At 71.4% G+C, this 112703-nt stretch carries 98 protein-coding genes and 4 pseudogenes (2 of these 102 cut by a window edge); 43 read left to right on the plus strand and 59 right to left on the minus strand.

The features are described 5' to 3' along the window. Positions 1 to 1470 carry the 3' portion of a putative bifunctional diguanylate cyclase/phosphodiesterase gene (locus QOL88_RS35120; RefSeq protein WP_097222258.1) on the plus strand. Its footprint begins 669 nt before the window's first position, so only the last 1470 of its 2139 coding nucleotides appear in the window; its start codon lies beyond the left edge, outside the window; its stop codon occupies positions 1468 to 1470. Between the two features lie 120 nt (positions 1471 to 1590). On the opposite strand, the gene QOL88_RS35125 is transcribed toward QOL88_RS35120, so the two are convergent. Then, positions 1591 to 2475 carry a LysR family transcriptional regulator gene (locus QOL88_RS35125; RefSeq protein ID WP_097222259.1) on the minus strand — a complete coding sequence of 295 codons (885 nt, stop codon included), beginning with the start codon at positions 2473 to 2475 and terminating at the stop codon, positions 1591 to 1593. A gap of 119 nt (positions 2476 to 2594) precedes the next feature. Here QOL88_RS35125 and QOL88_RS35130 point away from each other — a divergent pair, with 119 nt between their 5' ends. Genes QOL88_RS35130 through QOL88_RS35140 form a run of 3 tightly spaced genes read left to right on the plus strand, consistent with a single transcriptional unit; the run spans position 2595 to position 5970 of the window. Beyond that, positions 2595 to 3266 carry a succinate dehydrogenase gene (locus QOL88_RS35130; protein ID WP_097223323.1) on the plus strand — a complete coding sequence of 224 codons (672 nt, stop codon included), beginning with the start codon at positions 2595 to 2597 and terminating at the stop codon, positions 3264 to 3266. Positions 3267 to 3268: 2 nt separating this feature from the next. After that, positions 3269 to 5227 carry a fumarate reductase/succinate dehydrogenase flavoprotein subunit gene (locus QOL88_RS35135; protein WP_097222260.1) on the plus strand — a complete coding sequence of 653 codons (1959 nt, stop codon included), beginning with the start codon at positions 3269 to 3271 and terminating at the stop codon, positions 5225 to 5227. Continuing rightward, on the plus strand, positions 5224 to 5970 hold the full coding sequence (locus QOL88_RS35140) for a succinate dehydrogenase/fumarate reductase iron-sulfur subunit (RefSeq protein ID WP_097222261.1): 747 nt from the start codon (positions 5224 to 5226) through the stop codon (positions 5968 to 5970). Before QOL88_RS35135 ends, QOL88_RS35140 begins: the two co-directional genes overlap by 4 nt. Before the next feature lie 184 nt (positions 5971 to 6154). Here the strand turns inward: QOL88_RS35140 and QOL88_RS35145 are convergent, their stop codons facing one another. The 8 genes from QOL88_RS35145 to gvpO are packed head-to-tail and all read right to left on the minus strand — an operon-like array spanning position 6155 to position 9739. Further along, entirely contained in the window at positions 6155 to 6448 is a 294-nt protein-coding gene (locus tag QOL88_RS35145; RefSeq protein WP_097222262.1) for a gas vesicle protein K, read from the minus strand. Next, the gene (locus QOL88_RS35150; protein WP_031109229.1) at positions 6445 to 6693 is read right to left on the minus strand and encodes a gas vesicle protein; all 249 of its coding nucleotides are present in this window, start codon (positions 6691 to 6693) and stop codon (positions 6445 to 6447) included. The genes QOL88_RS35145 and QOL88_RS35150 overlap by 4 nt, the downstream gene beginning before the upstream one ends. Then, positions 6690 to 7541 carry a GvpL/GvpF family gas vesicle protein gene (locus QOL88_RS35155; RefSeq protein ID WP_097222263.1) on the minus strand — a complete coding sequence of 284 codons (852 nt, stop codon included), beginning with the start codon at positions 7539 to 7541 and terminating at the stop codon, positions 6690 to 6692. Before QOL88_RS35155 ends, QOL88_RS35150 begins: the two co-directional genes overlap by 4 nt. Beyond that, positions 7538 to 7882: a gas vesicle protein gene (locus tag QOL88_RS35160; RefSeq protein ID WP_097222264.1), complete on the minus strand. Its 345-nt coding sequence runs from the start codon at positions 7880 to 7882 to the stop codon at positions 7538 to 7540. The genes QOL88_RS35155 and QOL88_RS35160 overlap by 4 nt, the downstream gene beginning before the upstream one ends. Further along, entirely contained in the window at positions 7879 to 8136 is a 258-nt protein-coding gene (locus QOL88_RS35165) for a gas vesicle protein GvpG (protein WP_097222265.1), read from the minus strand. Before QOL88_RS35165 ends, QOL88_RS35160 begins: the two co-directional genes overlap by 4 nt. A gap of 4 nt (positions 8137 to 8140) precedes the next feature. After that, positions 8141 to 8908 (minus strand): GvpL/GvpF family gas vesicle protein, encoded by a 768-nt coding sequence (locus tag QOL88_RS35170; RefSeq protein ID WP_097222266.1) that lies wholly within the window; start codon positions 8906 to 8908, stop codon positions 8141 to 8143. Further along, positions 8905 to 9378 carry a gas vesicle structural protein GvpA gene (locus tag QOL88_RS35175; RefSeq protein WP_097222267.1) on the minus strand — a complete coding sequence of 158 codons (474 nt, stop codon included), beginning with the start codon at positions 9376 to 9378 and terminating at the stop codon, positions 8905 to 8907. Before QOL88_RS35175 ends, QOL88_RS35170 begins: the two co-directional genes overlap by 4 nt. 37 nt (positions 9379 to 9415) lie before the next feature. Then, positions 9416 to 9739 (minus strand): gas vesicle protein GvpO, encoded by a 324-nt coding sequence (gvpO, locus tag QOL88_RS35180; protein ID WP_097222268.1) that lies wholly within the window; start codon positions 9737 to 9739, stop codon positions 9416 to 9418. Positions 9740 to 9976: 237 nt separating this feature from the next. Between gvpO and QOL88_RS35185 the strand changes: the two genes are divergently transcribed. Next, positions 9977 to 10744, plus strand: a complete 768-nt coding sequence (locus tag QOL88_RS35185) for a GNAT family N-acetyltransferase (protein WP_097222269.1) — start codon at positions 9977 to 9979, stop codon at positions 10742 to 10744. Continuing rightward, a complete protein-coding gene (locus tag QOL88_RS35190; protein WP_097222270.1) occupies positions 10744 to 11559 on the plus strand; it encodes a lysophospholipid acyltransferase family protein in 816 nt (271 codons plus the stop codon). Before QOL88_RS35185 ends, QOL88_RS35190 begins: the two co-directional genes overlap by 1 nt. Before the next feature lie 4 nt (positions 11560 to 11563). Here QOL88_RS35190 and QOL88_RS35195 read toward each other — a convergent pair whose 3' ends face one another. Next, on the minus strand, positions 11564 to 13909 hold the full coding sequence (locus QOL88_RS35195) for an ATP-binding cassette domain-containing protein (protein WP_097222271.1): 2346 nt from the start codon (positions 13907 to 13909) through the stop codon (positions 11564 to 11566). A gap of 21 nt (positions 13910 to 13930) precedes the next feature. Further along, a complete protein-coding gene (locus tag QOL88_RS35200; RefSeq protein ID WP_097222272.1) occupies positions 13931 to 14917 on the minus strand; it encodes an LLM class flavin-dependent oxidoreductase in 987 nt (328 codons plus the stop codon). 135 nt (positions 14918 to 15052) lie between these two features. On the opposite strand from QOL88_RS35200, the gene QOL88_RS35205 reads away from it, so the two are divergent. Then, on the plus strand, positions 15053 to 15763 hold the full coding sequence (locus QOL88_RS35205; RefSeq protein WP_257027975.1) for a nucleotidyltransferase domain-containing protein: 711 nt from the start codon (positions 15053 to 15055) through the stop codon (positions 15761 to 15763). Here QOL88_RS35205 and rpmF read toward each other — a convergent pair. From rpmF to QOL88_RS35220, 3 genes are all read right to left on the minus strand, one after another. After that, on the minus strand, positions 15746 to 15916 hold the full coding sequence (gene rpmF, locus QOL88_RS35210) for a 50S ribosomal protein L32 (RefSeq protein WP_031108795.1): 171 nt from the start codon (positions 15914 to 15916) through the stop codon (positions 15746 to 15748). The genes QOL88_RS35205 and rpmF overlap by 18 nt on opposite strands. Before the next feature lie 105 nt (positions 15917 to 16021). Beyond that, positions 16022 to 17617 (minus strand): sodium/solute symporter, encoded by a 1596-nt coding sequence (locus QOL88_RS35215; RefSeq protein WP_097222273.1) that lies wholly within the window; start codon positions 17615 to 17617, stop codon positions 16022 to 16024. After that, the gene (locus tag QOL88_RS35220; RefSeq protein WP_097222274.1) at positions 17611 to 18057 is read right to left on the minus strand and encodes a DUF485 domain-containing protein; all 447 of its coding nucleotides are present in this window, start codon (positions 18055 to 18057) and stop codon (positions 17611 to 17613) included. Before QOL88_RS35220 ends, QOL88_RS35215 begins: the two co-directional genes overlap by 7 nt. Before the next feature lie 335 nt (positions 18058 to 18392). On the opposite strand from QOL88_RS35220, the gene QOL88_RS35225 reads away from it, so the two are divergent. Further along, a complete protein-coding gene (locus tag QOL88_RS35225) occupies positions 18393 to 18887 on the plus strand; it encodes a phosphatase domain-containing protein (RefSeq protein ID WP_097222275.1) in 495 nt (164 codons plus the stop codon). 3 nt (positions 18888 to 18890) lie between these two features. Here QOL88_RS35225 and QOL88_RS35230 read toward each other — a convergent pair whose 3' ends face one another. The 5 genes from QOL88_RS35230 to egtA form a co-directional block, all read right to left on the minus strand. Then, positions 18891 to 19106, minus strand: coding sequence for a dodecin (locus QOL88_RS35230; protein ID WP_097222276.1), 216 nt, complete (start codon positions 19104 to 19106; stop codon positions 18891 to 18893). A 128-nt stretch (positions 19107 to 19234) separates the two neighbouring features. Further along, positions 19235 to 20197 carry an L-histidine N(alpha)-methyltransferase gene (egtD, locus tag QOL88_RS35235; protein WP_097222277.1) on the minus strand — a complete coding sequence of 321 codons (963 nt, stop codon included), beginning with the start codon at positions 20195 to 20197 and terminating at the stop codon, positions 19235 to 19237. Further along, positions 20194 to 20985, minus strand: a complete 792-nt coding sequence (gene egtC / locus QOL88_RS35240) for an ergothioneine biosynthesis protein EgtC (RefSeq protein ID WP_097222278.1) — start codon at positions 20983 to 20985, stop codon at positions 20194 to 20196. The genes egtD and egtC overlap by 4 nt, the downstream gene beginning before the upstream one ends. After that, complete coding sequence (gene egtB, locus QOL88_RS35245; RefSeq protein WP_097222279.1) at positions 20985 to 22322, minus strand: ergothioneine biosynthesis protein EgtB; 1338 nt, start codon at positions 22320 to 22322, stop codon at positions 20985 to 20987. Before egtB ends, egtC begins: the two co-directional genes overlap by 1 nt. Continuing rightward, positions 22319 to 23620, minus strand: a complete 1302-nt coding sequence (gene egtA / locus QOL88_RS35250) for an ergothioneine biosynthesis glutamate--cysteine ligase EgtA (protein ID WP_097222280.1) — start codon at positions 23618 to 23620, stop codon at positions 22319 to 22321. Before egtA ends, egtB begins: the two co-directional genes overlap by 4 nt. Before the next feature lie 291 nt (positions 23621 to 23911). Here egtA and QOL88_RS35255 point away from each other — a divergent pair. Further along, positions 23912 to 24891 (plus strand): annotated as a pseudogene (locus tag QOL88_RS35255) (TIGR02452 family protein). Here QOL88_RS35255 and QOL88_RS35260 read toward each other — a convergent pair. The 4 genes from QOL88_RS35260 to QOL88_RS35275 all read right to left on the minus strand — a co-directional run bounded on the left by QOL88_RS35260 (position 24854) and on the right by QOL88_RS35275 (position 28636). Continuing rightward, positions 24854 to 25300, minus strand: a complete 447-nt coding sequence (locus QOL88_RS35260) for a type II toxin-antitoxin system PemK/MazF family toxin (RefSeq protein WP_097222281.1) — start codon at positions 25298 to 25300, stop codon at positions 24854 to 24856. The pseudogene QOL88_RS35255 and the gene QOL88_RS35260 overlap by 38 nt on opposite strands. A 42-nt stretch (positions 25301 to 25342) precedes the next feature. Next, positions 25343 to 26812, minus strand: coding sequence for an SPFH domain-containing protein (locus QOL88_RS35265; protein WP_097222282.1), 1470 nt, complete (start codon positions 26810 to 26812; stop codon positions 25343 to 25345). Between the two features lie 134 nt (positions 26813 to 26946). Continuing rightward, a complete protein-coding gene (locus QOL88_RS35270; protein WP_257027976.1) occupies positions 26947 to 27165 on the minus strand; it encodes an NfeD C-terminal domain-containing protein in 219 nt (72 codons plus the stop codon). Between the two features lie 19 nt (positions 27166 to 27184). Beyond that, positions 27185 to 28636 (minus strand): amidase, encoded by a 1452-nt coding sequence (locus QOL88_RS35275; RefSeq protein ID WP_097222283.1) that lies wholly within the window; start codon positions 28634 to 28636, stop codon positions 27185 to 27187. A gap of 243 nt (positions 28637 to 28879) precedes the next feature. Between QOL88_RS35275 and QOL88_RS35280 the strand changes: the two genes are divergently transcribed. Then, the gene (locus QOL88_RS35280; RefSeq protein ID WP_097222284.1) at positions 28880 to 30268 is read left to right on the plus strand and encodes a glycoside hydrolase family 43 protein; all 1389 of its coding nucleotides are present in this window, start codon (positions 28880 to 28882) and stop codon (positions 30266 to 30268) included. Between the two features lie 58 nt (positions 30269 to 30326). Here QOL88_RS35280 and QOL88_RS35285 read toward each other — a convergent pair whose 3' ends face one another. Then, a complete protein-coding gene (locus QOL88_RS35285; RefSeq protein ID WP_097222285.1) occupies positions 30327 to 30776 on the minus strand; it encodes a spore-associated protein in 450 nt (149 codons plus the stop codon). 345 nt (positions 30777 to 31121) lie between these two features. Here QOL88_RS35285 and QOL88_RS35290 point away from each other — a divergent pair, with 345 nt between their 5' ends. The 4 genes from QOL88_RS35290 to QOL88_RS35305 all read left to right on the plus strand — a co-directional run bounded on the left by QOL88_RS35290 (position 31122) and on the right by QOL88_RS35305 (position 35422). Then, positions 31122 to 32081, plus strand: a complete 960-nt coding sequence (locus tag QOL88_RS35290) for an SCO2400 family protein (protein WP_097222286.1) — start codon at positions 31122 to 31124, stop codon at positions 32079 to 32081. 165 nt (positions 32082 to 32246) lie between these two features. Then, positions 32247 to 32984 carry a class I SAM-dependent methyltransferase gene (locus tag QOL88_RS35295; RefSeq protein ID WP_097222287.1) on the plus strand — a complete coding sequence of 246 codons (738 nt, stop codon included), beginning with the start codon at positions 32247 to 32249 and terminating at the stop codon, positions 32982 to 32984. A gap of 87 nt (positions 32985 to 33071) precedes the next feature. Beyond that, a complete protein-coding gene (locus QOL88_RS35300) occupies positions 33072 to 33869 on the plus strand; it encodes a hypothetical protein (RefSeq protein WP_031110293.1) in 798 nt (265 codons plus the stop codon). Beyond that, positions 33866 to 35422: a serine/threonine-protein kinase gene (locus QOL88_RS35305; protein ID WP_097222288.1), complete on the plus strand. Its 1557-nt coding sequence runs from the start codon at positions 33866 to 33868 to the stop codon at positions 35420 to 35422. The genes QOL88_RS35300 and QOL88_RS35305 overlap by 4 nt, the downstream gene beginning before the upstream one ends. A 72-nt stretch (positions 35423 to 35494) precedes the next feature. Here the strand turns inward: QOL88_RS35305 and QOL88_RS35310 are convergent, their stop codons facing one another. Then, positions 35495 to 36676 (minus strand): SH3 domain-containing protein, encoded by a 1182-nt coding sequence (locus QOL88_RS35310; RefSeq protein WP_097222289.1) that lies wholly within the window; start codon positions 36674 to 36676, stop codon positions 35495 to 35497. A 263-nt stretch (positions 36677 to 36939) separates the two neighbouring features. Between QOL88_RS35310 and QOL88_RS35315 the strand changes: the two genes are divergently transcribed. Beyond that, on the plus strand, positions 36940 to 37389 hold the full coding sequence (locus QOL88_RS35315; protein WP_097222290.1) for a hypothetical protein: 450 nt from the start codon (positions 36940 to 36942) through the stop codon (positions 37387 to 37389). Between the two features lie 121 nt (positions 37390 to 37510). Here the strand turns inward: QOL88_RS35315 and QOL88_RS35320 are convergent, their stop codons facing one another. Next, the gene (locus QOL88_RS35320) at positions 37511 to 37888 is read right to left on the minus strand and encodes a peptidase M23 (RefSeq protein ID WP_097222291.1); all 378 of its coding nucleotides are present in this window, start codon (positions 37886 to 37888) and stop codon (positions 37511 to 37513) included. A gap of 349 nt (positions 37889 to 38237) precedes the next feature. Here QOL88_RS35320 and QOL88_RS35325 point away from each other — a divergent pair, with 349 nt between their 5' ends. After that, complete coding sequence (locus QOL88_RS35325) at positions 38238 to 38666, plus strand: VOC family protein (protein ID WP_097222292.1); 429 nt, start codon at positions 38238 to 38240, stop codon at positions 38664 to 38666. Between the two features lie 15 nt (positions 38667 to 38681). On the opposite strand, the gene QOL88_RS35330 is transcribed toward QOL88_RS35325, so the two are convergent. Together QOL88_RS35330 and QOL88_RS35335 are read right to left on the minus strand one after the other, a co-directional pair. Then, positions 38682 to 39941: an MFS transporter gene (locus tag QOL88_RS35330; RefSeq protein ID WP_097222293.1), complete on the minus strand. Its 1260-nt coding sequence runs from the start codon at positions 39939 to 39941 to the stop codon at positions 38682 to 38684. A gap of 190 nt (positions 39942 to 40131) precedes the next feature. Beyond that, the gene (locus QOL88_RS35335) at positions 40132 to 40584 is read right to left on the minus strand and encodes a YbhB/YbcL family Raf kinase inhibitor-like protein (RefSeq protein WP_097222294.1); all 453 of its coding nucleotides are present in this window, start codon (positions 40582 to 40584) and stop codon (positions 40132 to 40134) included. A 107-nt stretch (positions 40585 to 40691) separates the two neighbouring features. On the opposite strand from QOL88_RS35335, the gene QOL88_RS35340 reads away from it, so the two are divergent. Continuing rightward, on the plus strand, positions 40692 to 41711 hold the full coding sequence (locus QOL88_RS35340; RefSeq protein ID WP_097222295.1) for a sigma-70 family RNA polymerase sigma factor: 1020 nt from the start codon (positions 40692 to 40694) through the stop codon (positions 41709 to 41711). Between the two features lie 49 nt (positions 41712 to 41760). Here the strand turns inward: QOL88_RS35340 and QOL88_RS35345 are convergent, their stop codons facing one another. The 4 genes from QOL88_RS35345 to QOL88_RS35360 form a co-directional block, all read right to left on the minus strand. Continuing rightward, on the minus strand, positions 41761 to 42867 hold the full coding sequence (locus tag QOL88_RS35345) for a CapA family protein (protein ID WP_097222296.1): 1107 nt from the start codon (positions 42865 to 42867) through the stop codon (positions 41761 to 41763). 123 nt (positions 42868 to 42990) lie between these two features. Continuing rightward, the gene (locus tag QOL88_RS35350) at positions 42991 to 43446 is read right to left on the minus strand and encodes an archease (protein WP_097223326.1); all 456 of its coding nucleotides are present in this window, start codon (positions 43444 to 43446) and stop codon (positions 42991 to 42993) included. A gap of 55 nt (positions 43447 to 43501) precedes the next feature. Next, positions 43502 to 44104 (minus strand): DJ-1/PfpI family protein, encoded by a 603-nt coding sequence (locus QOL88_RS35355; RefSeq protein ID WP_097222297.1) that lies wholly within the window; start codon positions 44102 to 44104, stop codon positions 43502 to 43504. Then, positions 44101 to 45126, minus strand: coding sequence for a GlxA family transcriptional regulator (locus QOL88_RS35360; protein ID WP_257027977.1), 1026 nt, complete (start codon positions 45124 to 45126; stop codon positions 44101 to 44103). Before QOL88_RS35360 ends, QOL88_RS35355 begins: the two co-directional genes overlap by 4 nt. Before the next feature lie 118 nt (positions 45127 to 45244). Between QOL88_RS35360 and QOL88_RS35365 the strand changes: the two genes are divergently transcribed. From QOL88_RS35365 to QOL88_RS35375, 3 genes are all read left to right on the plus strand, one after another. Continuing rightward, complete coding sequence (locus QOL88_RS35365; protein ID WP_097222298.1) at positions 45245 to 45904, plus strand: dienelactone hydrolase family protein; 660 nt, start codon at positions 45245 to 45247, stop codon at positions 45902 to 45904. Between the two features lie 157 nt (positions 45905 to 46061). Beyond that, positions 46062 to 46706: a phosphoribosyltransferase gene (locus tag QOL88_RS35370; protein WP_097223327.1), complete on the plus strand. Its 645-nt coding sequence runs from the start codon at positions 46062 to 46064 to the stop codon at positions 46704 to 46706. Positions 46707 to 46791: 85 nt separating this feature from the next. Beyond that, positions 46792 to 47781, plus strand: a complete 990-nt coding sequence (locus QOL88_RS35375; RefSeq protein ID WP_097222299.1) for a TerC family protein — start codon at positions 46792 to 46794, stop codon at positions 47779 to 47781. A gap of 34 nt (positions 47782 to 47815) precedes the next feature. On the opposite strand, the gene QOL88_RS35380 is transcribed toward QOL88_RS35375, so the two are convergent. Next, a complete protein-coding gene (locus tag QOL88_RS35380) occupies positions 47816 to 49006 on the minus strand; it encodes a CaiB/BaiF CoA transferase family protein (RefSeq protein WP_097222300.1) in 1191 nt (396 codons plus the stop codon). Between the two features lie 381 nt (positions 49007 to 49387). On the opposite strand from QOL88_RS35380, the gene QOL88_RS35385 reads away from it, so the two are divergent. Next, a complete protein-coding gene (locus QOL88_RS35385) occupies positions 49388 to 51880 on the plus strand; it encodes a SpoIIE family protein phosphatase (RefSeq protein WP_179879043.1) in 2493 nt (830 codons plus the stop codon). A gap of 217 nt (positions 51881 to 52097) precedes the next feature. Here QOL88_RS35385 and QOL88_RS35390 read toward each other — a convergent pair whose 3' ends face one another. Further along, complete coding sequence (locus tag QOL88_RS35390; RefSeq protein WP_097222303.1) at positions 52098 to 52319, minus strand: hypothetical protein; 222 nt, start codon at positions 52317 to 52319, stop codon at positions 52098 to 52100. A gap of 114 nt (positions 52320 to 52433) precedes the next feature. Here QOL88_RS35390 and QOL88_RS35395 point away from each other — a divergent pair, with 114 nt between their 5' ends. Next, positions 52434 to 53339: a LysR family transcriptional regulator gene (locus tag QOL88_RS35395; RefSeq protein WP_097222304.1), complete on the plus strand. Its 906-nt coding sequence runs from the start codon at positions 52434 to 52436 to the stop codon at positions 53337 to 53339. 30 nt (positions 53340 to 53369) lie between these two features. Here QOL88_RS35395 and QOL88_RS35400 read toward each other — a convergent pair whose 3' ends face one another. Next, on the minus strand, positions 53370 to 53948 hold the full coding sequence (locus QOL88_RS35400; RefSeq protein ID WP_097222305.1) for a TetR/AcrR family transcriptional regulator: 579 nt from the start codon (positions 53946 to 53948) through the stop codon (positions 53370 to 53372). A 245-nt stretch (positions 53949 to 54193) separates the two neighbouring features. Between QOL88_RS35400 and QOL88_RS35405 the strand changes: the two genes are divergently transcribed. From QOL88_RS35405 to QOL88_RS35420, 4 genes are read left to right on the plus strand one after another with little or no spacing between them, the layout of a single operon-like run. Further along, positions 54194 to 54742 (plus strand): (2Fe-2S)-binding protein, encoded by a 549-nt coding sequence (locus QOL88_RS35405; protein WP_097222306.1) that lies wholly within the window; start codon positions 54194 to 54196, stop codon positions 54740 to 54742. Beyond that, complete coding sequence (locus tag QOL88_RS35410; protein WP_097222307.1) at positions 54739 to 55731, plus strand: FAD binding domain-containing protein; 993 nt, start codon at positions 54739 to 54741, stop codon at positions 55729 to 55731. Before QOL88_RS35405 ends, QOL88_RS35410 begins: the two co-directional genes overlap by 4 nt. Beyond that, positions 55728 to 57842, plus strand: coding sequence for a xanthine dehydrogenase family protein molybdopterin-binding subunit (locus tag QOL88_RS35415; RefSeq protein ID WP_097222308.1), 2115 nt, complete (start codon positions 55728 to 55730; stop codon positions 57840 to 57842). Before QOL88_RS35410 ends, QOL88_RS35415 begins: the two co-directional genes overlap by 4 nt. Beyond that, positions 57835 to 58965 (plus strand): XdhC family protein, encoded by a 1131-nt coding sequence (locus tag QOL88_RS35420; RefSeq protein ID WP_097223328.1) that lies wholly within the window; start codon positions 57835 to 57837, stop codon positions 58963 to 58965. Before QOL88_RS35415 ends, QOL88_RS35420 begins: the two co-directional genes overlap by 8 nt. A gap of 327 nt (positions 58966 to 59292) precedes the next feature. Here QOL88_RS35420 and QOL88_RS35425 read toward each other — a convergent pair whose 3' ends face one another. Further along, positions 59293 to 59856 (minus strand): NAD(P)H-dependent oxidoreductase, encoded by a 564-nt coding sequence (locus QOL88_RS35425; protein WP_097222309.1) that lies wholly within the window; start codon positions 59854 to 59856, stop codon positions 59293 to 59295. 124 nt (positions 59857 to 59980) lie between these two features. Here QOL88_RS35425 and QOL88_RS35430 point away from each other — a divergent pair, with 124 nt between their 5' ends. The 3 genes from QOL88_RS35430 to QOL88_RS35440 all read left to right on the plus strand — a co-directional run bounded on the left by QOL88_RS35430 (position 59981) and on the right by QOL88_RS35440 (position 63544). Then, positions 59981 to 60649 carry a TetR/AcrR family transcriptional regulator gene (locus tag QOL88_RS35430; RefSeq protein ID WP_097223329.1) on the plus strand — a complete coding sequence of 223 codons (669 nt, stop codon included), beginning with the start codon at positions 59981 to 59983 and terminating at the stop codon, positions 60647 to 60649. Positions 60650 to 60730: 81 nt separating this feature from the next. Beyond that, the gene (locus QOL88_RS35435) at positions 60731 to 61780 is read left to right on the plus strand and encodes a LacI family DNA-binding transcriptional regulator (protein WP_373559330.1); all 1050 of its coding nucleotides are present in this window, start codon (positions 60731 to 60733) and stop codon (positions 61778 to 61780) included. A gap of 327 nt (positions 61781 to 62107) precedes the next feature. Then, positions 62108 to 63544, plus strand: a complete 1437-nt coding sequence (locus tag QOL88_RS35440; protein WP_097222311.1) for a benzaldehyde dehydrogenase — start codon at positions 62108 to 62110, stop codon at positions 63542 to 63544. Between the two features lie 72 nt (positions 63545 to 63616). On the opposite strand, the gene trxA is transcribed toward QOL88_RS35440, so the two are convergent. Next, positions 63617 to 63997, minus strand: a complete 381-nt coding sequence (trxA, locus tag QOL88_RS35445) for a thioredoxin (protein ID WP_031103862.1) — start codon at positions 63995 to 63997, stop codon at positions 63617 to 63619. 119 nt (positions 63998 to 64116) lie between these two features. Here trxA and QOL88_RS35450 point away from each other — a divergent pair, with 119 nt between their 5' ends. Beyond that, entirely contained in the window at positions 64117 to 65547 is a 1431-nt protein-coding gene (locus tag QOL88_RS35450) for a dihydrolipoyl dehydrogenase family protein (RefSeq protein WP_097222312.1), read from the plus strand. Positions 65548 to 65592: 45 nt separating this feature from the next. On the opposite strand, the gene QOL88_RS35455 is transcribed toward QOL88_RS35450, so the two are convergent. Together QOL88_RS35455 and QOL88_RS35460 are read right to left on the minus strand one after the other, a co-directional pair. Then, positions 65593 to 67185: an ABC-F family ATP-binding cassette domain-containing protein gene (locus QOL88_RS35455; protein ID WP_179879045.1), complete on the minus strand. Its 1593-nt coding sequence runs from the start codon at positions 67183 to 67185 to the stop codon at positions 65593 to 65595. A 146-nt stretch (positions 67186 to 67331) separates the two neighbouring features. Further along, positions 67332 to 67976, minus strand: a complete 645-nt coding sequence (locus tag QOL88_RS35460; RefSeq protein ID WP_097222314.1) for a peptide deformylase — start codon at positions 67974 to 67976, stop codon at positions 67332 to 67334. A 153-nt stretch (positions 67977 to 68129) separates the two neighbouring features. Between QOL88_RS35460 and QOL88_RS35465 the strand changes: the two genes are divergently transcribed. Continuing rightward, positions 68130 to 69533, plus strand: coding sequence for a PepSY-associated TM helix domain-containing protein (locus tag QOL88_RS35465; protein WP_097222315.1), 1404 nt, complete (start codon positions 68130 to 68132; stop codon positions 69531 to 69533). Positions 69534 to 69597: 64 nt separating this feature from the next. On the opposite strand, the gene QOL88_RS35470 is transcribed toward QOL88_RS35465, so the two are convergent. From QOL88_RS35470 to QOL88_RS35480, 3 genes are all read right to left on the minus strand, one after another. Further along, positions 69598 to 69957 (minus strand): tetratricopeptide repeat protein, encoded by a 360-nt coding sequence (locus QOL88_RS35470; RefSeq protein WP_097222316.1) that lies wholly within the window; start codon positions 69955 to 69957, stop codon positions 69598 to 69600. A 64-nt stretch (positions 69958 to 70021) separates the two neighbouring features. Continuing rightward, positions 70022 to 70468, minus strand: a complete 447-nt coding sequence (locus QOL88_RS35475; RefSeq protein WP_097222317.1) for a winged helix DNA-binding protein — start codon at positions 70466 to 70468, stop codon at positions 70022 to 70024. Beyond that, positions 70465 to 70947: a MarR family winged helix-turn-helix transcriptional regulator gene (locus tag QOL88_RS35480; protein ID WP_097222318.1), complete on the minus strand. Its 483-nt coding sequence runs from the start codon at positions 70945 to 70947 to the stop codon at positions 70465 to 70467. The genes QOL88_RS35475 and QOL88_RS35480 overlap by 4 nt, the downstream gene beginning before the upstream one ends. Positions 70948 to 71137: 190 nt before the next feature. Here QOL88_RS35480 and QOL88_RS35485 point away from each other — a divergent pair, with 190 nt between their 5' ends. From QOL88_RS35485 to QOL88_RS39040, 4 genes and pseudogenes are all read left to right on the plus strand, one after another. Then, complete coding sequence (locus tag QOL88_RS35485) at positions 71138 to 72103, plus strand: pirin family protein (RefSeq protein WP_097222319.1); 966 nt, start codon at positions 71138 to 71140, stop codon at positions 72101 to 72103. Between the two features lie 363 nt (positions 72104 to 72466). Further along, a pseudogene (locus tag QOL88_RS35490) lies at positions 72467 to 72604 on the plus strand (IS5/IS1182 family transposase); the annotation flags it as partial. 71 nt (positions 72605 to 72675) lie between these two features. Continuing rightward, positions 72676 to 72912, plus strand: coding sequence for a BON domain-containing protein (locus QOL88_RS35495; RefSeq protein ID WP_218892927.1), 237 nt, complete (start codon positions 72676 to 72678; stop codon positions 72910 to 72912). A 213-nt stretch (positions 72913 to 73125) separates the two neighbouring features. Then, positions 73126 to 73458, plus strand: a complete 333-nt coding sequence (locus QOL88_RS39040) for a transposase (protein WP_097222321.1) — start codon at positions 73126 to 73128, stop codon at positions 73456 to 73458. On the opposite strand, the gene QOL88_RS35500 is transcribed toward QOL88_RS39040, so the two are convergent. After that, positions 73407 to 73730 carry an alpha/beta hydrolase gene (locus QOL88_RS35500; RefSeq protein WP_179879047.1) on the minus strand — a complete coding sequence of 108 codons (324 nt, stop codon included), beginning with the start codon at positions 73728 to 73730 and terminating at the stop codon, positions 73407 to 73409. The genes QOL88_RS39040 and QOL88_RS35500 overlap by 52 nt on opposite strands. Positions 73731 to 73807: 77 nt before the next feature. Between QOL88_RS35500 and QOL88_RS35505 the strand changes: the two are divergent. Then, positions 73808 to 73930 (plus strand): annotated as a pseudogene (locus QOL88_RS35505) (pirin family protein); the annotation flags it as partial. A 71-nt stretch (positions 73931 to 74001) separates the two neighbouring features. Here QOL88_RS35505 and QOL88_RS35510 read toward each other — a convergent pair. The 5 genes from QOL88_RS35510 to QOL88_RS35530 all read right to left on the minus strand — a co-directional run bounded on the left by QOL88_RS35510 (position 74002) and on the right by QOL88_RS35530 (position 81333). Continuing rightward, positions 74002 to 75108 (minus strand): ricin-type beta-trefoil lectin domain protein, encoded by a 1107-nt coding sequence (locus QOL88_RS35510; protein WP_179879048.1) that lies wholly within the window; start codon positions 75106 to 75108, stop codon positions 74002 to 74004. A 263-nt stretch (positions 75109 to 75371) separates the two neighbouring features. Beyond that, positions 75372 to 77576, minus strand: coding sequence for a sialidase family protein (locus QOL88_RS35515; RefSeq protein ID WP_097222324.1), 2205 nt, complete (start codon positions 77574 to 77576; stop codon positions 75372 to 75374). 102 nt (positions 77577 to 77678) lie between these two features. Next, the gene (locus QOL88_RS35520) at positions 77679 to 78605 is read right to left on the minus strand and encodes a carbohydrate ABC transporter permease (RefSeq protein ID WP_097222325.1); all 927 of its coding nucleotides are present in this window, start codon (positions 78603 to 78605) and stop codon (positions 77679 to 77681) included. Beyond that, positions 78602 to 79654, minus strand: a complete 1053-nt coding sequence (locus QOL88_RS35525) for an ABC transporter permease (protein ID WP_097222326.1) — start codon at positions 79652 to 79654, stop codon at positions 78602 to 78604. The genes QOL88_RS35520 and QOL88_RS35525 overlap by 4 nt, the downstream gene beginning before the upstream one ends. Next, entirely contained in the window at positions 79654 to 81333 is a 1680-nt protein-coding gene (locus QOL88_RS35530) for an extracellular solute-binding protein (RefSeq protein WP_097222327.1), read from the minus strand. The genes QOL88_RS35525 and QOL88_RS35530 overlap by 1 nt, the downstream gene beginning before the upstream one ends. 324 nt (positions 81334 to 81657) lie before the next feature. Here QOL88_RS35530 and QOL88_RS35535 point away from each other — a divergent pair. Next, positions 81658 to 82005: pseudogene (locus tag QOL88_RS35535) on the plus strand (sugar hydrolase); the annotation flags it as partial. 684 nt (positions 82006 to 82689) lie between these two features. Here QOL88_RS35535 and QOL88_RS35540 read toward each other — a convergent pair. Then, positions 82690 to 83655 carry a glycoside hydrolase family 6 protein gene (locus QOL88_RS35540; RefSeq protein ID WP_097222328.1) on the minus strand — a complete coding sequence of 322 codons (966 nt, stop codon included), beginning with the start codon at positions 83653 to 83655 and terminating at the stop codon, positions 82690 to 82692. A 366-nt stretch (positions 83656 to 84021) separates the two neighbouring features. On the opposite strand from QOL88_RS35540, the gene QOL88_RS35545 reads away from it, so the two are divergent. Continuing rightward, on the plus strand, positions 84022 to 85035 hold the full coding sequence (locus QOL88_RS35545) for a LacI family DNA-binding transcriptional regulator (protein WP_179879049.1): 1014 nt from the start codon (positions 84022 to 84024) through the stop codon (positions 85033 to 85035). Between the two features lie 180 nt (positions 85036 to 85215). Here the strand turns inward: QOL88_RS35545 and QOL88_RS35550 are convergent, their stop codons facing one another. After that, positions 85216 to 87177 (minus strand): glycoside hydrolase, encoded by a 1962-nt coding sequence (locus QOL88_RS35550; protein WP_257028103.1) that lies wholly within the window; start codon positions 87175 to 87177, stop codon positions 85216 to 85218. A 546-nt stretch (positions 87178 to 87723) separates the two neighbouring features. Between QOL88_RS35550 and QOL88_RS35555 the strand changes: the two genes are divergently transcribed. Beyond that, positions 87724 to 89322 carry a glycoside hydrolase family 27 protein gene (locus QOL88_RS35555; RefSeq protein WP_373559362.1) on the plus strand — a complete coding sequence of 533 codons (1599 nt, stop codon included), beginning with the start codon at positions 87724 to 87726 and terminating at the stop codon, positions 89320 to 89322. Positions 89323 to 89589: 267 nt separating this feature from the next. Here QOL88_RS35555 and QOL88_RS35560 read toward each other — a convergent pair whose 3' ends face one another. The 3 genes from QOL88_RS35560 to QOL88_RS35570 form a co-directional block, all read right to left on the minus strand. Further along, positions 89590 to 91104 (minus strand): glycoside hydrolase family 43 protein, encoded by a 1515-nt coding sequence (locus QOL88_RS35560; protein ID WP_257027978.1) that lies wholly within the window; start codon positions 91102 to 91104, stop codon positions 89590 to 89592. 746 nt (positions 91105 to 91850) lie between these two features. After that, entirely contained in the window at positions 91851 to 94274 is a 2424-nt protein-coding gene (locus tag QOL88_RS35565) for a SpoIIE family protein phosphatase (RefSeq protein ID WP_097223333.1), read from the minus strand. A gap of 255 nt (positions 94275 to 94529) precedes the next feature. Beyond that, positions 94530 to 96761, minus strand: a complete 2232-nt coding sequence (locus QOL88_RS35570) for an alpha-L-fucosidase (protein ID WP_097222330.1) — start codon at positions 96759 to 96761, stop codon at positions 94530 to 94532. Positions 96762 to 97287: 526 nt separating this feature from the next. Here QOL88_RS35570 and QOL88_RS35575 point away from each other — a divergent pair. Further along, entirely contained in the window at positions 97288 to 98010 is a 723-nt protein-coding gene (locus QOL88_RS35575; protein WP_097222331.1) for a FadR/GntR family transcriptional regulator, read from the plus strand. A 392-nt stretch (positions 98011 to 98402) separates the two neighbouring features. Here QOL88_RS35575 and QOL88_RS35580 read toward each other — a convergent pair whose 3' ends face one another. After that, positions 98403 to 99683, minus strand: coding sequence for an extracellular catalytic domain type 1 short-chain-length polyhydroxyalkanoate depolymerase (locus QOL88_RS35580; RefSeq protein WP_257027979.1), 1281 nt, complete (start codon positions 99681 to 99683; stop codon positions 98403 to 98405). A 611-nt stretch (positions 99684 to 100294) separates the two neighbouring features. Then, entirely contained in the window at positions 100295 to 101116 is an 822-nt protein-coding gene (locus QOL88_RS35585) for an AraC family transcriptional regulator (RefSeq protein WP_373559363.1), read from the minus strand. An 82-nt stretch (positions 101117 to 101198) separates the two neighbouring features. On the opposite strand from QOL88_RS35585, the gene QOL88_RS35590 reads away from it, so the two are divergent. Further along, positions 101199 to 102017, plus strand: coding sequence for a phytanoyl-CoA dioxygenase family protein (locus QOL88_RS35590; protein ID WP_179879050.1), 819 nt, complete (start codon positions 101199 to 101201; stop codon positions 102015 to 102017). Beyond that, complete coding sequence (locus QOL88_RS35595; RefSeq protein WP_097222335.1) at positions 102014 to 102289, plus strand: hypothetical protein; 276 nt, start codon at positions 102014 to 102016, stop codon at positions 102287 to 102289. Before QOL88_RS35590 ends, QOL88_RS35595 begins: the two co-directional genes overlap by 4 nt. Positions 102290 to 103156: 867 nt before the next feature. On the opposite strand, the gene QOL88_RS35600 is transcribed toward QOL88_RS35595, so the two are convergent. From QOL88_RS35600 to QOL88_RS35615, 4 genes are all read right to left on the minus strand, one after another. Further along, positions 103157 to 105808 (minus strand): RICIN domain-containing protein, encoded by a 2652-nt coding sequence (locus tag QOL88_RS35600; protein ID WP_097222336.1) that lies wholly within the window; start codon positions 105806 to 105808, stop codon positions 103157 to 103159. Between the two features lie 436 nt (positions 105809 to 106244). Beyond that, positions 106245 to 108380, minus strand: coding sequence for an alpha-galactosidase (locus QOL88_RS35605; protein ID WP_097222337.1), 2136 nt, complete (start codon positions 108378 to 108380; stop codon positions 106245 to 106247). A 165-nt stretch (positions 108381 to 108545) separates the two neighbouring features. Continuing rightward, a complete protein-coding gene (locus QOL88_RS35610) occupies positions 108546 to 109262 on the minus strand; it encodes a GH12 family glycosyl hydrolase domain-containing protein (RefSeq protein WP_097222338.1) in 717 nt (238 codons plus the stop codon). Between the two features lie 136 nt (positions 109263 to 109398). Beyond that, the gene (locus tag QOL88_RS35615; RefSeq protein WP_143668915.1) at positions 109399 to 109641 is read right to left on the minus strand and encodes a hypothetical protein; all 243 of its coding nucleotides are present in this window, start codon (positions 109639 to 109641) and stop codon (positions 109399 to 109401) included. A gap of 458 nt (positions 109642 to 110099) precedes the next feature. On the opposite strand from QOL88_RS35615, the gene QOL88_RS35620 reads away from it, so the two are divergent. Further along, on the plus strand, positions 110100 to 112703 hold the 5' portion of the coding sequence (locus QOL88_RS35620; protein ID WP_097222340.1) for a glycoside hydrolase family 3 protein. Its footprint extends 339 nt past the window's final position; the window shows 2604 of its 2943 coding nt (coding positions 1–2604); it begins with the start codon at positions 110100 to 110102; its stop codon lies beyond the right edge, outside the window.

The following is a 112703-nucleotide window of genomic DNA, read 5'->3' on the forward strand; positions in this document are numbered from 1 at the left end:
CACTACCACCTGGAGAAGGCGTTCTACCGGCCCGACGGAACCGTCCTGTGGACCAATCTGACGGTCTCCCTGCTGCGTGACGCCGACGGCGATCCGCAGTACCAGCTCGCCCTCATGGAGGACACCACCGAGCGGCGGCTGCTCAACCTGCGGCTGCGCTACGAGGCCACGCACGACGCGCTGACCGGGCTGCCCAACCGCACCTTCTTCTTCGAGCGGCTGGAGAAGGCGCTGGGCGCCGGGGAGGGCCAGCGGTTCGGGCTGTGCTACCTGGACCTCGACGGCTTCAAGACCATCAACGACAGCCTCGGCCACGCGGCCGGCGACCGGCTGCTGGTGGAGGTCGCCGACCGGCTGCAGTCCTGCGCCACCGCGCCCGGTGAGATGGTCGCGCGGCTCGGCGGCGACGAGTTCGTGGCGCTGACCACCGGACCCGACACCCAGCACGCGGTCGACGAACTCGCCGGACGCATCATGAACGCGCTGCTCGCGCCGATCAGCGTCGACGGCCGGGAACTGACCGTGCGCGGCAGCATCGGCGTCGTGGAGGGCCCGGCCGGGGAACGCAGCCCGGCGGAGGTGCTGCGCAGCGCGGACATCACCATGTACCGGGCCAAGTCGGCGGGCGGCAACCGCTTCGAACTCGCCGACGCGGAGGCGGACGCCCGGGCCATCACGCGGCACGGCCTGACCACGGCGCTGCCGACGGCGCTGGAGCGGGGCGAGTTCTTCATCGAGTACCAGCCGCTGGTGCATCTCGGTGACGGCAGCGTCCGGGGAGCCGAGGCCCTGGTGCGCTGGCTGCACCCGCAGCACGGCGTGCTCGGGCCGGACCGGTTCATCCCGCTCGCGGAGCACACCGGGCTGATCGTGCCGCTGGGGCGGTGGGTGCTGGAGCAGTCGGTGCGCCAGGCCCGCGAGTGGCGGGAACTGCAGGGCGAGGCGGCCGGGCCGCTGCGCATCAACGTGAACCTGTCGCCGTGCCAGCTGACGCACCCCGGTCTGGTCCAGGACACGGTCGACATCCTGGAGCGCACGGGCGTCGCGCCGGACGCGCTGTGCCTGGAGGTCACGGAGTCGGCGCTGATCGGGGCGGACGACGATCTGCTGAAGCCGCTGCGGCGCCTGGCGGAGATGGGGGTCGACATCGCCCTGGACGACTTCGGCACGGGCTACTCCAACCTCGCCAACCTGCGCCGGCTGCCGGTCAGCATCCTGAAGCTGGACCGCTCCTTCACCCAGAGCATGCAGCAGTTCCCGGCGGACCCCGTCGACCTGAAGATCGTCGAGGGCATCGTCTCCCTGGCCCACAGCCTGGACCTGGCGGTGACGGTGGAGGGCGTGGAGACGGGAGCCCAGGCCGAACAACTGCGCATACTCGGCTGCGACACGGCCCAGGGCTGGTACTACGCGAGGCCGGGCCCACCGGAGCGCCTGCACCAGCTGGCCCTGGTGGACGCGACGGGGTAGGGGTGGCGCCCCGGGGGCGCGGGGCCGTATGCGATATGCGGCTCCGCCGCGTGGTCGCGACCAGCCACGGTCGTCCCGCACCCTCGAACGGCGCTCACACCCGGCGCTTCTGAAGCCGCCTCACCGCTCCAGCAGCATCCGCTGCAACTCCCGAGCGGCCCGAGGCGGCGCCACGTCGCTGCGGTGCGCCAGGGCGATCGTGCGGTACAGGCCGGGTCTGGCCAACGGCGTCACCCGTAGGCCACGACCCGACCTCGCCGCCACCATCCGCGGCACCACGGCGACCCCCAGCCCGGCCCGCACGAACCCCAGCACCGCGTCCATCTCCCCGCCCTCCACCGCGAGGTCCGGCTCGAACCCCTCGGCCCGGCACGCTGCCACCGTCAGCTCCCGCAGGTCGTACCCGTGCCGGAACATCACCATCCGCTCACCCTCCAGGTCGGAGACCCGCACGGTGCGGCGCCCCCGGCCCGGACGCGGGGCGTCCGGCGAGGAGACCACGACGAGATCCTCCCGCAGCAGCTCCACCGTGGTCAGCGCCGGTGACGGCGTGGGCAGCGGCAGCACGACCAGCGCCAGATCCAGCGCCCCGCGGGCCAGCTCCCGCACCAGGTCGTGCGAGCCGCCCTCCTCGATCAGCAGCCGGATCCCGGGGTAGCGGTCGTGGAAGGCCCGCAGCACATCCGGCAGCAGGCCCGTGCACAGACTCGGCGTCGCTCCCAGCCGCACCCGGCCGCTGCGCAGCTGCACCAGTTCCTGCACCTCGTGCCGGGCCGTGTCGGCGTCGGCCAGGATGCGCCGGGCCAGCGGCAGGAGCGCCTCCCCGGCGTCGGTGAGCGTGATGTTGCCCCGGGCGCGCAGGAACAGGTCCGCGCCCAGCTCCCGCTCCAGCGCCTTGATCTGCTGCGAGAGGGACGGCTGGGCGACATGGACCAGATCGGCGGCCCGGGTGAAGTGCCGGGTCTCGGCAACGGCCACGAAGTACTGGAGCTGCTGGAACTGCATGCTCCCACGATAGCTCCAGCCTATGGATTCAAGCCGGACCATGTCTTGGACCGATCGTCCGCCGGTCCGTAGCGTGCTGTTCCATGGCTCTGGCAACGCGGACGGACCGACGGCCGTCCATCGCACGCACCGTGTGGGACTCCACCGTCGGCAAGAAGACCGTGATGGCGGTCAGTGGTCTGATCATGCTGCTGTACCTGGTCGTCCACATGATCGGAAACCTGAAGATCTTCTTCGGGGCGGGAGAGTTCAACCACTACGCGCACTGGCTGCGCGTCGTCGGTGAGCCGTTCATGCACTACGAGTGGACGCTCTGGCTCGTCCGGATCGTGCTGGTCGTCGCCGTCGTCGCCCACGCCACCTCGGCGTACCAGCTCAGCCGCCGCGACATCCGGGCCCGGCCGAGCAAGTACGTGCACAAGAAGGCACGGGCGAGCTACGCGACGCGGACCATGCGCTGGGGCGGCGTCATCCTCGGCCTGTTCATCGTGTGGCACATCCTCGACCTGACGACCGGCACCGTGCACTCCGGCGGCTTCCAGGAGGGCCAGCCGTACCAGAACGTCGTGGACACCTTCTCCACCTGGTACGGCAACGTCGTCTACATCGTCGCGATGCTCGCGCTCGGCCTGCACATCCGGCACGGCTTCTGGAGCGCGGCCCAGACCCTCGGCGTCGGCAGCCGCACCCGCGACCGCGCCCTGAAGACCGTCGCCGACGTCCTCGCGCTGCTGCTCACGGCCGGCTTCATCGCCGTACCCGTGGGCGTCATGACCGGAGTGGTGAGCTGAAGATGACTTCCTACCGCGAGTACACGGCCTACACGACCGGCGAGCCGGTCGTCGACACCAAGGCCCCCACCGGGCCGATCAACGAGCGCTGGGACACGCGGCGCTTCGAGGCCAAGCTGGTCAACCCCGCCAACCGGCGCAAGCACACCGTGATCGTCGTCGGCACCGGCCTCGCCGGCGGCTCCGCCGGCGCCACCCTCGCCGAACAGGGCTACCACGTCGTCCAGTTCTGCTACCAGGACTCGCCCCGCCGCGCCCACTCGATCGCCGCGCAGGGCGGCATCAACGCCGCGAAGAACTACCGCAACGACGGCGACTCCGTCCACCGGCTGTTCTACGACACCGTCAAGGGCGGCGACTTCCGCGCCCGCGAGTCCAACGTCCACCGGCTCGCACAGATCTCCGTCGAGATCATCGACCAGTGCGTGGCCCAGGGCGTGCCCTTCGCCCGGGAGTACGGCGGACTGCTCGACACCCGGTCGTTCGGCGGCGTGCAGGTGTCACGCACGTTCTACGCCCGGGGCCAGACCGGCCAGCAGCTCCTCCTCGGCGCCTACCAGGCCCTCAGCCGGCAGATCGCCGCCGGGAACATCGAGATGCACCCGCGCACCGAGATGCTCGACCTGATCGTCGTCGACGGACGGGCGCGCGGGATCGTCGCCCGGGACCTGGTCACGGGCAAGATCGACACGTACTTCGCGGACGCCGTCGTCCTCGCCTCCGGCGGCTACGGCAACGTCTTCTACCTGTCGACGAACGCCATGAACTCCAACGCCACCGCCATCTGGCGGGCCCACCGGCGTGGCGCCCACTTCGCCAACCCATGCTTCACCCAGATCCACCCCACCTGCATCCCGCGCACCGGCGACCACCAGTCCAAGCTCACGCTGATGAGCGAGTCGCTGCGCAACGACGGGCGCATCTGGGTGCCGAAGGCGAAGGGCGACCAGCGGCCCCCGAACGAGATCCCCGAGGACGAGCGCGACTACTACCTGGAGCGCGTCTACCCGTCGTTCGGCAACCTCGTCCCGCGCGACATCGCCTCCCGCGCCGCGAAGAACGTCTGCGACGAGGGCAGGGGAGTGGGCCCCGGCGGGCAGGGCGTCTACCTGGACTTCGCCGACGCCGTCGCCCGCATGGGACGGGGGGCCGTCGAGGCCAAGTACGGCAACCTCTTCGACATGTACCAGCGGATCACCGACGAGGATCCGTACGAGGTGCCGATGCGGATCTACCCCGCCGTGCACTACACGATGGGCGGCCTGTGGGTCGACTACGACCTCCAGACCACCGTCCCCGGGCTGTTCGCGATCGGCGAGGCCAACTTCTCCGACCACGGCGCCAACCGGCTCGGCGCCTCCGCGCTGATGCAGGGACTCGCGGACGGCTACTTCGTCCTCCCCTCGACCATCAACGACTACCTGGCCCGCAACCCGCACCACGACGCGGTGACCGACGAACACCCCGTCGTGCAGGAGGTGCTGGCCGACACCCAGGACCGGCTCAATCTGCTGCTGTCCGTCGACGGCGATCGCACCCCCGACTCCTTCCACCGCGAGGTCGGCGAACTCATGTGGGAGTTCTGCGGCATGGCCCGCAGCGACTCCGGCCTGCGCAAGGCGCTGGAGCGCATCCCGCAGATCCGCGAGGAGTTCTGGCGGCGCATCAAGGTGCCCGGTTCCGGCGAGGAGTTCAACCAGTCGCTGGAGAAGGCCAACCGGATCGTCGACTACCTGGAGCTCGCCGAGCTGATGTGCCTCGACGCGCTGCACCGCGAGGAGTCCTGCGGCGGTCACTTCCGCGAGGAGTCCCAGACGCCCGACGGCGAGGCCGCCCGCAACGACGAGGAGTTCGGGTACGCGGCCGCCTGGGAGTTCACCGGCACCGGCGAGGCTCCCGCCCTGCACAAGGAAGACCTGGTCTTCGAGTACGTCCACCCCACCCAGCGGAGCTACGCATGAAGCTCACCCTGCGCGTCTGGCGGCAGCGGAACGCCGACGCCGACGGCACGATGTCCACGTACGAGGTGGACGGGATCTCACCCGACATGTCCTTCCTGGAGATGCTCGACACACTCAACGAGGAGCTCATCGTCAAGGGCGAGGATCCCGTCGCCTTCGACCACGACTGCCGTGAGGGCATCTGCGGGGCGTGTTCGCTCGTCATCAACGGCGACGCGCACGGGCCCGAGCGGACCACCACCTGTCAGCTGCACATGCGGTCGTTCGAGGACGGCGACACGATCGACGTCGAGCCGTGGCGGGCGTCCGCGTTCCCGGTGATCAAGGACCTGGTCGTGGACCGGTCGGCGTTCGACCGGATCATCCAGGCCGGCGGGTACATCACCGCGCCGACCGGGGCGGCTCCCGAGGCGCACGCCACGCCGGTGCCGAAGCCGGACGCCGACCTCGCCTTCGAGCACGCCGAGTGCATCGGGTGCGGGGCGTGCGTGGCGGCCTGTCCGAACGGGGCGGCGATGCTGTTCACGTCCGCCAAGATCAACCATCTCAACGTGCTGCCGCAGGGGGCGCCCGAGCGGGAGACGCGGGTGCTGGACATGGTGGAGCAGATGGACGAGGAGGGGTTCGGGGGCTGCACCCTCGCCGGGGAGTGCGCCACCGCCTGCCCCAAGGGGATTCCGCTCATGTCCATCACCGGCATGAACAAGGAGTGGTTGCGGGCGGCGCGGAAGGTGAAGCGGTAGCGCCCTTGCGGGGACGGTTGTTCGGCGGCTGCGGGTGGGTGGTGGCTGGTCGCGCAGTTCCCCGCGCCCCTGGGGGGTCGCAGTTCCGCGCGCTCCCAGGGGCGCAGTGAACGTTCGCCGGTCGGTGCGGACGGGCGGGGCCGGGAGTGGTGCTCATCCCCGGCCCCGTCTCGCGATGCGCGCGTCACGGGCGGGGGTCGGCCAGCAAGGGCCCCAGCGGGCCGAGGTCCAGGTTGAGGTCGCTGCGCCGCAGCCCGTGCTGTGCGCACAGCTCGTCCATGCGCTCGTCCAGCAGCATCAGCGCGGTGCCGAGCCGGTCCTCCTGCTCGGCGCTGAGCGTGCCCTCGTCGAAACGGCGCACCGCCTGGCGTTCCATGAGCTGCCGCAGGAGTTCCACCACGGTCAGCACCAGGGCCGCCAGATCGTTCGTGACGCGCTCGGGATCGAGGTCCAGCGCGTGGGTGCGCGGCGCGGTCACAGCGGCCCGCTGTCCGACCAGGGCGCGGGGACCCGGTCGCTGACCGACGCCAGCAGGGCGTGCAGGGAGATCCGCACCAACGGCACGTCGGCGATGGCCAGCACCAGGTCACCGCTGACCACGACGCCCGTCGCCAGCACCCGGTCGAGCAGGTCGACGAGCGGCACCCCGACGGGCGCGTACGGCTCCGGGCCGTCCCAGGGAACCGCCGTGCGGTCGGCACCGCCGGGGACGGGTACCGTCATGCGCCGACCTCCTCGTGCGCGTCGCGCTCCGCCTCGTCCGAGCGGGCGAAGGAGTACGGGATCCAGGGCCCGGACAGGGTGACCTCCACGGCGAAGCGGTGGGCGTCGCGGGCCAGTTCGCCGACGGCCCGGACGAACTCGGCGCGCCGGCCGTCGTCGACCAGATAGGCCGCGTTGAGCAGTTGCGGGACACTCCGGCCGGTCAGCTGCTCGCTCTGCGGCCGGTGCCGCGTCGCGGCGACGGCGTAGCGCCGCAGCTCCCGGTCGACGGCGTGGGCCTGCGCCAGGGCCCGCTCGCGCTCCTCGCGCTCGGTGCGCCGCCGCTCGCTCACCCGGCGCAGGTAGGACCGCCCGTCGGCGGGGCCGTCCTCGGTGCCGCCGGACGCGCGCGCGATTCCGGGGCCGTGCACCTTCACCGCCCACTCGGTGCGGTGGCGCAGCCGGTCCAGCAGGGTGCGCAGGGACGCGGCCCGGGTGGTGACGGCCCGCACCGCGTTGTGGTCGTCCAGGTACAGCGTCGCCATCGGCAGGGGAACGACGGGACCCGCGCTCGCGGCCGTCTCCACGCCCCGGTGGTGGGCGCGGGCGCAGCGCTCCAGCTCGTCCGGCCGGTTCAGCCGCTCCGCGAGCGCCTCCTCGCCGAAGGCCGCCGCGGGAACGTCCTGCACGATCAGGTGCAGCGGCCCCGCGGCCAGGACCCGCAGCGGACCGCCGCCGTCATGGCCCGGTGTCGCCGACACCGCCTCGTCCGGCACAGGCGTGTCCGTCACGGCGAACACGCAGGTGACGGTGGGGCACGGCACCTGCGGTGCGGTCGCGGACACCCGGTCGGCCGGCAGCGTGCTCATCGGGTCACCTCGGAGGTGTCGGCATCGGCGTCCTCCAGGGCCTCGAGACGCGCACGCAGCCGCGCGTTCTCCTCGGTGAGCGCGTCGCGCGCGGCGCGCGAGGACAGCGCCGGGTCCGTCTCCCACCAGTCGATGCCCGCCTTCTTGGCGGTCTCGACCGAGGCGATGAACAGGCGCAGACGGATGGTGAGCAACTCGATGTCGAGCAGGTCGATCTTGATGTCGCCCGCGATGACGATGCCCTTGTCCAGGACGCGTTCGAGGAGGTCCGCGAGGCTGCCGGAGGGCGGCCCGGCCGGCTGTACTCCGGGGCCCGCGGGCCAGGTGCCGAGGTCGGTCACGAAGCGCCCCCGCGATGTCCTGTGTACCGGACCGGGCTGTCGAGGCGGGCGAGCAACCGCTCCTCCTCTTCCTCGAAGGCCGCCTCGTCGATGGCGCCCTCCTCCAGGGCCCGGTTGAGTGCCGCCAGGCGTGCCTGCACCGCACGCGGATCGCCGGCCTGGCGTTCGGCCTCCTGGAGCAGGTGGTCGGCGACCCAGAGCGTGCCGCGCACCGGGGCGAGCGGCAGCAGCAGGAGCCCGGTCACGAGTCCCACCGGGTCACCGGCCCGCGGTGGCGGACGGCGCGTCGACGAAGCTGTAGCACGGCAGCGGACCGGTCACGCTGAGCGCCAGCCGGTCCCCGACCTCGCGCGCCTGCGCGGCCACGGCCTGCCGGAAGCGCTGTTCGTCGGCGGACCGTACCAGAAACGACGTGCTCAGCACCTGCTCGTCGTCGACCGGACCCGGCGCCGTGCGCACGGCGAGCGGAGCCAGGCGGGCGAGCACCTCCCGAGCCGCGCCCCGGGATTCGCGCGCGACGGCCTTGGCGAGTGCCTCGCCCAGCCGCACGTTCGCCTCGTAGCCGGGGCGGTGCCGGGTCTGGCGGGCGAGCGCGCGCAGGGCGTCGTCCCGGCGCACGAGGTCGGCGAAGTACCCGTGCACGACGGCACCCTTCACGTTCATCTCGACGCAGCCCCGTACCACGTCGAGCTGTGCCGCCAAGTGGGCCCGTTCGGTTCGTAGTTGCCCGCGCAGCGACTCCGCGTCGGGGGTCAGGACGGCGAACCGCATGGGCAGGACGGGGCCCTGCGCGGCGAGTTCGCCGAGCACCGCCTGATGGGCCATCAGGTCTCGTCGTCGCGCCCGGACGGACGCCGGGGCGTCCGAGACGGCCGCGCACAGCCCGTCCTCGGTCAGCAGCCGCACCGCCGCACCGTCCACCCCGGACGCCCGCGGGGTCCGGACGCCCGCGGGGGCGATGCCGTACACGTACAGGGTGCCGAGCGTGCCGGCGGTGGTGAGGGCGGCGGTGGCCGTCACGGTCATTCCTCCTCGGCCTTGCGGCGCCGGGGCCGCGGGCGGTCGTCGTCACTGCGGCGCTTGCGCGCGGGCCGGGCGCGTTCGGTGCGGGCGTCGGCCTCGTCGTCTACCACGTCGTCCTCGGTGTCGTCGTCCGGGGTGAGGGCGTCGCGCACCTTGTCGGTCAGGGAACCGGCGGCGCGCTTGGCGCCCGCCTTGCCGACGGCCTTGGAGACCGGCCCGCCGAACAGCTCGGGCACGGTCTTGGAACGCGTGTCGTTCTCGAGGTCCAGGCGGTTGCACGCCTCCGCGAAGCGCAGGTAGGTGTCGACGCTGGCGACCACGATGCGCGCGTCGACCTTGAGGATCTCGATCCCGACCAGCGAGACGCGCACGAAGACGTCGATCACCATGCCGCGGTCGAGAATCAGCTCCAGCACGTCGTAGAGCGTTCCGGCGCGAGGCGAACAGACGATCTCATCGCTGTAGACGGTCATGCGGCGGTCCTTCCGGTCGGCGGGTGCGGCGGTCCGGTCACTGGTCCTGGGCGCCGCGCCGGAAGCGCGCGATCCGGCGGTACTGCACCAGTTCGCCCGACGAGTCCAGTTCCACCTGATACGTCGCGAGCAGGCTGGTGGTGTCGGGGATGCGGGCCAGTTCGAGCACGTCGACGTCGACGACCCAGCCGTCGTCCTCGCCCGGGCGCACCGCGGACACCCCTTCGAGGCGGTGGCTGATCAGCTCCGTCAGCGCCTCGGCGGCGCGCCGGGCGGCCTCACCGGCACCGCGCACGGTGCGCCTGCGCTTGGTGGGCGGGGCCGAGCCACCGCGTCGCCCGTCGCCTCCGGGTTCTGTCATGCAGCCCACTCTCACCGCAGGAGCCGGTGCACGCGTGCACAGCTAGGCCATCCGGGCCGCGGTCGTGAAACCGGCCGGGGCACGGGGGCGCGAGCCGTTCAACAACCCCACACCCGTTCTCTCTGCACATGACACGCGCAGGTCAGTCGGTATCGGGAGAACAGAGGCGGAGGTTCGCACGCCACCACTCAGCGCCCCGCCCCGCCTCACCGACCGGCCCGTGACCAGGAGAGTGCCATGACCGGCGTACTGACCGTCGACCGCCCCGCGCAGCCCACGGCCCCCACCCGCTACACCGTCACCCTCGCCCGCGACGAGGAGGACGTGCGTGCCGCCCAGCGGCTGCGGCACGACGTCTTCGCCGGGGAGATGGGCGCCCTGCTGGCCGGCCCGCAGCCCGGCCTCGACGTCGACTCCTTCGACGCGTACTGCGACCACCTGCTCGTCCGGGAGGAGACGACCGGCCAGGTCGTCGGCACCTACCGGCTGCTGCCGCCGGAGCGCGCGGCGGTCGCCGGGCGGCTGTACTCCGAGGGCGAGTTCGACCTCACCGCGCTCGACGGGATCCGGCCGCAGCTCGTCGAGGTCGGCCGCTCCTGTGTGCACCCCGACCACCGCGACGGGGCCGTCATCAGCCTCATCTGGGCCGGCATCGCCCGCTACATGGTCGACCGCGGCCACGAGTGGCTCGCCGGCTGCTGCTCCGTCCCGCTCGCCGACGGCGGCACCCTCGCGTCCGCCACCTGGGACCGGGTCAGCGACAAGCACCTCGCGCCGCAGGAGTTCCGGGTGCGGCCGCTGCTGCCGTGGACGCCCGGCCCCGCGCCGGCCGCCCGCGTCGAACTGCCCGCCCTGCTGCGCGGCTACCTGCGCCTCGGTGCCTGGGTGTGCGGCGCGCCGGCCCACGACCCGGACTTCGGCGTCGCCGACCTGTACGTGCTGCTGCCGATGAGCCGCGTCAACGCGCGCTACCTGCGGCACTTCCTCTCCCTCGTCCCGGCCTGATGAGCGCCTGGCTGCCCACCGCGCCCTGCACGCCGCGTGCCTGTGTCGAGGCGTCGGCGGCCGTGCGGGCGCGGGCCGTGCCGCGTGCCGTGCTGCGGCTCGGCGCGGTCCTGCTGCTCCTCCTCGCGGGGATCGCGCTGACGCCCTTCGGCGCCCGGATCCCGCCGTCCCTGGTCCGGCGCTGGTGCCGGTGGATCGTGCGGGCCGCCGGTGTCCGTGTCCGTATCACCGGTGCCGCCGCTCCCACCGGCGGACTGCTGCTGGTCGCCAACCACATCTCCTGGCTGGACGTCCCCCTGCTCGCCGCCGTCCGCCCCGCCCGGATGCTGGCCAAGACGGAGATACGGCACTGGCCGGTCGCCGGCGCGCTGGCCGCGCGCGGCGGCACCCTGTTCATCGACCGGGACCGGCTGCGGGCTCTGCCGGAGACGGTCGCCCGGATCGCCGGTGCGCTGCGCGAGGGCGCCGCGGTCGCGGCCTTCCCCGAGGGCAGCACCTGGTGCGGCCGGGCGCAGGGCACCTTCCGCCGGGCCGTCTTCCAGGCCGCGCTGGACGCGGAGGTGCCGGTCCAGCCGGTGCGCATCGGCTACCGGCTCAGCGGCGGCACGGCCACCACGGCCCCCGCGTACGTCGGCGAGGACACGCTGCTCGCCTCCCTGTGGCGGGTGGCGACGACCCGCGGCCTGATCGCGGAGGTCGAGGTCCGCGACCCCGTCCCCCCGGGCGGCAGCCCCGACCGCCGCGCCCTCGCCCGCGCGGCACAGCAGCCGGAGACGGCCGCGCCGGCCTGGACGCACACGGTGCTCGTCGCGTAGGGGCTCAGCGGGAACCGCTGAGGGTGCGCGCCAGATACGGCGCCGTCCGGCTCTCCACCGAGCGCGCGACATCCGCCGGCGGACCCGCCGCCACGATGCGTCCGCCCGCGTCGCCGCCGCCCGGGCCCAGGTCGATCACCCAGTCCGCGCGGGCGACGACGGACATGTCGTGCTCGACGACGATCACGGTGTGCCCGGCGTCGACGAGGCCGTGCAACTGGCGCAACAGGACGTCCACGTCGGCCGGGTGGAGACCGGTCGTGGGCTCGTCGAGGAGGTACAGCGTGTGGCCGCGCCGGCCGCGCTGCAGTTCGCTCGCCAGCTTGATGCGCTGGGCCTCGCCGCCGGAGAGCTCCGTCGCGGGCTGGCCGAGGCGGAGATAGCCCAGACCGACGTCGAGCAGCGTGGAGAGGCTGCGGGCCACGGCCGGGGTGTCCGCGAAGAACTCCGCCGCGCTCTGAACCGTCAGATCCAGCACCTGCGCGATGTTCCGCCCCCGGTACGTCACCTCCAGCGTCTCCGGGTTGTAGCGCGCTCCGCCGCAGTCCGGGCAGGGCGCGTACGTGCTGGGCAGGAACAGCAGCTCCACGCTGACGAATCCCTCGCCCTGGCAGGTCTCGCAGCGCCCGCCCGCCACGTTGAAGGAGAACCGCCCGACGCCGAAACCGCGTTCACGCGCTCCCTCGGTGGCCGCGAACACCTTGCGCACGACGTCGAAGAGGCCCGTGTAGGTGGCGAGGTTGGAGCGCGGTGTGCGGCCGATCGGCCTCTGGTCGACCGAGACCAGCCGGCCCACCCCCGCCGAGTCCTCCGTGATCTCGCCGATGAGCGTGGACTTGCCCGAGCCCGACACGCCGGTCACCGCGGTGAACACGCCGAGCGGGAACTCAGCCGTCACCCCACGCAGGTTGTGCCGCGAGATCGGGCCGGTCTTGAGCCACCCGGTCGCCTCGCGCACGTCCCGGGCCGGGGCGGGGGAGCGGTCGAACAGATAGCGGGCCGTCGCCGACTCCTCGACACCGGCCAGCTCGGCCACCGGGCCGCTGTGCAGCACCCGCCCGCCGTGCTCGCCGGCGTCCGGACCCACGTCGACCAGCCAGTCGGCACCGCGCATGACGTCGAGGTGGTGCTCCACCACGAACACCGAGTTCCCGGACGTCTTCAGCCGCTCCAGCACCGTGAGCAGCGCCTCGGTGTCCGCCGGGTGCAGTCCGGCCGACGGCTCGTCGAGGACGTAGACGACGCCGAAGAGGCCGGAGCGCAGCTGGGTGGCGAGGCGCAGGCGCTGCAGTTCGCCGGCGGAGAGGGTGGGGGTGGGCCGGTTGAGACTGAGGTAGCCGAGCCCCAGCTCCAGGACCGGCGCGATGCGGGACCGCAGGTCGTCGGTGAGGACCCGGGCGGCCTCCGAGGTCCCGTCGAGACCGTCGGCCAGTTCCACCAGCGGCAGTGCCGCCAGCTCGGCGATGGTCCGGCCGCCGAACGTCACGGCCAGGGCCTCGGGGCGCAGCCGGCTGCCGCCGCACGCCGGGCAGGGCGCACTGGTGAGGAACCGCTCGGCCTTGGCCCGCAGGGTCGGGCTCTTGGAGTCCGAGAACGTCTTCATCACGTACCGGTGGGCGCTCATGTACGTGCCCTGGTAGGGCCGTTGGATGCGGTCGGCGTCCCGCACCGGGTGCACCGTCACCACCGGCTGCTCGTCCGTGAACAGGATCCACTCCCGCTCGCCGGCGGGCAGGTCCCGCCAGGGCCGGTCCACGTCGTGGCCGAGCGCGTCGAGGATGTCCCGCAGGTTCTTGCCCTGCCAGGCTCCCGGCCACGCGGCGATCGCCCCGTCGCGGATCGACAGCGACGGGTCGGGGACCATGAGCTCCTCACTCGTACGGTGCACCTGCCCCAGACCGTGGCACTCCGGGCACGCCCCCACCGCCGTGTTCGGCGAGAAGGCGTCGGAGTCGAGCCGCTCGGCGCCGGGCGGGTAGGTGCCGGCCCGGGAGAACAGCATCCGCAGGGAGTTCGAGAGGTTGGTGACGGTGCCGACGGAGGAGCGGGAGGTGGGCGCCGCGCGGCGCTGCTGGAGCGAGACGGCCGGGGGCAGGCCGGTGATCTCCCCGACCTTCGGCGCGCCGACCTGGTGGATCAGCCGGCGCGCGTACGGCGCGACCGACTCGAAGTAGCGCCGCTGCGCCTCCGCGTAGATCGTGCCGAACGCCAGCGAAGACTTCCCCGAGCCGGACACGCCGGTGAAAACGGCCAGCACGTCCCGGGGGATGTCGACGTCGACGCCCCGGAGGTTGTGCTCACGGGCTCCGCGGACACGGACGTACGGGTCATGGGGGTCGCGGTCGCGCATGGAAGACGACTCTAACCGGATCTATCCGGAGGTGATCGCGGCCAGCCGCCGGTGGGAGTCCAGCAGGGCTTCGCGGTCGTACGTGCTGGTCGTTACGAGGACCTCCTGGGCGCCGGTCTCCTTCAGCAGCGTCTCCAGCTCGTGCGCGACCTGCTCCTCGGTGCCGGCGATGTGGCCGGTCAGGCCGGACTCGTAGAAGTCGCGCTCCTTGCCGGTCATGGTGAGTGCCTCCACGCGCTCGGCGGGCGGCAGCGGCGGGAAGGTGCCGCGGGTGCGGGAGTGCGCCATGGACCAGGCCTCGGGGATCAGCAGCCGCCGGGCCTCCTCGGGGGTGCCGGCCACGGCGATGGTGCCCGAGACGACGACGTAGGGCTCGGGGGTCCAGACGGAGGGGCGGAACCGCTCGCGGTAGTGGTCGATGCCGTGCCGCATCTTGTCCCGGTTCCTGAGGTCGCCGATCACCATGGGCAGGCCCGCGCGGGCGGCGATGCCGGCGCCCTCGCCCATGGCCAGGACGAACGGCGGCACGGTCAGGCCCTCGGCGGGGCGGGCGTGCACGCCGGTGGGGGAGGTGCCCCGGAACCAGCCGAGCAGCTCCGCGAGCTGGCCTTCGAAGTCCTCGGCGTCGCCCTTGTCGCGGCCGAGAGCGCGGCGCACTCCGTCCGTGAAGCCGACGGACCGGCCCAGACCCATGTCGATCCGCCCGGGGAACAGCGACTCCAGGACGCCGAACTGCTCGGCCACGACCAGTGGCCGGTGGTTGGGCAGCATCACCCCGCCGGTCCCGACCCGGATCGTCCTGGTCGCGCCCGCGACGGCGGCGGCCAGCACGGTCGGCGCGGAACCGGCGACCCCGGGCACGCCGTGGTGCTCGGAGACCCAGACGCGGTGGTAGCCGAGCCGCTCCAGCTCCCGCGCCAGCCGCACGGTGTCGCGCAGCGCCTCGGGGTGGGTGTGCCCCTCGCGGGTGCGGGAGCGGTCGAGGACGGACAGGCGCACGGGATCCATACCTGGTTCTACGCCGGACGGGGCCGCAGGTATTCCGCCGCGGCGGCAGCGGGACCACGCGCGGGAAAACCGGGTGACCGCGTCCTGGCACGTCAGGACAATGGGCCGGTCTCCAGAAGCGAAAGGCGGCCGACCGTGACCGTCCCCAATGTCCTGCTCTCCGGCATCGTCGGATCGACCGCCTACGGTCTCGCCCGCCCGGGCTCGGACATCGACCGCCTCGGTCTGTTCGCCGTGCCCACCGAGGAACTGCACGGTCTGCGCCGCCCGAAGGAGTCCCACGTCAGCACGGCACCGGACCGCACCCTGCACGAGGCGGCCAAGTGGTGCCGGCTGGCCCTGGGCGGCAATCCGACCGCGATGGAGCTGGTGTGGCTCCCGGACGACCTGTACGAGGTGCGCACCCCGCTCGGCGACGAGCTCATCGGCATCCGTACGGCGTTCCTGTGCGCCGAGCGGGTCAGGGACGCCTACCTCGGGTACGCCACGCAGCAGTTCCGGCGACTGGAGGCACGCGGCGACGGTTCGTTCTCCGCCGACACCCGCAAGCGGACCGCGAAGCACGCCCGGCATCTCAAACGGCTGTGCGGGCAGGGCCTGGAGCTGTACGCCACCGGGCGGTTGACGATCCGTGTCGAGGACCCGGACGAGTACCACGCCTTCGGCGAGCGCGTCGCCGCCGATCCGTCGGTCGCCCTGCCCCTGCTCCGGCACTACGAGGCGGCCTTCGACGAAGGTCCCACGGTGCTGCCGGACGAACCCGACGAGGCGCCGGTCGAGGACTGGTTGCGCCGGGTCCGGGCGCACTTCCTCGCCGGGGCGGCGCACTCAGCCGTCGGGGCGTAGCAGACCGCGCTCGTAGGCCCTGACCAGGTTCTGCGGGACGAGGTGACGGACGCCGTCGACGGTGACGGGGACCAGCGTCGGGGTGGCCGCCTTCCACTGGGCGCGGCGGTGGCGGGTGTTGCTGCGGGACATCTTCCGCTTCGGGACAGCCATGGGACTCCTCCTCGGGGGGTCGGGCACCGAGGACGCTACATGAAAATGGATCCCATTAACAATGAGCGTCCCGGTGCCCGGCCGCCGCGGTCCCTCGAAGGTGTCTCAGTCGTCGGCGCCCACCAGCATCCGCACCTCGAACTCCTCGTGGGCGGCAGGCTCTTCGGCCGGGCCCTTGTCCAGCACCGTGCCGAGCCAGCCCAGCAGGAAGCCCGCGGGGATCGAGACGATGCCGGGGTTCTGGAGCGGGAACCAGGCGAAGTCGACCTCGGGGTAGAACGAGCCCGGGGCGGAGGAGACGACGGGGGAGAAGGCCGCCAGTAGGACGGAGCAGAGCAGCCCGCCGTAGAGGCTGAGCAGGGCGCCCTTCGCGCTGAATCGCCGCCAGAACAGGGTGTAGATGATCGTCGGCAGGATCGCGGACGCCGCGATGGCGAAGGCCAGGAACGCGAGCGTCGCGGTGTTCGCGCCCCAGGCGATCAGGGCCAGCAGGATGCCGAGGACGCCGATGACGGCCCCGGACAGCCGGGCGACGGTCAGCTCCTCCGTCTCGCTCGCCCGGCCCTTGCGGATCACCTCGCTGTACAGGTCGTGCGCGAGGGAGGAGGCCGCGGCCAGGGTGAGACCGACCGCCACGGCGAGCAGCGTCAGATACGCCAGACAGGTCAGCAGCGCGGTGAGGACGCTGCCGCCCAGCTCGTGGGCGAGCAGCAGCACGGAGGCGTTGCCGGTGCGGTCGGTGCTCTCGATGGTGTCCCGGCCGAGCAGCGCGGTGGCGCCGAGCCCCATGATGCCGGCCCCGAAACAGACCGCGCCGACCAGGCCGACGGCCCACAGCACCGAAGAACGCAGGACGCCGCTGTTGCGCGGGGTGAGCAGCCGCATCAACACGTGCGGGAGGGCGGCGAGGCCGAGGACGATGGCCAGTTCGAGGCTGAGGAAGTCCAGCTTGTTGCTGACGGTGCCGCCGTAGCGCAGCCCGGGCTGGAGGAAGCTCAGGCCCGACCCGCTGCGTTCGGACGCCCTCTCCAGCAGCAAGTGGGGGTTCCAGTCGAAGTGGTGCAGCACCCAGCCCGCGGTGAACAGCACGCCCACCACCAGCATCACGGCCTTGATGATCTGGATGACCGTCGCGCCGGGCATGCCGCCGAGGGAGGCGTAAAGGATCACGAAGGCGCCGATCACGACGACACACAGGGTGCGGGTGGTGCCGCTCGGCACACCGGTGAACTGGGTCAGCAGGGCCACGCTGCCCACGAGTTGGGCCACCAGGTACAGCGTGGCGATGGCCAGGATGCAGACTGCCAGCGCGACCCGCACCGGCCGCTGCTGCCGGGGCAGCCGCAGCGCCACGGTGTCGCCCACCGTGAACGTGCCCGTGCGGTGCAGGGGTTCGGCGATCAGCAGCAGCACCATCATCCAGGCGACGGTGGTGCCGCCGAGGTACATCAGCCCGTCGTAGCCGGTCAGCGCGACCAGCCCGGTGCTGCCCAGCAGGGTGGCGGCGGACAGGTAGTCGCCGCACATGGCCAGACCGTTGCGCAGCGGGGACATGGCGCGGTCGCCGAGGTAGAACTCGCTGATCTCGTCGCGCTGAGGAGCCGTCAGCAGTGCCGTGAACAGGGTGATCACGACCACGGTCAGGAACAGGACGAACGTCAGCTGCAGGCTGCTGTCGTCGATGGCGGCGGCGCTCACCACGTGCGGAACCCCCTCGTCCCGTGCTGGAGCGGCTGCTGGGCTCCCTGTGCGGGAGCCGCCGCACGGGCACGGCGGCTCTCGGTCTCGTACAGCCGGGACCTCAGGCCGCGGGCGAGCGGATCGACCCGGGTGCGCATGTGCCGGACGTAGCACCACGCGGTCACGCCCATGACGACGAACTGCCCGAGACCGAGGGTCAGTCCGAGCGTGAGACGGCCGAAAAGCGGCTGGTTCATCACCGCGGGCACAAAACTCGACAGCAGCACATACAGCAGGAATCCACCGACGGACAGGATTGTCGCCCGGATGCCGAACCGGCGCTGCGCGCGACGCAGAGAGTGAAATTCGGGATGGTCAGATATGCGAGACGGCGGAGTTTGTTCGATGTGCGGCAGCGGGAATGTGGGAGTGTCTTCCCGCCGCGGTGAATATTCGGGCACAGGCGCACCTTCTTCGCTGCATCGTGCCCCGCACTCGACCCCGTCGGGTCAGTGGACGCGTCCGGTTTTCGGGCAGGGTGAAGGGGTGCCGGACGCGCGGTGGGGGTGCGGGCTCTGTGGGGGCTCGTGAATCCGGATAACCAGCTGTCCGGATTCACGCGGACGGCCTCGGGGTTCTTTGTGGGGACCCCCGACGAGCCCCGGCCACGGGTGGTGGCGAGGCTGAGAGCGGAGTATGTCAGTGCTGTGCTTGAGCCATCAACTGTGACGGTGAATTGACCCGCTTACCTGGCTTGTTCACGCGCGCTGTCTCACATGCGCTTAGGCTGAGCGGCGTGAGTGACGACCGCAGCAAGGCCCCGCTGGCCGTGTTCGACCTGGACAACACCCTCGCCGACACCACGCACCGGCAGGAGTTCCTCCAGCGCACCCCGAAGGACTGGGACGGATTCTTCTCGGCGGCGCCGCAGGACCCGCCCGTCCCGGAGGGCATCGCGCTGGTCCGGGAGCGCGCAGGGGAGTGCGAGATCGTCTACCTCACCGGGCGGCCCGAGCGCTGCCGGCGCGACACGCTGGAGTGGCTCGCCGCCCAAGGGCTGCCCGAGGGGCGCGTGTACATGCGGCGGGACGCCGACCGGCGGCCCGCCCGGTTCACCAAGCTGGAGATCCTGCGGCGGCTCGCCCGCACCCGCGAGGTCCGCGTCCTCGTGGACGACGACGAACTGGTCTGCGCGGACGCCCGTCGTGCGGGCTTCACCGTCGTACGGGCCGACTGGGTGACCCGGTCCGCCGAGATGAAGGCCGCGCAGGAGCGCGAAGGGCGGACCTGAGGACTACTCCGACTCGTCGAGACGGAAGCCCACCTTGAGCCCCACCTGCCAATGGGCGATCTGACCGTCCTCGAGCTGGCCGCGCACCTGCGTCACCTCGAACCAGTCCAGGTTGTGCAGCGTCTGCGAGGCCCGGTCGATGCCGTTGCGGATGGCCTGGTCGACGCCGTCCGGTGAGGTGCCGACGATCTCCGTGACCCGGTAGGTGTGGTTCGACATGCCGCTGCTCCTCTTCCCCTGACGTTCCTGTGACGGGAGTGTCACGCGTCATTCCACGGTGCCCCAAGCGGCGGCGAAGCGCGAGACGTCGTCTCCCGCCGTCGCCGCCGCCCCCGGGTTCCCCGATGTCAGCGCGCCACGCTCAGCGACAGCGCGAACCGGCCGGGGTCGTCCGTCCACCAGTGGGCCAGCTCCAGCCCCGCCGCGGACAGTTCGGCGCGCACGCCCTCCTGCCGGAACTTCGCCGACACCTCGGTCCGCATCTCCTCACCCGCGGTGAAGTCGACGACGAGATCGAGCGCCGGCACCTTCACCGTCTGCGCCGTACGGGAGCGCAGCCGCATCTCGATCCATTCGCGCTCCGCGTTCCACAGCGCCACATGGTCGAACGCGTCAGGCTCGAAGTCGGCGCGCAGCTCGCGGTTGATCACGGTCAGGACGTTCTTGTTGAACGCGGCCGTCACCCCGGCCGCGTCGTCGTACGCCCGGACCAGCACGTCCTCGTCCTTGACCAGGTCCGTGCCCAGCAGCAGGGCGTCGCCCGGGGTGAGCAGGGCACGTACCGACGTGAGGAACGCGGCGCGTTCGGCGGGCAGCAGATTGCCGATCGTGCCGCCCAGGAACGCCACCAGCCGTGGCCCCGGCGTGTCCGGCAGGGTCAGTTCCGCCGTGAAGTCGGCGATCAGCGCGTGCACGTCCAGCCCGGGCCGTTCGGCGGCGAGCGCCTGCCCGGCCTGGGTGAGGGCGCTCCCGCTGACGTCGACCGGGACGTAGGTGTGCAGGTCGGCGAGGGCGTCGAGCAGATGCCGTGTCTTCTCCGAGGATCCGGAGCCGAGCTCGACCAGGGTGCGCGCCCCGGTCGCCGCGGCGATCTCGCCGGAACGCGCCAGGAGGATCTCCCGCTCCGCGCGCGTGGGGTAGTACTCGGGGAGTTCCGTGATCTTCTCGAACAGGTCGCTGCCGTGCGCGTCGTAGAACCACTTCGGCGGCAGGGTCTTGGGGCGGCCGGTCAGACCCCGGTGGACGTCGGCGCGCAGCGCGGCGCCCGTGGTGTCCTCGGGCAGGGTGCGGGTGACGTGGAACGGGCTCACGTACGGGGCTCCTTGAAGGGTGCGGGCTCGGTGGCGTCGGTCGGCTCCTTCAGCGGCGTCAGCAGCACGTCGGTGCGGCTCGCCGCGAGCAGGGTCCGGTCGGGGACCTCCTGCCAGTGCGGATCGTCGTCGTAGGGCTCGGAGGCCACGACGGTGCCGCCGCCGGGCCGGGTGAGGTACCACAGGGCGTCGCCCCAGGCGGTCGCGGTGATGGTGTCGCCGTTGGTGAGCAGCAGGTTGAGCCGCGAACCGGGGGCCGCCGCGGCGACCTCCAGGACGGTGTCGGCCATCGCCCGGCCCTCCTCGTCGCCGCCCCGCAGCCGCGCCAGCACCAGCGCCCACACGAGCGCGGAGTCGTTGCGGGCCTCCAGCGACAGCAGGTCCTCGTGCGGCAGCGTCCGGGACAGCGAGGCCAGCGAGCCGGGCCAGCCCTTCACCGCCCCGTTGTGGCTGAACAGCCAGGTTCCCGCGGCGAACGGGGCCGCCGCGGCCTCCGCGTCCGCGCCCGACAGAGTCGCGTCCCGCACCGCCGCGAGCAGCGCGGGGGAGCTGACGACCCGGGCCAGATCGGCGAACGACAGGTCCGCCCAGATCGGCCCGGCCCGGCGGTAGCGGGCCGGCACCGGGTCGCCCTCTGCGTACCAGCCCACGCCGAACCCGTCGGCGTTGACCGTCCCGTACCGCTGGTGCCGGGGCGCCCACGACTGCCGGTACAACCCGTGCGGGGGGTCCACGAGGATCCGGCCCAGCGGCTCCTTGGGCCCCACGTACGCCACATGCCGGCACATCAGACGTCCTCCGACCGGGCCGTGCGGAACCCGGAGAAGATCTGTCGCCGGATCGGGTAGTCCCAGTTGCGGAAGGTGCCCCGGCAGGCCACCGCGTCCACGGCGAACGAACCGCCGCGCAGTACCTTGCACTCGGGCCCGAAGAAGACCTCCGAGTACTCCTTGTACGGGAACGCCTTGAACCCCGGGTACGGCAGGAAGTCGCTCGCCGTCCACTCCCACACGTCGCCGATCAACTGCCGTACGCCGAGCGGCGACTCGCCGGCCGGGTAGCTCCCGGCGGGTGCCGGGCGCAGGTGCCGCTGGCCGAGGTTGGCGTGCTCGGGCCCCGGGTCGGCGTCGCCCCACGGGTAGCGCATCGAGCGGTCGCCGGCCGGGTCGTGCCGGGCGGCCTTCTCCCACTCGGCCTCCGTGGGCAGCCGGCGACCCGCCCAGCGGGCGTAGGCGTCCGCCTCGTACCAGCTCACGTGCAGCACGGGCTCGTCCGGCGGGACGACCTCGGTGACGCCGAACCGCCGCCTGAGGAACTGCTGTCCGTCGCGCCGCCAGAACAGCGGGGCGTCGATGCCGTGCTTCCGGATGTGTGCCCAGCCGTCGGCCGTCCACCACCGCGGGTTGTCGTAGCCGCCGTCCTCGATGAACGCCCGGTAGGCGCCGTTGGTCACCGGGGTGGTGTCGATGTGGAAGGCCGCGACTTCGCGCCGGTGCGCGGGGCGTTCGTTGTCCAGGGCCCAGGGCTCGCCGGAGGTGCCCATCGTGAACGGGCCGCCCGGGACGAGGACTTCGGACGGGCCCGTGGACAGCGGCGCCGGCTCCGGGTCGGGTGCCGTCAGGGCCGGTGGGCCCGTACGCAGCTGATGGGTGATCAGCATCGTCTCGTCGTGCTGCTGTTCGTGCTGCGCGATCATCCCGAAGGCGAAGCCGGCCTCCGTCAGCCGCGTCCCGTGGAACGCGTGCCGCTCCAGCACGTCCAGTGCCCTTCCGCGGACGTCGGCCGCGTAGGTGCGGGCCTCGGCGGGCGACAGCAGCGGCAGCTTCGGCCGCTCGGCGCGGGGGTGCTCGAAGGCGTCGTAGAGGCCGTCTATCTCGGGCCGTATCGCCTCGTGCCCGGCTACGGCCCGCAGCAGCCACTGCTCCTCCTGGTTGCCGATGTGCGCGAGGTCCCACACCAGCGGCGACATCAGCGGCGAGTGCTGCGCGGTCAGGTCGGGCTCCTCCACGCAACTCGTCAGCAGGGTGGTGCGGTCGCGGGCCACGACGAGTGAGGCGACCGCCCGCTCACGGAGGACCTCGGGGTCGACGGCCTGGGCGTCGACGGCGGGATCGGTGTCGGTCATGGGCGGAAGTCCTTCCCGTGGGCGCGGCCGTCCGTGCCGCGCTGTCGGTCGAGCAGGTCGTCGGCGGGGCAGCGGCCCAGGACGACGTAGCGGTCCAGATAGGCCGTGACGGCCTCGATGACCTCGGGGGCGGCGCCGAGCCGGGGCAGGGCGTCCAGCGCGGTCGTGAAGCACGTGATGGCCGCCTCGCGCAGTTCCGCGTCGGCCAGGCCACCGCGGGCCGCGTCGAGCCACAGCGGGTTGTGCGGCGCGGGCAGTCCCAGCGTCCGCTCGGCCAGTGGCTTCACGGCCCGGTAGGCGGTTTCGGCGGCCTCCGGGTCGTCGAACAGCGCCGCCGTCACGGCGAGCGGCACGATCCAGCCGTCGTCGCCGGGCTGCGCGTCGATCATGCGCAGTTCGAGATGGCCGCGCGGCCTGACCGGCGGGAACAGCGTCGTGACGTGGTAGTCGAGATCCTCCTGGGTGGGCGGCCGGGGCGTGCCCGTGCGGATCCAGTCCCGGAAGGTGAGGCCTTCGGGGATGTCCCAGGGCCCACCGTCCCGCCGTACGCACATCACGGGGGAGTCCAGCACGTGCCGGGCCCAGGCGCCGCGCGGGTCGGCGTCCAGCCGCGGTCCGCCCGCCCGGCCCGCGCCGATCCGGGTCCACGTCAGCTGCCGGGTGGACAGCCAGCCGGTCGGCTGGTGCGCGGCGAGCGGGGAGTTGGCGAACGCGGCCACCAGGACCGCGCCCATGTGGTGGGCCAGCCACCAGCGCCGCACCAGGCCGAGCGGCCCGGGCTCCTCGTGGCCGGCGTCCAGGCACACCTGCACGGAGGCGGAGGTGCACATCATGGCGCGGCCGGCGGGGCCCGTGCGGTCCAGGCACGCCTCCATGGCGTCGTAGCGCGGTTGACGCAGGAACCGGCGGGGTTCGTGCCAGGGGTCCTGGCCGAGGCCGACGAGGGCGAGGCCGCCTTCGCGCAGAACCGCGCGGACGGCGTCGAGGTCGGCGGAGACGGTGGTGATGACTTCCGTCAGGGAGGCGGCGGGGGGTGAGCTCAGCTCCAGCTGGCCGCCGGGTTCCACGGTGAGCGCCGACCGCAGAGGCACGGTCCGCAGCGCGGCGTAGGCCGCTTCGAGTCGTTCAGGTGTGACGGGGAGCTGCGGTGCGCGCATCTCGTGGACGAGCCATTCCACCTCGACACCGAGGCGTCGTGGCGGGCCGGTCTTGAAGCAGATGCCGCGGACGAGAGCCTCGACCTCGGCTTCGGACAGTGAGGTGCGTGGCCGGGTACAGCCACTTACCGAATCGGACATGTCGGGATCCTCCTGAGATTCCACCATGCCACCGGTCCGGGCTCTTCGGCGGCCCGGGCCGGGATCATCTGTCCCACCCAAGACGCTCACGCCGCTCGGCACAAGGGGGCGAAGCGGGGCGTTCCCGGGTGGTCATCCGGCCCGCCCTGGTGTTTCCAGGCACTTTCCCGGGCGTTCTCCCACGGCGAAAACTCTGTTGCGCCGGAGATCCGGCATCACTCACGATGCCTGCGTGAGCACGACAAGAACGGCCGCGCGGCGCGCGGTCACGGCGCGCACGGGGGTCGCGCCGTGACCGCGCGCCTGCGCGGCGTCGCGCAGCAGACCGAACAGATCGTCGCGGCGGGCGCCTACCGCGCCCCGGACGGGCGCGAGGTCTCGATCGCGGCGGAAGTGCGGGCGGCGCGCGAGGGCACGCGCCTGCACGGGCCGGAACCGGTGCCGGTACCCGCCGATCGGGTGACGGGGGCACGGGCGACGCTGATCGAGGTCACGGGCGAGAGCAGCCTGGAAGCCGCCCGCCGGCTGCACGGCCATGGAGTGCTTCGCCGCCCAGCGGCACCTGTGGGACTCGGCGGGCACGTGGCCGTGCTGAACTTCGCCTCGGTCGGCGGCCGGCGCCCGCGCGGCCCGTTCGCGGCGTGCCTTGCGCTCGGCGCGCCGGGCCACGCCCCAGTCGGGGGTGACGGGCACCCGGTCGCAATCCCGGCAGCGGTCATCTCAACGGCGCCCGGGCCCAGGAGGAGGCCATGTGCCGGGCCTGCGCGCTGTACACCTGCCTCCTCGAGGCCCGCGCCTTCTACGACCACCACCGGGCCCACCGCGACCCGTTCTGCACGGACCGTGTCATCCGCTCACCGGCCGTGCCCGTCTTCCGCGACGACCGGGGCGGCCTGCTGGCCGAGCCGTACGCCGCCGGCTTCCTGACCTCTCCCGCGCCCAACGCGGGCGTGGTGCACCGCACGGCGCCCGAACGGGCCCCCGAACTGCCGCGGGCCCTCGCGGCTCGGGCCGAACGCGTGCTGGAGACCGCCGCGGGCCCACGGCACCGCCGGCTCGTCCTGGGGGCCTGGGGCTGCGGGGTGTTCCGCAACGACCCCGCGCAGGTGGCGGAGGCGTTCCGGGCGCTGCCGGAGCCCGGCGGCCGGTTCGCGCGGGCCTTCGAGCACGTGGTGTTCGGGGTCCTGGACCGGACGCTTGACCGTCCGGTGCCGGGCGCCTTCGAGGAGGCGTTCAGCTCCAGCCGTAGCGTTCCTGCAGGCGGCGCCTGACCAGGTTGAACCGCATGCGGTCCAGGGCGCAGGCCTCCCGGCGCATGCCGTCCTCGTGCAGCCGCAGCACCCGGTCCACGTCGACCCACGAGTCCCGGCCCGTCCGGTCCCACGGCCCGCTGCCGATCGGCACCCACTCCAGGTCGCCGTCGTGCCGCTTGCTGGACAACTGCACGGCCAGGAACGTCCCGCCCGGCTCGCGGGCGACGACCAACACCGGGCGGTCCTTGCCCCGCCCGTCGTTCTCCTCGAAGGGCACCCACGTCCAGACGATCTCCCCGGGATCCGGGTCGCCGTCGTGCGCGGGCGAGTACTCCGTCCGCACCCGGCCCACCCCGCGCGGGTCGGCCTGGACGGTGGCGGAGGGGCCGTGACGGCCGGGGACGTTCTCGTCGGCAAACGTGCTCACGGGGGCACCTTAGAGGCTGCCTCCGCGAGCACGCCGCCCGGGTCACTTGTCGTCCACCGGCACCTTCTGGGCCTGCCCGTTCAGGGACGAGGCGCCCTGCGGTGCCGGCCCGCCGCGGTCCATCGACGCGAGCAACTGGCGGGCGAGGCCCAGCCCCGTGCCGCCCATGGTCAGCGCCTTGGCGAACATGTCTGCCATACCGTCGGCGCCGTTGAGCAGCACCATGTTGTCCACGTTGCCGAAGGCGGACGCGCCGGCCTTCACGATCTCCGGCCAGTTCTCGGCGAGTTGCTGGGCGACGACGGCCTCCTGGTTCTCCGCCAGGGCGGCGGCACGGGCCTTGATGGCCTCCGCCTCCGCGAGGCCCTTCGCCTTGGCCGCCTCGGCCTCCGCCAGGCCCCTGGCCTGCGCCGCTGCCGCCTCGGCCGCACCGGTGGCCCGGGTCGCCTGCGCGGCCGCCTCGCCCCGCGCCTTGGTCGCCTCGGCCTCGGCACCCGCGGCCGTCTTGACCCGGGTCGCCTCGGCGGCGGCCGCCAGCTCCGTCTCCTTGGCCTGTGCCTGCGCCGAGGAGATCCGCGCGTCACGGTCGGCCTCGGCCAGGGTGCGCGTCTCGTAGGCCGCCGCGTCGGCGGGCTTGCGGACGTCCGCCTGGAGTTGCTGCTCGCGCCGGTGCGCCTCCAGCTCCGCGACCCGCGTCTCCTGGACGACGACCTCCTGCCGGGCACCGGCCTCGGCGAGCGGCCCGGCCTGCCGGGCCTTCGCGGCCGCCTTGTCGCGCTCGGCCTGGTAGCCGGCCTGGAGGATCTCGCTGTCCCGGGTCGCCTCCGCCATCCGGGCGAACGACTGCTGCTCGGCCTCGGTGGCCAGCCGGTTCGCCTCCGCCTGCGCGATGCGCGCGTCGCGCTGCACGGCCGCCGCGTGCGGCATGGCGAGGTTCTGGATGTACCCCGTCGGGTCCTCGATCTCGTGGATCTGCAGCGAGTCCACGATCAGGCCCAGCTTCTCCATCTCGGTGCCGCAGGCGGCACGCGTCTGCCCGGTGAGCTTCTCCCGGTCCCGGATCATGTCCTCGACCGTCAACCCGCCCACGATCGACCGCAGATGACCGGCGAAGACGTTGTGCACCCGCTCCGACATCAGCTTCTGCTGGTCGAGGAAGCGGCGGGCCGCGTTCGCGATCGACACGAAGTCGTCGCCCACCTTGAAGATGACCACGCCCCGCACCTTCAGCGGGATGCCCTGGTGGGTCACGCAGTCCACCTGGAGTTCCGTCTCGTTCAGGTCGAGCGAGAGCTTGCGCACCGCCTGCACCCCGGGCATCACGAGCGTGCCGCGCCCGGTGACGATGCGGAACCCCAGGCCCTCCTCGATGCCCTCCGTGCGGTGCTTGGAGCCCGAGATGATCAGTGCCTCGTTGGGTTCGGCGACCCGCCACATGAGCTTGAACAGACCGATCAGCACGAGGACGGCGGCAACCGCCACCCCCGCTACGACGCCGACGACCATCGGCATTCGCCCCCTTTGCATGGTGCCCTCTCGGCACCGAACGAAGGGGAGTGTGCTCCTCGGCGAAGCCCGGGTACAGCCACCGGCGCATCCTTGGCAGAAGCTTGACGCGTACGGCTCTCACCTGCGTCGCAGCGGGCTCAACTGTCGTACGCCGCCGTGACGTAGACGGTCCTCGGGGGGAGGTACTCCACCACCATCACGACCGTGCCCGTCTCCAAGCGGTCCGTCGCGGAAGCCGGGTGGGCGAGGAAGTGCTCGGCGCCGCCCCGTACTCGGACGATCACCTCGCCGACCAGCCCGGGCCCGATCGTCCCGGTGACCCGTCCCATGAGCCCGACCATCGACGCGTCCGCCATGAGGACAGCCTACGGTCGCTCAGGCGGCGGCGAAACGTTCCGTGACCGGCGGCGAGGGCCACTTCTCGGCCCAGCGCAGCTCCGCCTCCAACTGCGCGGCCACCTGCACGAGAAGCGGCTCGCTGTTCGCCGGGCCCAGCAACTGCGCGCCGACCGGCAGTCCGTCCGGCGTGAACCCGGCGGGCACGTTGACGCCGGGCCAGCCCAGCACGTTCCACGGCCAGGCGTACGGGCAGGCCGCGATCATCGCCCGGTCGGTGGCGAACCCGCTGAGTTCGAGCAGGGCGCCGATGCGCGGCGGGGGAGCGGCGGTCGTCGGCGCGAGGACGATGTCGTAGGAGGTGAAGAACCCGCCGATACGCTGGTGCAGCACCGCTTCCGCGCGCCGGGCCGCCCGCAGCGGGGCACCGCCGAGAAGCCGGCCCAGCCGGGCCGCGTCCCGGGTGCGCCGGTCGAGCAGCGCCGGGAAGGGCGCCTCGCCCACGCGCTCGGCGATCCCGGCCGTGGCGCGCGGCACGAAGGTCAGTCCGATCTGCCCGTACGGCGGGTCCGCCTCCTCGACGAAGTGCCCCGCCTCGGCGAGCCGCTCGGCCAGTTCGACGACCCGGGTCCGCACCTCGGGCAGGAGCCGGGCGGGCACCGCCGTGAACGGCGGCTTGAGGGAGAGCGCGATGCGCAGCCGGCCCGGATCGCGGCCGACGGCCCCGGACACGTCGAGGTGCGGGGGCTGGTGCGGGTCCTGGGCGTGGTTGCCGCTCGCCGCGTCCAGCAGCAGGGCCGCGTCGGCGACCGTGCGGGCCAGGGTGCCGTTGACGGTGATGCCCTGGAAGGACTCGCCGCGCGGCCAGGTCGAGACACGGCCGCGCTGCGGCTTGATGCCGACCAGATGCGTCCACGCGGCCGGGATCCGCACCGAACCCGCGCCGTCCGAGCCGAGGGCGGCGGGCACCAGACCGGCGGCGACCGCGGCGGCCGACCCGCCCGAGGAACCGCCGGGCGTGTGCTCCGTGCTCCACGGGTTGCGAGTGGCGCCGAAGGCGGGCCCCTCGGTGAAGGGCCACTGCCCGAACTCGCAGGTGTTGGTCTTGCCGATGATCACGGCCCCGGCCGCGCGCAGCCGCCGCACCGCCTCGCCGTCCTCCGCGACCGGCGGGAACTCCCCGCAGCAGCCGAACGCGGTCGGCTCACCGGCGACGTCCATGTCGTCCTTTACCGCGACGGGGACGCCGAGCAGCGGCCGGTGCGCGCGCTCGGCGGGCAGGTCCCGGCCGGAGGCCGCTGCCAGCTCCCGGTCCGCGGCGTCGGCCTCGGCGAGCGCGGCTTCGGCCCGGACGATCCGGAAGGCGTTGAGGCTGCCCTGCGTCGCCTCGATCCGTGCCAGTGTCCGCTCGACCAGCGCCCGTGACGTCGCCTCCCCCGCGGCCAGCGCACGGGCGGTCTCCGCCAGGCCTTCGCAGCGGTCGAGCGTCATACGGACACACCTCCGGAAGCGGTTTCTCTACCGAACGGTAACGTCCGGTGGCCGGTGGCGGAACGGCGACGACAGAAGTGGAAGTTCACCATCGGCCGCATCCTCCTCACTGGGCACATCGGCACCTGCTCAAACCATTGACGCACCTCTGCCTCGCCCTTACCTTTCGAGCCCCACCCTCCTGAGCGAGTCGCCGAACCCTGTTCGATATATCGAATTTCTGGTCTCCCAGGGAGAGCCGCCGTGACCCCACACCCCGCCGCCCCGTCCCGCCGCACCCTGCTGCGCGCCCTGGCCGCCGTGCCCGCCTCGGCGGCCCTGCTCGGCGAAGCCCCCGGGCTGCTCGGCAGCGCCCTGGCCGCCGCACCCCCGAACGGCTCGGCCACCCGCTACACCATCGTGCCCTTCCTCAACAGCAACGACGGCACGGTCAACGTCTACCAGTCGGACGACGCCACCGACTTCAGACTGCTGCGCTCCTCCGCGTACACACCGCCCGCGAACCGGATCCGCGACGCCAGCGTCATCAGACACACCGACGGCTACTACTACGTCACCTACACCACGCACACCTGGCAGGACCCCAGCACGACCATCGGCTTCGCCCGCAGCTCCGACCGCGTCAACTGGACGTTCCTGTACGACTACACCGTCCCGATCACAGGCCTCTCCCGCGCCTGGGCCCCGGAGTGGTTCGTCGACAGCGACGGCAGCGTGAACATCATCGTGTCCTGCTCCACCACGAACGACGAGTGGATCTTCACGCCTTACCTGCTGAGGGCCACGAACTCGGCCCTGACGGCGTGGAGGTCACCGGTCGCCCTCTCGGGCATCGGCGCCAACCACATCGACACGTTCATCGTGAAGATCGGCTCGACGTACCACGCCTTCCCTAAGAACGAGACGACGAAGTACATCGAGTACGCCACCGCCTCCAACCTCGCGGGCCCCTACACGATCCGCCGGACGGGCAACTGGGCCGGCTGGGGCAGCTATCGCGAGGGTCCGGCACTCGTGCAGCTCGACAACGGCGGCTGGCGGATGTTCTTCGACGGCTACGGTGACGGCACCTACTACTACAGCGACAGCCACGACACCTTCGCGACCTGGACCGCACCGGCCGCGCTGCCCGCGATCTCCGGCACGGCCCGGCACTTCACGGTGGTCAAGGAGACGGTCACGGGCGGCCCCAGCCTGGCCCGGAACATCACGCGCTCCTTCCGCTCCGCCAACTACACCACCCGCTACTGGCAGCAGCAGTCCTCGCTGCTCAACCTGCCCGTGGTCGGCACCGCCGGCACCACCGCCGAGAAGCAGGCCGCCACTTTCACGGTCGTCGCCGGCCTCGCCGACGGCAGCGGCTACTCCTTCCGGGACGCGGCCGGCAACTACCTGCGCCACTGGGACTTCCGCGCCCGCTTCGACGCCGACAACGGCACGAGGACCTTCGCCAAGGACGCCACGTTCTTCCTCCGTGCCGGCGCGTCCTCGGGCTCCGTCCGCTTCGAGTCGTACAACTACCCGGGGCACTACCTGCGCCACTACGCCTACCAGCTCCGCGTGGAGCGCTCCGACGGGACGGACCTGTTCCGGCAGGACAGCTCGTTCGTGCCGGTGACGGCCTGGGCGTAGGGCCGGCACGGAGAAGCCGGGCCACCACGGTCGCCCGTGGGGCCCGGCCGGAGGGGGGTCAGCGGGTGAAGGTGACCCGGTGCTCCTTCAGGGAACCGCAGTTGGAGCCGTACACCTGCACGTACGTGTTGGCGATGCTGCCGCCCCAGTCCACGCAGTGGCCCTTGCCGTAGGCGTACGTCGGACCGGCGTACGACGTGAACACGCCCTCGTCGTAGTCGCTCTGCTCGGTGTCCGGGACGGAGACCCAGGCGGACATGTCGACGGCCTTGCCCGGGTTGTTGCGGATGGTCGTGACGCAGTTCTGGCCGTTGGAGGCGTTGTAGGTCAGGTAGACGGTCCCCAGCGAGCCGACGGTCGCCGAGTTGACCGTCTTGTAGCCACTGCCGCAGACCTTCTGCGGAGTGGTGTTGGGCGCGGCCGACGCCGGCGACGCCAGGGCGGTCATGGTCCCCACGGACAGTGCCGCCACAGCGGACGCGGCCAGGACAGAACGCGTGAATCGCATATTTCCCCCTTGCAACTCTTCGAGGTGGTTGCTCCTGCATGGTGTGACCCGCGGGCCGCCCAAAGGGTTGTGCGTCAGTTCGCAGGAAAATTGGGAGAGTTGAGGGAGTGCGTGCCCGGGCCCAGGTGTGGTGGCCGCGGGGGCCCGATCGTTCCCAGTCTCCGGTTCCTCTACTCATGGGCCACTCATGGCACACGCGAGATCCAGAGGATCTGTGCAGGGGTGTCACACAGGCTGCACACCGTCCTTTCAAAGTCTCGTTAGCGTTGCGGCTCGATCCCACGTGCGAACGTGACCAGGCGCGGCCGGCGAGCCGCCGGAACAGCCAGATCGGGAAAACCACACATGGACTACTGCTCCTCGTGCCGTCGGCACCTCAACGGCGCCTTGGTCTGCCCGGGGTGCGGCGCCTACGCCCCGGACATCGACCCCTCCACCATCGGCGGCCGCAGCGGCACAGCCCGCGTGCCCGCCGTGGCCCCCGTGCCCGCCATGGCACCCGCGCCCATCGCGGCCCCCGGTGGACCGGCCACCTGGGAGTACCCGGCCGCCACCGGCACCTGGCACGACGGGACCGTGTGGGACGAGACCCCCGCGCGCACGCCGGAGGGCCCCGGCTCCGGCTCGTCCGACGCGTACGACGCCCCGGACACCGACACGGCCGAGGGCTACGAAGCCCGGCCGCAGGGCCGGGCGGCCCGGCGCCGCCAGATGGCGCGCTGGAAGAAGAACCAGCGCCGGGCCGTGGTGGCGACGGCGGTCGCGCTCGTGGGAGGCGGTCTGACCGTCGCCGCGATGAACGGCAACGCGAAGCCCGGCGTGCAGGCGGCCGCGACGCCGGAGGACACGACCATGGGCGGCGCCGCGGGAGAGGCACCGACGTACGCCGAACCGACGTCGAGCCAGTACGGCCTGGACAAGGACACCCCGCGCTCGGCGGCCACCCCCACGACTCCGTCACACGCCGACCGCGCCTCGCGCCACGAGCGGTCCCGGGCCGCCGACCCCCGCACCACGCCGGCGGACACCCACACGGACGCGGCCGCCGCGCCGCGCGAACTGCCGCTGACGACCGCGCCCCGCAAGACCGTCACCGACACCGTCGACACGGCCACCCGCACCGCCGGTTCGGCCGCGTCGAAGGTCACCGAGTCGACGACACCGCCGGCCGCCGGGTCCGGCTCCGAGGCCCAGCAGCCGACGTCCCCCTCGACACCCCCGCCCGCGGCGACCACCCCGCCCGACACGTCTCCCGCCGACTCGAAGCCGAAGGAACTCTGCCTGCTCGTCATCTGCCTCGGCTGACGGGCATCTCCCACGGCTGAGCGAACACGGCCGAGCGAACACGGCGACGCGAGGCGCCCACGCGGCCACCGAGGCGAGGCACCCACGCGGCCGCCGACGCGAGACGCCACGCGGGCCGCCGTAAACCGGTGGCCGCGCGCGGCCGCCCTTCGTACCGTCGGGCCCATGGCTGACGAGTGCTTCCGGCATCCGCGCCTCGCCGCGGTGTACGACCAACTCGACCCCGACCGACGCGACCTCGCCCCCTACCTGCGCACGGCGGAGGAGACCGGGGCGCGGCACGTCCTCGACATCGGCTGCGGGGCAGGGGTGTTCGCGCTGCTGCTGGCCGCACGCGGCATCGAAGTCACCGGCGTCGATCCCGCCCGGGCCTCCCTGGACGTGGCGCGCGGCAAGCCGGGTGGTGAGCGGGTGCGGTGGCTCCACGGTGACGCGACGACCCTGCCGCCCCTCTGCGCCGACCTCGCGACGATGACGGGCAACGCCGCCCAGGAGATCACCGGCCCGGAGGACTGGCAACGGACCCTGCAAGGAATGTGGGCGGCACTGCGGCCCGGCGGGCGGCTGGTGTTCGAGACGCGGATACCGGCCCGTCGCGCCTGGCAGGAGTGGAACCGCGAGGCCACGTACGGCGTGACAGAGATTGCCGGTGTCGGCGCCGTCGAGTCCTGGGTCGACCTGCTCGACGTGAGCGGACCGCTGGTGACGTTCCGGTGGACCTATGTGTTCGCCGCGGACGGGCAGACGCTGACGTCGGACTCGACGCTGCGCTTTCGTGAGCGCCAGGAGGTCGAGGCGGCACTCGCGGCGCAGGGCTATGTCGTGGAGGACGTACGTGACGCACCGGACCGGCCGGGCCGGGAGTTCGTGTTCGTCGCGCGGCGCCCGGAAACCGCCCGCTGAGACGGCCCCGCCGGCTCCGCGGCACCTGGACGCCGACCGTACAATCCTCGCGACCAAATCGGGGGCGACATCAGCGGGGGAGTCCGCGTGGAAACGATCATCGTGCAGTTGCCCGGTACCGCCCAGTGGGGCGTGGACGAGACGGGCAGTCCCGAACTGATCCATCTGGGGCCGGGGGACATCGCGGACTTCGGACGTGGCGGGGCGGGGGTCCGCATCGTCCTGACCGACCCGGGGATCTCCCGCCGTGCCGGGCAGCTGGAAGCCGCGGGGGACTACTGGCGCCTGTCCAACTTCAGCCGCAGCGTGTCGTACGTGGTGGAGAACCTGGAGGGGGCCGGCGAGTACCTCACCGTCGCGCCCGGGCGGCTCGGGGCGCCCGTGCCCTTCGAGTTCTCCCGCGTGGTGCTGCCCGCCCTGTCCGGCACCGCCACGTTCAAGGTGTTCGCACCCCAGCACGCCTATCTCGGCGAGCAGTCCGTGCCGGGCGGCGGCGAACAGACCGTCCACCCCTTCGCCCTGGACCCGACGTCGAAGTACTTCCTCGTCCTGGTGGCCCTGTGCGAACCGCGGTTGCGCGACCCCTCCGACTCGGCACTGCCCGGTGTCGGGCAGATCGTGGAGCGGCTGCGGCCTCTGGAGTCCTGCCGGGACCTGACGCGCTCCGCGGTCAACTACCACATCGACTACCTCGCCTTCGCCAAGTTGCGCCTGGACCTCGGTGAGGAGGCCACGACCGCGACCGACGGCGGCCGCACCGGCGCCAAGCGCACCCGGCTCGCCTCCGTCGCCCTGCGCTTCGGCCTGGTCCGCGAGGAACACCTCGGCCTGCTGCCGCCCCGCGGCGCCGCACGCCTCACCGATCCGCAGGAGGCCGGCGCATGACGTCCGAGGAGCGGGACGACGAGCTGGAGGCGCCCCGCCCGCCCGGCCTCCCGGAGGGCTTCCGCGTCGAGGGCTGGGAGGTCGGCACGGTCATCGGCTCCGGCGGCTGGGGAACCGTGTACGAAGCCCGTGCGGTCGCCGACGGCACACCCGCCGCGGTGAAGGTGCTCCCGACCGGTTCCCTCGGGCCCGGGCAGCGCGCCGCGCTCGATGAACTCGTGGCGCGTGAAGTCCGGTTCAGCGCCGAGGCCGACCACCCCCACCTCGTCCGCACCCTGGCCGTGTGCACCGTCGAGGCACCGGAACTGCCCGCCCTGGACGGCGCGATCGCGCTGGTCATGGACCGGGCCGAGGCCAGTCTGAGGGACGTACTGGACGCCGCCGAGGCGGGCGGCCCGATCGCCGACGCCGGCCCGGTCCTGCGCGGGGTCGCCGCCGGACTCGCCCACATGCACGACGCCGGGTGGGTGCACGGCGACCTCAAACCCGCCAACGTCCTGCTGGGTCCGGGCGGTGAGGTATGGCTGGCGGACTTCGGCCTGGCCACGGAACTCGACGGCACCCACGCCCACTTGCCGCCGCTCGGCACCCTCGACCATCTGCCGCCCGAGTGGTGGTCCCAGCGCACCGGCACCCAGGGCGCCGTCGTCCGGCCCACCGCCGACATCTGGGCCTTCGGCGTCCTCGCCCACCAGGTCCTCACGGGCGGGCTCCACCCCTTTCCGGGCGCGACGGCCCGGGCCCGCTCGCTGGCCGCCCAGACCTACGCCCGCGGTACCGCGCCCCTGCGGCTCGACGCCGGCCTCGACGAGGACATGCGCCGGCTGATCGCCGACTGCCTGGCCCCGGACCACGCCGCCCGGCTCCCGCACACGGCCGACGGCGTCGCCGCCCGGGTCGACGCCGCCACCGCCGGCCCGCACCGCCGCCGAAGACGTGTGGTGCCCGCCCTCGCGGCCGGGATCGTCGTCCTGACCGCAGGCGCGGTCGCCGGGGCGGCCCTCCTCGGGGGAAGCGGCGGCACCCAGGACGACGAACGCGACCGAGCCACCCCCACCTCCGCCGTCACCGGCACGTCCACCCCGCCGGCCGGTGAGATCCCCGAGGACTCCGACGTACCCGAGGCGCTGCGCCCCGTCATCGCCCGCGCGGCCCACCGCTGCTCCGACGAGGAGATCACGCCCGCCCTGCTCGCCGCGCTCATCAAGGCGGAGAGCGACTTCGACCCGAAGGCCTCCCGTCCGCAGAGCGAGGAGTACGGCATCGCCATGTGGACGCCGTCGGTGTTCCGGGCCTGGGCGGTCGACGGGGACGGTGACGGCGACAAGGACCACATGTCGCCGCCGGACGCGATCTCCACCATGAGCCTGTACGTGTGCTGGCTCGACCAGCGCTTCAAACAGGCCGGGCTGCCGAAGAAGGACCTGCCCGCGCTCGTGGCGGCCGGCTACCGCACCAGCGACCGTACGGTCATCGAGGAACGCGGCGTTCCGGAGCGGGTGAAACCGCACGTGGACCAGGTGATGCGCTACCTCGCCGAGTACGAGCGCTGACCCGTACGACCGCGAGCGGTGGGCGGGGCCGCAGCCCTGCCCACCGCTCGTCCCCCGTTCCCGGCGCGGCCGCTACGCGGCGCACTCCGGGACGTTCGGCAGCCGGTTGTCCGGCGAGCTGATGTAGATGTTGGAGATGTAGCCGCCGTACTGGGGCAGATAGGCCCACCACTCGTTGGTGTAGGGCGGCACGGTGACCACCTCGCCCCGGACCTGGCAGCCCACCAGCACCTCGACCCCGGCGGGCAGCTGCGTCATCCGGTCACCGCCCGTGGCGGGCCCCCTGCGGACGTTCACGAACTCGCCCCAGGTGCCGAACCAGGTCCCGGCGGGCCGCTTCGCCCCCGGCACGTTCAGCGAGCGGGTCAGCCGGCCGATGTCGGTGTACGCCTTGCCGTACGAGGTGCCGACCGGGTGCAGCGTCAGCACGGCCACGATCGAGCGGTCGTTCGCGCCCACCGTGCCGGTGGAGTGCAGCGCGGGACGGGAGAGGTCCACGGCCGCGGCGGCCCGGGGAGCCGGGGCGGCCGACTCCGCCTGAGCTCCCGAGGACGCGGCCTGAGAGCCGCAGGTGCCCTTCGCGTACTTCCCGGACCAGCCCTGTTTCACCGCCCAGGGCTTGTCGAACGCCCCGGCGATGCCGAAGTGCTGGTCGAAGTGGTCAGTGGCCGAGCAGCGGGTGGAGCGGCGCAGGTTGTCCATGATGAAGTCACGCACGGGGGCGGGCGCCTTCTCCAGGATGTACCGGTAGATCGCCACGGTGTCCCGAGCGGAGAGGGCGGTGTAGCCCCAGAAGCCCGGGTAGTCGGCGGGCGGTGGCGCCGTGTCGCGCAGACCGAGCTCGGTCCGGTCGGTCATCCGCTTGATGATCGCCGAGCCGCCGTACGTCGACCAGTAGTGGTCGGCGGCGTCGTCGTCGCTGCCGCGCAGCATCGGCTCCAGCCGGGCGCGGTCGGCCGGGGGGATGGTGTAGTCGGGCCCGCGGTCCCACAGGAAGTCCAGGGTCAGCAGGAGCTTGACGACCGACGCGGACCGGAACTGCGCGCTGTCGTTGACCTGTTCGGTGAACCTGCCTGCTTCACGGTCGTAGACGGCCACGCCGGCGGTGACACCGGGCGGGATCTGGGCGGCCGCGCCGGCCCGGACGGCCTCGGCGGCCCTGCCCGTCCGGGGGTGTGCCGCCGCACCGCTCGTGAGTGACGCGACCGTGACGACGGCCGCGAGCGCCGCCGCGCCGCGCAGGAGCATGCGCATGGTTGCCCTTCCTGGATCGCCCGGGTGGTCCTACGGGGCCTTGGCCCGCGGCGCCACGATAGGAGCCCGAGCGCGACGGGCGGTCCTGACGTATGTCAGGGCCCCGCCCGGCGGGGGCGACCTGCGGCTTCGACCCTGATAAGTGTCAGGTGTCGGCGGTGCCGTGACGCCCCGTACGGTCACGACCAGCGAGCGGCGGCCGGCCCGGGGGCCGGCCGCCGCGCACACGACCGCATCACCCGCCGACATACGAAAGAGGGCTCATGAGTCGCCGATCACTCACGACACTGCTGGCCGCGGGGGGCGCCGCCGCGGTGATGGCGCTCCTCCCGACCACCGCCCAGGCCCAGCCGTTCTCGGGCGGCAACTACGGAATCTACGGGCAGGAGGGGCAGTACCCCACCACCACGTTCTGCTCGGGTACCTTCCGGCAGATCGGAGCCACCAAGTACTTCGAGGGCATGGCCCTGAAGTACTTCTACTCCGACAAGTGCGGCTCGTTCGCCCGGATCGAGAACTCCCGGCCCGGCTGCGCGGCCGTCCTGCAGCGCTCCGACAACGGCGCGGGCCGCAACGACGGCTGGGTCTCCGAGACCGTCGACTCCGGCATCACCTACGCCTACACGAAGATGGGCAGCAACCTCAACGGCCGCGTCTCGCGCGCCCTGCTCGCGTGCGACGGCCACGACCTGGTGAACACCGGCTGGTACTGAACCGCCCAACTCGCCCTACGGGGGCGGCCGGTGTTCCGGCCGCCCCTTCGGTGCGCACACGTCTGTGGCGGGCCACCGGTTTCCCGGTGACCCGCCACAGACGTGTGGAGGGTGCTGCGCGTCAGCAGTCCGGGACGCCGGCGATCTTCTCGCCGCCCCGGATGTACAGGTTGTTCACCCAGGCGATGTCGCTGCCCGAGAACTCCATGACGGCGGTCCACCAGTTGTTGGTGCCGACGGCCGGGTCGTGCACGGTCTGGCCCTGCTTCTGGCACAGGGCGTCGCCCCACCACTGCGAACGGACCGCGAGCCGTGGGGAGTCGGTGGTCGGCTGCTGGCGCAGATTGACGTCGGTGGCCCAGATGTAGACGTCGGTGAGGGTCGGGTCGCCGTTGTTGGCCACGGCGGCCGGGGCCGCGTGGGCCGTGGTGGCGAGGCCGCCGACGGCGAGAGCGGTCACCGCGAGGCCCATGGCGGTACGGCTGATCAGTCGCTTCATGTGTGTCCCCCGAAGGACGAAGATGAGGATGGTGTGGCCGGAAGCGGTCCTGTTCCGGGTCCGCAGCGCCCCGGTACGGGCTGCTTGCCGACGTTCAGAACTGTAGGGAGCCCAGGAACCACACGGTCCTGACAATTGTCAGGATCAGGTCGGGACAGCCGGGACGGGCGGCCCCGGCCTGCGGTCTCCAACACGGCCCGCGGTCCCGGCAGCGGTCCCGAACACGGCCGAAAACCGCTCGACGATCTCCATGGCCGCTGTCTACGATCCACCGCGCGGCATCGCGTGCCGGTCACCGGCCGGGTGAGGCATGGAGGCGCCGCCGAGATGCCCGTGGAGGCATTCAACCGTGTCAGTCGAGTTCAACCACACCATCGTCCTGTCCAAGGACCGGCAGAAGTCCGCACATTTCCTCGCAGAGATCCTGGGACTCGAGGTCGGGGCACCGACCGGGGTGTTCCTGCCCGTGACGACCGCCAACGGGGTCACGCTGGACTTCGTCACCATCGACGCCGACATCCCCATGCAGCACTACGCGTTCCTGGTCTCCGAGGAGGAGTTCGACGAGGCCCTGGCCCGTCTCGTCGAGGCCCGGATCCCCATCCAGGCCGACCCGCACGGCAACCACCCCCGCCGCATCAACCGCAACGACGGCGGCCGGGGCGTCTACTTCCCCGACCCGGCCGGCCACGGCCTGGAGATCCTCACCCGCCCGTACGGAACGGACCCGGCCTCCGAGTTGAACGGCGTCACGGAGGACGTGCCCGGGGCGGTCTGAGTCGACCCGGTCGGGTCAGCCGCCGTCCGACTCGACCGCCACGGGGGCCGGTTCATGACCGGCCCCCGTGGCGTGGTCCCGGCGGGGCAGCAGCAACGGCGTGACCAGGAGCAGGGCGCCGGCCACCGCGATGGCCGTGCGGGGAGTCGTCCAGGCGGCCAGTACGCCCCACAGGGCCGTGACCGCCGCGGTGGTTGCCTTGCCGCTGGCCGACCAGGCGGACAGGGTGCGGGTGACCCGGCCCGTGGGGGTGCGGTCGAGACGGTGTGTGGCGAGGACCGGGTTGAACACGCCGCAGCAGGTGATCAGGCCGAACTCGACCACCATGACCCAGGCCAGGCCGGGCGCCCCGGGGCCGGTGAAGGCCAGGCCGACCGGCCAGCAGGCCCGCAGCGCCCCCGTCGCGAGCAGGACCCGGTGCCGGCCGTGGCGCGCGACGAGGCGTGGGGCGAGCCGGGAGCCGAGCAGGCCGCCGGTGCAGGGCACCGCGAACGCGAGGGCGTACTGCCAGGGCGCGAAGTGCAGGTCGTCCACCATCAGGATCAGCAGCGGGGGAGAGGCCGCCATGATCAGGGAGTTCACCAGGAGCGAGTTGAAGAAGAGCGGGCGCAGGACCGGGTCGGCCAGGATGTGGCGCCAGCCTTCCAGCAGGTCGCCGGCCCGGGTCACCGCGGGGCCCGGTCGTGGAGCGTGCTTCTCGGCGTCCCCGATCGCCCGGATGCCGAACGCCGAGACCAGGTAGCTCACCGCGTCGGCCACGACCGTCGTCACCGGCCCGAACAGGCCGATCGCGGCCCCGCCCAGCGGCGGGCCGACCATGCTGGCGGTCCAGGTCGTCGCCTCGAACCGGCCGTTCGCCACGAGCAGGTCCTGCCGCGGCAGCAGGTCCTTCAGGAACGCCCCGGCAGCCGCGTTGAAGGTGATGTCGGCCGCCGCGACGGCCACCGACACCAGCAGCAACTGGCCAAAGCCCAGCCGCCCGAGCGCGAACGCCACCGGGACACTCAGCAGCACCACGCACCGGACCAGGTCCGCCGCCATCATCACCGGCCGCTTGCGGCGGAACTCCACCCACGGCCCGAGGGGCACCGACACCGCCGCGCCGACCGCCGGCCCCACCGCCGCGAGCAGCGACACCTGCGTCGGCCCGGCGTCCAGCGCCAGGACCGCGATCAGGGCGAACGCGTCGAACGCGAGCCATGTGCCGGCCGTGCTGACCGCGTACGCGCCCCACAGCCACCCGAACCGCCGCCCAAGCGACCGCCTGCCCGCCATATCCGGCGCACTCCCCGCTCTCCCGGACAACCCCGCGTTGTCCGGGAGTCATCCAAGCCAGAAGCGGGCGGGCCGGGCAAACAACCATCCGCCCCCGCACCACAACCAACCGTTGTGATGCGGGGAGGCGGGGTGCTGACGGGCGGCGACACCTGGACGGTCGTCGGCTGACCCGACCGAAGGTGGAAGGTCAGCGCCGGTACAGCCCCACCAGCGTCCCGTCCGCGAGGCGGCGCTTCTCCACCTCCGCGTGCACCTGGTCCGCACGCGGCGCGTCGGGCAGGACACACGGTTCGGACAGGGCGTAGAGCCGGAAGAAGTAGTGGTGGGCGTCGTCACCCGGCGGGGGGTGGGGGCCGCCCCAGCCGTGCTGCCCGTAGCCGTTGACGAGTTCCGTGCCGCCCGGTGGGCTCTGCCCGGCCTCCACACCGTCGCTGTGCGGGTCGATACCGACCACGACCCAGTGCGCGAAGGTGCCCGAGGGGGCGTCGGGATCCTCGCACAGCAGGACCAGTTCGGCCGCGTCGTCCGGTACACCGCTCCAGGCCAGCGGCGGAGAGACGTTCGGTCCCTCGTACGCGTGCCGGCGCGCGATGAACGAGTGGTCGCTGAACGCGTTGCTGCTCAGTTCGATGCCGGTCATGTGGCCCGGGGTACCCCCGAGGGCACCGGGACACACGGTTCGGGAGTCGTTGCCCGGGTACCCGCCGGGGCGAGCCGGAACGAGGCGGGAGAGGGAGGAACCCGACGATGTCTCCCCTGGCAGAAGACCCCGCGGCGGACGTCCGGGAGGACCGGCGGGCCCCCGCCCGCACCGCCCGGCTGCGCAACCGCATCCCCGAGCCGGACGAGGAACCGGACCTCCTCGGCCAGTACCTCGCGCAGATCTCCGCGACCCCCCTGCTCACCGCCGAGGACGAGGTGCGGCTGGCGCGGCGGATGGAGACCGGTGTGCGGGCGCTGGCGGAACTGGAACCGGCCGACGCCGGCGAACACGACCTCACGCCCGAGCGGCACCGGGACTTGGAGGAGGCCGTCCGCGACGGGCAGCGGGCCAAGGACCACATGGTCCGGGCCAACCTCCGGCTCGTGGTGTCGATGGCCAAACGGCACGCCCACCGCGGCCTGCCCATGCTGGACGTCATCCAGGAGGGCAACCTCGGGCTGATCCGGGCCGTGGAGAAGTTCGACCACGCCAAGGGCTTCAAGTTCTCCACGTACGCGACCTGGTGGATCCGCCAGGCGATCGAGCGGGGTCTGGCCGCGCACGCGCGCTCCGTCCGGCTGCCGATGCACGTCGTGGAGCAGCTGCAGAAGATCGCCAAGGTCGAGCGGCGGCTGCGACTCGACCTGGAGCGCGAGCCGAGCGTGGAGGAGGTGGCCCGGGAGAGCGGCCTGGCCGAGGACAGGATCACCTGGCTGCGCCATGTCGGACGGGACGCCGTCAGCCTGGACACGCCGGTGGACGACAAGGGCGAGACCGTCGTCGGCGACCTCATCGCCGACACCGAGGTGCTCCAGGCCCCGGAAGTGGCCGAGTTCCGGGCACTCGCCGAGGAACTCCGCGAGGCCGTCGGCACGCTCGCGCCCCGCGAGGCCATGATCCTCAGCCTGCGCTACGGGCTGCACGACGGTCACACCCGCACCCTGAACGAGGTCGCACGGCGCGTCGGCCTGACCCGGGAGCGGGTACGCCAACTCGAGAAGGAGTCGCTGACCCGGCTGCGGGAGCCGGAAAATCGCGACCGGCTCGTGGCCTGGGCGGGCTGAACTCCCCGCGACCGGCCTGGGCGGCCCGACCCCGCGGGCGGCCCCCCCATCACGCCGCCGGCGCGGGAACGACCAGCGACCCGTCGGACTCCTGCCGTACCTCCACCCCACCGCTGACCTGGTCCAGCGTGGCACGCAGCCAGGCACCCTCCTCCCGGGACGCGGGCTCGAGACGCATCCGCCGCACCCGGAACGGCACCATGCGCAGCCCGGCCAGCCGTCCGCTGTCCGCCTCGACCGACACCAGGAACGCGAGCCGCAGGTCGTCGCGGTACTCCTCGTAGCCGGAGATGCCCTCGTAGTCGTCGACGAAGTCGCCGCAGCCGTAGAGGATCAGCCGGTCCCGGTACACCTCCAGCGGGCGGGGATGGTGCGAGGAGTGCCCGTGGACGACGTCGACACCGCCGTCGATCAGCGCGTGCGCGAAGCGGACCTGCTCCCGGGGAACGCGATACCCCCAGTTCGAGCCCCAGTGCACCGACACCACGGTGAGGCCACCACCGGCCCGCCCCAGCCGCCGCAGCACGGTGTCGGCCGCACCGGACGAGAGGCGCGGCAGATACGCCACACCCGGCCGGTCCGCCGTGGCCGCCCAGCCGGGCGGGATGCCGCTGGAGCACGCCCCGAGGGCGGACACCCGCAGCCGGCGGCCGCCGGGGAGCGGGATCACCGCGGGCGCGCACGCCTCGTCGCTGTCGCGTCCCGCGCCCGCCGTCCGCAGGCCCGCCCGGGCCAGCGCGTCCAGGGTGTCCAGCAGGCCCGGCCTGCCGAAGTCCATGACGTGGTTGTTGGCGAGGACGGTCACGTCGGGCCGGGCCACGGCCAGCGCGGGCAGGTTCGCCGGGTGCATCCGGTAATGGATCTCCTTGCCCGGTACGAACGTGCCGCCGCCCGTCACGGACGTCTCCAGATTCACGATCCGGGCGTCCGGGGCCGCCCCGTCCAGCACCCGCAGCGCCTCACCCCACGGCCACGACGCGTCCACGGGCGCGGGCACCGGCCCGTGCGCCGACTCCGCCAGCCGGACGTAGGTCCGGGCGTCCCCGACATACGCCTCCCGCAGGGCCGGGTCACCGGGGTGCGCGAGGATCTGGTCGACGCCGCGCCCGAGCATCACGTCACCGCACAGGAACAGCGTCACGACGCCGCCGCCCATCCCTCAACGGTAGGCGCACCCGGGCCGCGGGGGTCAGGCGTCGGGCGTCACCGGCAGGCGCACCCGGGCCGCCGGGGTCAGGCGTCGGGCGTCACCGGCAGGCGCCACCCCGGGCCGCGAGGGTCAGGCGTCGATCGTCACCGCACACGACCACCCGTACGGATCCGGCCCGATCCGCAGCTCGTCCCACGCCACCGCCGTCGGCACCGCCCCCGTGATCTCCACGTCGGTGATGCCGGTGACGGCCAGCCGTACGTCCAGGCCGCCGTCGGCCTCGTCCGCCTCCACGTCCACGGGCACCTGCCCGTACGCCTCCAGCTGGAAGATGATCTCCTCCAGCAGCGAGGCGAGCAGATCGTCGCTGCTCGCCTCGGGCAACCGCACCCGGTCCACGGCGGTGGGCCGCACCCCGGAGACGTCCGCGAAACACTCGACCATCGCCAGGACGGCCTCTGCCAGGCAGTGCTCTCTGCACGCCGCCCACGCCTCGATCCGGATGTCGCCGGGATGCGGCACCGCCCGGTGCCCGCACTCGCCCGGCTGCCGCCCTTGCCCGCCGTTGCTCGTGTCACCGCCCATGAACATCGCCTGCCCGAGCCTTGCCCACCCATGCGGCCCGGCGCCCACGGGTCACTCAGACGGGCTCGTCCGCCAGGTACGGCGGCGCCGGGTCGTACTGGATGTAGCGCCGTACGGCCCGCGCGTGATCCCGGCCGTGCAGCCGCCCGACCAGCCACAACGCGCTGTCGATCCCGGCCGAGACGCCTTGGCTGGTGACCAGGCCGCCGTCGACCACGTAGCGGGCGTCCCGGACCACCGTCACGTCCCCGCGCGCCTCCAGGGTGTCCTCCTGACTCCAGTGCGTGGCCACCCGGCGCCCCCGGGCGGGTCCGGCGGCATGCAGCAGGAACGTGCCGGTGCACACGCCGTGCACCCACGCGGCCCGCTCCGCCGTCTTGGCGATCCAGCCGGTGACCACCGGGTTGTGCAGCTGGGTCTCACGGGCGCCAAGACCGCCCGGCACATGCAGCACGTCCAGCGGCGGATGGTCGTCGAAGGTGTGGTCGGGCAGCACGCGCAGGCCCTTGTTGCAACGCACGGCGCCGGGGTGCTCGGAGACGAGTACGGCCGTGTCGCCGCTGTCCCGCAGCCGCGCGGAGACGGTGAAGACCTCCCAGGGCCCCACGAAGTCCAGCTCCTCGGCATCCTCGAAGACCAGCAGGCCGTAAGTCGTCATGCGCTTCTTCCTTCCTCTGCGAGATCTGCGAGATCTGCGAGATCTGAGAGATCTGCGAGATCGGCCAACGCTCCGGTCGTGGAGCGGAACCTGGCGCGGTAGTCCGACGGCGCGACACCGAGACGGCGGTGGAACGTGCGGCGCAGGGTCTCGGCGGTGACGAAGCCGCAGCGCCGGGCGATGGCCTCGACCGGTTCGTCCCCGTCCGTCAGTGCCCGCTGGGCCGCCTCGACGCGCACCCGCTCGACGTACGCCGCCGGCGGCACACCGAGTTCTGCGGTGAAGCGCCGCTGAAGATGACGCGGGCTCAGCCCGGCGTGTGCGGCGAGACCCGCGATGTCGTGCCGGGCACCGGGATCGGCGTGGATCGCGCCGACGGCGGCCCGCACCGGGTCCGTGGCCGGCTGCCGCGACCACAGCGCCACGCTGAACTGCGACTGCCCGCCCGGGCGGCGCAGGAACAGCACCAGCCGGCGGGCCACCTCGTGCGCGACGTCCCGGCCGAGGTCGTCCTCCACGAGGGCGAGCGCCAGATCCATCCCGGCGGTCACTCCGGCCGACGTCCACACCCGCCCGTCCCGGACGAAGATCGGGTCGCAGTCCACGCGCACCTCGGGATGCTCCCGGGCCAGTTGCTCCCCACGCGCCCAGTGCGTGGTGACCCGCCGCCCGTCGAGCAGGCCGGCGGCCGCCAGCAGGAACACCCCGCTGCACACCGAGGCCACCCGCCGGGCACCCGCCGCCGCGGCGGCGACCCAGGCGACGAGCGACTCGTCCTCCCGGGCCCGGTCGACGCCCCGGCCGCCGACCACCACGAGGGTGTCCGTCCCGGCCGGGTCGAGGTCCGTCACGCCGTGGGCGGCGTGCATGACCAGCCCGCTCACCGACCGGACCGGCCCCGCCCGGGTCGCCACGACCTCGCAGGCGTACTCGCCCGCGCTGTGGAACACCTCGTGCGGTCCGGTGAGGTCGAGCGGCTGGAAGCCGTCGAAAACGACGAAGACGATACGGCGATCGGTCACGCCCCTCACGCTCCATCCGCGCGCGGTACGGCGTCAACGACACGCACCCCACAGATCGCGCCATGGGACGTCCACCGCGGCGTGGGTACCACGGGAACCGGGGGAGAGGAGGCTGACGATGAACGCCCGAACGGTCACCCTGCCCGCCGGCGGCGCGGACCTCACCGGTGACCTGGCCGTGCCCCCGGACGCCCGCGCGATCGTGCTGTTCGCGCACGGCAGCGGCAGCTCCCGGCACAGCCCCCGCAACCGTGAGGTCGCCGCCGGTCTGCGCACCGCCGGCTTCGCCACCCTGCTGATCGACCTGCTCACCCAGGAGGAGGAAGACCAGGACGCCGTCACCGCCGAACTCCGCTTCGACATCCCCCTGCTGGGTCGCCGACTGGTCGCCGCCCTCGACTGGCTGGCGCGGGAGCCCGGCACCTCGGACCTGCCCGTCGTCCTGTTCGGCGCCAGCACCGGCGCGGGCGCGGCCCTGGTCGCCACCGCGCAGCGCCCCGACCGGGTACGGGCGGTCGTCTCGCGCGGTGGGCGGCCCGACCTGGCCGGTGACGCCCTGGACGAGGTACGGGCCCCGGTGCTGCTGATCGTGGGCGGCCGGGACACGCACGTGCTGCGGCTCAACGAGGAGGCGGCACGGCGACTGCCCGGCCCGCACACCCTTCACGTGGTGCCCGGCGCCACCCACCTGTTCGAGGAACCGGGCGCGCTCGATCAGGTCGCCGAGGCGGCCCGGCAGTGGTGCGACGAGCGGATACGGGCCGCCACCGGAGGGTGACCGGTCGGCGCGCATCGTCCGGTGGGCCGGGGGGTACGCGGGAACCGGACCGGCTGGGGCGGGGGCGCGCGGGAGCCGGACGGCCCGGTGTGGTGGGGGTACGCGGGAGCCGGACCGCCCGGGGCCCTCATTCGTGCGGGAAGCGGAGGTGACCGTCATGCGGTTCCGTGATCGCCGGCAGGCCGGTGAGGAACTGGCCGAAACACTGCGCACCCGGCAGCGCGACGGGCACCTGCCCGATCCCCTCGTCCTCGCCCTGCCCCGCGGCGGGGTCGCCGTGGCCCGCGAGGTCGCCGCCGCGCTGGACGCCCCGCTCGACGTACTCGTCGTACGGAAGATCGGGGCGCCCCACCAGGAGGAGCTCGGCGTCGGCGCGATGGCCGGGGACGAGGTGCCGCTCCTCGACGAGGAGGCCCTGCGCCACCTCGGACTCGGCGAGGCCGCGCTCGCCCCCGTCATCGAGCGTGAGCGGGCCGAACTGCGGCGCCGCGAGCGGCTGTACCGGCAGGGCCGACCCGCCCCGGACCTGCGCGGACGGACCGTGATCGTCGTCGACGACGGCCTGGCGACCGGCTCCACGGCCCGCGCCGCGCTGCGCTTCGTACGCCGTCAGGCGCCCGGGAAGGTGCTGCTGGCCGTGCCCGTGTGCTCCCCGGAGGGCGCCGACCTGATGCGGGCAGAGGCCGACGAGGTGGTCTGCCTGCACCGGCCGGCCGCGTTCATGGCGGTGGGCCTCTGGTACGAGGACTTCGACCAGTTGACGGACCAGGACGTGCTGGAGGCGCTGCACGTGCAGCTTTGACTCAATGTTCACCTGGCGGGAGTGGCGGAAATCGGCCGCGGCGGATCACGATGTCCCTTCCCCACACCTGCATCAGGAGCAACAAGTGAACGTCTCGCTGTCCGTGTGGCTGCTGACCGTGGCCGCCCTGTGCGTGCTGGTCGCCGTCGACTTCTTCGTGGGCCGCAAGCCGCACGACGTGTCCCTCAGGGAAGCCGGGACGTGGACGGTGGTGTGGGTCGTCCTGGCGGGCCTGTTCGGCGCGGGACTCTGGTACTTCGGTGGGAGCGGGCCCACGGGCGAGTTCTTCGCCGGGTACATCACCGAGAAGTCGCTCAGTGTCGACAACCTCTTCGTCTTCGTCCTGATCATGGGCAAGTTCGCGGTGCCCTCGCAGTACCAGCAGCGGGTGCTGATGGTCGGCGTGCTGATGGCCCTGGTGCTGCGGGCGGTGTTCATCGCGGCCGGCGCGGCGATCATCTCCACCTTCTCCTGGGTGTTCTACCTCTTCGGGGCCTTCCTGATCTGGACCGCCTGGAAGCTGGTCCAGGACGCCCGCACGCAGGACCACGAGGAGGAGTACCAGGAGAACAAGCTGCTGAAGATGGCGGAGCAGCGCTTCGGCGTGGCCGACCGCTATCACGGCACGAAACTGTTCATCACCGAGAACGGCAAGCGGATCATGACCCCGATGCTGGTCGTGATGCTCGCGATCGGCTCCACCGACGTGCTGTTCGCCCTCGACTCCATCCCCGCGATCTACGGCCTCACCCAGGACCCGTACATCGTGTTCACCGCGAACGCCTTCGCCCTGATGGGCCTGCGCCAGCTGTACTTCCTCATCGGCGGCCTGCTGAAGAAGCTGGTCCACCTCTCCTACGGCCTGTCGATCATCCTGGGCTTCATCGGCGTGAAGCTGGTGCTGCACGCGCTGCACGAGTCGGGCGTGCACGTCCCCGAGATCGGCATCCCGTTCTCGCTGGGCTTCATCGTGCTGGTCCTGGCGGTCACGACGGTCACGAGCCTGCGCGCGTCGAAGAAGCAGGAGGCCGAGGCCGAGGCGGAGGCGGCGCAGCCGTCCGCTGAGTCCAGCTAGACCTCCCGGAGTGGCTCGCCGTCGGAGGTAGCCGTCAGACGACGCCGTCCGCGCGCAGGGCCGCCACCTCCTCGGCGGTGCGGCCCAGTTCGGTGAGGATGGCCTCGGTGTGCTCGCCCACGGCCGGCACGGGGTCCATGCGCGCGGGCAGACCCGCGAGGTCGGCGGGCGGGAGCAGCGCCTCCACGGTGGCGCCCGGCACCTCGACCTCGCTCCAGCGGCCACGGGCGGCCAGCACGGGGTGGTCCAGGAACGCGGCGACGTCGTTGACCCCGGCGCAGGCGATGCCGATGCGCTCCAGGTCCTTGAGGATCTCGTCGGAGCCGGAGCGGGCGAACCGCTCGGCGACGACGGCGTTGAGTTCCTCGCGGTGGGCGACACGGTCGGAGCCGGTGGCGAAACGCGGGTCGTCGACCAGTTCCGGACGGTCGAGGAACTCGGCGCACAGCGCCACCCACTCCCGCTCGTTCTGGATGGAGAACAGCACCTCCTTGCCGTCGGCGGCGGTGTACGTCCCGTACGGCGCGATGGTGGCGTGCTGCGTGCCCAGCCGCGGGGGCTGGGCGCCGCCGTGCCGGGTGTAGTAGGCGGGCTGGCCCATCCACTCCGCGAGTGCCTCGAACAGGGACACCTCCACGGGGTGGGCCTCGCCGGTGGTGGCACGGGTGTACAGGGCGGTGAGGACGCCGCTGTAGGCGTACATCCCGGCGGCGATGTCGGCGACGGAGATCCCCGTCCGGGCGGTCCCCTCGGGGGTTCCGGTCAGCGACACCAGCCCGGTCTGGCACTGCACGAGCAGGTCGTAGGCCTTGCGGTCGGACCAGGGGCCGGTCGTGCCGTAGCCGGAGATCGTGCACGGGATCAGGTTCGGGCGGCGGCCGGTGACGGCGGCGGCGTCCAGCCCGAGCCGGGCGGCGGCGCCCGGGGCGAGGTTCTGCACGAACACGTCGGCGCCGTCGAGGAGGTCGTGCAGGATCTCGTGGCCGCGGGGGTCCTTCAGGTCGAGCGTGAGGGACTCCTTGGAGCGGTTGAGCCACACGAAATAGCTGGAGTGGCCGTGCACGGTCGTGTCGTACCGGCGGGCGAAGTCACCGCCGCCCGGCCGCTCCACCTTGATCACCCGGGCACCGAGGTCGGCGAGCTGCCGCGTGGCGTAGGGCGCGGCCACGGCCTGCTCCAGGCTGACCACCGTGACCCCGGCCAGGGGATACCGCTGCACGCTCATGCCTCAAGCTCCTGAATCGTGTACGGGGGGGCGCTGGGACAGTCTGCCGCAGGGGGAGGGCGCGGGGGCGGGCCACCGACGCGATCCGGATCACGCCGGCGGGTGGTTTGGCGGGACCGCGGTGCCGGTGATGTGCGGTTTCGCCGGTGCGACGCGGGTCATGACCGGCGTGCCGAGAGAGAGCCGGGGGCGGAGGTCATGCCCCCGCCCGTGCGGTCGGCGGCACCGGGTGTCGCCGACCCCGGCTGCCCGAGGGCGCCCGCCGCCTCCCCGCCTCCGATGGCGCTCCAGGGCCCGCTGCTCGCCGCAGCCAGACTCTTTTCATTACTTAAGCTGATTGATGATGGTTCGTGTTCATCCGGCAGGGATGAGTATGAGGTGATGAGGGAGCCGCAGTCGCCGGGATCCCCCGGTGTGGGCAGCCCGGAGCAGGTCGACGGACTGCCGTTGCGCCCACGTGTTCTCGCCACCGCGCGCCGGGTGGCCGGGATCGCGGCCCTGACAGCCGGTCTGCTGGGCCTGGTCAGTCTGGTCGGCTGGATCTCCGGGGCCGACGCGCTGAAGGAAGTGCTGCCCGGGGCCTCGGTGGCGATGAAGGCCAACACCGCCGTGGCTGTCGTGGCGCTCGGGCTTTCCCTGTACGTGCTCTCCTTCCTGCGCCGGATCGGCCCGTTCGCGCTCGCCGTGTCCCGTGCGGCGGCGGTCCTGGTCATCCTGATCGGCACGCTCACCCTCGCGGAGTATGTGTCCGGGGCTGACCTGGGCCTCGACGAGCTGCTCTTCAGGGACGACACCGTCTTCCAGGGGACGGGGCCGCCAGGGCGGATGGCACCGAACACGACCGCGGCCCTGATGGCCGGGGGAGTGGGTTCCCTGTGCGCGGGTGTGCCCCGGATCCCTGCCTGGGCGAGTCAGATCCTGGGCCTCGGCGTCGGCGCACTCGGCATGCTGAGGCTGTACGGGGCCGCCTACGGAGTGACCGAACTGGAGCAGTTCGGCCCCTACTCGGGCATGGCCCTGCACACCGCGGCGGCGTTGACGCTGTTCGGCACGGCGCTCTTCCTGGCTCGACCGGGCGAGGGCGGTGCGGGGCTGCTGCTGAACGCGGGGACGACGGGCGCGCTCGGACGATGGTTGTTCGTCACCGTCGTCATCGTGCCGCCGCTGCTGGGCTGGGCCGTTCTGGTCGCCGAGGACGCCGGGCTGTTCGGGGAGCGGCTGGGAACCGGGTTGCTCGTCTTCGGTCACGTGGCCGTGTTCACGGCGGTGATCTTCACGACCCTGGCAGTGGGCCGCCGGGTCGAGGTGGCGCATGCCCGTCTCGAGTGGCGGGTGCGTCAGAACGAACTGCTGCAGGCCTTCATCGAGTACACGCCCGCGATGGTGTTCATCAAGGACCTCGAGGGCCGTCTCCTGGCGGTCAACACGAGGTTCGAGCAGACTCTGGACCTGTCCCGGGAGCAGGTCCTGGGCCGCCTGGACCGGGACGTCCTGCCGCCCGACTTCATGCGTCAGGCGCGCGCCTCCGACCGCGCCGTGCTGGCGGAGGGCCGGCCGGTACAGCGGCAGAAGACGTTCGCCCTGCCGGGAGGCCGACGGGAGTTCCTGTCCACCCGGTTCCTGCTCAACGACACCTCCGGCGCGCCGTACGCCCTGGGCGGCGTGTACATCGACATCACCGATCGCGTCGCGGCCGAACGCGAGGTCCAGCGGGCGCACCGGCGGTTCGTCGCGCTGCTGGAGTCCGCTCCCGACGCCACCTTGATCACGAACGGCGACGGTATCGTCGTCATGGCCAACCCGCAGGTGAAACGGCTCTTCGGACGCGACCCGGGTGATCTCGTCGGCTCCGATGTGGTCAGCCTGGTACCCGCTGGCCGGCGCCGGCGGCACTGCGCGCTCCTGCGTGCCTACCTCCGCCTGCGTGATCCGAAGCCGGCGGTTCTCGACAAGGACCTGTACGGGGCGCGCGGCGACGGCTCCGAGTTCCCCGTCGAGGTGAGCGTCAGCAGTCTGCGGGCCGAGCAGGAGACCATCGTGGTCCTGACCGTCCGGGACATCACCGAGCGCAGACGGCTGGAGGCCGAGCGGGCCGAGCGCTATGAGCAGCAGCGGCGGATCGCCTACACCCTGCAGCACAGTCTCATGGGGGAGCCGCCCCGCCTGGCGTACCTGCCCTGTGCCTACCGGTATCTGGCGTCCGTCCAGGACCCCGGTGTCGGCGGCGACTGGTTCGACGTCATCCCGCTCGAGGAGCACCGCACTGGCGTCCTCATCGGTGACGTCATGGGCCGGGGCCTGGAGGCCGCGGCCGTCATGGGGCAGTTGCGCGCCGCCTCTCACGCCCTGGCCCGCACGGGGGCCACGCCCAGCGGACTGATGCGGGCGCTCGACCGGTTCGTCGGCGACCTGGCGGGCCAACTGGTCACCAGCGTCTACCTGGTCCTGGACCAGGACAGGCACGAAGTCACCCTGTGTTCGGCGGGGCACCTGCCCGTCATCGCTCTGCCGCCCGACGGGCCCGCGTGCCGGCTGGGGGCCCCGGTCGGGGTGCCGCTGGGCGTCAACGACGCGGCGCACGTGGTGCCCTTCGAGGAAGCGACCCTGCCGCTGCCGCCGGGCAGCGCCCTCGTGCTCTACACGGACGGGCTGGTCGAGAGGCCCGGCACGGACATCGAGGCCCAGGTCGACCTCCTGACCCACACCGTCGACGCCGTGCTCAAGGGCGCCCGGGTCGACGACCCCGGCACCCTCGACCGTGCCGCGGACTGCCTGATCAAGACCCTGATCGCGGACGCGGACGCGTCTGACGACGACGTGACGCTGCTTGTGCTCGGCATCCCGGGCCCGCAGGGGAACGGGACCCGGTTCTGACCGGAACCCGCGGCGCCTCCGAGCCTGCTCACGCCCGGACCACCGACGAGGGGGGCCGGGGGCTGCTCATCGTGGCCCAGCTCGCCCAGCAGTGGGGCACCCGCTGCACGACGACCGGCAAGGTCATCTCAACCGAGCGGGCGCTCCCCATCGGGTCGGGCCGGTCGAGTGCGGCCGGGGCGCCCGTGTCCCGTCGGCGGGGGCCCCGGAGCCGCACTCAACGGCTCGCGGCAGTCGCAGTCGTGGTCGCGGGCCCGCTGCGCGAGACGACGCGCGTCCCGCGGCCGTCGGCGACCCGGATCTGCAACGAACCGCATCCGCAGCGCGTCCACTCCGTGTGGCCCGTCGCGGTGCTGTGCCGGGACAGCACCCGGAACGGCTCGCCCCGGTCCGGCCAGCCGCAGTGCGGGCAGGCGGCGGTGGCCTCGGTGCTGGTCATGTCCGACTCCTCGTACGTCGTGGTGGTTGACCGTCGCGACACCCCAAGGGTGCGTCCGAAGATCCGTACACGTCCAGGTTGACTTTGTGGACCTCACTGTGAAGCCTGGCCTTCATGATTGACCTGCGCCGGCTGCACGTTCTGAGGGCGGTCGCCCATTACGGCACCGTCACCGCGGCCGCCAGAGCCCTGCACTTCACGCCGTCCGCCGCCTCCCAGCAGGTACGGCAGCTGGCCCGCGACCTGGGCGTCGACCTGCTGGAGCCACAGGGGCGCGGGGTGCGTCTCACCCCGGCCGCCGAGAGCCTGCTCGCGCACGCCGACGCCATCCAGGCCCGCTGGGACCAGGCAGAACTGGATCTACGGGCCGACCACGGGGCGCCCTCCGGGGTGCTGCGGGTCACCGGCTTCCCGGTGGCCGTCTCGGTGCTGCTGGCGCCGATGGCGGCCCGGTTGGCGGAGCGGCACCCGCGGCTGTCCGTCCGGATCACCGAGGCGGGTGTCCCGGAGAGTTTCGACCTGCTCTTCGAGGGCGGGACCGACCTGGCGGTCGTCGAAGCGACCCCGCGCAATCCGCCGCTGAGCGACAACCGGTTCGACCAGCGGCCGCTGCTCGACGACCCGTTCGACCTGGTCGTACCCGAAGGGCACCGGCTGGCGGGACGGACCCGGGTCGATCTCGCCGAGGCTGCGCGGGAGGCGTGGATCGCGCCGGTGGAGGACAGTCCCTGCCGGCCGCACGTCCTCTCCGCCTGCGGCGCGGCCGGGTTCACCCCCGAGGTCGTCCATCACGCCCTCGACTGGAACGTCTGCGCCCACCTCGTAGCCCACCGGCTCGGCGTAGCCCTCATTCCGCGCCTGGCGCATCTGACCCCGCACCTGCCGATCACCCGGGTCCGCTGCACCGGCGATCCCCACCGCAAGCTCCTGACCTGCACCCGGACCGGCGGGCACGCCCGCCCGGCGGTGGCGGAGGCCTTGGAGGAACTACGAGGCCTGGCCCGCACGGCGGTCGCCTGAAGGAGCCGGGCGGTCGTAGCCAGACCTCCGTCACCCCCCGGCCGCCCCCACCCGCAGCCCGTCCATGACGAAATCCAGCAAGCGAGTGGCGCGCGGCTGCCAGTCGGTGTGGGGGTCCATCGTCCAGAGTCCGCCGATGACGAGGAAGAGGTCGCTCGCGGTGACCCCGGGACGGATGGTGCCGGCCTCCTCCGCGGCCCGCAGGAGGAGTTCGGCCGCGTCGGTCACGGGGGCGTGGCCCGGCTTTTCCGGCTGACCGGGTGCGCTGGTGGCCTGGCGAATGGCGTCGGCCAGGCCCGCCTTGGTCATCGCGAACCGTGCCAGCCGGTCCATCCACTCGCGCAGCGCCCGGTCGGGCTCCCGGCTCTCCAGCAGCACCGGGGCGGTGTCGGCGACCTGCTGCATCTCGTGCCGGTAGATCTCCAGGACCAGTGCCTCGCGGGTGGGGAAGTGGCGGTAGAAGGTGCCCTGCCCGACGCCCGCCTTCTTGGCGATCGCGCTCAGCGGGACGCCCGCCGAGCGCGTCAGTTGCTCCAGCGCGACCTCCAGGATGCGCTCGCGGTTGCGCTGCGCGTCCGAGCGCAGGGGAGCGTCCTTCTTCTGCCGCACCCGCCCTCCTCCCGGGCCGTGGCCGAAACCAGCCCCTTGTTAAGCGGACAGTTGTCCGTTAAGTTTTCCGAGTAACGGACAACTGTCCGCTTGCCCATCGTATCGGCGTGCCGCGGGTGCGGACAGCCCGCGGCTGCCGTGCCCCGGGCCCGCCCGCCCCGCATCCCGCACGGTCGCGAACCGGCATCGCCGCCCGCAGCGACCCTGCCCACCCCCGACCTCGCGATGTGAGAGAGAAGGCTTCCATGCCCCCATCGACGTCCAGCGACCTCACCCTGTCCGTGAACGGCGAGAAGTACACGCTGACCGTCGACCACCGCACCACCCTGCTCGACGCCCTGCGTGAACGACTGGACATGACGGGCACCAAGAAGGGCTGCGACCAGGGCCAGTGCGGTGCCTGCACGGTCCTGCTCGACGGCCGCCGGAGCGTGGCCTGCCTCCAGCTCGCCGTGGCCGCTGAGGGGCGCGAGATCACCACCATCGAAGGCGTGGCCGAGGGCGAGCGACTGCACCCCGTGCAGCAGGCGTTCCTCGACCTGGACGGCTTCCAGTGCGGCTACTGCACGCCGGGCCAGATCTGTTCGGCCATCGCCGTGATCGAGGAGCACGCGGCCGGCTGGCCGAGTGCCGTCACCGGCGACGTCCGGCCCGAGGCGGGACCACCGCCGCTGACCCCTGAGGAGATCCGCGAGCGCATGAGCGGCAACCTGTGCCGCTGCGGCGCGTACGTGTCGATCGTCCAGGCCGTGGCCCGGGCCGCCGAGGAGAGCACCAAGGGAGCTGCGGCATGAGGGAGTTCGGCTACCAGCGGGCCTACGACGTCTCCGGCGCCGTCGCACTGCTCGACGGCGACGGCGAAGCCCGCTTCCTGGGCGGCGGCACGAACCTCGTCGACCTGATGAAGACCGGCGTCGAACGGCCCGCCCGGCTCGTCGACGTACGCGAACTGCCCCTGAACCGCGTCGAGCCGGCCGAGGACGGCGGGCTGCGCATCGGGGCCACCGTCACCAACAGCGACCTGGCCGCCCACCCCGAGGTCCGGCGCCGCTACCCGGCACTCGCGCAGGCCGTGCTGGCCGGAGCCTCCGGGCAGCTGCGCAACATGGCCACCGTCGGCGGCAACCTCCTCCAGCGCACCCGCTGCGGCTACTTCGCCGACGTCACCTCCCCCTGCAACAAGCGCGATCCGGGCAGCGGTTGCCCCGCCATCACCGGCGAGCACCACAACCACGCCGTCCTGGGCGCCTCCGACCACTGCGTGGCCACCCACCCCTCCGACATGGGCGTGGCACTGGCCGCCTTCGACGCGAGCGTGTCGTACGAAACGGCCGACGGGGCGGGGGAGCTGCCGCTCGCCGACTTCTACCTGCCGGTGGGGGAGACCCCGCATCTGGAGACCGCCCTGCCGCCGGGTGCGCTCATCACCGGCGTCACCCTGCCGCCCACCGCCGCAGCGGCCAACTCCCGCTACCGCAAGGTGCGCGAGCGGGCCTCGTACGCCTTCGCCATCGGCTCCGTCGCCGCCGCGCTCGACGTCCGGGACGGCCTCGTCCACGACGTGCGCCTGGCCTTCGGCGCGGTCGCCTCCCGTCCTTGGCGCGCCCGCGCGGCCGAACGGGCCCTGACCGGCAGCCCGGCCGACGCCGAACACTTCGCGGCCGCCGCGGACGCCGAACTGGCGGCCGCCAGGCCCCTGCCCCACAACGGATACAAGGTGATCCTGATGCGCAACCTCGTCGTGGCCGTGTTGAGCGAACTCGCCGAGGAGGCCGCCCGATGACCACCGCCACCAGGGGAGCAGTCGGCACCGCGCACCCGCGCGTGGAAGGCCGCGACAAGGTCACCGGGGCGGCCCGCTACGCCGGCGAGATCCCCTTCGCGGAGCTCGCCCACGGCTGGCTTGTGGTCTCCACCGTCGCCCGCGGCCGCATCCGCGCCCTGGACACCGAGGCCGTGCTCGCCATGCCCGGGGTGCTCACCGTGCTCCACCACCACAACGCCCCGCGCGTCGACATCGACTACACCGGCATGATGGGCACCCCGCCGGACCCCACCGTCGGCCTCTTCCAGCACGACCGCGTGCCCCACATGGGCTGGCCGGTGGCCCTGGTCGTCGCCGAGACCTCCGAGCAGGCCAGGGAGGCCGCCGAGGCTCTCGTGGTGCACTACGACCGGGAGCCGCACGACGTCGCGTTCTCCGCCGGTCGCGAGGCCGAGGCGTACGCGCTCGACGGGCACATGCCGGCCGTGGTGGAGAAGGGCGACCTGGAGGCCGGACTCGCCGCGTCCGCCGTGGTGGTGGACGCCGAGTACACCACCCCGGAGGAGCACCACAACCCGATGGAGCCGCACGCTGCGGCGGCCCGGTGGGAGGGCGGCCGCCTGGAGGTCGTCGACTCCAACCAGGGCACCGGCTGGGTCGCCGGCGAGCTCGCGAGCCTGTTCTCCCTCGACCCCGCTTCGGTGCGGGTCCGGTCCGAGCACGTGGGCGGCGGCTTCGGCAGCAAGGGTGTTCGCGTGCACCAGGTGGCCGCGGTGATGGCGGCGACCGTGCTGCAACGCCCGGTCCGGGTCGTCATGACCCGCCGGCAGATGTTCTCCCTCGCCGGTCACCGAAGCCCCACCGCCCAGCGGGTCAGGCTCGGCGCCGACGCGGACGGACGGCTGCTCGCGCTGGAGCACCGGTCGCTGAACCAGACCTCGACCGTCCACGACTTCGTCGAGCCGAGCGCGGCGTCGAGCCGGTCGATGTACGCCGCCGACGCCCACCACACGGCCAGCCGGCTCGTGAAGCTCGACGTCCCCACCCCGACCTGGATGCGCGCCCCGGGCGAGGCGTCGGGCTCGTTCGCGCTGGAGTCGGCACTCGACGAGCTCGCCGAGCGGTGCGGCATCGACCCGATCGAGCTGCGGGTCCGCAACGAGCCCGAGGTGGGCCCCGTGTCCGGGCTGCCGTTCGGCAGCCGCAACCTCATCCCCTGCTTCCGGGAAGGCGCCCGCAGGTTCGGCTGGGACGGGCGGGATCCACGGCCCGGCGTGCGCCGGGAGGGCCGCTGGCTGCTCGGCACGGGCACCGCCGCCGCCTCCTTCCCCACGCTGGCCATGCCGTCCACGGCGGCCCTGACCGCGGAGGCGGACGGCACCTTCACCGTGCGGATCAACGCCGCGGACATCGGCACCGGCGCCCGCACCGCGCTCACCCTGGTCGCCGCCGATGTCCTGGAGGTGCCCGCGGACCGCGTCCGGGTGCGGATCGGTGACAGCGACCTCGGCGCCGCGTCGATCGCCGGCGGTTCGGCCGGCACCCGCTCCTGGGGCTGGGCCGTCACGGCCGCCGCCCAGGAACTGCGCCGGAGCCTCGCGCCGGGCGCGGACATCCCGCCGGAGGGCGTCACCGTACGGTCGAACACGGCCGAAGCGCTCGGCGCCCTCGCTCAGAAGGAGCGGCACGCCTTCGGTGCGCAGTTCGCCGAGGTCGCCGTCGACCCCGCCACCGGAGAGGTTCGCGTGCGCCGCATGCTGGGCATCTTCGCGGCGGGCCGGATCGTCAACCCGCTCACCGCCCGCAACCAGTTCGTCGGCGGCATGATCTGGGGCATCTCCATGGCCCTGCACGAGGAAGCCGTCAGGGACCGGGCGAGCGGCGGCGTCTACGGCGCCGACCTCGCCGGCTACCACGTCGCCGCGCACGCCGACATCCCGCACATCGAGGCCGACTGGGTCGACGACCCCGACCCGGACGACCCGGTCGGCATCAAGGGCATCGGAGAGGTCGGCATCGTGGGCGCGGCCGCGGCGGTCGCCAACGCGGTGTGGCACGCGACCGGCGTACGCCACCGGGACCTGCCGATCCGCCCCGACCGTGTGCTGCTGGCGGGCGGCGATGCTTGATCTCGCAGAACCTCTGCACCAGTGGATCGAGGAGGGCCGGGACTTCGCCGTCGCCACGGTCGTCGCCGTGGGCGGCAGCGCCCCGCGCCCTCCCGGCGCCGCGCTCGCCGTCGCCGCGGACGGCACGGCCGTCGGCTCGGTCTCCGGGGGCTGTGTGGAGGGAGCGGTGTACGACCTCTGCCTTCAGGCCCTCCAAGACGGCGAGACGCTCGTCGAGCGGTTCGGCTACAGCGACGAGGACGCCTTCGCGGTGGGGCTGACCTGCGGCGGGACGATCGATGTCATGATCACCCCGTTCGCGGGCGGGCGCCCGGCCGAGAGGGCGGCGCTGGCGGCCGCCGCCCGGGCCGAGCCGGTGGCCCTGGCCCGGGTGGTGCGGGGCCCGTCCGGCCTCCTGGGCCAGGCCCTGCTGGTCCGCCCCGACGGCTCGTCCGACGGTGGCCTCGGCGGCGGCCCGCAGCTGGACCGCGCGGTGCTCGACCGGGCCGGGGCCCTGCTGGACACCGGCCGCACCGGCACGGTGGAGCTCTCCGAGGACGGGTCGCACTGCCCGGGCGGTCTCACCCTGCTCGTCGAATCGGCCGTTCCGCCGCCCCGCATGATCGTCTTCGGCGCGATCGACTTCGCGGCGGCCCTGGTACGGGCGGGCGCATTCCTCGGCTACCACGTCACCGTGTGCGACGCGCGCCCCGTCTTCGCGACCCGGGCCCGCTTCCCGCAGGCCGACGAGATCGTCGTCGACTGGCCCGACCGCTACCTCCGGCGCACGGAGACCGACGGGCGCACGGTGCTGTGCGTGCTCACCCATGACGCGAAGTTCGACATCCCCCTGCTGACGGAGGCGCTGCGGCTGCCCGTCGCCTACATCGGCGCGATGGGCTCCCGCCGCACCCACGAGGACCGCAACCGGCGGCTGCGGGAAGCGGGCGTGAGCGAGCGCGACCTGGCCAGGCTGAGATCACCGATCGGCCTCGACCTGGGAGCCCGTACGCCCGAGGAGACGGCCGTGTCGATCGCGGCGGAGATCATCGCAGCCCGGCACGGCGGCACGGGGGCGCCGCTCACGGGTTCGGCCACACCGATCCACAGGACCGCCCGGCAGGCGCATCCGCAACCCGCCTGACGGCCGCCCCGAGCCGGTCGTGTGCTTTCCCGGGGTGCTGCGCGGCCGCCTGGGACCGGTCGGGTGCCGGCTGGAGGGCCGCGTGCCCGTCCGGGGGCCGGTGCTGGTCACGCTCGGGGGCTGCTCGATCGCTGAGGGCCGCCAGGTGCCCGGCGCGTTGCCGGGCTGTCTGACTCAGCTCGTCCGGCGCTTGCCGGGGCAGCAGCGGGTCGCTCCGGGCAAGCGCCGAGCCTGCTCTCGGCCCGGCCGGCCGAGGCCTCCGCCGGAATGCCGAAGAGGCCGGGGCCGTCATCGGCCCCGGCCCTCCACGGGTGCGAAACGACGCGGTCAGGCCGCGGCGGGCTCCGACGCGTGGCTGTGCAGGCGCGCGATGACCTCGGTCAGCTGCTCGGCGACCTCGGCGTCGTCGGCCGGGTGCGTCTCGGCGAAGCGGGTCATCGAGCCGGGGATGGACAGCTTGACGTCCTCCAGGACCTTGCCGCCGGCCACGCCCACGGACTTGCGGGTCTCGTCGTGCGCCCAGACGCCGCCGTACTGGCCGAACGCGGTACCGACCACGGCGACCGGCTTGCCGTTGAGGGCACCGGCACCGTACGGGCGGGACAGCCAGTCGATGGCGTTCTTCAGCACGGCCGGGATGGTGCCGTTGTACTCGGGGGTGAAGAGGATCAGGCCGTCGGCGGCGTTCGCGGCCTCGCGCAGCCGCGCGGCGGCGGCCGGGACGTCACCCTCCACGTCGATGTCCTCGTTGTAGAAGGGAATCTCGGCCAGACCCTCGAACAGGTCCACCTCGGCCCCCTCGGGGGCGAGCTTGACGGCCGCCTCGGCGAGCTGGCGGTTGTGCGAACCGGCGCGAAGGCTGCCCACGAGGGCGAGGATACGAACGGACATGCTGACTCCCACATCTGAGGCACTGCTCTGAGGCACTGATGATCCGGACCGGGGTCCGTTTAACTTTCTAGCACCCTAACCGGACCGCGGTCCAGTTTTGTTCCCGATGCTTTACGCTGGCTTCATGTCCGCCGCCCCGCCTCCCTTCCCGACGCCCCAGGAGCCCGTCGACCATCCCGAGCTGCTCCAGCTCGGCATCTCCCCGGAGGAGGACGAGCCGTGCCTGCGGGCCGACGCCGCGCGCAATCGTGCCCGGCTGCTGGAGGCCGCCGGGCGGCTGGTGGCGGAGCGCGGCGCGGAGGCCGTCACGATGGAGGCGGTGGCTGCCGAGGCCTGTGTCGGCAAGGGCACGGTCTTCCGCAGGTTCGGTGACCGCACCGGCCTGCTGACGGCGCTGCTCGACCACTCCGAGAAGAAGTTCCAGGCCGCGTTCCTCGGCGGCCCGCCGCCGCTCGGACCCGGAGCGCCGCCCGTTGAGCGGCTGCGGGCGTTCGGCTGCGCGATGCTGCGCCGCTCGACCGACGAACTCGAGCTGCAACTGGCCGCCGAGCCCGGCGCGAGCCGCCGCTACGTCACCCCCGCCCGGCGTGTGCTGCGGCACCACATCGAGATGCTGCTGCGGCAGGCGGTCCCCGAAGCGGACTGCGAGCTCCTCTCCCACGGCCTGATGGGTCAGCTCGACCCCGCCCTCGTGCACCACCTGACCAGGCAGTGCGGCATACCGCTGTCCCGCCTCGAGGTTGCGTGGACCGACCTGGTCGACCGGGTGACGAGCACGGGCGCCACCCGCTGAAAGCCCCCCCCGCACGTCGTGAGCGTTCACGGCTCAGTCACAACTCCCCCGCCGGAAGGGCGCATTGGGGCTTCTGCCAAGATGCCGTACGTCATGGTGCAGATACCGAAAACGCCCGCGCCCCCGTCCCCCGCACCGTCGCGCTCCGTGCCCACGAGCGCCGATGTGGCCCGCCTGGCCGGCGTCTCGCGCGCGACCGTCTCCTACGTCCTCAACAACACCAGCGCCGTACGCATCAGTGAACCCACCCGCCGCCGTGTGCACGAGGCCGCGAGGGAACTCGGATACGTACCGCACGCCGCGGCCCGCAGTCTGCGCGCCGGGCACAGCCGCATGGTCCTCATCCCCGCGCCGACCTTCCCCGTCGGCCCGCTCTACAACCGGTTCCTCAATGACCTCCAGGGATCGCTCGGCAGCCTGGACTACACGGTCGTGCAGTACGGCACCGGTGGCCCGCACAGCGACGAAGCGGCCCGCGCCTGGGCCGAGTTGAGGCCCGTGGCCGTGCTCGTGCCCGGCTCCGGTCTCGGTCCGCGCGGAGTGGCGGTGCTCAAGCGCTCGGGAGCCCGGGCCGTGGTCACCCTCGGCCCCGAGACCATCGACGGCGCGCACGCGCTGCTCATGGACCACGACGTCGTCGGCCACAGCGCGGGCGCCCACCTCTACGACCGCGGCCGGCGCCGGATCGGCGTCGTCGTCCCGCAGGAACCCGGCCTCGAGGCGTTCTCCGCACCCCGTCTCGACGGTGTGCGCCAGTCGGTGCGCGGCACGGACGCCACGGTGACCGAACTGCCCCTCGCCTACGACGAACAGGCCGCGGCGCGCCTGGCCGTCCGCTGGCGGGCCCTCGGCCTGGACGCCGTGTTCACCTACAACGACGAGTACGCGATGCTGCTGATGCGGGCCCTGCTGGACGAAGGCATCCGCATTCCCGAGGAGACCGCCGTGATCGGCGCCGACGACCTGATGCTCGGGCGGCTGCTGCGGCCCCGGCTGAGCACGGTCCACCTGGAGCTGCCCTGCGGCCGTGAACTCGCCGAACTGGTCGACCGCGCGGTGCGCAAGCCCACCAGCGAGCCCGAGACGCACAAGGTGCTGGGGGCGACGGTGCTGCACCGCGAATCGAGCTGACCCGGCGCGGCACGACCGGCCGTGCACGACCGGCCACGCATGATCGGTCGGAGCGTCCGGTCGTGCACGTCCGGCCACGCATGACCGGTCGAAACGTCCGGCCGTGCACGGACCGGGCCGACAGGCGGGGCCCGGCTGCCCCGCTTTCGTGCCGAGGCATGACTAGGATGTTGCATGCTCAACAAAACGGGGACGCGTTCCGCGCGGGCCGCGGCACACCGCCGCGCCCGCTCGACGCGTCCCGCCATGTGACCGCCGAACCGGCCGCGCACGTACGGGAGTTGTGCCCAACCCGGCAGCCGGTGACCGATCGATCGGAGAGCCGTCATGCCGTTGCTCGACACCAGGACCTGGCAGCCCCGCCGCCTCGCGGGGGCCGGGTACACCGTCACCGAGCCCGCCACCGGCCAGCAACTCGGCACCCTCGCCCTCGCCACCCCCGAGGACGTCGGGGCCGCCTCAGGGCGGGCCGCCACCGCCCAGCGCGACTGGGCACGCACCCCGCACTTCGCCCGCGCCGCCGTGCTCCGCAAGGCCGGTGACCTGTTCACCGAGCACGCCGCCGAACTGCGCGAGTGGCTCGTCCGCGAATCGGGTTCCGTACCCGGCAAGGCCGACTTCGAACTGCACGTCGCCGCCCAGGAGTGCTACGAGGCCGCCGCGCTCGCCTCCCGCCCGGCGGGTCAGGTCCTGCCCAGCGAGGCGCCGCGCCTGTCGTACACGCGCCGCGTGCCGGCCGGTGTGGTCGGCGTGATCTCGCCGTTCAACGCCCCGCTGATCCTGTCGATCCGCTCCGTCGCTCCGGCCCTGGCGCTGGGCAACGCGGTGCTGCTCAAGCCGGATCCGCGTACGGCTGTCTGCGGAGGGCTGTCCCTCGCAGCGGTCTTCGCCGCCGCGGGCCTGCCGGAGGACCTGCTGCACGTGCTCCCCGGTGGCGCCGACGCCGGACAGGCCCTGGTCGCCGACCCGCGCGTGCCCGTCATCTCCTTCACCGGCTCCACCGCCGCCGGACGGGCCGTGGGCGAGGCCGCGGGCCGTCACCTCAAGCGGGCCCATCTGGAACTGGGCGGCAACTCGGCCATGATCGTGCTGGAGGACGCCGACCTCGACGCGGTCATCTCCACGGCCGCCTGGGGCTCGTTCTTCCACCAGGGCCAGATCTGCATGACCACCGGACGCCATCTGGTGCACGCGTCCCTCTACGACGAGTACGTCGAGCGGCTGGCCGCCAAGGCGGACTCACTCGCCGTCGGCGACCCGCACCGGGACCAGGTCCACCTGGGTCCCATCATCGACTCCGGCCAGCTCGGCAAGATCAGCGGTCTGGTCGAGGCCAGCACGGCCGCGGGGGCCAAGCTCGCCGCCGGCGGCACCCACGACCGGCTCTTCTACCGGCCGACGGTCCTGGCCCACGTGGACGACCGCACCCCCGCGTACACGGAGGAGGTCTTCGGTCCGGTGGCGCCCGTCCGGCCCTTCACCACCACCGACGAGGCGGCGGCGCTGGCCGCACAGAGCCCGTACGGCCTCTCCCTGGGCATCGTCACCAGGGACCCGGCCCGCGGCCTGGACCTCGCCGACCGCATCCCGACCGGCATCGTCCACATCAACGACCAGACGGTCAACGACGAGGCCGTGGCACCCTTCGGCGGAGTCGCCGCCTCCGGCACCGGCGCCCGCTTCGGCGGCGAGGCCAATCTGGAGGCCTTCACCGAGCTGCGCTGGACGACGGTACGCGGAGACGTCGCTCCGTACCCCTTCTAGGACCCGGCACCCCTCCAGGACCCGGCACCCCTTCCAGGAGCCGGCCCGACGGGCCCGGGGTCCCGGGACCCGTCACTCGGTCGGCTGCTGGGCCTGCTGCTCGGCGATCGACTTGCGCACCTCGTCCATGTCGAGGTTGCGGGCCTGCCCGATGACGTCCGTCAGGGCGGCCTCGGGCAGGGCGCCGGGCTGGGCGAACACGGCGACCTGGTCACGGACGATCATCAGCGTGGGAATGGACTGGATACCGAAGGCCGCGGCCAGCTCGGGCTGCGCCTCGGTGTCCACCTTGCCGAACACCAGGTCCGGGTTCTCCCCGGCCGCCTTCTCGTACACCGGGGCGAACTGCTTGCACGGCCCGCACCAGTCGGCCCAGAAGTCGATCAGGACGAACTCGTTGTCCGTGACCGTCTGGTCGAAGTTCTCCTTGGTGAGCTCCACGGTGCTGCTCATGGCGTAAATCCCTCTTCCTGGTGTGGGGTCAAGCCGTCGGCACAACACGGCCGACCGGACACGTATTCCGCGCCCCTACCCATGTGGCCAGGGCGCACACCACCCACCAGACTGACCCCATGACGGAAACGGAAACCAACACGTACGACGTCGTGGTGCTCGGTGCCGGACCCGTGGGGGAGAACGTCGCCGACCGCACCCGCGCCGCCGGACTGACCACCGCGGTCGTGGAGAGCGAACTGGTCGGCGGCGAGTGCTCCTACTGGGCGTGCATGCCCAGCAAGGCCCTGCTGCGGCCGGTCATCGCCCGCGCGGACGCCCGCCGTGTCCCCGGCCTGCGCCAGTCCGTGCAGGGCCCCCTCGACGCCTCCGCGGTCCTCGCCCACCGCGACTACTACACCTCGGACTGGAAGGACGACGGTCAGGTCGGCTGGCTCGACTCCATCGGCGCCGACCTGTACCGCGGCCACGGGCGCCTCACCGGCCCCCGCACCGTGACGGTCACCGGTCCGGACGGCGGCGAGCGAGTCCTGACCGCCCGGCAGGCCGTCGCCGTCTGCACCGGCAGCCGCGCCGCCCTGCCCGGCCTGCCCGGGCTCGACGCCGTCAAGCCGTGGACCAGCCGGGAGGCCACCAGCTCCAAGACCGTGCCCGGCCGGCTGATCGTGATCGGCGGCGGAGTGGTCGCCACCGAGATGGCCACGGTCTGGCAGGCCCTCGGCTCGCAGGTCACCCTGCTGGTCCGCGGCAAGGGCCTGCTGCCCCGCATGGAGCCGTTCGCCGGGGAACTGATCGCCGAGGCGCTCACGGAGGCCGGCGCGGACGTCCGCACGGGCACCTCGGTGGAGTCGGTGACCCGGGAGAACGGCACGGTCGTGGCCGTCACCGACACGGGCGACCGCATCGAGGCCGACGAGATCCTCTTCGCCACCGGCCGCGCCCCGCGCACCGACGACATCGGCCTGGAGACCATCGGCCTCGACCCCGGCTCCTGGCTGCCGGTCGACGACAGCCTCCGCGTGGACGGCCACGACTGGCTGTACGCGGTCGGCGACGTCAACCACCGCGCCCTCCTCACCCACCAGGGCAAGTACCAGGCCCGCATCGCGGGATCCGCCATCGCCGCCCGTGCCACCGGGGAGACCCTCGTGGCCGAGCCCTGGGGCGCCCACGCCGCGACCGCCGACCACGCCGCCGTCCCGCAGGTCGTCTTCACCGACCCGGAAGCCGCGGCCGTAGGCCTGTCCCTGGCCGAGGCGGAACAGGCGGGGCACCGGGTGAAGGCCGTCGACGTGGACCTGTCCACCGTCGCCGGGGCCGGCCTGTACGCCGACGGCTACCAGGGCCGCGCCCGCATGATCGTCGACCTCGAGGCCGAGATCCTGCGCGGCGTCACCCTCGTCGGCCCCGGCGTCGGCGAACTCATCCACTCCGCGACCATCGCGGTCGCCGGCCAGGTCCCGATCAGCCGTCTGTGGCACGCCGTCCCCTCGTACCCCACGATCAGCGAGGTGTGGCTGCGGCTGCTGGAGGCCTACCGCGACGCCTGACCCGCGGCTCGTCCGGCGTTCCGCGCCGGACGGCCCCGGCCGGGGTCACCGGTGCGCGGGCACCACCAGTTCCCGGTAGTCGTCGTCCCACAGGTCCTCCTCCGCCTCCGGCAGCAGCAGCACCCGGTCCGGCCGCAGCGCGTCGACGGCGCCCTGGTCGTGCGTGACCATGACGATCGCGCCCGGGTAGGTGCCCACCGCGGCCAGGACTTCGGCCCGGGAGGCCGGGTCCAGGTTGTTGGTGGGCTCGTCGAGGAGCAGGACGTTCGCGCCCGAGTGCACCAGACCCGCGAGGGCGAGCCGGGTCTTCTCGCCGCCGGACAGGACGCCGACCCGCTTGCCGGTGTCGTCGCCGGTGAACAGGAACGCGCCCAGGACCCGCCGCACCTCCCCGTCGGTGAGGTGCGGCGCGGCTCCGGCCAGGTGCTCGCGGACCGTCGACTCCGGGTCCAGGGTGTCGTGTTCCTGCGCGAAGTAGCCCAGGCGCAGACCGTGCCCGTGGACCACCCGGCCGCTGTCGGGCGTGTCCCGCCCGGACAGGATGCGCAACAGGGTGGTCTTCCCGGCGCCGTTGGGCCCCAGTACCACCAGGCGGCTGCCCCGGTCGACCGCCAGGTCGACACCCCGCAGCACACTCTGACCGCCGTAGGACCTGGTCAGGCTCACCGCGCCGAGCGGGATGCGGCCGCAGGGCGCCGGCTCGGGCAGCCGGATCCTGACCGTCTTCGCGGCGTGCCGGGCCGGTTCGAGGTCCGCGAGCAGACGGTCGGCGCGGCGTGCCATGTTCCGTGCGGCCACCGCGGTCGCCACCCGGGCGCGCATCTTGTCGGCCTGGGCGTGCAGCGTGGCCGCCTTGCGCTCGGCGTTCGCCCGCTCGCGCGTCCGGCGCCGCTCGTCGGCGTCCCGCTGCTCCAGGTAGGTTTCCCAGCCGGTGTTGTGGATGTCGAGCGCGGCCCGCCCCGGGTCCAGGTGGAAGACCCGGTTCACGGTGCCGGCGAGCAGGGTGGTGTCGTGACTGATCATCACCAGCCCGCCCTGATGGCTCGTCAGGAAGCCGCGCAGCCACGTGATCGAGGCGGCGTCCAGATGGTTCGTCGGCTCGTCCAGCAGCAGCGTCCCGTGCCCGGCGAACAGGATGCGCGCCAGCTCCACGCGCCGGCGCTGACCGCCCGACAGCGCGCCGAGCCGGCGTTCCATCAGCCCCGCCGGCAGGCCGAGACCGGCCGCGACCCTGGCGCCCTCCGCCTCTGCCGCGTAACCGCCGCGGGCCTGGAACTCGGCCTCGGCCCGCACATAGGCGTTCATCGACCGCTCCGAGCCGTCCGCCATCGCGGCCTCGGCGCCGCGCAGCGCCCGCACGGCCAGGTCCAGGCCCCGCGCGGACAGGATCCGGTCGGTGACGGTGACCGACTGGTCGGCGGCGCGGGAGTCCTGGGGGAGATGCCCGACTCCGGCCGCGCGAACGACCGAGCCGGCGGCGGGTCGCAATTCGCCCGCCAGGGTGTGCAACAGGGTGGTCTTTCCCGCGCCGTTGCGGCCGACCAAGCCGATGCGGTCGCCGGGGGAGACGTGGAAGGAGACGCCGGACAGCAGCAGACGCGCGCCCACGCGCACGTCGACATCACGAACGGTGATCATGAGAAAACGCTCCGAACAAGCAAGAGGACACACGGGTGGCGTGGGAGTGGATCCTCGGCTAGGAGATTCGGGGCGTAGACATGCGGTCACGGTAACGGAGCCCCCGCCACCGGCGCCTGCGAATTTCGGCGGAGCGGCCCCGCGCGCTACGGCAGCTCGAAGCCCAGCGCCCGCGCCGCCTCCTCCGGCGTCGGCTGAGCCCAGCGCTCCGCCATCGCCAGATTGGACGACAGCGAACGCGGCTCGGCGCGGTCCAGGTACAGGACGCCGTCGAGATGGTCCGTCTCGTGCTGCACGATCCGTGCCGGCCAGCCCTCGAACACCTCGTCCAGGGCCTGCCCGTGCTCGTCCTGCCCGGTCAGCCGCACTGCGGCGGGCCGCGCCACCACCGCCTGCCAGCCCGGCACGCTGAGGCAGCCCTCGAAGAACGCGGCCCGCGCGGCGCCGACGGGCTCGTAGGCGGGATTGACCAGCACCCGGAACGGCTGCGGCACCCGCCCGCGCGTGAGCCGCACCTCCTCCGGCACCGGCGCCGGATCCTCGATCACCGCGATCCTGAGGTTCACACCGACCTGCGGCGCCGCCAGACCGACCCCGGGCGCCGCGCGCATGGTCACCCGCAGGGCCTCGACGAACCGGGCCAGCAGCGCGGGCCCCAGCTGGCCGTCGTACGGTTCGGTGCCCCGCCGCAGCACCGGGTCGCCGGCCGCGACGATGGTCAACGGGAGACCTCCGTCGAGGAGTTGCTCGACCCGCTCGGCCAGGGGTGCGTGATCCTTCGAGGTTCCCATCGCGTCAGGATGGCACGGCACCCCCCACCCATGCGTGACCCACGTCACACATCACCCGCGGGAACTGAACCCCCAGGCGCCCCGACTACTGCACCGCAACGGCCACCGCCCACACCGCACCGGCCCTGAAGACGTCCCCGGAGAAGCCCGCCGATGACCACCGCTCCCTCGACCACCACGGACGAGGCCCCGCAACCAGCCGCCCCGGCACCATCGAGGAGCAGTTGGGCCCCCCTGCGCCCGCTGATCCTCCGTCTGCACTTCTACGCCGGGGTCCTGGTGGCGCCGTTCCTCCTCGTCGCCGCCGTCACCGGCCTGCTGTACGCCGGCTCCTTCCAGGCCGAGAAGCTCGTCTACGACCACGAACTGACCGTCCCCGTGGGCGAGCGGAAGCTGCCGATCGGCGAGCAGGTGACCGCCGCCCGCAAGGCGCACCCCGAGGGCACCGTCTCGGCCGTACGCCCCTCACCGGAGGCCGACGCGACGACCAGGGTGATGCTGTCCGGCGTCCCGGGCGTCGGTGAGGGCCACACGCTCGCCGTGTTCGTCGACCCGTACACCGCGAAGGTGCGCGGCGCGCTCGAACAGTACGGCTCCACCGGAGCGCTGCCGCTGCGCACCTGGATCGACGAGTTCCACCGGGACCTGCACCTGGGGGAGACGGGGCGGCTGTACAGCGAGCTGGCGGCCAGCTGGCTGTGGGTCATCTCGGCGGGCGGTCTGGCGCTGTGGTTCTCCCGCCGTCGCGCCCTGCGCAAGGTGCGGGGGGCGACGGGGCGACGCCGCACCCTCGGGCTGCACGGCAGTGTCGGCGTCTGGGCGGCGGCCGGGTTCTTCTTCCTCTCGGCGACCGGTCTGACCTGGTCCGCCTACGCCGGGGCCAACATCGACGAGCTGCGGACCTCGCTGGGCCAGGCCACCCCGTCGGTGTCTGCCGCCGCGGGCGGTGAGCACTCCGGCCACGGCTCCGCCGCCGGGCAGGCGGGCGACGCCGCACACGGCGTGGGTCTGGACAAGGTCCTTGCGGCGGCGCGGGCCGAGGGGCTCGGCGACCCCGTGGAGATCGTGCCCCCCGCCGACGCCACCTCGGCGTACGTCGTGAAGCAGGTGCAGCGCAGCTGGCCCTCCAAGCAGGACGCCGTCGCGATCGACCCGGCCAGTGGCGAGGTCACCGACGTGCTGCGGTTCGAGGACCACCCGGTCCTCGCGAAGCTCACCCGGTGGGGCATCGACCTGCACACCGGCATCCTGTTCGGACTGGTCAACCAGATCGCCCTGATGCTGCTGGCGCTCTCCCTGATCCTGCTGATCGTCTGGGGCTACCGCATGTGGTGGCAGCGTGGCCGCGGCACCGCCTTCGGCCGTCCGATCCCGCGCGGCGCCTGGCAGCAGGTCCCGCCACAGATCCTCGTGCCGCTGCTGGCGGGCATCGCCGTACTCGGGTACTTCCTGCCCCTGTTCGGCATCCCGCTGGCGGCCTTCCTCGCCGTCGACATCCTGCTGGGGGAGATCGCCTACCGGCGCGGGCGGCGCTCGTACGGGACACCGGCCTCGTAGCAGGCCCTCAGGCACACCGATGCCCGGCTCCCACGGAGCCGGGCATCTTCATGTGCGGCGCGGGTCAGACCTGCTCGAAGTCACCCGCGAGCGCCGAGGCGATCCGCAGATGCGACTCCGCCTCCTCGTGCCGGCTCTGCCGCTGCAGGGTGCGGCCGAGCATCAGCCGGGCGTAGTGCTCCACCGGGTCCCGCTCGACGATCGTCCGCAACTCGGCCTCGGCGCGACGCAGTTGGGCCGAGTGGTAGTAGGAACGCGCCAGGAGCAGCCGGGGCCCGGTCTGCTCGGGCACCTCCTCGACGAGCCCGACCAGGACGCGCGCGGCGGCGGCGTAGTCCTTGGCCTCGAAGAACAGCTGCGCGCGCTCCCAGCGCTCGGCCGGAGTTCCTTGGGCGTAGTACGTCGTGTCCTGGGTGGTGTTCACGTGTGGCCTCCTTCGAGGCCGACAACCGAACCTGTTGGTTCGATATTCCACTACGTCATCGGGCTCACCGGCGCAGCGCCGTCAGCTCGGCGCCGGCCCGCTCCGTGATCAGGCGCAGCACCCGGCCCGTCACGGCCAGGTCCTCCGCCGGTATGCCGTCGTAGATCCGGGCGGTGAGGGGTGCCGTCTCGCCCGAGGTGGTGGCGTACAGCTGGCGCCCGGCGTCCGTGATCCGCACGTCGGACGCCCCGTCCGGGGTCAGCAGCTGCGCGGCGATCAGCTCGTCGACGACGCCGTGCACCTCGGCCGCGTCGATCTTCAGGGCGCCGGTGACGCCGTCGGCGAGCTGCTCGCGGCCGACCGGGCCGTCGGTGAGGGCGGCGAGCCGGAGGGTGACGGACTGCTGGAAGGTGACGCCGTGCCGGGCCAGCACGGTCTCCAGGACGGCGCGCCCGGCGTAGTGGGCAAGGGCGATGTCACGGGGGTTGACCAGGGGCGTGGTGGTGGTCATGACTGCTCCGTCTCGTGCTCGCTGAAGGGATCAAGAGGTGCGTCGAGCAGGGCCGTCAGTTCGCGCTTGAACTCCCGGGTGCGCGCGCTGTCGAGGCCGCCGAGCGGGTCGAGGAACTGCTGGAGGAGTCCGTGGACGACCTCGATCGCCCGCCCGGTGACCTCGCGGCCCTGCTCGGTGAGGGCGAGCTGCACCGCGCGCGGGTCGCTGGGGTCCTTGGTGCGCTCCAGGAGACCGGCGGTTTCCAGCGCACGGGCCAGCTTCGACACGTAGAGCGGCTCGAGGCCGGTGTGGTCGGCGAGGCGGCGCTGGCTGGGCCGTTCGCCGGTGTGCCGCATGCCGTACAGCGACGCGACCAGCGAGTACTGCGCGTGGGTGAGCCCCAGCGGGGCCACCGCGCGGTCGACCGCGACCCGCCACTTCATCGACAGCCGCCACACCAGGAAGCCGGGCGTCGCGCCCTCGGAACCGTTGCTCATGACAGATACGGTACATGGCTACTATGTACATGGCTACTATTTTGCACGAAGCAGACGGGCCACCGACGGGGGGCCGACGGGGGGCCGACGGGCCGTCGACGGGAGGTCGATGAGAAGCCGACTGGACACTCGCGGCGCGGCCCGAACGTGACGCTGACGCAAGCCCTCGTGCCGGACTAGGTTGTGCGCCATGAGCAATCTTGAGCGCGAAGCGGCACCCTCCCTGTGCGGTGGCCGCGGCTTCGTGGTGGCGGAGCCGGTGCGTGAACTCCTCAGCCCTCGCCGGGTGAAGCTGGGTGAGTCCAGCGAGGTCCGCCGGCTGCTGCCCAATCTCGGCCGCCGCATGGTCGGAGCCTGGTGCTTCGTCGACCACTACGGCCCCGACGACATCGCCGACGAGCCCGGCATGCAGGTGCCGCCGCACCCCCACATGGGTCTGCAGACCGTGAGCTGGCTGCACGAGGGGGAGGTGCTGCACCGCGACTCCACCGGCAGCCTCCAGACGATCCGCCCGCGCGAACTCGGCCTGATGACCTCCGGCCGGGCCATCAGTCACTCGGAGGAGAGCCCGCGCTCGCACGCCCGCTTCCTGCACGGCGCACAGTTGTGGGTCGCGCTCCCCGACGGCCACCGCCACACCGACCCGCGCTTCGAACACCACGCCGACCTGCCGGTCGTCACGGCACCCGGCGTCACGGCGACGCTGATCCTCGGCGACCTCGACGGCGCGACGTCACCCGGCACGGCCTACACCCCGATCGTCGGCGCCGACCTCGCCCTGACCCGGGGCGCGGACGTACGTCTCCCCCTGGAACCGGACTTCGAGTACGCCGTGCTGTCCATGTCCGGAGAGGCCCACGTCGACGGCGTCCCCGTACTCCCCGGCTCCATGCTCTACCTCGGCTGCGGCCGCACCGAACTGCCCCTGCGGGCGGAGTCCGACGCGGGCCTGATGCTCCTGGGCGGCGAACCGTTCGAGGAGGAACTGATCATGTTCTGGAACTGGATCGGACGGTCGCAGGAGGAGATCGTACAGGCCCGCCAGGACTGGATGGAAGGCTCCCGGTTCGGAGAGGTTAAGGGGTACGACGGGGACCCGCTGCCCGCACCGGAACTGCCACCGGTGCCGTTGAAGCCGCGGGGAAGGGTGCGCTGACCTGCGGAAACGCGTCAGCATTGGTGGCCGCGGGTCGGAAGACGGTCGGGCCATTCTCGCTGTCTTCCACCTGCTTGCCGGAAGGCGTCCAAACGGCCGGCCGGCTCGGGCCGGTGCGGTTGGCGATTCCACGGTGTGGCTGTCTGTGGGCGGCTGTGGCAGGACTCTTGCTGACCTAATGCTGACTTTGCTGACGCCTCGTCAGGCTGGGATGCGAGGTCCTTTTCTCAGCGTCAGCGCATGTGTGGGCGTTCGCAGGTTCGGCGGTGTCCGGACCGATGCTGCCCCGGCTGGCGGTCGAGTCGGGCGTTGCGGAGGGACGGCGTCACTCGCGCTGCCGCCTTGTTTGCGATTCCACAGGATTCCGATGCCGCCCGGGCGCCGGTCGAGCGCGGCGTCGCACGGCTCAAGTCGTGGCGGATCTTCCGCAGGTCCCGTTGCAGCCCGAATCGAATGTCGTCAATCGCCGCAGTCGTCCTCACCCTGGAGCGGCAAGGCTGAAAAGTTTCACTGAATGGTGTGCCATGATCACGTATCGTGACCATTCATTTGCGGCGGAGGAGGAGTCAGCCATGGCGGAGATGAAAGAGGACGTAGGCGACACGTGGATCACCACGAAGGTGAAGGCCGACCTGGTGACTGAAAAGGGCATCCCCGGTTCGGACATCAAGGTCGAGACGAACCAAGGTGTGGTAACCCTCTTCAGCACCACGATGCTCACGGACGCCCAGAAGAACATGGCCGTGGCCATCACCCGGAGGATTCAGGGCGTTAAGGCCGTCAGCGCTGATGGACTGCGGTCTGAGTAACGACGTAGGCCGCGGCGGGAGTGTCTCGGTTGGGTGGCCGGTTGAGGTCCACTCCGGCGGGTGAACCCAGCTCACGGCCGGCGCAGGGGAACGACGTCGAAGACGTCGTTCCCCTGCTGCTGTTCGGGGAGAAGGGCCGGGTTCAGGTGGCGTCGGAGCCGAGATGCCGCGCATGATGCCGAGAATCCCGGGGCTGGCATCGACTGTCGGTCGATGCCTCGAAGCAGTGTGGCGAGACGGAGCAGCAACAACAGGCCGAAGCCGCTGGCGATGCATCGTGAGGTGATCGGCGCCATCGCCTTCAGGTTCCAGAGCGGAACGCAGTGGGTCCACCTTCCGGAGAAGTACGGAAACTGGCGAGGCGTCTACAACCGGCTGCGGATGTGGGCCGTCGACGGCACATGGGGGCGGGTGTTCACCATGCGTGAAGCCTGTCGGGTCAGGCCCGCGAGTCACCAGTACCGGCCGGGGCATCTACGCCGGAGTCGAGCGTGTCACAGGCTGCAACGGGCGTCGGTGGGCGGGGTCTCGAGGTCGAGGAGGTAATTGTTGACCGCGTCGTCGATGCACTTGCTGCCGCCGAGGAGGTAGGCGCCGTGCTGCTTGCCGTCGACTGTGAGCAGGCTTCCGCCGAGGGCTTTCGCCATCGCGATGCCGCCCTCGTGCGGCGTCACAGGATCGCCGGTGCCCGATACGACGAGCGTCTCGGGGATGCCTTCGACATCGGAGAGCCAGGGCTCCTCGCGTGTCGGCGGCGTCGGCCACGCCTCGCATTCGCTGTGGTAAGTGCCTGCCGTGAACACGTCGATGTCGAACATCGGGGCGGCCTCCCCGATCTTGCGTGCGAGCTCGGTCTGTTCCTCCGGCGCCGGACGGGGTGAGTCCATGCAACGCGCAGGCGCGGCGGGACTGGATGGAAGGGACGAGGTTCGGCGAGGTGAAGGGCTACGACGGCGCTCCGCTGCCTGCTCCTGCGCTGCCTCCAGTGCCGCTTATGCCGCGTGGAAGGGCTCGCTGACCTGTAGGAATGACTGACGGGCTTGTGACAGTCAGTCGGCCGTCCTGCGTAGTCCCTCACTGGAGCCGGTGTCATCCGGTGGTCAGAGTGGTCCACTTCTGGTTGGAGCCGCCGTTGCAGTCCCACAGTACGAGCTGTGTGCCGTCGGCTGTGGAGGAGCCTGGAACATCGAGGCAGCGGCCGGAGGCGGGGTTGCGGTAGCCGCCGTTGTAGGGCTGCCAGAGCTGGTTGGCACCGCCGTGGCAGGCCCAGAGCTGCAGCTTGGTGCCGTTGGCGGTGGTCCCGCCGGCGGCGTCGAGGCACTTGCCCAGGGAGCGCAGGGTGCCGTCGGTGTAGGCGGACCAGTACTGGTTGGCACCGTCGCCGCAGCTCCACGTCTGGACGGCGGTCCCGTCGGCGGTGCTGGAGCCGTTGACGTCCATGCACTTGCCGGCCACGCCGGACTGCACGCGGGCGGGCGCGGGGGCGGGGGTCTTCAGCCACCCGGCGCTGTCCGCGGACTGGACACCACGGTGAAAGGCGTCGGCCATCTTCTGATAGCCCGAGTCGTTGGGATGCAGGGGATCGGCCAGGTCGGCCGTGGTCAGACTGCTCATGTCGACGAACGCGACGCGTTTGCCCGCGGCCTGCGCGTCGCTGACGATTTGCCGGGTGGCCTGGTTGTACGTGCCCCGGAACCGCTCCTCCGAGCTGCTGGTGGACACGACCAGGGAGGCGACGAGAACGATGGCGTCGGGGACGTCGGCGGTGATCTGGTTGACCAGCGACCTCAGCCGGGCGATGGCGCTGTCGACCTCGGAGGCTCCTTGGAGGTCGTTGGTACCGATGTGCAACGTCACGACGTTGGGCCGGTAGCGGGTCAGCGAGGCGTCGGCGAGCGCGGCGATCTGGTCGATGCGGTACCCGGAGTGGCCTTCGTTGTCCGGATCGGACATCGAACCGTTCCGCACTGTGCCCACGAAGTCCAGCGGATGGCCGTCCGCCGCGAGCCGGTTCCACAACGGCGCGCGGTAGCCGTTGCCCGTACTGCTTCCCACGCCCCAGGTTATCGAGTCGCCCAACGGCATGATTCGCAAAGGCGTGTTGGAGGCAGCGGAGGCCGGGGTCACATCTGTCGCCGTCACCCCGAGCGCGATAGCGACAAGCATGATCAGGGGAGGAATCCAAGACTTTTTCATGCAGTTTCCTCTGTTCTGTGAGTGATTGCTCAGTCAGCGGGGCTGATCGCCGTCCCGCCGTGTCACGGTGTGATGCGTGACGACGTCCCACTCGGCATCCGGCTCTCCGAAAACGTTCAGCCGGCCCATGCAGGGCGGGGCGATTGAGGTGGGGTGGCGAGAACCGCGCCGATGCCGCCTGCCCGCATGAGCTCCGGGAGCCTGCCCAAGCAGCCGAACCGCCGTGCGCCTGGGTAAGGTCCGAGCTTGTGCCGGATCGGCTATCAGACGGGCTCCCCGTACTGCACGCCGCGTCCGTTGGTGGCGACGTAGACCCGGCCGTGGAGACGGGGGTCGCCGGTGATGGCGGCTCCGGTCCAGCCCCACTGATGCCGGTCGTCGTTGATCCGCACCCAGGTCTTCGCCTCGTCGTCGGAGTGGTAGACGGCGTTGAAGCTCTCGACGGCGCCGACCATGTAGATCGCCGGGTAGGAAGCGCCCCTGGCGGCCTTGCCGAAGCCCAGGGTGTGTGCGGCGTGGCAGCTGCTGACCTTGGCAAAGGTCGCGCCCCCGTCGGTCGAGCGGTACAGCCCGTTGAACTTGAGGCTGAGCCACAGGTCACCGGTGCGCCCCGGAGCGGCCACCAGCTGGAACTCGCTGTCGCCCGTGCTCAGGCCGGCGGCCCGCGCGGTGAAGGTCCGGCCGCTGTCGGTGCTGGCGAACAGCGTCCCGGTGGTGGTGTCGTAGGCGTAGAAGCGGGTCGGGTCGACGGGATCCGCGATCGGAGCGGCTCCCTGGGGGAAGGAGGCGATCTCGGACCAGGTGGCGCCGTTGTCGGCCGATCGGTATCCGGGGTTGGCCGTGCCGAAGGACCACAGCAGCACGCTGCCGTCGGCGTTGGTGGCGATCGGGCCCGGCGCGGACTTGGCGACGTCCGGCTGGGTCTTGAAGGGTGTCCAGGTCTTGCCGCCGTCGTTCGAGTAGGCGCCGTTGCCGTGGTCGCCCCAGCCCGCCCGGACCACGTACGACGGCTTGCCCGAGGCCAGCGACAGGCCGGTGGAGGAGCCGAACACCGGGTTCGACGCCATGCCGCGCGACGGCGACGCCGTGAGCCGTTCGTGGTACATCACACCGATGTCCCCGTTGCCGCTGATCAGGTGCGCCTCGCCGGTCGGCGGCGAGATCAGCTGGCGGACGGCCGCCTCCTCCACGCCGCGGATCTGTGGGGCCCAGTGCTTGAGGTCGCGGGTGCCGTAGAGGGTGGCGCCGGTGCCGTAAACGACGTGCCCGGAGTCGAATGGATCGAGAGCGAGGGCCTGGATCCACCAGCCGAACTTGGGCTTGTCCCCGCCCCACTTGAGGTAGGGGGTCTCGGAGACGTCGAGGACGGCCCTGTCCTTCAGGGACGTCCAGGTGCGGCCGCCGTTCGTGGAGCGGAAGACGGGGTCGATGTCGGCCCAGCGGTTATTCGTGGAGACGACCACCGTGCCGGGGCGGCGGGCGTCGACGGCGACACCGCCGTAGCCGAAGGAGTCGGCGGAGCCGTCGGCCGTCGTGCCGCCCGGCTTCACCGGGGTGACCTCACTCCACTTTCCGCTGCTGGTGCGCAGCTTGTGCACGCTGCCGTCGGACTGCCCGTTGGGGCCGGGGGCGTCGGCGTACGTCACGTACAGCTCGCGTGCGTGCCGGTCGTACGCGGCGCGGATCGGCACCTTGGCGGCGGTGCCGGTGGGCTGCCCGGGGACGGCCTTCCAGGTCGTGCCGTCGGAGGTGCGGTACAGGTTGGGCTTGCCGGCGGTGCCGTCGGAGTCGCCCCAGCCGGCGTAGACCGTACGGCCCGCGGCGACCAGGAAGGTGATGCCCTGGCCGGTGGCACTGGGCGTGGCCGGGAAGCTCGCGGTCTTCCAGGTGGCGCCCCGGTCGGTCGACTTGAGCAGCCCGTCGTGCCGGGTTCCCAGCCACAGCGTGTCGCTGTCCCGCGGATCGACGAGGAGCCGCTCCCCCGCACCCCGCCCGTCCTCGTTGGCCCCGAGCTTGACGGTGAGGTCGGTGCGCTTCCAGGTGGCCCCGCGGTTCTCGGACCGCAGGACGGCCCCGTTGCCGGCCCAGGACTGGGTGTACGCGCCGAGGGTCAGGTACACCCGGTTCGGGTGGGCCGGATCGACGGCCATGGCCTCGACGCCGAGCAGGTTCCAGTCGTCCCAGCCGAGGTGGTCGGTGAGCGGGATCCACCGGTCGGTCCGGTCGTCCCACCGGTAGGCGCCGCCGATGTCGGTCCGCAGGTAGGCGAGCCCGCGCACGGAGGGGTGGAACAGCACTCCGGTGATGAACCCGGTGCCGCCCTGGACCGCGTTGCGCCAGCGGTATCCGCTCTCCGTGAGAGTGGCGGCGGCTTGCGCCCGCCGTTGTGTCATCGGAAGGGAGATGGCTGCGGCGGCGGCAGCGGTCCCGGCGAGAACGGCACGCCTGCTGAGACTGGACGCATGCATGACACACACCTCGTCGTTCTGGAAGGAGGGGGGAAGCGTCCCGTGAGGGGCGCGGGGAAACTGCGCGACAAGCCACGACACGGCCACGGGCGACAACTGCGGTCAGCCCTTGACGGCCCCGGTGAGCATGCCCTTCTTGAAGTGCCGCTGGACGAACGGGGAGGCGACCGCGACGGGAATCAGTGCGAGGACCATGACGGCCATCTGCAATCCCAGAGAGGAGAGCTGCCCGGAGCGGACCGCCTGCTGGAGACCCGTCGGGGCCTCGGTGTTCTTCTGGACCAGCTGGATGAGGACGTTCTGCAGCGGCATCATCTGCTGGTCGGTGAGGTAGATGGAGGCGTTGAACCAGGCGCTCCAGTATCCGACCGCGTAGAACAGGGAGATGACGGCCAGCACGGCGCGCGACAGCGGCAGAATGATGGTCAGCAGAATCCGCAGGTCTCCGGCTCCGTCGATGCGGGCCGACTCGGTGAGTTCGGGTGAGATGCCCATGAAGAAGGCCCGCAGGACGAGGATGTTGAAGACGCTGACCGCGCTCGGCAGGATCAGCGACAGATAGGTGTCCGTGAGGCCCAGCGACTGCACCAGAAGGTAGGTCGGGATGAGCCCCGCCCCGAAGAACATGGTGGCCATCATGGTCATCAGGAAGAACCGGTGGCCCAGACTGCCCGGCCGGGACAGGCCGTAGGCCGCGAGCACCGACACGGTCATCGAGAACAGCGTGCCGAAGAGGGTCACGCCGACCGAGACCATGATGGCCCGGCTGACCTGACCACCGCTGAGCAGTTCGGTGTAGTTGACGAAGGTGATGCCCTGGGGGATCACAACGAGGCCGCCGACCCGGTCGATCACGGGTTTGGGAGAGAGACTGGTGACGATCACGATCCACAGCGGACCGAGCACCCCCAGGCAGCAGAGCACCAGGAAGGCACTCTTGGCGGTGAGGCCGGCCTTGCTCGGCGGCTCCTCCCACCCGGGGCGGGCGGGAGCCTTCAGGCTGCGGACGAGCTGCGTGTTGAGGCTCACTTCTTGTACACCCCCTGCTCGCCCAGCAGGTGCGCGAACTTGTTCGCACCCAGGACGAGACACAGTCCGATGACTCCCTTGGCCAGACCGACCGCGGCCGCGTAGCTGAAGTCGCCGTTCTGGATACCCATGTTCCACACGTAGGTGTCGAGGACCTCGCTGGCCCCCGCGCCGACCGCGTCACGCTGGAGCAGGAACTGCTCGAAACCGACACTGAGCGCGTCACCCACCCGCAGCACCAGCAGCAGCGCGATCACCGGGCGCAGCGCGGGCAGCGTCACGTGCCACATGCGCCGCCAGCGTCCCGCGCCGTCCATCGCGGCCGCCTCGTACAGGTCGGTGCTGACCGCGGACAGCGCGGCGAGGAAGACGATGATGCCCCAGCCGGCGTCCTTCCACACGGCCTGCGCGGTGACCAGGTACTTGAACACGTCCGCGTCGGTCATCAGGTCGAAGCCGCTCCAGCCGTGGTCCTGGAGGGTCTGGGCGATGATGCCCGCGCCGCCGAGGATCTGCTGGAAGACGGTGACCACCAAAACCCAGGAGAAGAAGTGCGGCAGATACATGATCGCCTGCGCCACGGCCCGCACCCTCGGCCGGATCACGCTGTTGATGACCAGCGCGAGGGCGATGGGGACGGGGAAGAACAGCACCAGCTGGAGCGCGAACAGCACCAGGGTGTTCTTCGTGGCGCTCCAGAACAGCGGGTCGTCGAGCATCCGTGAGAACTGCTCCACCCCGACCCAGGGGCTGTGGAAGATCGCCGTGATGCCGTTGCCCGCGGCGTAGGGGTCGTAGTCCTGGAAGGCGACGACATTGCCGAGCAGCGGGACGTAGTTGAAGATCACGAGCAGGACGACGACGGGCAGCGTCATCAGGACGAGCGTGCGGTCGCGGCCCCACCGGACCCGGAAGGGGACCTTGCCCGTCTTGCCGGCCCCGCGCGGCACGCTCTCCTTGACGGTGGCCGCGGCGACCGCGGCCGCCGGTTCCTCGACGGCCGTGGGGGGGCGCGTCCCGTCGGGCCTGCTCCCAGCCGTGAGGGACATCAGTTTCCGCTGCCGTTCTTGTCGAGGAGCTGCTTGTACCAGTCGCGCAGCTTGTCGCCGCCGGAGGACTTCCAGGTGGAGATGGCCTGCTGGATGTCGGACAGCTTCTTGTTGCCGCGCACGAAGTCGATCTCCAGCTGCTCGAACTGGCTGGAGAGGGTGGCGTAGCGGGACGGCTCGACGATGTTCATGCCGTACGTGGACGTCTTCTTCACGAAGGCACCCTGCCGCTGCTGCCACTCGACCTGCTTGCGGGTGACCTCGGGGAGGTCGGGGTGGGCCAGGTAGGGAGCCGGGGCCGCCAGGAGCACCCAGGCGTTGTTCACCTCCTGGAGACCTCGATCGTTCTTGACCGGGGCGCCGTCCTTGAGCGTGTAGTGGGTGCCCTCGACGCCGTAGTCGACGTACATCCGCTCCTTGGTGCCGTATGGCGCCGCCGCGAAGTTGGCGGCGGCCAGCGCGTTCTCGACCGTCTCCTTCGAGGCGCCCTTGCGGATCATCGACCAGATACTGGCGGGCTGGCCGGCATACAGGGTCGGGTCGCCGCCGTCGGCGCCGAAGAAGTCCATGCCGTCGATCTCGAAGTCCGGGTTGGTCTGGGCCTGTTCGGCGGTCTTGCCGTACCAGTCGGACATGTTCTGGTTGTAGACCAGGGTCTGCCCGGCGGTGAACCGCTGGGCAGGGTCGCCCGTGTTTGCCTTGTCGTCGGGATGTACCACACCGGCGGCGAACAGCTTGCGGACCCACTCCAGATGTTCGAGGTACTCAGGATGCTCGATGCGGTACGTCAGCTTGCCGTCGTCCCCGATGTTCCAGCCGAGCGACGCGGCGGGGAGGACACCGAAGATGCCTGCCGCCGACCACCTCATGTCAGCGCAGGCCCACACCTTGGCCTTGGCGCTGGTGGCCTCCTTGGCCCAGCTGAGGAACTCGTCGGCCGACTTGGGGACGGTGTAGCCCTTCTTGTCGAAGAAATCCTTGCGGTAGAAGGGCACGATGTTGGGCACGGAGGCCATGGGCATCGGGATGCCGCGCAGGGCGCCACCGAAGATGCTCACGCGCCAGGCGTCGGAGGGGATCGCGGCCAGGTTCGGGTACTTCTTTACCTTGTCGCCCGACAGGTAGGGGCCGAGGTCCATGAACTTCGCGGTGACCGCGCTGGAGATCTTGCCGACCATGTTCCAGCTGGGCACGACCACCATGTCGGGTATGGAGCTGGAGGCGAGTACGGCACCGAGCTTCTCAGCGTAGGTTTGGCCGTCCTGGTTCTGCCAGGTGATCTTGGTGCCGGCGGCCGCGTCGCCCGCCTTGTAGTACGCGCATCCGGGCTTCGGCGGGGTACCCCAGAGCGGGGCCATGATCTTGAGCGGAGCGCCGGTGGCGAGCTTTTCCGGAACCGAGGTGGAAAGGGCCGCGAGGTCGACCTTGCCGGTGTAACCGGCCGCCGAACCGTTCTTCGAGGGAAGGTCCGGTTCGGCGAACGTGCTGGCGACGTACGTCGGGAGCAGCTTGTCCGCGGCCTTGCCCGACGTGGTTCCCTCGCGCGATCCGCCCTCCGAACCGCCGCAGGCGGCGAGCAGCGGCATCCCGCCGGCCACCGCGGCGGTGGCGACCGCCGTGGAGGCGAGGAAGCTTCTCCTGCTGGGTCCGGAGGGGGCGGAGGCGGCGTTCGGCGTCATTGCGTCAACCCTTCGTGGCGCACCTGGACACCCGGCGGTGGGCCGTCGGCTGCGGTGGCGTGACTTGAACCAGCTGAGCTGGAAAGTGAACATCCCATCACTGGCGAGGTTTACGTAGTCGAAGCGCTTCGATGTTGCTGTGAGGTTAAGTGAACGCCCATAGGCGCACAAGGGTCGCTTCAAAGATTCCTCCGAGGCACTGGAGGAGGTACTCCGTATGTTCTGCTTGGTGAGCGGTGTCGATCTCTTGACACTCTCCCAGTGCCCTGGCAGCCATCGAAGCGCTTCGAAAGCACTCTCCGCTATACCTCAAGGTAATCCCATGTGTCAGCACACACGGCGCAGACACCACCGCCGTTCCGTGCTCACAGCTGGCTTTCCCGAAGCGCATCGACGACCTTCTGTCGCGGCTCACCCGCGACGAAGGGATGGGATGCCTGCATCAGTTCACGCCCGCCGTCGAGTACCTGCGCATCGCGGCCTTCCACTCCGGCCAGGAGGCCCTGCATCGCGTCGCCTGGATGGGCCAGGCCACCGTTCTCGCCGAGGCGGTCGGCCTCGGTGCGACCTGGAACACCGATCTCGTACGATGGGCCGGCGAGGCCGCCTCCACGGAGGTCCGCGCGATGCGCGCCCGCGACGACCCGCGTGGGCCTGAACCTCAGGTCCCCGAAGACACGCTCGGTCGATCTCTTCGTGGGTGACGGTCCGGTACTGGTAGTGCTCACACTCTCGGGCGAGTACGGCCGGGCCCCACGGCTTCGCCGATTGAGCGCTCCCGTTGTCGGGGACCAGTGTGCAGGAAGTCCGCCTCGGACTGCGCGGTCCGGTGTGGGGTAGGTGGGCGCGTAGGGGCGCAGCCCGGCGTGCTGGCCGGCCGTCGGCGAGTCCGGCCAGTTCGCGGTGCGAACACCTTCAAGCGCGGGTAGCCGGGATGTTCCGTCAGCCGGGCATTCGACGCCTACGCCTCGACGGTGACGAAGCAGGTGCCGCTGTTCGCGAAGAAGAACAAGGCCCCTCCCCACACCACCACGTCGCCGGCACCGCGATGGAGGTGGAGGACACCGAGCGGCTGCGGTGCAGGTTCTGGCACACCGGTCGCGAACTCGGCTACCTCGAACCGGAACGGTCCATCGACACCCCGATCTCCCTGTCCACGCGGCCCTGCCGCCCTCGCCGCCCTCGCCGCGCTCCGCCTCCTGGCCGACGGTGCCAGATCCTGCCCGAGCCACGGGTATGCCGGGGCGGGGGCGTGCCCTCCGCGGATTTGCGGGAGGGGGTGACGGCGGATTCTGTCGTGCGCGGCGCGACGCCCGTGGCCCGGTCGGGGACGTACCGGGCCAGGGGCGTCTGGGATCAGTAGCCGTAGATCATCTTGTAGGCGACCTCGGGGAGGAACTGGCCGGCCGAGGAACCGCTTCCGACGCCGCAGTTGCCGTCGGACTCGCCCGGTGTCTTGATCCACAAGAGCATCTCGGCGCCGCCGCCCACCTGTGTGGGGGTGCCGATACGACGGCCTGAGGGGTTGCACCACTGGTTGTTGGAGCCGTTGCCGTTGCGACTCGTGTCCACGACGAACGGCTTGGTGTAGCCGTATCGGGAGCTCAGTTCACGGTTGACGGCGTTGCCATAGGCGGTGTTCTCGGCGGTGGTGATGTAGTTGGAGATGTTGAGCGAGAAGCCGTGGGCCTGTCGGAGGCCGGCCTCGTGCAGGCGCCGGGCCATGGTCGCCGCGTCGGCCCAGCGCGGATTGCCGGAGTCCATGTAGACCCAGGTGTTGGGGGCTTGGCGGCTGAACTTGGCGAGGGCCCCCGTGAGCATGCCCTCGCGTTCGTCGATCTGTGCCTGGGTCATGCAGCCGTAGTCCCCGAGGGAGTCCGGTTCGAGGATGACCACGGCCGGGCGGCCGGCGATACCGCCGGCGAACTGGGCGATCCAGTCGGCGTAGGCGGACGGCGAGGCGGCTCCGCCTGCGGAGTGCCCGCCGCAGTAGTCGCGGTTGTAGATGTTGTAGGCGACGAGGACGGGCAGCTTGTCGATTCGGTCCGCCGCTCCTGCGTACGCTCCCGTGGCGGTACCGATGGAGCCGCTCCAGGAGCCGAACCAGCGGGCCATCGGGGTGTTGGCGATGGAGGCGTTGATGGCGGCGGCTCGGCCGTCACCGTGGTTGGCCGCCGCCCACCTCTTCGGGCTGGAGTCGGGGTCCACATAGAACCCACTGGTCATGGTCGTCGGGTCGGCCGCGTGCGCGGACGGTGCGACGGTGAGCGCCAGCGGCGCAGTGAAGAGTGCTACGGCCAAGGCGCGGAGTCGGCGGCGCATGACTGAACCTCAACTTCCTGGCAGGGGTGTGTCGCACCTCTGGTCCCGAGCGTGCGACCTGAGCGAGAGCGGTGGTACGCCTGCTTTGGGAGCGCTCCCATTGGAAGCGCTCCCAACAGCACCGGACATCGTTGGGGTGTGTGCTCGGTATGGTGTGGCGGGGTAGTTGAGCTGTCAAGAGCAGATGCGCAACTCGACGCGCAGAGGCGGGAACCAGCCTCCGGGGGTTTCCGAAACTGGAAGCGGTCCCAGCCGTAGGGCGGCGAGAACTCTCTGCCTGCCCTGCGCGTCCTTCAGGTGGCTGGCACTGCCACGACCCGGGGTGAGACGCTTCCCGTCCAGTCGTGAGGGAAAGGCTCGTGGTTCATGGCAGAAGGTGCGCCGCGTCGGCAGCCGACGCTCGTCGAGGTGGCCGAACGCGCCGGTGTTTCCCGTTCCGTGGCCTCCCGTGCGCTCAACAACGCTCCTCACGTGAGCCGTTCCAAACGTGAGGCGGTCGAACGGGCTGCCCGGCAACTCGGCTATGTGCCCAATCCAACCGCCCGTGCGCTGGCCACGCGTCAGACGGGAGCCGCCGCCCTGGTCGTCTCGGGAGAGGATCCGTCGATCTTCGCGGATCCGTTCTACGCCCAGGTGATCGTGGGGGCCTCGCAGGCTCTGGAGGAGGCCGACCTGCATCTGATGCTGTGTCTGGCCGCTTCCGGCCGGGGCCGCAGGCGGGTGGAGGAGCTCTTCCGGTCCAGGGGGGCCGACGGCGTCATGCTGATGGCGCTGCGCGAGAACGATCCGCTGACCCGTGTGGCCCAGGAGGCGGAGATGCCCGTCGTGTTCGGAGGGCGCCCGGTCGGTTCGGCTCCCCGGTGGTATGTGGACGTCGACAACGTCGGCGGAGCGCGGGAGGCCACCGAGTACCTGGTCTCGCTCGGCCGGGCTCGCGTGGCTGCTATCTGCGGGCGTCTGGACACCGAGGCCGGGCGCGCCCGGTACCGCGGCCACCGGGACGCCTTGTTGGCGGCCGGCCTCGATCCGTTGCCGCCGCAAGAGGGAGACTTCACCGAGCCCAGCGGTGCGGCCGCCATGGCCGCACTGCTGGCCGAACATCCCGACCTGGACGGGGTGTTCGCCGCCAACGACAACATGGCGGCGGGGGCGCTGCGCACGTTGCGTGCGTCCGGCCGGGCGGTCCCTGCCGATGTCGCCGTGGTGGGCTTCGACGACCTGACCGTTGCCCAGGTCGCCGATCCGCCCCTCACCACCGTGCATCAGCCCATAACGGCGCTCGGACGGGAGATGGCGCGCATGCTCGTCACACTCATCGACGGACAGGACCCCACCCCGTTGATCCTGCCCACACGGCTGGTCATCCGCTCAAGCGCCTGACCGGTCCGCGCTGACGGACGTGACGGTGAGGCCGGCCCCGGCCGGCCGCCGCGCACTCCCGCACGTCCTCACGCGATGGCAAGTACCGCATGGCGTCCGAGGGAAGCGCCTCCAGGTGGGGCTGGTCGGAAGGTGACGCCGTCTGACGTGAGCCCCGCACGAGCGGCGGGGCTCACAGGGTCAGCAGGTGGGATTCGTCTGGGTGAGCAGGCCCAGCCGCCACGGCAGGGTGTTGTAGTCACCGCCGGCATTGGGGTTCATGCCTTGGTAGAGGTACTGGAGCCGGCAGGCGGGGATGGTGAGTGTCTGGTCGTAACCGGCACGGATCATCTCGCCGTGGCTGATGTCCCTGGTCCAGGCTCCTGACGGGAAGGTGACGTTGTTCGCCCTGGCGAACGGGTTGCTCTCGGACGCGGCCAGCGGGGTCCAGGAACCGGCGAGGCTGGTCGTGGTCCAGGAGCGGAAGTAGCGTCGGCCGTCCGATCCTATGGCCTCGACGAGGAGCAGGTACTGGTTGGAGCCCTGCACCCTGTACACGTTGCTCGCCTCGAAGAGGGCGTACTTGGAGTCCCGGGCCGCGATGACGGTGTTCGTGAAGCCGTTCGGGAACTGACCGACGCTCGTCTGAGAGCGGTACAGGTGCCCGTTGTCGTCGGAGGAGAACAGGTAGCAGTTGGCGCTGTCGCAGATCACCCACATGTCGACCCAGTAGCCGTTGCCGATGTTCTGCTTGATGATGTCCGGCATCGACGAATAGAAGTTGCGCGGCGCGCTCCACCCGTTCGGGTTGCTGATGTCGGGGTTCGTCGAGTACGAGGCGTTGCCGGTCTGGTACACGAGGTACCACAGGCGTTGCGGCGCGTAGTAGAAGACCTGCGGCGCGGCTCGGTAACCCTTCCCGATGGCGCTGCGGTCGAGGTAGTGGTGTGTGGCCGAGCCGGCCTGCGACCAGTCGCTGAAGTTCAGGTAGACCAGGTTGTACCCGGAGGAGCTCGCGGTACTGGCGAACACGTGGTACTTGCCGTTGTACTGGACGACCGTCGGATCCTTGATGCCGGCGATGTTGTGGGTGGCGTCCGACTTCGGCGATATCAGCGTGCCGCTGGAGCTCCAGGAGAAGCGGGAGGGCAGCGCGGCGGCGGACCGGGGCGAACGGGTGTCAGCTTGCTTCACCGCGGCCGAGCCGCCCATCGAGGTGAGCGCTGACTGGTAGGCCGCCTTCTTGTTCCCGTTGCGGTCGAACAGCAGGGGGTTCTCCTGGCTGCGCCAGGAGTCGCTGTCGCGGATGCCCCAGACGGTGATGCCGGTGCAGCGCCCCACGTTCATACAGGCCCTGACGGTGTTCGCGTACGCGTTCGGAGGCGCCTGCGCGATGTCCAGTTCGGTGATCTGCACGTCGACGCCGAGGGCTGCGAAGTTCGACAGCGTCGTCTGGAAGCCGGCGGGCGGGCCGCCTGCGCCGAAGTGGGCCTGGAGGCCCACGCAGTCGATGGGCACGCCGCGCGCCTTGAAGTCGCGCACCATCCGGTAGACGCCCTGGGTCTTGGCGTCGCTCCAGTTCTCGATGTTGTAGTCGTTGTAGCAGAGCTTGGCCGCCGGGTCGGCCGATCGCGCGGTGCGGAAGGCCTGCTCGAGGAAGCCGGTGCCGAGGACGTCCCGGAAGACCGAGCTGCGCATTTGGCCGCTGCCGCCGTCGGCGAAGGCCTCGTTGACGACGTCCCAGGAGTGGATCCGGCCCTTGTAGCGGTTCATCACCGTGGTGATGTGGTTGTTCATCACGCTGCGCAGCGTGTTCGCGTCCCTGATGGAGCTGACCCAGCCGGGCAGTTGGGAGTGCCATACCAGGGTGTGGCCGCGGACGCGCTGACCGCGGGCCGTCGCGCGGTTGACGATCTGGTCGGCGGGCCCGAAGGTGAACGAGCCGCGGGATCGCTCGGTCGCGTCCCACTTCATCTCGTTCTCGGGTGTGACCGAGTTGAACTCGCGGTCCAGGATGTTGGTGTACGTGCCGTCGCCGAGCCTTCCGGCGGCCACAGCGGTCCCGAAGTACCGTCCGGACTGGGCCGCTTGGGCCCCGAGAGTGGACGCCCGGGCGGCGTCGGGTACGGCTGTCGCGGCACCGGGTGTCACCAGGGCGCCGATGGGGGTGCGGTCGGTGGGGCCGGATCCGGGCGTCGACAGCTCGAACCGCCAAGACGCGGACCGTGCCGCCGAGCGCCTGCGTGGGGGTCGACGCACGGCGTGTCTCGTGAGATGACGAGGTCATGACATATTCATGAGGGAGGTTCTCCTTACGCCGCCCCCCGTTCGTGCGGTGCGAAGGGATCGGAGTGATCCCATCTATGTTCGTGATTTCGAACGCGCAACCGACTCGTCGAGCATTCTGGATGGTAGGAGGCTGGTCGATGCCGTCAATACGTCTCGCATGATTCGTTTGAGCCAACGAAACATTCGGGCGCATTCGTGCCTCGCTGAACGCGAGTGAGGAACCGGAGGGCGGCTGGTGTTGACATGCTCGGACGCCTCCCTAGTATCCGAGAGGCCTGATGTTTCCGAACGGCAGTCGAAATTGCGAACCCCCCGTCCCCACCCCAGTGATGTCATGAATATGACACCACGCCCCTTCCGGGAAAGGAGCCCCCGGTGCCCATACGGTCTGGAAGACGACTGCTCCGCCTCCTCGCGGCCATGTTGACGGTCACGGCGTCCGTGACGGCCTCCGCTCACTCCACCGCCTCCGCCGCGCCCGGCAGCCCGGCGCTCACTCCACCCTTGGGCTGGAACAGCTGGAACAGCTTCGGGTGCGGGATCACCGAAACCCAGGTTCGTCAGGCCGCCGACGCGATGGTGTCATCGGGCATGCGGGACGCCGGCTACCGCTATGTGGTGGTCGACGACTGCTGGTTCGACCCACAGCGAGACGCGGCGGGCAACCTGCGGGCCAATGCGGGCAAGTTTCCGAGTGGGATGAAGTCGCTCGGGGACTACATCCACAGCAAGGGCCTGAAGTTCGGCATCTACCAGGTGCCGGGCGAGCGCACCTGCGCGCAGGCCACCGGCGGTTACCCGGGATCCACGGGCAGCAGGGGGCACGAGGCTCAGGACGCCGCCACGTTCGCCTCATGGGGCGTCGACTACCTCAAGTACGACTGGTGCTCCTCCAGCGGCACCCGTGACGAGCAGGTCGCGCGTTTCACGCTGATGCGCGACGCCCTGCGCGCCACCGGGCGGCCGATCGTCTACAGCATCAACCCCAACAGCCTCCACGCCATCACCGGCGCCGCATACAACTGGGGTGAGGTCGCCGACCTGTGGCGGACGACCGAGGACCTGCTCGACATCTGGCAGAACGGCAACACCAACAGCTACCCGATGGGCGTCGGCAACGTCCTGGACGTCACCGCGCCGCTGGCGGCGCAGTCGGGGCCAGGACACTGGAACGACCCCGACATGCTGGTCGTCGGCCGGCCCGGCCTGTCACTGACCGAGTCCCGCTCGCACTTCGGCCTCTGGGCGTTGCTGGGCGCACCGCTCATGGCCGGCAACGACATCCGCACCATGTCCGCCGACGTGAGCGCGATCCTGCGCAACCCCCGTCTGCTGGCTGTGAACCAGGACCCGCTGGGCGCGGGTGGGCGCAGGGTGCGTGACGACGGCGGCACCGAGGTGTTCGCCAAGCCGTTGTCCGACGGCTCGATCGCGGTGGGCCTGTTCAACCGGGGAAGCGGCACGGCGACGGTCACCACCACGGCTGCGCAAGTCGGGCTGTCCGGCGGTCCGTTCACCCTGACGGACCTGTGGACCGGCGGCACGTCCAGCACGTCCGGGCAGATCTCGGCGAGCGTCCCCGCGCACGGCGTGGCCGTGTTCCGGGTGAGCGGTGGCAGCCCGCTCGCCGCCACCACCTCGCGGCTGCGCGGCAACGGGTCCGGCCGCTGCCTGGACGTGGACAACGCCTCCACCACGGCCGGGGCCACGGTACTGATCTGGGACTGCCACACGGCCGCCAACCAACTGTGGACCACGTGGGCCGGTGGCGAGATCCGCGTCTTCGGCGACAAGTGTCTGGACGCCTACGACCGGGGCACCGTCAACGGCACCCGTGTGATCACCTGGCCCTGCAATGGCCAGGACAACCAGAAGTGGACCGTCGGCTCCGACGGCTCGATCCGCAATGTCCACGCCGGGCTGTGCCTCGATGTCGACCGGGCCGGCACCACCAACGGAACCCCGCTGGTCCTGTGGACCTGCAACGGCCAGGCCGGTCAGAAGTGGAACCGCGCGTGAGGGACGTGGCAACCCCGCGGCCCGGAGAAGGGGAGTCGGCGGTCCGGAGAAACGCCCGTGTCCTGGTTGCTCGGGAGGTGGGCAACCAGGACCGGGGCCGGCCGGTCAGGATTCCGTATGTCCTTCATGAGTCACGCCTTTCGGCCGGTGGTGCGGATGCTCCGGTCCGGGGGCGGGACAGCGACCAGGCGCCACCGCCGGCCACCACTGCCGTAACCACCCGGCTGAGCGTCCTGAGTGCCTGTCAGCGCAGGGAGGGACCCTGACTCAGCCGTCGAGGGGCTCGTAGTCGAACCAGTCGAAGTGGACGGTGCCTGCCGCGGCGTACATGCCGATGACCCGACCGGTGAAGCCGCCGGCGACCTCGGTCGACAGGTAGCGGCCGTCGAGGGGCGCGAACTCGGTGAACGTGCCGTCGGGCTGCTCGAAGCCGAGGGTGACGACGTCGGGGCCCGTGCACGGCCCGTGCGGTGACGGCGGTTCCGTGATCGTGACGGCGAGGACCACCGGCCCGGCGGGCACAGGCCGTGCGGCCACGACTGTGCGCAGGGAGCCGACGCGCGCGACCACCCGCACCTGGGTGCCGCACACCTCGACCGCGTAGTGGTGCCGCTCGTCGAGCCTGACGGCGAGGCCACCGCTCCCCTCCGCCGCATCGACCAGCGTGCGCGCCCGGCACGACAGATGCTGCTGGCGCCGGCCGGTGAACACCACGTCGGGCTCGTCCAGGGAGCCGCCCCGCGCGCGGAGCGTCAGCCATCCAGGGCGCTCCTTGGTGGTGCAGAGTGCGGCGGGCCGGTCGCGCAGGGAGATCCAGGACGGTCGCAGTTCGGCGAGCTCGAAGTCGTCCCGGTGCTCCTCGACGGGGCCGGGGGAGAGCGGCCACGGGAGTTCGGGCAGGTCCGGGGCGACCGCGCCGACGACCGGCCAGTCGTCCACCCAGGTCACGGGGGCCAGGAAGGTCTCCCTGCCGAGCACGTGCCAGCCCGGCGTGCCGCCGCCCGGCCGGACGCCGAGCAGCACCATCCACCAGGAGCCGTCCGGGCCTTGGACCAGGTCGGCGTGCCCGGTGTTCTGGACGGGGTGGTCGGTGCCGCGATGGGTGAGGATCGGGTTGGCCGGGCACGGTTCGAACGGGCCGGCGGGTGTACGGCCGCGGGCGATCGAGACACCGTGGCCGCGCTCGGTACCGCCCTCGGCGATGAGCAGGTACCAGTAGTCGCCGAGCCGGTACAGGTGCGGCGCCTCCGGGGCCTTGGCGCCGGGCCCGCCGGACCAGAGCCTGTGCGGTGTTCCGTACGTCTGCCCGGTGGACGGGTCGATACGGACCTGTGAGACCCCGGCGACCGTGCACCAACAGGTGCCGTCCTCGTCCCAGACGAGGTCGGGATCGATGCCGGGAACACCCGGCGCCCAGATGGGGTCCGACCACGGTCCGGCCGGGTCGGTGGCCGTGACGATCAGGTTGCCGCCGCCCTCGCTGCAGTTGGTGACGATCAGCCAGAAGCGGCCTTCGTGGTGGCGCAGGGTCGGGGCGTAGATCCCGCCGGAGGAGGCCATGGAGGCGGGCAGACGCAGTTGCTCCGGCCGGTCCAGGGCGTTGCCGATCTGCGTCCAGTGCACCAGGTCGCGGCTGTGGAAGAGCGGCACCCCGGGGAAGTACTCGAAGCTGGAGCAGGCCAGGTAATAGTCGTCGCCGACGCGGCAGACGCTCGGGTCGGGGTGGAAGCCGGGGATCACGGGGTTGGCGACGCGTCCGTCCGGCCGGCGCAGAGGGGGCACCCGATAGGTCCTCTCGTCGATTCGTGATGCGAGCGTGGGGTCGTTCAGGGAGCGCCGGCGGCCGTGGGGGGCGGGCATGCGGAGCAGGACGGCGGACGGCGCGGTGGGCAGGGCCGGGCTCAACCCGGTCGTCTCGGGGAGCCAGGCGGAAAAGGCTGGGCTGCCCGAGGGGTAGAGCACGTTGACACGGGGTGTGGTGCCCCGCAGTTGGGGGCCAGGGCGATCCAGGCCCTCTGCGCTCCGCAAGGCGGTCCGAGATGTGTGAGGCGGGGGTTGCCGTCGTCATGGAGCGCGAGCTCGAGGTGAAGTGCCTCATGCCCCCAGTGGAAGGTCCCTTGTTCCTTGGTCATGTCGGCCCTTCACTTGCTGTCGAAGCGCTTCACTGCCAGGCGCCAGTTAACGGGCATTTTCCTTGTTGAACAAGGGGTCCGACCACGACATACCCTCCTCTGCTGGCTCATCGACAGTCCGTCGGGGTGCATGATCGTCGAAGCGCTTCGACACTCGCGTGGACCTGAGGGCGAGTTCTTCGCCGTTGCGTCCCATCGGCGCTGTTCCGAAGGCCAGTGGGACGTTCTCTCCGCCTCTGAAGCCGGCCTGGCAACATTCCATGTCTGACTGCTGAGTTCGACCCGTGCTGATCGCGCCCGCCACATCAGTGGGCACCGGAGGAGGTCGAGGAGCAACGCAGGGCGCCGGCGCCCGTGCTCACCGAGAGCAGGATGATGGCCCGCCAGGTGCGGATCTCATGGCGATGGGGGCTCGGCGAGGGTCTGTGCGCACCAGATCGTCTTGCCGTCGGTGGTGTGCCGGGCGCCCCAACCCTGGCTGAGCTGGGCGACGAGCAGCAGACCCCGGCCGCCTTCGTCGAAGGCGCGTGCCCGGCGCAGGTGCGGGGCGGTGTTGCTGGCGTCGGAGACCTCGCAGATCAGGGAGGTGTCGCGAATCAGCCGCAGCATGATCGGGGGCTCGCCGTATCTGATGGCGTTGGTGACCAGTTCGCTGACAACCAGTTCGGTGACGAACGACGCCTCCTCCAGGCCCCAGGCCTCCAGCTGGGCGAGGGCGAACTTCCTGGCGCGCGGCACCTGTGCGGGGTCGGGCAGGACGTCCCAGTCGGCGACATGCTCGGGATCCAGCGCGCGGGTGCGAGCGAGCAGCAGGGCGGCGTCGTCGGTGCGGCGTTCGACAAGCATGGCGTCCATGACCGTGTCACAGAGGCCCTCCATCGAGGTGGCCGACTGGTTCAGGACACGCAGCAGCGCGGCGACCCCCTGGTCGGCTTCGCGCTCACGGCTCGCCACCAGTCCGTCGGTGTAGAGGGCGAGCAGGCTGCCCTCGGGCAGCTCGAGCTCGACCGCCTCGAACGGCAGCCCGCCGATGCCGAGCGGTGGTCCCGGCTGTGCGGGAACCGGCGTCCTGGTGCCGTCCGAGGAGATGACCAGCGGCAGCGGATGACCTGCGCTCGCCAGGGTGAAGCGGCGGGAGACCGGGTCGTAGACGGTGTAAAGACAGGTGGCGCCGAACTCGCCGGTCGGCTGGAAGTGGCCGGCGGGCTGAAGATCGCTGGCGAGGTGGATGACCAGATCGTCCAGGTGGGTCAGCAACTCGTCCGGTGGCAGATCCACGTCGGCGAGCGTGCGGACCGCCGTGCGCAGCCGGCCCATGCCGGCGGAGGCATGCAGGCCGTGACCGACTACGTCGCCGACGACCAGGGCGACCCGGGCACCGGAGAGCGGAATGACGTCGAACCAGTCACCGCCCACTTCCGAGCCGGTCCCGGCTGGCAGGTAGCGGGATGCCACCTCGAGCGCCTCCTGGACCGGCAGCCGCTGCAGCAGCAGGCTGCGCTGCAGGGTCAGCGCGGTCGTGCGCTCGCGTGAATACCGACGGGCGTTGTCGATGGCGACGGCCGCCTTGGCGGTGAGCTCTTCGGCGAGGATCAGGTCGTCGGCCGTGAAGGCCTCGGGCCGGTCGCTGCGGGAGAACGCGACCACGCCGAGCAGCGCGCCGCGCGCCCGGAGCGGCACGGTGATCCGGCCGGTCGTCCCTTGTGCGGCGAGGGACTCGTCGATCAACGGATTGCCCGGCGGCCAGTGCGCGGGGTCTGCGGCGAGCCCGGGCCCGAAGGCCCATTCGCCGCCAGGGCCGGGCTCGGCCGCGAGCTGAACCGTGGACGTGCCGGTGGCCATGCAACGGGCGGCGACGGAATCGGGAGCGTGACGCACCGGGGCAGGGTGGCCGGGGTCCCGGTCGGTGGCGTGCTCAGCGCCGTGCCGGGCGGCACGACGGAGCGCGACGGCTTCGCCGGAAGCGGGGGGCAGGGGTGGTTCTTCTCCTCGCAGCACCTCGTCGAAGAGGTCGACGGTGACGAGGTCGGCGAATCCCGGGACCGGGGCCCTGGCCAGTTCCCGGGCGGTGCCCAGCACGTCGAGTGTCCGGCCGATGCCACCGCTCGCCTCGTTGAGGATGAGCAGGCGCTGCCGGGCCCAGTACTCGGCGCTCATGTCGAATCCCCAGTTGGCGACCGCGCGAACCCTGCCCTCAGCATCCCGTACGGGCCACATGCTGGTCGCCCAGGCATTGGCGTAGTCGCTGCCGAGCGGACGGAAGACGGTGATGAGACGCGCGGGCTCACCCGTCCTCGCCACCTCGGAGAGCTGGTCGGTGTACGCCTTGTCGTCCAGTTCGGGGAACAGCTCGCGGTACTTCTCGTCGAGCACTTGCTCCTCCGAGTGCGCCATCACCCGGCACGCGGAGGCGTTGACCCACAGAAACCGCAGCTCAGGGTCGTAGACGCCCAGAGCGAAGGGGCACTGTTCGAAGGCCAGGTCGGCGATCACCGGGCGGCGTTCCCAGCGGTGGACGGTCATCGCGTGGCCCAGCACCCGGCCGTCGGCGCCGAACAGCGGATGAGCCGACACCAGGGCGTCGACCGTGGAACCGTCCCGGTGGCGCAGGGGGATCAGCTCCGCGTGGTCGGGGCCGCTGCCGGAGTTCTCGGGGAAGCCGGGTGGTGGGGGAGCGGCCAGCAGGTCGGTCACCGGGCGCCCCACGGCGTCTTCGGCCGCCCAGCCCAGCAGTAGCCGTCCGTTCTCGCTCCAGCCGCTCACCACGCCGTCCGGCCCCACCACGAGCACGGCAGCGCGGGCCTCCTGCTTGCCGGCCATGTCCACGGGCCTCGCCTCCGTCCGGACAGCCGTGCCTGTCAGGGCCGGTTTCCAGCCGCAGCTTCCAGCCTAGGTCCGCTTCTGCTCCACGGCGCCCCGGCCGGTGCGTGCCTGACCCCCCCGCGGGCGGAACCGAGCGGGGCCGGGGACTGCGCGGCCCCGCTCGACGACGGGCGCGGCACGCGTCGGAGGTTCCGTGGCCGGATCTGTGGTGCTCCCCTGGGCGGTCGGTGTCAGTGGCAGCTTCTGCGTCGGCTACTGCGCGGTGAAGCTCCACAGCAGGTTGGTGCTGCTGCCGTAGGTCCACTGCTTGGTGCTGGAGCCCGAGTCGACGTTGCCGCCTCCGTCGAGGACCAGACCGGTGGTGCGGTTGGCGATCGAATAGCGGTCGCCGCCCCGATGGGTGATGGCCCACTGCTGGTTGGGGCCGCCGTTCCAGGCGGCCTGCCGTGCGGCCGAGCCGTCCGCGGTGGCGCCCCAGCCGTCGGCGACCATGCCGTTCGTGCGGTTGACCAGCCGGTAGAAGCCGCCCTCGACAGCCTCCGCATGCCACTGCAGGTTCGAACTGCCGTCCCAGGTCCACTGTTTGAGGTTGGAGCCGGAGGCGACGTTGCCGCCGCTGTCCAGGGCGAGGCCGTTGGTGGCGTTGGTGATCCGGAAGTACGTCGCCGGGGCGAACTGGACCTTCAGCGAGGTGATCTGGTCGTTGTTGCCGGTGACCCTGAGGTCGGGGTTGTCGGCGGTGAAGGTCCAAGAGGTGCCGGTGAAGTTGTCTCCGGAGTAGCCGACCACCTGGTGGCCGGGGGCCGGCCGGAGGGAGGAGACCGTGCCCGGGCGAAGTCCGGCCGCGGCAAGGGCGTCCGCGGTGTGGTCGTCGACGGTGAGCACGGCGGCGTTGCCGGTGTAGTGGACGTCCGTGAAGGCGACGGCGCCGGCGAGCGGCCGCAGGCCGGGGATCGTGCCGGAGAAGTCGAGCTTCAGAACGTAGGCGGTGGCGCCGTACGGCGCGGAGGAGGGCAGGGTGACCGTGAGGCCGGAGGCGTTCTGGACCGGCTTGGGCAGGTCGATGTAGCTGCCGGCGGTGGTGCCGAGAAGCTTCACCGAGGTCAACGAGGAGAGGTTGATGCGGTCCGCGCTCAGGGTCTTGATCGTCAGCGAGCTGCCGGGCCAGCCCAGGACCGTGGCGTACAGGACGTTGCCCGCCTTGTTGCGGGTGAAGCGGATGTCCTGCGCCGTGCCGGCCGTCGGCTTGGTGAAGGAGCCGCCGCCCATCCTGGTCGGTCCCTCGCCGTACGCCGTCCAGGCGCGGGTCGAGTACACCGACTCGCCGAAGCGCTTCAGGTGGTCGCCCATGCCGAGCAGGATGTCCTTCTGCTGCTGGGGGATGGTGCCGTCGGCCATGGGCGCGATGTTCAGCAGCATGTTGCCGTTCTTGCTGACCCGGTCCAGGAACGAGTGCAGCATCTGCTGGATGCTGTAGTAACCGATGCCCTGCGTGTAGCACCAGCTGCTGCTGGAGATGCTGTCGTCGGTCAGCCAGTACGGGGTGGTGAGGTCGGCCGGACCACCGCGCTCGTAGTCGAAGACCTCGCCCTTGCCGTTCATGCCGTCCTTGTACGTGGCGACGACCTCACGGCCCCAACTGGCCGCCTGGTTGTAGTAGTACGCCAGGAAGTTCAGGCGCTGCTTCTCGTCGACGGCGTCCAGGTTGAAGTCCTGCCACAGGATGTCGGGACGGGCGCGGTCGACGACCTCCTTGAGCTTGTCGAACCAGAGCTGGTTCGCAGCGGCCGGGTCCAGCTGCCCGTAGAGCTTTTTGAGGCTTTCGTCCGTCTGCGCGGGGGCGTACTCGTAGAAGCCGGTGAAGTTGTACGCGTGGTGCATGGCCACCAGCAGCTTGAGGTCCTTGGCGCGGATGGCGGTGGAGAAGAGCCGCAGCAGGTCGAGACCCGGGCCCTTGTTCACCGAGTTCCACTCGTTGACCTGGCTGTCCCACATGGAGAAGCCGTCATGGTGCTCGGCGACCGGCCCGGCGAATTTGGCGCCGGAGTCGACGAACAGCTGCGCCCACTCGTCCGGGTCGAACTTCCCGCCGGCCGACTTCAGCCGCGGAGCGAACTTCACGGTGTTGCCCGCCAGGTCCTTCGCCCCGTGGATGAAGTTGTGGTACGGCCATGCCGAGGGCTGGCCGTAGGTCGCGATGTGGTGCTTGTTGGGTGAGCTCCCGGCCTGGTACATGCCGCGGGGATACCACTCGTTGTCGAAGGCGGGGGCGCTGAAGGTGCCCCAGTGGAAGTAGATCCCGAACTTCGCGTCCTTGAACCACTCCGGCGCCGGCGGGTGTCGGTCGACGGAGTTCCAGTCGGGCGTGTACGTGCCGGGCGCCGCCTCGGCGTCACCGACACCCAACAGACCTCCGGCAACGGCCGCCGCGGCCACGCAGGTTGCTGATGCCACGAACTGACGTCGGTTGATCGAACTCGACATGGACACATCCCTGATGCGGAAGGGGCAGGGGAATGCAGGGGTCATGCATGAAGGTCGGTCATCTGACCATGGATGTCAATCAGTATGCAGGGATGAAAGAGCCCACGTCTTTGGGTGATTTGCCTGATTTGTATCGATCTGGCGTGCATTTCGATCGATGAAACATGGCATGTCTCGCGGCGCTTCGCGGCGTGCGCTTCCGGACATCCGAGCACCTGGACGGGTCAGGCGACCCTGCCTCGGAGATTCGCGCACCAGGACCCCCGCCGACTCTGGTTCCCGCGCTCGGGCGGTCGCCGAGGCCTGTTCGGCGCAGGGAGTCACTCTGCGCGTCGCCGTGATCGTCTGCCCGCAGACGCATCCCAGTATCATCGACGCCACCCTCGCCATGCGGCCTCCGGAACAGGTCGGACGAAACGTGAACTCCATGATCGGCAAGTCCTTGGCGGGCTCTGGGATGATCTCCGCACTCAGGAGCTGATCAGGTCGGACGTGCTCATGGGGCACGGTAGGGGAGTGATGAGCGGTGTCACTGACGGACAAGGCCATCGAGCAGATCCGTGAGCTGATCCGGACCGGTGCCCTGCCTCCGGGCTCGAAGCTCCCGCCGGAACCGGATCTGGCCGCTCAGCTGGGTCTGTCCCGCAATCTCGCCCGCGAAGCGGTCAAGGCGCTGGCCGTCGCGCGGGTCCTGGAGGTCCGGCGGGGCGACGGCACGTATGTGACGAGCCTCCAGCCGAGCCTGCTGCTGGAGGGCCTCGGCGGCGCGGTGGAACTGCTGCAGGGTGACTCGGTCGCCCTGCAGGACCTCATGGAGGTGCGGCGGCTCCTCGAACCGATGGCCACGGCCCTTGCCGCGACCCGAATCTCCGACGTCCAACTGGCCGTGGTGAAGCGGCACTTGGACGCCATGCGTGAGGCCCGCGACGACGTCGCACAGCTCAACGCTCACGACGCCGCCTTCCATCGCGCCGTGGTTTCGGCCACGGGCAACGAGAGCCTCCTCACCCTCCTGGAAGGGATCTCCGGCCGCACGCTGCGTGCCCGTATCTGGCGCGGTCTTGTCGACGACAGGGCCGCGGGACGCACCCTCGCCGAGCACGAGGCGATCTTCAACGCGCTGTCCACCCGGGACGCCGCGCTCAGTCAGGCGGCGGCGCTGCTCCACGTGAGCAACACCGAGCAGTGGCTGAGGGAACACCTGCGCTCCGGCGAACTCCTGCCCTCCGGATCGGCAGCGCAGAACTGACGGGCGGGTTCCGGGCGGGATCAGGAACCGCTCTCTTGACCGCCGTAAGCACTCGGCAGCCAGCTCGCCGATACGCTCGGAGGCATGCTCCCTTCGAGCGGGCCGGTAGGCCGTTCGGCTGCACCTCTTTGGCGCTGCGACCTTCGGGCAGACACGGCCGGAGCGCTTCAGCACAGATGGCGAGCCGGTGCGGCGCTCAGTCGACACTGACCCGACGGGTGCAGAGCCGGCAGTGCGCTGCGGCCGATCAGCGCGTGAGCAGGCCGGCCAGTGCGCTTGCTCCGCCGAGACAGACCAGGACGGCGGCAGTATCGGGGTGTGAGCTTGGAGGGCTTCTCGAAACCGAGGGTGGTGGTGGTTTCGAGAAGCCCTCCAAGCCCTGGGTGGTGATGTCAGCCGAGACGCCACTGCTGGTTGCTGCCCCCATTGCAGTCCCACAGTCCGACCAGGGCGCCGTTGGCGGTGGAGGCACCGGTCACATCCAGGCACAGGCCCGACTGGACGCTGGTGATGGTGCCGTTGGAGTTGCGGTTCCATTGCTGGTTCGTGCCGCCGTTGCAGTCCCACAGCACGACTTTGGCGCCGGCCGCGTCGAGGCACTTCGCACCGCCGTAGACGGTGAGCTGCTTGCTCGACGTGCTGGTCCAGGTCTGGTTCGTCTGGCCGTTGCAGTCCCAGATGTGCGTCTGGGTGCCGTTGGTCTGCGAAGCGCCGGGCACATCCAGGCACTTGCCGGAACCGGTTGCGCGGATCGGACTTGTGGTGGTCCCGCCGGAGCCGTCGAGTCCGAAGAAGGTGATGGCCCGGGCCGCCATGCCGCTTTCGGGCAGGGAGTGCCCGACACCCTGGAAGCTGTTCGCCTCGACCGGTGCCTGCGCGCCGGTGGAGCCGTAGCGGGTGCGGGTCCAGTTGGACTGCGGGGAGTCGGTGAAGACCGGGGTCTGGCTCACCCCGAGCACATTGGTCCACTGCTTGATCTCTTCACCGAAGTTCGCGTAGTACAGCGCTTCGTCCTCGGTACCGTGCCACAACTGCATCCGCGGCCGGGGACCGGTGTACCCGGGGTAGGCGTTGCGGACGAGGTCGCCCCACTCCTGCGGGGTCTTGCTGATCTTGCCGGTGGCGCAGTCGGTGTTCCAGCCGGAGCCGTTGGTGGTGGCGAAGCAGCCGAACGGCACACCCATGAACGCCGCGCCGGCCTTGAACAGGTCGGGGTACGCGCCGAGCATGACATTGGTCGTCATCGCGCCGGACGAGGCGCCGGTGACGTAGACCCGGCTGGGGTCGGCGTTCATGTTCTGCAGGGTGTACCGGACCATCTGGGCGATGCTCGTGGGGTCACTGCCCCCGTCATGCTTGAGCGCCTGGGGTGAGGAGACGTCGAAGCACTGCCCGCTGACGTTCGCGTCCGGGTAGACGACGATGAACCCGTGCTGGTCGGCCAGGCGGGCGAACTCCGTGTTGGCGTAGAACGTGGGCCCCGTGCCGGTGCAGTAGTGCACGGCAACCACCACCGCCGGGCGGGCCGGAGCGCTGTCGGGCTTGTAGACGTACATCCGCAGGTTGCCGGGGTTGCTGCCGAAGTTGGTCACCTCGGTCAGTGACGCGGCCGACGCGGTGGTGGCCGAGGCCCCGGTCAGGGCGAGCGCCGCGATCAGCGGCGATATCGCCATCAGCAGGGCTACCAGTACATATGTGACGCTTTTCTTTTTGGACTTCCGGGACATGACGGTGTCCTTTCTGGAGTCTGGCGCGGCCGGGGGATATGACCGGGTGGTGAAGCGCTTCGACGCTTCCATTGTCGTGGGCATGGTGTCAATGCCTGGAATGCAAGGCTGCCTCGCCTGTCCCTCTGTCTCAGCAGGGGATTCTCATCAACTCGAGTTATGAAGTGAAGCGCTTCAATACGCCAGGGCGCGCCGCGTCATGGTGCGTCCCCGCCTTGCGCTCCACTGCCTCCTGCGGACTGTCACCGGCCGGCGTGAGCAGCGCGACGGCCGCACAAGCGATCGCGCCCAGCGTCCACACCGCGCACAACGCCAGGAACCACACCAGCCACCTGCGCGGCGCGGCCTCGCGGGGCTCGTTCGCGAACTCACCTGTTCCACATGCGCACTTCACTCTGCCCACCCATGTCGTACCCACTCCTTGGCCGGACCCGACTGGTGGAGCCCGCCCCGTGTCGACGCGGGCCCGCTGGGCGGGGAGTACGCTTCGACGGTCATTCGATCACTCGTCGTCCGGGCCGTAGCCGCTCGGGGGCACGCCGAGCAATGAGGCCCCGTCAGCGGCACTGGCGTGCGGCCTCGATGGGGCTCTCGCGCGGGCCTCGGCCGTCCAGCCCCGCCGGGGCAGCCGCACGTACGTCTCGCGGGCTCGCGCCGAGTTCACGGCGGCAGGCCTTGTTGAATGCCTGGAGGTCGGCGATGCCCACAGCCGCGGCGACGGCGGTGATGGGCAGGGTGGAGGACAGCAGAAGGTGACGGGCGCGCTGAAGGCGTCGGTGCCGGATGTACGACACGACCGTGAGGCCGGTTTCCGCGCGGAACACGCGTGTCAGGTGCGTATGGGAGATTCCGACGGCGCGAGCGACGTCCGGTACGGACAGCGGACCTGCCAGGTGTTCCTCGACGTACGCCTGGGCTGCGGCCACGAAGGGGTGGCGGCGCCCGGCTCCCTCGCCCCTCGGTAGCTCGGCGATGCGCCACAGCGCGGTCCAGACCTCGGCCGTGGCTCGTGGGGGAGAGGTCGGCATGGCCGTCACGGCGTGTCGGAGCAGGTCGGCCAGGTGGGTGCTCTCGGCCGCGGCGTCCTGCATCACCGGCACCACCCGCGCGGTTCCGCCGTCGTGCAGCCGCAGGTGGACGTAGAAATGTTCCGACCTGCCCCGGTAGTGGAAGTGCACCTCCGTGTTCGGCGGCACGAGGCTGACGTGGCCGGGACGTATGGGGTGGACCGACTGCCCGAGGGACAGTGCACCCTCGTAGTTGTAGAGGTGCAACTGCCACAGATCAGGCAGCCGGAAGACATCGTGGGAGGTTGAGACGCCGTGTACCGCGATGCCGGCATCAACCACGGTGGGCGCCTCGTCGAGCTGCAGCGTTATGTGTTTCACGAGGACGGAAAATTACCAGCACTGGACGATTTCAGCCCACGACCGAGCCGGACCGGGCACGTACGTTCGTCGCATGTCAACCAGCAAGCAACTCCTGACATCTGTTCAGGTGGCGCGCTTCGTCGGGCAGGGATTCCTGCGCCTGGACGGGGTGGTGCCGCAGGAGATCAACGAACGGGCCGTCGCGACCTTGGACGAGGGCCTGCCTGAAGTGCCCTACGGCACTCCGCTGGGCGGGGCGTTCGCGCAGGACACCTTCGTCCACGAGCTGCTCGCTCTGCCGGTCGTCGCGGGCGCTGTCGAGAGCCTGGTCGGCCCCGAGCCGACCGTCGACCACCATGCGGTTCATGTGCGCGAGCCGCACGAGGGACAGGCGCAGCCGCTCCACGGCGACGCGATCATCGACGTGCGGCCGGACGCGTTCGACATCCAGCTCATGTACTACCCGCACGAGGTGACCGCCGAGATGGGCGGCACCCTCAGCGTGCCCGGAAGCCATCTGCGCAGGATCAACGAGACAGACGTCGGCCGCGTCCAGAACCTTCGGGGACAGACCCGTCTGACCTGCCCGGCGGGCACGGTCGTTCTCGTGCATCACGGCATCTGGCACAGTGGCCGCCGCAACGACACCGCGGGCCGGCGCTACATGTACAAACTCCGCCTGAACCCGACCGTGCCGCAGGTACGTCTGTGGGACGTCTCCGACCTGCACGACCCCGCGGTGACCGCGGAACTCAGCACGTCCTTCCCCTGGTACGAGTGGGCCACGGGCCGACTGGAGATCTACAACCGCGTCCTGCTGTGGCGGGCCCTGACCGGAGACGACTCGTTCGACGTCGACTACTGGGTCACGCGCGTCAGCAACCGGCCGGCCCTGAGGAGTCACGCATGAGGCAGCAGGTTCTGGTCCTCTATCTCGCGACGTCGGCGCTGGACTCCCCCGTCGTGGGCTGGTCCCGCTACGACGGGACCGGCCGGACCCGTCCGACGACCGGTGACAGCGACGAGCCGCCCTATTCCACCGGGCTTGGCGCGTTGCAGGACGGGTGGCGCCTGTTCCAGGCCTCCCAACTGCTGCCCCCGCAGCCCGGTCACGAGTACGACGTCTCCTTCCTGAAGCACGAGTTCTTCTTCGAGAAGGTGGAGGACGGCCTTCGCCTTTGACGCAGGGCAACGCTTCAACAGAACTCCCTGCGTTTATCTGTCTCACCCTTGTGTAGACCGTCTCGAGAAAGAGATTGCTACGGCCCGCTACATTCGAAGCGCTTCGATAACATGGCGCAACGAATGAAGGGCATGCATATGGCATTCAGGGTTTCGTGGCGGAGATACGGGAGTTGTACGGGCACTGCTAACCACAGCGACCGCCCTGCTGGTGGCGCTTCTGACCCCGGACAGCCGTGACCGTCAGAGCTGGTTTCCAGTGGCTGTTTCCAGCCTAGATCTGGCCCTGCTCCACGGCGCTCCGACCGGTGCGTTCGGGGGTACCCCAGCGACGGGGACGGTATGGCCGAGGTGATCTTCGGGCCCCTCGGCATCGCGCCGGGCTTCCGGGGAGGCCGCCTCGCCGACCCGTGGTACGAGATCGGCGTTCCAGTGTGTGGGTGGCTTGCGCACTCCGAGGCATCGACGCCTCCATGCCCGCAGGATCGCCCAGGCCGGCGAACTTCTCGTCGCTCAGGGAGAGGTCCTGGCCTGCGCGTCTACGGGGAGCGCCGGCTCTTCCGGCCTGCGGACGTGTCACCGCCGACGTCCTTCGAAGGGCTGGCTTCGCACCGCTTTTCAACGTGGTGGTCCGCCGAGCGTCGCCATCGGTCATCAAGGTTTCGGACCGTGCTCCGCTCCGCCGGTGCGCGTGTCGAACGGGCCGTGTTGGACGCCCCGCCAGGGTGAGGTGACGCGGCCTACGTCTCGGACCAGGTCCCTCCGCCGTGGCGGGGCCGCCGGCCATCGTGGCTGCGGCCCCGCTCGGTGTGGCCCGTACACGCCGTAGAGGGTGCCGGAGGCGCCGCCGTGGAACGCGCCGGTGGGTCAGGACGGGGCGCCGTATTGGAGACCGCGTCCGTTGGTGCCGACGTAGACGCGGCCGTAGGTGTCGGGGTCGCCGGTGATGACGCCGACGCCGCCGATGGCGCCCCACTGGTGGGCGTTGTCGTTGACGCGGAGCCAGGTGGCGCCCTTGTCGGTGGAGCGGAAGACGCCGGTGACGTCCTTGACGGTGCCGATCAGGTACAAGGCCTGGTAGTTGGTGCCCGGCTTGGCCTTGCCGAAGCCGAGGGCGGAGGCGGACTGCACCGTCTTGAGCGTGGTGAAGGTCCGGCCGCCGTCGGTGGAGTGCAGCAGTCCCTGGGTGCTGCCGGCGATCCACAGGTCTCCGGCGACGCCGGGTACGGCCGTGAGCTTGCCGGAGGGCAGGTTGCCGGCGCGGGCGGTGAAGGTCGCGCCGCCGTCGGTGCTGGCGTGGAGCGTGCCGCCGGACAGCGAGTAGAAGGTCCTGGCCGAGGAACGGTCGGCGACGACAACGGCGCCGTCGCCCAGGCCGCGGACCTTCGACCAGCTTGCCCCCTTGTCGGTGGAGCGGTAGGGGGCCTGTCCGGCCTGGGTCCAGACGATGGTGGAGCCGTCCGCCGCGAGCGCTACATGCCCGTCCTGGGCACTGGCCACGGGCTCTGCCTTGAAGCCGTTCCAGTTGCTGCCGCCGTCGGTGGAGTAGGCGCCGTCCTGCTTGCCGCCACGGCCGACGCGGACCATCATCGAGGGCTTGGACTGGGCGAAGTCGATGTCGGTGCTGTTGGTCATCAGCGGGTTGTTCAGCCGCCCGGCGGGCACCTTGGTCAGGGAGTCGTGCCGGAAGCCGCCCTGGTCGCCCATGGCGGTGATGACGGCGGCGCCGCCGGGCGGGGCGATCGCGTCCAGCAGTGCGGTCTCCTCCAGCCCTCGGGCGCCCATGCTCCAGTGGCTGGTGCCGCCGCTGTCGGAGGCGCCTGCGTCCTTGCTGCGCAGGATGCCGTTGCCGGTGCCGTAGAGCACGTGCCCGGAGTTGAAGGGATCGATGGCCAGGGCGGTCATCCAGTGCCCGGTGTGAGTGCCGACGTAAGGAGCGGCGGAGGCGTTGCGCACCGACTTGTCGGCCAGTGCCTTCCAGGTCGTGCCGCCGTCGGTGCTGCGGTAGACCTCGTCCTCGGGCCACCAGCGGCCGAGGGTGGTGACCATCACCGTGGAGGGCTTGCGCGGGTCGACGGCCAGACCGGAGAACCCGTAGCTGCCCTGGGAGGGGGAGACGTTCTTCCACGCCCCGCGGTCCGGCGTGTACTTCCACACCGAGCCTGCCGTCACGCCGTTGGGTCCGAGGTTGTCGGTGTACGTCAGGTACAGCGAGCCGTCACCGGAGAGCACCCCATGCTGCGGGAACTGGCCGGTGGGCTGCCCGGAGACGGCCTGCCAGCTGCCGCCACCGTCGGTTGACCGGTACAGGGAGGTGGACCTGTCGGCGACGCCTACATAGATCGTCTTGCTGCCGACCGGGCCGTACGTAACGAAGGAGATGCCCGCGCCGCTGCTCGCGCCGTCCTCGACGGGGAAAGCGGAGACCTGACTCCATGTCACGCCGTGGTCGTCGCTGCGCCACAGGCCGTTCTTGCGTGTGCCCAGCAACAGGGTTCCGTTGTCGGCGGGGTTGATCGCCAGCCGTTCGCCCGCGCCGCGGCCGTCCTCGTTGCCGCCGATCTTGAAGGGCAGATTCGTGCGCTTGAAGGTGCGGCCCCGGTCGGTGGAGCGCAGGATCGCGCCGTTGCCCGCCCACTCGTTGGTGTAGGTGCCCGCCGAGAGGTAGAGCCGCTTGGGGTCGGCGGGGTCGGTGGCCACCGAGTCGATGCCCAGCAGGTTCCAGTCCTTCTCGCCGATCCAGTCGGTCAGCGGGATCCACTGCTCGGCCCCGGTGTCCCAGCGGTAGGCGCCGCCCATGTCGGTGCGCGCGTACAGCAGGCCCTTCTCGCGCGGGTTGAACACCAGTCCGGTGACGTAACCGCCGCCCACCACCTGGGCGTTCTTCCACACATACGGACCGGCCGCGGCCGTGGTCCGCGCCCTGCCCGCCCCGGCCGCCCGGGTCTCAACCGTCTTCACCAGCTTCCACTCCTGGTTGGTGCCGCCCCGGTCGGAGTACTGCACGACCTGCGCACCCTGGGCCGAGGAGCCTCCGGAGACGTTGAGGACCAGGCCGCTCCTGCGGGAGGTGAAGGTGACGGCGTCGGAACCGCTCGCGTCGCTGATCCGCCACTCCTGCGAGGTGGCGGAACTGTTGGTCTGCTGCTCGGCGGTAGCCCCCTGTGCGCGGGAATTGCCTGCTATGCCCAGCACTTTGCCGCTGTTGCGGTTCACCAGCTTGTAGTAGCCGTCCCCGGTGGACTTCAGCTTCCACTGCTGGTTGGCCGTGTTCTGGTCGGTCCACTGCTGGATACGGGTGCCGTCGGCGGTGGAGAAGCTGTTGACCTCCAGCACCTTGCCGCTGCGCACGGAAACCAGCCGGTAGTAGGCATCGCCGTCGACCGTCGCGGCCTGCGAATCCTCCTGCGCGAACAGGAGATACGGCACCAGAACGGCGGGCACGCCGAGCAGCAGCCCAGTGGCGGTCCAGCGGCGGCGGTGACGCCCTCGGCGCCCGCCGTTCGTGGGGTTGTTCATGGGGAGGCGTTCTCCTTGCAAACTGTTCAACAGCGGAAAGCAGGATCCCGCCCCCGTACGTGGCCGGATCCGCTTCCTTGTCGTCACAGCTTCCGCACAGGTTGCCGCGAGCCGGAGACTTTTCAGATCACGTCGTGGCGCGCTAGGCGCTGAACAGCGTCTGGACGACGCTGTTCCAGGAGTTGCGGTGTGCTTCTCTTGGCCCACGCCGCCTCCTTTTGATCAGCTGGCTGGAGGAAGGCTCTCGCTCTCTGGCCGGAGGAGCCGGCTCCCACGGCGCAGTTGCCGTCGGACTCACCCGGAACCTTGATCGACAAGAGCCTGGGCCCAGGCCGGTGGGGTGAGGCTCACCGGGGAGCACAGGGTTGGTGGCGCGGACTGGTTCTGGGCGAGCACCCTGGTCGTCCTTTCGTCGGGTGGGCAGAGGGGACGGCGCTCAGGGAGCGTCCGGCTCGGTGCGGGTGATGCGCAGCAACGCCGCGGAGGGCGCGGTGGGCAGGGTCACGGTGAGGTCGGTCGTGTTCGAGTTCCAGACGGCAACGGCCTGACCTGCGGCGGGGTACAGCACCTCGGCACGGGCCGCGCCGCCCGCCCGTTCAGGCAGCCGGAGGGTGGTGGTGGCCTCGCCGCCCGAGCGGCGCCAGACGGTGAGGTAGGTGGTGGCGGGGGTGTGCAGGGCCAGGGCGATCCACGGGTCGTCCCAGCCGGGAAGGCCGAGCGGCCAGGACGGCACGGCCCCCGGCAGGTCAGCGCGGACGGCTTTGTACACGGAGACCGCCTCGTGGACCAGGGCGCGGGCCTCGGGCCCGAGTTCCGGCAGGTTGCCGGAGAGGTGGATGCGGCCGAGGAGGGCGCTCGCCATGGTGAAGGCGACCTCGTCGAGGGAGTCCTCCGCCTGCGGATAGGCCCACACGGCGCCCTGCTCGGGGGTGACGGCGGTGGGGGCTGAGGCCGCGATGGGTGCGTAGAGCCGCAGGTTCTGTTGGTCGCTGGTGGACTGCAGTTGCAGCCGTGACAGCAGGGCGTGGTCCCATCGCATGCCGCCCGAGGCGCAGTTCTCCACCACCAGGTGCGGATGACGGTCCAGGATGCCGTCCAGCCAGGCGAGGTGCGCCCGGTTGTGGCCGAGCAGTCCGGCGCCCGGGGTCTCGCCGGGGTGGGCGCTGGTGCCGGTGCCGGGGTCGATGTTGTGGTCGAGCTTGAGATAGCCGACGCCCCATTCGCCGACCAGGCGGTCCACGACCTGGTCCAGGTGTGCGCGGGCGGCCGGGTGGCGCAGGTCCAGGTGGTGCCGGCCGGTCTCCGTGAGGCGGACGCCGTCGCGGCGGAAGAACGCCTCGTCGGGCAGGGACTTGGCCATGGGGCTGTCGACGCCGATGACTTCAGGCTCCAGCCACAGGCCGGGGACCATGCCGCGCTCCCTGATGCGGTCCAGCACCTCGTGGATCCCCTTTTCGCCGGGGAAGCGGGAGGCGGCGGGTTCCCAGGCGCCGACGGTGGTCCACCAGCCGCCGTTGTCGCCGTCGTACCAGCCCGCGTCGATGACGAAGTACTCCCCGCCCGCGTCGGCCGCCGCGTCGATGTGCGGCAGCAGTTTGTCGGTGGTGGGGTCGCCCATCAGGCAATTCATGTAGTCGTTGAAGACGACGGGCAGACGGCGGTGGTCGGCGTGCGGGCGGCGGTGGGCGCGGCGGTAGCGGGTGAGCGCGGCGAACGCGGCGTCGGGGCCGCCGTCGGCGCTGAAGGACAGGGCGGCGGGTACGGTGCGGAAAGCGGCGCCGGGTTCCAGGGGGTGGCGCCAGCCGTGGTGGGCGTCGGTGGGTCCGAACAGCGCCGCGTAGACCGCCCGGTCGTGTTCTTGGCACTCCCAGCGCCAGCCCCCTCCGTTGTGCTCGATCTGCCACACCCAGGTGCGGCCGGTACGCCGGTCCGTCAGCCCGCCCATGGGCAGGTGTCCACAACTGGACCAGGTGCCCTGGCCGTTCAGGGCGAAGCCGGCCTTGCCGTGCCCGTACGTCACGCGTCCGCTGACGCCGGGTGTGGTCCGGCGCATCGGCTGCCGCTGCCAGCGGCACTCGGCGAGCCAGTCGTTGTCCGCCCACAACAGGTCGGCGGCGTCGACGGCCGCCGGGTCCTGCGGGGTGAGGCAGCCCACCGTGAGTGAGCTGACCGACTCCAGGTGCAGTGTGGTGCGCCCTTCGTTGCGCAGGATCACTTCGCTGCGGAGCACGGGGATGTCGTCCGGCGACCGGTAGGTCACCTCCGCGGCCAACCCGGTTTCCGGGTCGTGGAGATACACGGTCAGCGTGTGCCAGTCGCCGTCTCGGCCCGCGCGGTGGGCCCGGTGGCGCAGCCGTCCGCCGAGAGCGGTCCCGATCAGACGACTGCCCGACCAGTGACGGCCGTGACCCGCGGCCGTCACCTCGACCAGCGGCAGGGACGCGCCGGGGTCGCTGCCCGCTTCGCCGGGCGGTCCGAGATGCGTCAGGCGGGCGCCGCCGTCGTCGCCGAGGACGAACTCGAGATGCAAGGTGTCGTGACCCCAGCGGAAGCTCTGCTGTTCGTTCCCCATGATGTCTGTCCTTTCCAGGTCAGTGGCCGCACGGGACCGCGCAGCCACCGGTCGGCAGTTCGTGGGCTGTGAGGCCGGTGTCTCGGTTCATGCCGTGCTCGCCGTCGAAACTCGACGGCGAGCACGGTGGTGTGCGGCGCGGTGACGCACAAGGGCGGCGCGACGTCAGAAGCCCACGGCGCCCCAGGAGTGAGCCGTGTAGTCGCCCGGCCCGAACTCCCAGCCGGCCATGACGCTGTTGAGGTAGTGGTCGCCGGTGTAGAAGCCCCTGTTCAGTCCGTAGTTGAAGAACGGGGTGAGGCTGCCGGACCACCAGCCGGACTTGCTCCGGTCCAGGAAGCTGAGGGTGTGGCCGCCATCGCTCCAGGTGTACTCGTAGATGTCCCAGGTGCGGCCGCCCAGGCTGACGTTGGTCGCGGCCGGGATCGCGTTGCCGTTCGCGTCGTAGCGGTCGGCCAGCGGCTTGGTGTTGTACCAGTTGAGCCAGATCATCAGCTCGGTCTTGGAGTTGCGGTCGGTCGGCGCGGGGGTCGGGTCGATGAAGATGTCGTACGTGGCGTCGTAGTACGAGCCGGACTTCGGGTATGCCGACTGGCTGAACCACGTGTTGTTGTTGGGGCTGACGTCGCGGATCTTCTTGGGGAGTGTGGTCACCGGGGACGTCCAGCCCCAGTCCTTGCCGTTGACCATGGCGACGAAGCCGGTGCCGGTCGAGGAGTTCACACCCCAGGAGTTGTCGTTGCCGTACCACGTCGAGGCGTTGCCGCCGGTCGCGTAGTGCTTGAACCAGTACGTCTGTGACGCTGCCACTGCCGAGTTCGGCAGGGTGAAGACGAGAGTCAGAGCCGTGAGAAGCGCGGCCCAGCCGATACGGAATTTCATCAGCCCTCCGGAATGTGTGCTGGGTGGGGGGATCACACAGGAGGGGAGAAGTCGGTCGTCCTGCCATGGCGGCAGGGCCACGTCGGTCTCCCCTTCGGGACGGCGGGCGTGGAGCGAGGCTGCCGGGAGCCCAACTTCAGCTGGGATCGCCGTAGATGACTCCTCGTCCGTTCGTCCCGAAGTAGACGCGACCGTAGATCCGGGGGTCTCCGGTGATGGTGTTCCCGCCGGCGGGCTGCATGTTGATCATGGTGCTCAGCGCCCGGGACACGGCCCGGTAGTCCTCGTTACCGGCGGACGGCAGCGGTGAGGGGGAGGCGGCGCCCGCCACGCCGACGACTGTTCGCAGGGCGACACGGCAATTCATCTCACTGTTCATGTCGTGGCGGCCCTCCGTTTGCGTCGATCCGACCGGCGTGCGGGCAGACGCTGCGTCGTCCGGTGGTCTCATGTCCGGAAGGCGGCAGCCGCGTGCGTCGACGCGCTTCGACGTGTCGCTGAGACTAAGGCCGTCTTTCCGTGGATCACAACGGGTCGTCAAGGTAACTTTTCGATAACGGGCACGTTGGGGTGTGGGGGTCACGCTCAGTCTTCCATGCGGCTTCGCCCTATGTGACCTGGCCTTCTAGGTGAAGCCCCAAAGAGGAACACCAACGCCGGAAGAGCGGCTCGCGATCGCTGGGTGACCTGTGATTGACACACGACTCAGCGTCATGTCAACGTCGAAGCGCTTCGACTCTACGACGGTGCGCTCGACAGAAGCCGTACGCCACCCGGTTCCGCAGTCGCCCACGCTTCCCCGCCTTCTCCGTCGACCTCCTGCAAGGGACTTCTCAGGTGAGTAACGCCGCCACATCCCCCGAGCCGCCCATCACCGACCTGCCGTTCCGTGACCCCGCACTGCCCCTCGCCCGGCGAGTCGACGACCTGATCTCCCGGCTGACGCTCGACGAGCGCATCGAGCTGCTCTACCAGTACTCACCAGGAGTCCCGCGCCTCGGACTGGCCCCCTTCAAGACCGGTACCGAAGGGCTGCACGGCGTGTCCTGGCTGGGGCCGGCCACCGTGTTCCCGCAGGCGGTAGGTCTGGGAGCCACCTGGGACGAGGAGCTGCTGCACGAGGTCGCCACGGCCGTCGGCACCGAGGCCCGCGCCTTGCACCAGCGCCCCGCCGCCGACGGCCGCCGGCCCAGCCTCCAGGTCTGGGCCCCCGTGGTGAACCTGCTGCGCGACCCCCGCTGGGGCCGCAACGAGGAGGGGTACGCGGAGGACCCGCTGCTCACCGGCCGGCTCTCCGTCAGCTTCTGCCGCGGGCTGGCCGGGGACCACCCGGTCTATCTGCGCACGGCACCGCTCCTGAAGCACTTCCTCGCCTACAACAACGAGGACGAGCGCGACATCACCTCCTCCGTGGTACCGCCCAGGGTGCTGCACGAGTACGACCTCGCCGCCTTCCGCCCGGCGATCGCGTCCGGCGCCGCCACCGGCGTCATGCCGGCCTACAACCTCATCAACGGCCGCCCCTGCCATGTCAGTCCACTGCTCGAGACCGAGGTACGGCGCTGGGCCGAGCCCACCGGCCACGAGCTGTTCGTCTGCAGCGACGCCGGAGCGGTGACCAACCTCGCCGAATCGGAGCACTACTTCGACGACCACCCCACCTCCCACGCGGCCGCGGTACGCGCCGGCGTCGACAGCATCACCGAACTGGACGAGGACGGCAGCGTCACCCTCGACCGGCTCCGCACGGCGGTCGACCGCGGGCTGCTCACCGAGGACGACATCGACCGCGCCGCGCGACGCCAGCTGTCGATACGCTTCCGCCTCGGCGAGTTCGATCCGGACCTCGACCCCTACGCCGGCATCCGCGACGACGTCGTGGACAGCCCCGAACACCGGGCGCTCGCCTTGCGCGCCGCCACGGAGTCGGTGGTGCTGCTGAAGAACGACGGCGCACTGCCGCTGTCACCGGCCCCCGGCGCGCGCGTCGCGCTCGTCGGTCCCCTGGCGGACACCCTCTTCGAGGACTGGTACAGCGGCACCATGCCGTACCGGATCACCATAGCCACCGGCCTGGAGGCTGCCCTCGAGGAACGCGGCGTCGAAGCGGTCCGCGCGGAGGGGGTCGACCGGATCACGCTGCGCGCCGCCTCCACCGGAGGCCTTCTGCGTGTGTCGGCGCTCGACCCCGGCGGGCCCATGGTGGCCAGTGCTCACTCGGACGAACAGGAAGCGGGCGACAGCCCCTGCCACGACCTGTTCGACTGGGGTGAAGGCGTGCTGACCCTCCGCAACGCCCGCACGGAACGCTACGTCACCCTCAAGGACGGCGACCTCACCCTCGCCGCCGACCAGACGCAGCCGAACGGCTGGTTCGTCCACGAGACCTTCCGGCTGGAACCCCAGCCGGACGGCACGGAACTGCTGCGCAACATCAGCAACGGCCGCTACGCCGCCGTGGACCCCGCCACCGGCCGCGTCACCCTCTCCGCCGAAGCTCCCGAACAGGCGGAACTCTGGACCCGAACGGTCGTCAGGGACGGAATCGCCGAAGCCGTCGCGGCCGCCGCCTCGGCGGACGTCGCCGTGGTCGTCCTCGGAAACGACCCGCACATCAACGGCCGCGAGACCGAGGACCGTGCGGGCATCTCACTGCCGCCCGCGCAGGAGGCCCTGCTGCGCGCCGTCGCCGCCGAGCGTCCCGAGTCGGTACTGGTCGTGATGAGCAGCTACCCGTACGCCGTCGACTGGGCGGACGAGCACCTGCCCGCCGTGGTGTGGACCTCCCACGGCGGGCAGGAGACGGGCCGGGCGCTCGCCGCGATCCTGCTCGGCGAGGCCGAACCGTCCGGACGGCTCCCGCAGACCTGGTACCGCGGCGACGACCCGCTGCCCGGCCGCCTCGACTACGACATCATCAGTGCCGGCTGGACGTACCAGTACTACGACGCCGCACCTCTGTACCCGTTCGGGCACGGCCTGTCCTACACCAGCTTCGCCTACGCCGGCCTGCGGCTGTCCGCGCGGGAAGCGGCGCAGGACGACACCCTGGTGGTGAGCGTCGAGCTCACCAACACCGGGACGCGCACGGGCACCGAGACCGTGCAGCTCTACACCCGCGCGCTCGCCGCCCGCCACCGCGCGCCCAGGCGCAGACTGACGGACTTCCGCAAGGTCTGCCTCGCCCCCGGTGAACGGCGCCGGCTGGAGTTCGACCTGCCCGTCGCGGCCCTGGCCCACTGGTCCGTCTCGGCCGGCGCCCTCGCCGTGGACCCGGGGCCGTACGAAATCCTGATCGGGCACTCGGCCGAAGCCGTCGCCCTGACGGCGCCCCTCACCGTGACGGGGTCGGCGCTCCCCGCGCGCACTCTCCTCGGCGGACGACTGGAGGCCGTCGACTTCGACGAGTGCGAGGGCGGCACGCTCGTCGACGCCACCCGG

Source organism: Streptomyces sp. Ag82_O1-12 (assembly GCF_900182715.1).
GTDB lineage: Bacteria > Actinomycetota > Actinomycetes > Streptomycetales > Streptomycetaceae > Streptomyces > Streptomyces massasporeus.

Coding starts and splice junctions, on each gene's coding strand:
- QOL88_RS35480 (WP_097222318.1), bottom strand. CDS start 70,947: ATGAGCAACGGTTCCGAGGGCGCGACGCCCGGCTTCCTGGTGTGGCGG.
- QOL88_RS35295 (WP_097222287.1), top strand. CDS start 32,247: ATGGCTGACGAGTGCTTCCGGCATCCGCGCCTCGCCGCGGTGTACGAC.
- QOL88_RS35475 (WP_097222317.1), bottom strand. CDS start 70,468: ATGACCACCACCACGCCCCTGGTCAACCCCCGTGACATCGCCCTTGCC.
- QOL88_RS35150 (WP_031109229.1), bottom strand. CDS start 6,693: ATGACGGTACCCGTCCCCGGCGGTGCCGACCGCACGGCGGTTCCCTGG.
- QOL88_RS35365 (WP_097222298.1), top strand. CDS start 45,245: ATGAACGCCCGAACGGTCACCCTGCCCGCCGGCGGCGCGGACCTCACC.
- QOL88_RS35185 (WP_097222269.1), top strand. CDS start 9,977: ATGACCGGCGTACTGACCGTCGACCGCCCCGCGCAGCCCACGGCCCCC.
- QOL88_RS35290 (WP_097222286.1), top strand. CDS start 31,122: ATGGACTACTGCTCCTCGTGCCGTCGGCACCTCAACGGCGCCTTGGTC.
- QOL88_RS35155 (WP_097222263.1), bottom strand. CDS start 7,541: ATGAGCACGCTGCCGGCCGACCGGGTGTCCGCGACCGCACCGCAGGTG.
- QOL88_RS35190 (WP_097222270.1), top strand. CDS start 10,744: ATGAGCGCCTGGCTGCCCACCGCGCCCTGCACGCCGCGTGCCTGTGTC.
- QOL88_RS35200 (WP_097222272.1), bottom strand. CDS start 14,917: ATGGATCCCGTGCGCCTGTCCGTCCTCGACCGCTCCCGCACCCGCGAG.
- QOL88_RS35310 (WP_097222289.1), bottom strand. CDS start 36,676: ATGCGCATGCTCCTGCGCGGCGCGGCGGCGCTCGCGGCCGTCGTCACG.
- QOL88_RS35570 (WP_097222330.1), bottom strand. CDS start 96,761: ATGTCGAGTTCGATCAACCGACGTCAGTTCGTGGCATCAGCAACCTGC.
- QOL88_RS35340 (WP_097222295.1), top strand. CDS start 40,692: ATGTCTCCCCTGGCAGAAGACCCCGCGGCGGACGTCCGGGAGGACCGG.
- QOL88_RS35440 (WP_097222311.1), top strand. CDS start 62,108: ATGCCGTTGCTCGACACCAGGACCTGGCAGCCCCGCCGCCTCGCGGGG.
- QOL88_RS35265 (WP_097222282.1), bottom strand. CDS start 26,812: ATGCCGATGGTCGTCGGCGTCGTAGCGGGGGTGGCGGTTGCCGCCGTC.
- QOL88_RS35270 (WP_257027976.1), bottom strand. CDS start 27,165: ATGGCGGACGCGTCGATGGTCGGGCTCATGGGACGGGTCACCGGGACG.
- QOL88_RS35285 (WP_097222285.1), bottom strand. CDS start 30,776: ATGCGATTCACGCGTTCTGTCCTGGCCGCGTCCGCTGTGGCGGCACTG.
- QOL88_RS35315 (WP_097222290.1), top strand. CDS start 36,940: ATGAGTCGCCGATCACTCACGACACTGCTGGCCGCGGGGGGCGCCGCC.
- QOL88_RS35355 (WP_097222297.1), bottom strand. CDS start 44,104: ATGACGACTTACGGCCTGCTGGTCTTCGAGGATGCCGAGGAGCTGGAC.
- QOL88_RS35415 (WP_097222308.1), top strand. CDS start 55,728: ATGACCACCGCCACCAGGGGAGCAGTCGGCACCGCGCACCCGCGCGTG.
- QOL88_RS35330 (WP_097222293.1), bottom strand. CDS start 39,941: ATGGCGGGCAGGCGGTCGCTTGGGCGGCGGTTCGGGTGGCTGTGGGGC.
- QOL88_RS35195 (WP_097222271.1), bottom strand. CDS start 13,909: ATGCGCGACCGCGACCCCCATGACCCGTACGTCCGTGTCCGCGGAGCC.
- QOL88_RS35305 (WP_097222288.1), top strand. CDS start 33,866: ATGACGTCCGAGGAGCGGGACGACGAGCTGGAGGCGCCCCGCCCGCCC.
- QOL88_RS35175 (WP_097222267.1), bottom strand. CDS start 9,378: ATGACCGTCTACAGCGATGAGATCGTCTGTTCGCCTCGCGCCGGAACG.
- QOL88_RS35495 (WP_218892927.1), top strand. CDS start 72,676: ATGGCGGAGATGAAAGAGGACGTAGGCGACACGTGGATCACCACGAAG.
- QOL88_RS35460 (WP_097222314.1), bottom strand. CDS start 67,976: ATGGGAACCTCGAAGGATCACGCACCCCTGGCCGAGCGGGTCGAGCAA.
- QOL88_RS35335 (WP_097222294.1), bottom strand. CDS start 40,584: ATGACCGGCATCGAACTGAGCAGCAACGCGTTCAGCGACCACTCGTTC.
- QOL88_RS35405 (WP_097222306.1), top strand. CDS start 54,194: ATGCCCCCATCGACGTCCAGCGACCTCACCCTGTCCGTGAACGGCGAG.
- QOL88_RS35275 (WP_097222283.1), bottom strand. CDS start 28,636: ATGACGCTCGACCGCTGCGAAGGCCTGGCGGAGACCGCCCGTGCGCTG.
- rpmF (WP_031108795.1), bottom strand. CDS start 15,916: ATGGCTGTCCCGAAGCGGAAGATGTCCCGCAGCAACACCCGCCACCGC.
- QOL88_RS35140 (WP_097222261.1), top strand. CDS start 5,224: ATGAAGCTCACCCTGCGCGTCTGGCGGCAGCGGAACGCCGACGCCGAC.
- QOL88_RS35135 (WP_097222260.1), top strand. CDS start 3,269: ATGACTTCCTACCGCGAGTACACGGCCTACACGACCGGCGAGCCGGTC.
- QOL88_RS39040 (WP_097222321.1), top strand. CDS start 73,126: ATGCCTCGAAGCAGTGTGGCGAGACGGAGCAGCAACAACAGGCCGAAG.
- QOL88_RS35430 (WP_097223329.1), top strand. CDS start 59,981: ATGTCCGCCGCCCCGCCTCCCTTCCCGACGCCCCAGGAGCCCGTCGAC.
- trxA (WP_031103862.1), bottom strand. CDS start 63,997: ATGAGCAGCACCGTGGAGCTCACCAAGGAGAACTTCGACCAGACGGTC.
- QOL88_RS35370 (WP_097223327.1), top strand. CDS start 46,062: ATGCGGTTCCGTGATCGCCGGCAGGCCGGTGAGGAACTGGCCGAAACA.
- QOL88_RS35410 (WP_097222307.1), top strand. CDS start 54,739: ATGAGGGAGTTCGGCTACCAGCGGGCCTACGACGTCTCCGGCGCCGTC.
- QOL88_RS35595 (WP_097222335.1), top strand. CDS start 102,014: ATGAGGCAGCAGGTTCTGGTCCTCTATCTCGCGACGTCGGCGCTGGAC.
- QOL88_RS35385 (WP_179879043.1), top strand. CDS start 49,388: ATGAGGGAGCCGCAGTCGCCGGGATCCCCCGGTGTGGGCAGCCCGGAG.
- QOL88_RS35230 (WP_097222276.1), bottom strand. CDS start 19,106: ATGTCGAACCACACCTACCGGGTCACGGAGATCGTCGGCACCTCACCG.
- QOL88_RS35345 (WP_097222296.1), bottom strand. CDS start 42,867: ATGGGCGGCGGCGTCGTGACGCTGTTCCTGTGCGGTGACGTGATGCTC.
- QOL88_RS35420 (WP_097223328.1), top strand. CDS start 57,835: ATGCTTGATCTCGCAGAACCTCTGCACCAGTGGATCGAGGAGGGCCGG.
- QOL88_RS35455 (WP_179879045.1), bottom strand. CDS start 67,185: ATGATCACCGTTCGTGATGTCGACGTGCGCGTGGGCGCGCGTCTGCTG.
- QOL88_RS35580 (WP_257027979.1), bottom strand. CDS start 99,683: ATGGCGATATCGCCGCTGATCGCGGCGCTCGCCCTGACCGGGGCCTCG.
- QOL88_RS35515 (WP_097222324.1), bottom strand. CDS start 77,576: ATGCATGCGTCCAGTCTCAGCAGGCGTGCCGTTCTCGCCGGGACCGCT.
- QOL88_RS35530 (WP_097222327.1), bottom strand. CDS start 81,333: ATGACGCCGAACGCCGCCTCCGCCCCCTCCGGACCCAGCAGGAGAAGC.
- QOL88_RS35605 (WP_097222337.1), bottom strand. CDS start 108,380: ATGGGGAACGAACAGCAGAGCTTCCGCTGGGGTCACGACACCTTGCAT.
- QOL88_RS35380 (WP_097222300.1), bottom strand. CDS start 49,006: ATGAGCGTGCAGCGGTATCCCCTGGCCGGGGTCACGGTGGTCAGCCTG.
- QOL88_RS35500 (WP_179879047.1), bottom strand. CDS start 73,730: ATGTTCGACATCGACGTGTTCACGGCAGGCACTTACCACAGCGAATGC.
- QOL88_RS35600 (WP_097222336.1), bottom strand. CDS start 105,808: ATGAACAACCCCACGAACGGCGGGCGCCGAGGGCGTCACCGCCGCCGC.
- QOL88_RS35525 (WP_097222326.1), bottom strand. CDS start 79,654: ATGTCCCTCACGGCTGGGAGCAGGCCCGACGGGACGCGCCCCCCCACG.
- QOL88_RS35545 (WP_179879049.1), top strand. CDS start 84,022: ATGGCAGAAGGTGCGCCGCGTCGGCAGCCGACGCTCGTCGAGGTGGCC.
- QOL88_RS35435 (WP_373559330.1), top strand. CDS start 60,731: ATGCCGTACGTCATGGTGCAGATACCGAAAACGCCCGCGCCCCCGTCC.
- QOL88_RS35485 (WP_097222319.1), top strand. CDS start 71,138: ATGAGCAATCTTGAGCGCGAAGCGGCACCCTCCCTGTGCGGTGGCCGC.
- QOL88_RS35395 (WP_097222304.1), top strand. CDS start 52,434: ATGATTGACCTGCGCCGGCTGCACGTTCTGAGGGCGGTCGCCCATTAC.
- egtB (WP_097222279.1), bottom strand. CDS start 22,322: ATGACCGACACCGATCCCGCCGTCGACGCCCAGGCCGTCGACCCCGAG.
- QOL88_RS35510 (WP_179879048.1), bottom strand. CDS start 75,108: ATGAAAAAGTCTTGGATTCCTCCCCTGATCATGCTTGTCGCTATCGCG.
- QOL88_RS35615 (WP_143668915.1), bottom strand. CDS start 109,641: ATGAACAGTGAGATGAATTGCCGTGTCGCCCTGCGAACAGTCGTCGGC.
- QOL88_RS35350 (WP_097223326.1), bottom strand. CDS start 43,446: ATGGGCGGTGACACGAGCAACGGCGGGCAAGGGCGGCAGCCGGGCGAG.
- gvpO (WP_097222268.1), bottom strand. CDS start 9,739: ATGACAGAACCCGGAGGCGACGGGCGACGCGGTGGCTCGGCCCCGCCC.
- QOL88_RS35590 (WP_179879050.1), top strand. CDS start 101,199: ATGTCAACCAGCAAGCAACTCCTGACATCTGTTCAGGTGGCGCGCTTC.
- QOL88_RS35610 (WP_097222338.1), bottom strand. CDS start 109,262: ATGAAATTCCGTATCGGCTGGGCCGCGCTTCTCACGGCTCTGACTCTC.
- QOL88_RS35425 (WP_097222309.1), bottom strand. CDS start 59,856: ATGTCCGTTCGTATCCTCGCCCTCGTGGGCAGCCTTCGCGCCGGTTCG.
- egtA (WP_097222280.1), bottom strand. CDS start 23,620: ATGTCCGATTCGGTAAGTGGCTGTACCCGGCCACGCACCTCACTGTCC.
- QOL88_RS35465 (WP_097222315.1), top strand. CDS start 68,130: ATGACCACCGCTCCCTCGACCACCACGGACGAGGCCCCGCAACCAGCC.
- QOL88_RS35565 (WP_097223333.1), bottom strand. CDS start 94,274: ATGGCCGGCAAGCAGGAGGCCCGCGCTGCCGTGCTCGTGGTGGGGCCG.
- QOL88_RS35390 (WP_097222303.1), bottom strand. CDS start 52,319: ATGACCAGCACCGAGGCCACCGCCGCCTGCCCGCACTGCGGCTGGCCG.
- QOL88_RS35170 (WP_097222266.1), bottom strand. CDS start 8,908: ATGACCGTGACGGCCACCGCCGCCCTCACCACCGCCGGCACGCTCGGC.
- QOL88_RS35125 (WP_097222259.1), bottom strand. CDS start 2,475: ATGCAGTTCCAGCAGCTCCAGTACTTCGTGGCCGTTGCCGAGACCCGG.
- QOL88_RS35555 (WP_373559362.1), top strand. CDS start 87,724: ATGTTGACGGTCACGGCGTCCGTGACGGCCTCCGCTCACTCCACCGCC.
- egtC (WP_097222278.1), bottom strand. CDS start 20,985: ATGTGCCGGCATGTGGCGTACGTGGGGCCCAAGGAGCCGCTGGGCCGG.
- QOL88_RS35320 (WP_097222291.1), bottom strand. CDS start 37,888: ATGAAGCGACTGATCAGCCGTACCGCCATGGGCCTCGCGGTGACCGCT.
- QOL88_RS35450 (WP_097222312.1), top strand. CDS start 64,117: ATGACGGAAACGGAAACCAACACGTACGACGTCGTGGTGCTCGGTGCC.
- QOL88_RS35540 (WP_097222328.1), bottom strand. CDS start 83,655: ATGCGCCGCCGACTCCGCGCCTTGGCCGTAGCACTCTTCACTGCGCCG.